General features: G+C 73.1%; 106 protein-coding genes and 1 pseudogene (2 of these 107 running past the window's edge). 55 read left to right on the forward strand and 52 right to left on the reverse strand.

Translation table 11 applies throughout. The annotated features are described in order from the left end of the window. The 4 genes in view from fabG to AAC134_RS01315 are tightly spaced (at most 3 nt apart) and all read right to left on the reverse strand, a layout consistent with a single transcriptional unit that may run on beyond the window. Window positions 1–54 carry the 5' end (the start) of a 3-oxoacyl-ACP reductase FabG gene (gene fabG / locus AAC134_RS01300; RefSeq protein ID WP_339947226.1) on the reverse strand. 693 nt of this gene lie to the left of the window's left edge, so 54 of the gene's 747 nt are visible here — the first part of the coding sequence; the start codon lies at window positions 52–54; its stop codon lies off the left edge, out of view. Continuing rightward, entirely contained in the window at window positions 51–908 is an 858-nt protein-coding gene (locus AAC134_RS01305; RefSeq protein ID WP_339947227.1) for an ABC transporter permease, read from the reverse strand. Before AAC134_RS01305 ends, fabG begins: the two co-directional genes overlap by 4 nt. A 3-nt stretch (window positions 909–911) precedes the next feature. Further along, complete coding sequence (locus tag AAC134_RS01310; protein ID WP_339947228.1) at window positions 912–1,808, reverse strand: ABC transporter permease; 897 nt, start codon at window positions 1,806–1,808, stop codon at window positions 912–914. Beyond that, window positions 1,805–2,923: an ABC transporter ATP-binding protein gene (locus tag AAC134_RS01315; protein ID WP_339947229.1), complete on the reverse strand. Its 1,119-nt coding sequence runs from the start codon at window positions 2,921–2,923 to the stop codon at window positions 1,805–1,807. Before AAC134_RS01315 ends, AAC134_RS01310 begins: the two co-directional genes overlap by 4 nt. 220 nt (window positions 2,924–3,143) lie before the next feature. Between AAC134_RS01315 and AAC134_RS01320 the strand changes: the two genes are divergently transcribed. Continuing rightward, window positions 3,144–4,160: a GntR family transcriptional regulator gene (locus AAC134_RS01320; RefSeq protein ID WP_339947230.1), complete on the forward strand. Its 1,017-nt coding sequence runs from the start codon at window positions 3,144–3,146 to the stop codon at window positions 4,158–4,160. Window positions 4,161–4,275: 115 nt separating this feature from the next. Here AAC134_RS01320 and AAC134_RS01325 read toward each other — a convergent pair whose 3' ends face one another. The 6 genes from AAC134_RS01325 to AAC134_RS01350 all read right to left on the reverse strand — a co-directional run bounded on the left by AAC134_RS01325 (window position 4,276) and on the right by AAC134_RS01350 (window position 9,939). After that, window positions 4,276–5,538 (reverse strand): extracellular solute-binding protein, encoded by a 1,263-nt coding sequence (locus tag AAC134_RS01325; protein ID WP_339947231.1) that lies wholly within the window; start codon window positions 5,536–5,538, stop codon window positions 4,276–4,278. 1 nt (window position 5,539) lies between these two features. Then, on the reverse strand, window positions 5,540–6,511 hold the full coding sequence (locus AAC134_RS01330; RefSeq protein WP_339947232.1) for a biotin-dependent carboxyltransferase family protein: 972 nt from the start codon (window positions 6,509–6,511) through the stop codon (window positions 5,540–5,542). After that, window positions 6,501–7,376, reverse strand: coding sequence for a carboxyltransferase domain-containing protein (locus AAC134_RS01335; protein ID WP_339947233.1), 876 nt, complete (start codon window positions 7,374–7,376; stop codon window positions 6,501–6,503). The genes AAC134_RS01330 and AAC134_RS01335 overlap by 11 nt, the downstream gene beginning before the upstream one ends. 141 nt (window positions 7,377–7,517) lie before the next feature. Then, entirely contained in the window at window positions 7,518–8,894 is a 1,377-nt protein-coding gene (locus AAC134_RS01340; protein ID WP_339947234.1) for an acetyl-CoA carboxylase biotin carboxylase subunit, read from the reverse strand. Between the two features lies 1 nt (window position 8,895). Further along, the gene (locus AAC134_RS01345; RefSeq protein ID WP_339947235.1) at window positions 8,896–9,132 is read right to left on the reverse strand and encodes an acetyl-CoA carboxylase; all 237 of its coding nucleotides are present in this window, start codon (window positions 9,130–9,132) and stop codon (window positions 8,896–8,898) included. A gap of 24 nt (window positions 9,133–9,156) precedes the next feature. Next, window positions 9,157–9,939: a 5-oxoprolinase subunit PxpA gene (locus AAC134_RS01350; protein WP_339947236.1), complete on the reverse strand. Its 783-nt coding sequence runs from the start codon at window positions 9,937–9,939 to the stop codon at window positions 9,157–9,159. A 273-nt stretch (window positions 9,940–10,212) separates the two neighbouring features. Between AAC134_RS01350 and AAC134_RS01355 the strand changes: the two genes are divergently transcribed. Continuing rightward, the gene (locus tag AAC134_RS01355; RefSeq protein WP_339947237.1) at window positions 10,213–11,124 is read left to right on the forward strand and encodes a LysR family transcriptional regulator; all 912 of its coding nucleotides are present in this window, start codon (window positions 10,213–10,215) and stop codon (window positions 11,122–11,124) included. A gap of 36 nt (window positions 11,125–11,160) precedes the next feature. Here AAC134_RS01355 and AAC134_RS01360 read toward each other — a convergent pair whose 3' ends face one another. Continuing rightward, window positions 11,161–11,745, reverse strand: coding sequence for an MOSC domain-containing protein (locus tag AAC134_RS01360; protein WP_339947238.1), 585 nt, complete (start codon window positions 11,743–11,745; stop codon window positions 11,161–11,163). Window positions 11,746–11,761: 16 nt separating this feature from the next. After that, window positions 11,762–12,862 carry an FAD-dependent oxidoreductase gene (locus AAC134_RS01365; protein ID WP_339947239.1) on the reverse strand — a complete coding sequence of 367 codons (1,101 nt, stop codon included), beginning with the start codon at window positions 12,860–12,862 and terminating at the stop codon, window positions 11,762–11,764. 556 nt (window positions 12,863–13,418) lie between these two features. On the opposite strand from AAC134_RS01365, the gene AAC134_RS01370 reads away from it, so the two are divergent. From AAC134_RS01370 to AAC134_RS01380, 3 genes are all read left to right on the forward strand, one after another. Beyond that, a complete protein-coding gene (locus tag AAC134_RS01370; protein ID WP_339947240.1) occupies window positions 13,419–14,042 on the forward strand; it encodes a uracil-DNA glycosylase family protein in 624 nt (207 codons plus the stop codon). Further along, window positions 14,009–15,007: an alpha/beta fold hydrolase gene (locus AAC134_RS01375; protein WP_339947241.1), complete on the forward strand. Its 999-nt coding sequence runs from the start codon at window positions 14,009–14,011 to the stop codon at window positions 15,005–15,007. Before AAC134_RS01370 ends, AAC134_RS01375 begins: the two co-directional genes overlap by 34 nt. 126 nt (window positions 15,008–15,133) lie before the next feature. Further along, window positions 15,134–15,952, forward strand: coding sequence for a hypothetical protein (locus AAC134_RS01380; protein WP_339947242.1), 819 nt, complete (start codon window positions 15,134–15,136; stop codon window positions 15,950–15,952). A gap of 119 nt (window positions 15,953–16,071) precedes the next feature. Here the strand turns inward: AAC134_RS01380 and AAC134_RS01385 are convergent, their stop codons facing one another. After that, a complete protein-coding gene (locus AAC134_RS01385; protein WP_339947243.1) occupies window positions 16,072–17,631 on the reverse strand; it encodes a polysaccharide biosynthesis/export family protein in 1,560 nt (519 codons plus the stop codon). A gap of 293 nt (window positions 17,632–17,924) precedes the next feature. Here AAC134_RS01385 and AAC134_RS01390 point away from each other — a divergent pair, with 293 nt between their 5' ends. Both AAC134_RS01390 and AAC134_RS01395 read left to right on the forward strand, forming a co-directional pair. Further along, entirely contained in the window at window positions 17,925–18,620 is a 696-nt protein-coding gene (locus AAC134_RS01390; protein ID WP_339947244.1) for a sugar transferase, read from the forward strand. A gap of 93 nt (window positions 18,621–18,713) precedes the next feature. After that, window positions 18,714–19,853 carry a glycosyltransferase gene (locus AAC134_RS01395; protein ID WP_339947245.1) on the forward strand — a complete coding sequence of 380 codons (1,140 nt, stop codon included), beginning with the start codon at window positions 18,714–18,716 and terminating at the stop codon, window positions 19,851–19,853. Between the two features lie 295 nt (window positions 19,854–20,148). Here AAC134_RS01395 and AAC134_RS01400 read toward each other — a convergent pair whose 3' ends face one another. Both AAC134_RS01400 and AAC134_RS01405 read right to left on the reverse strand, forming a co-directional pair. Next, window positions 20,149–20,892, reverse strand: coding sequence for a response regulator (locus AAC134_RS01400; protein ID WP_339947246.1), 744 nt, complete (start codon window positions 20,890–20,892; stop codon window positions 20,149–20,151). Window positions 20,893–20,903: 11 nt separating this feature from the next. Continuing rightward, complete coding sequence (locus tag AAC134_RS01405; RefSeq protein ID WP_339947436.1) at window positions 20,904–21,413, reverse strand: MarR family transcriptional regulator; 510 nt, start codon at window positions 21,411–21,413, stop codon at window positions 20,904–20,906. A gap of 265 nt (window positions 21,414–21,678) precedes the next feature. On the opposite strand from AAC134_RS01405, the gene AAC134_RS01410 reads away from it, so the two are divergent. From AAC134_RS01410 to rlmH, 4 genes are all read left to right on the forward strand, one after another. Next, on the forward strand, window positions 21,679–22,557 hold the full coding sequence (locus tag AAC134_RS01410) for a branched-chain amino acid aminotransferase (protein WP_339947247.1): 879 nt from the start codon (window positions 21,679–21,681) through the stop codon (window positions 22,555–22,557). 389 nt (window positions 22,558–22,946) lie between these two features. After that, on the forward strand, window positions 22,947–23,729 hold the full coding sequence (locus AAC134_RS01415; protein ID WP_339947248.1) for a DUF3108 domain-containing protein: 783 nt from the start codon (window positions 22,947–22,949) through the stop codon (window positions 23,727–23,729). A 277-nt stretch (window positions 23,730–24,006) separates the two neighbouring features. Then, window positions 24,007–24,372 (forward strand): ribosome silencing factor, encoded by a 366-nt coding sequence (rsfS, locus tag AAC134_RS01420; protein ID WP_339947249.1) that lies wholly within the window; start codon window positions 24,007–24,009, stop codon window positions 24,370–24,372. A gap of 19 nt (window positions 24,373–24,391) precedes the next feature. Beyond that, entirely contained in the window at window positions 24,392–24,862 is a 471-nt protein-coding gene (rlmH, locus tag AAC134_RS01425) for a 23S rRNA (pseudouridine(1915)-N(3))-methyltransferase RlmH (RefSeq protein ID WP_339947250.1), read from the forward strand. A 257-nt stretch (window positions 24,863–25,119) separates the two neighbouring features. On the opposite strand, the gene AAC134_RS01430 is transcribed toward rlmH, so the two are convergent. Further along, window positions 25,120–25,545 (reverse strand): organic hydroperoxide resistance protein, encoded by a 426-nt coding sequence (locus AAC134_RS01430; RefSeq protein ID WP_339947251.1) that lies wholly within the window; start codon window positions 25,543–25,545, stop codon window positions 25,120–25,122. A 207-nt stretch (window positions 25,546–25,752) separates the two neighbouring features. Here AAC134_RS01430 and AAC134_RS01435 point away from each other — a divergent pair, with 207 nt between their 5' ends. Further along, a complete protein-coding gene (locus AAC134_RS01435) occupies window positions 25,753–26,277 on the forward strand; it encodes a MarR family transcriptional regulator (protein WP_339947252.1) in 525 nt (174 codons plus the stop codon). A gap of 105 nt (window positions 26,278–26,382) precedes the next feature. On the opposite strand, the gene AAC134_RS01440 is transcribed toward AAC134_RS01435, so the two are convergent. From AAC134_RS01440 to AAC134_RS01460, 5 genes are all read right to left on the reverse strand, one after another. Next, window positions 26,383–27,564 (reverse strand): M48 family metallopeptidase, encoded by a 1,182-nt coding sequence (locus AAC134_RS01440; protein WP_339947253.1) that lies wholly within the window; start codon window positions 27,562–27,564, stop codon window positions 26,383–26,385. A 192-nt stretch (window positions 27,565–27,756) separates the two neighbouring features. Further along, the gene (locus AAC134_RS01445; protein ID WP_339947254.1) at window positions 27,757–28,368 is read right to left on the reverse strand and encodes an FMN-binding negative transcriptional regulator; all 612 of its coding nucleotides are present in this window, start codon (window positions 28,366–28,368) and stop codon (window positions 27,757–27,759) included. Then, the gene (locus tag AAC134_RS01450; RefSeq protein WP_339947255.1) at window positions 28,368–29,165 is read right to left on the reverse strand and encodes a GNAT family N-acetyltransferase; all 798 of its coding nucleotides are present in this window, start codon (window positions 29,163–29,165) and stop codon (window positions 28,368–28,370) included. Before AAC134_RS01450 ends, AAC134_RS01445 begins: the two co-directional genes overlap by 1 nt. Window positions 29,166–29,193: 28 nt before the next feature. Continuing rightward, a complete protein-coding gene (gene mtnA / locus AAC134_RS01455; RefSeq protein WP_339947256.1) occupies window positions 29,194–30,288 on the reverse strand; it encodes an S-methyl-5-thioribose-1-phosphate isomerase in 1,095 nt (364 codons plus the stop codon). Further along, window positions 30,285–30,665: a cupin domain-containing protein gene (locus tag AAC134_RS01460; RefSeq protein WP_339947257.1), complete on the reverse strand. Its 381-nt coding sequence runs from the start codon at window positions 30,663–30,665 to the stop codon at window positions 30,285–30,287. Before AAC134_RS01460 ends, mtnA begins: the two co-directional genes overlap by 4 nt. Window positions 30,666–30,952: 287 nt before the next feature. Between AAC134_RS01460 and AAC134_RS01465 the strand changes: the two genes are divergently transcribed. Next, the gene (locus AAC134_RS01465) at window positions 30,953–32,302 is read left to right on the forward strand and encodes a dicarboxylate/amino acid:cation symporter (RefSeq protein WP_339947258.1); all 1,350 of its coding nucleotides are present in this window, start codon (window positions 30,953–30,955) and stop codon (window positions 32,300–32,302) included. 133 nt (window positions 32,303–32,435) lie between these two features. Next, a complete protein-coding gene (locus tag AAC134_RS01470) occupies window positions 32,436–33,299 on the forward strand; it encodes a VPLPA-CTERM sorting domain-containing protein (RefSeq protein WP_339947259.1) in 864 nt (287 codons plus the stop codon). Between the two features lie 105 nt (window positions 33,300–33,404). Here AAC134_RS01470 and rnhA read toward each other — a convergent pair whose 3' ends face one another. Genes rnhA through ispH form a run of 4 tightly spaced genes read right to left on the reverse strand, consistent with a single transcriptional unit; the run spans window position 33,405 to window position 36,140 of the window. Beyond that, window positions 33,405–33,896: a ribonuclease HI gene (rnhA, locus tag AAC134_RS01475; protein WP_339947260.1), complete on the reverse strand. Its 492-nt coding sequence runs from the start codon at window positions 33,894–33,896 to the stop codon at window positions 33,405–33,407. A 2-nt stretch (window positions 33,897–33,898) separates the two neighbouring features. After that, window positions 33,899–34,510 carry a LysE family translocator gene (locus tag AAC134_RS01480; RefSeq protein ID WP_339947261.1) on the reverse strand — a complete coding sequence of 204 codons (612 nt, stop codon included), beginning with the start codon at window positions 34,508–34,510 and terminating at the stop codon, window positions 33,899–33,901. Then, entirely contained in the window at window positions 34,507–35,169 is a 663-nt protein-coding gene (locus AAC134_RS01485) for a class I SAM-dependent methyltransferase (RefSeq protein WP_339947262.1), read from the reverse strand. The genes AAC134_RS01480 and AAC134_RS01485 overlap by 4 nt, the downstream gene beginning before the upstream one ends. Next, entirely contained in the window at window positions 35,166–36,140 is a 975-nt protein-coding gene (ispH, locus tag AAC134_RS01490) for a 4-hydroxy-3-methylbut-2-enyl diphosphate reductase (protein ID WP_339947263.1), read from the reverse strand. The genes AAC134_RS01485 and ispH overlap by 4 nt, the downstream gene beginning before the upstream one ends. A 205-nt stretch (window positions 36,141–36,345) precedes the next feature. Here ispH and AAC134_RS01495 point away from each other — a divergent pair, with 205 nt between their 5' ends. From AAC134_RS01495 to AAC134_RS01520, 6 genes are all read left to right on the forward strand, one after another. Next, window positions 36,346–36,981, forward strand: a complete 636-nt coding sequence (locus AAC134_RS01495) for a glutathione S-transferase family protein (protein WP_339947264.1) — start codon at window positions 36,346–36,348, stop codon at window positions 36,979–36,981. Window positions 36,982–37,375: 394 nt separating this feature from the next. Next, the gene (locus tag AAC134_RS01500; protein WP_339947265.1) at window positions 37,376–38,905 is read left to right on the forward strand and encodes an HlyD family efflux transporter periplasmic adaptor subunit; all 1,530 of its coding nucleotides are present in this window, start codon (window positions 37,376–37,378) and stop codon (window positions 38,903–38,905) included. A 5-nt stretch (window positions 38,906–38,910) separates the two neighbouring features. Further along, a complete protein-coding gene (locus AAC134_RS01505) occupies window positions 38,911–42,126 on the forward strand; it encodes an efflux RND transporter permease subunit (RefSeq protein WP_339947266.1) in 3,216 nt (1,071 codons plus the stop codon). Window positions 42,127–42,268: 142 nt separating this feature from the next. After that, on the forward strand, window positions 42,269–44,854 hold the full coding sequence (locus tag AAC134_RS01510) for an ABC transporter transmembrane domain-containing protein (RefSeq protein ID WP_339947267.1): 2,586 nt from the start codon (window positions 42,269–42,271) through the stop codon (window positions 44,852–44,854). A gap of 33 nt (window positions 44,855–44,887) precedes the next feature. After that, window positions 44,888–45,370 (forward strand): cyclic nucleotide-binding domain-containing protein, encoded by a 483-nt coding sequence (locus tag AAC134_RS01515; protein WP_339947268.1) that lies wholly within the window; start codon window positions 44,888–44,890, stop codon window positions 45,368–45,370. Beyond that, a complete protein-coding gene (locus AAC134_RS01520) occupies window positions 45,371–46,276 on the forward strand; it encodes an MBL fold metallo-hydrolase (RefSeq protein WP_339947269.1) in 906 nt (301 codons plus the stop codon). A gap of 140 nt (window positions 46,277–46,416) precedes the next feature. Here AAC134_RS01520 and AAC134_RS01525 read toward each other — a convergent pair whose 3' ends face one another. The 8 genes from AAC134_RS01525 to AAC134_RS01560 all read right to left on the reverse strand — a co-directional run bounded on the left by AAC134_RS01525 (window position 46,417) and on the right by AAC134_RS01560 (window position 55,007). Next, entirely contained in the window at window positions 46,417–46,989 is a 573-nt protein-coding gene (locus AAC134_RS01525) for an HD domain-containing protein (RefSeq protein ID WP_339947270.1), read from the reverse strand. A 236-nt stretch (window positions 46,990–47,225) separates the two neighbouring features. Next, window positions 47,226–48,647 carry a mannose-1-phosphate guanylyltransferase/mannose-6-phosphate isomerase gene (locus AAC134_RS01530; RefSeq protein WP_339947271.1) on the reverse strand — a complete coding sequence of 474 codons (1,422 nt, stop codon included), beginning with the start codon at window positions 48,645–48,647 and terminating at the stop codon, window positions 47,226–47,228. A 226-nt stretch (window positions 48,648–48,873) separates the two neighbouring features. Further along, on the reverse strand, window positions 48,874–49,686 hold the full coding sequence (locus tag AAC134_RS01535; RefSeq protein ID WP_339947272.1) for a hypothetical protein: 813 nt from the start codon (window positions 49,684–49,686) through the stop codon (window positions 48,874–48,876). An 89-nt stretch (window positions 49,687–49,775) separates the two neighbouring features. Continuing rightward, complete coding sequence (uvrC, locus tag AAC134_RS01540; RefSeq protein WP_339947273.1) at window positions 49,776–51,749, reverse strand: excinuclease ABC subunit UvrC; 1,974 nt, start codon at window positions 51,747–51,749, stop codon at window positions 49,776–49,778. A 354-nt stretch (window positions 51,750–52,103) separates the two neighbouring features. After that, window positions 52,104–52,910 (reverse strand): SDR family oxidoreductase, encoded by an 807-nt coding sequence (locus AAC134_RS01545; RefSeq protein WP_339947274.1) that lies wholly within the window; start codon window positions 52,908–52,910, stop codon window positions 52,104–52,106. A 62-nt stretch (window positions 52,911–52,972) separates the two neighbouring features. Further along, complete coding sequence (locus tag AAC134_RS01550) at window positions 52,973–53,947, reverse strand: calcium/sodium antiporter (protein ID WP_339947275.1); 975 nt, start codon at window positions 53,945–53,947, stop codon at window positions 52,973–52,975. Between the two features lie 148 nt (window positions 53,948–54,095). Further along, complete coding sequence (locus AAC134_RS01555) at window positions 54,096–54,248, reverse strand: hypothetical protein (protein ID WP_339947276.1); 153 nt, start codon at window positions 54,246–54,248, stop codon at window positions 54,096–54,098. Window positions 54,249–54,254: 6 nt separating this feature from the next. Then, a complete protein-coding gene (locus AAC134_RS01560; RefSeq protein WP_339947277.1) occupies window positions 54,255–55,007 on the reverse strand; it encodes a S49 family peptidase in 753 nt (250 codons plus the stop codon). A 317-nt stretch (window positions 55,008–55,324) separates the two neighbouring features. Here AAC134_RS01560 and AAC134_RS01565 point away from each other — a divergent pair, with 317 nt between their 5' ends. The 4 genes from AAC134_RS01565 (at window position 55,325) to AAC134_RS01580 (ending at window position 57,610) form a co-directional block, all read left to right on the forward strand. Beyond that, a complete protein-coding gene (locus tag AAC134_RS01565) occupies window positions 55,325–55,537 on the forward strand; it encodes a YdcH family protein (RefSeq protein WP_339947278.1) in 213 nt (70 codons plus the stop codon). 103 nt (window positions 55,538–55,640) lie between these two features. Then, a complete protein-coding gene (locus AAC134_RS01570) occupies window positions 55,641–55,790 on the forward strand; it encodes a hypothetical protein (protein WP_339947279.1) in 150 nt (49 codons plus the stop codon). Window positions 55,791–56,052: 262 nt separating this feature from the next. After that, window positions 56,053–56,514: a 5-(carboxyamino)imidazole ribonucleotide mutase gene (purE, locus tag AAC134_RS01575; protein ID WP_339947437.1), complete on the forward strand. Its 462-nt coding sequence runs from the start codon at window positions 56,053–56,055 to the stop codon at window positions 56,512–56,514. Further along, window positions 56,504–57,610: a 5-(carboxyamino)imidazole ribonucleotide synthase gene (locus tag AAC134_RS01580; RefSeq protein ID WP_339947280.1), complete on the forward strand. Its 1,107-nt coding sequence runs from the start codon at window positions 56,504–56,506 to the stop codon at window positions 57,608–57,610. The genes purE and AAC134_RS01580 overlap by 11 nt, the downstream gene beginning before the upstream one ends. Here AAC134_RS01580 and AAC134_RS01585 read toward each other — a convergent pair. Continuing rightward, window positions 57,585–57,893 carry a hypothetical protein gene (locus AAC134_RS01585; protein WP_339947281.1) on the reverse strand — a complete coding sequence of 103 codons (309 nt, stop codon included), beginning with the start codon at window positions 57,891–57,893 and terminating at the stop codon, window positions 57,585–57,587. The genes AAC134_RS01580 and AAC134_RS01585 overlap by 26 nt on opposite strands. Window positions 57,894–58,013: 120 nt before the next feature. On the opposite strand from AAC134_RS01585, the gene AAC134_RS01590 reads away from it, so the two are divergent. After that, entirely contained in the window at window positions 58,014–58,931 is a 918-nt protein-coding gene (locus tag AAC134_RS01590) for a LysR family transcriptional regulator (protein WP_339947282.1), read from the forward strand. A 165-nt stretch (window positions 58,932–59,096) separates the two neighbouring features. Here AAC134_RS01590 and AAC134_RS01595 read toward each other — a convergent pair whose 3' ends face one another. Further along, entirely contained in the window at window positions 59,097–59,846 is a 750-nt protein-coding gene (locus tag AAC134_RS01595; RefSeq protein ID WP_339947283.1) for a COQ9 family protein, read from the reverse strand. A gap of 134 nt (window positions 59,847–59,980) precedes the next feature. Here AAC134_RS01595 and rpsU point away from each other — a divergent pair, with 134 nt between their 5' ends. Beyond that, window positions 59,981–60,187 (forward strand): 30S ribosomal protein S21, encoded by a 207-nt coding sequence (gene rpsU / locus AAC134_RS01600; RefSeq protein ID WP_092859369.1) that lies wholly within the window; start codon window positions 59,981–59,983, stop codon window positions 60,185–60,187. A 307-nt stretch (window positions 60,188–60,494) separates the two neighbouring features. After that, window positions 60,495–61,376: a M48 family metalloprotease gene (locus tag AAC134_RS01605; RefSeq protein ID WP_339947284.1), complete on the forward strand. Its 882-nt coding sequence runs from the start codon at window positions 60,495–60,497 to the stop codon at window positions 61,374–61,376. Window positions 61,377–61,515: 139 nt separating this feature from the next. Here the strand turns inward: AAC134_RS01605 and AAC134_RS01610 are convergent, their stop codons facing one another. From AAC134_RS01610 to AAC134_RS01625, 4 genes are all read right to left on the reverse strand, one after another. Further along, window positions 61,516–62,949 (reverse strand): amidase, encoded by a 1,434-nt coding sequence (locus tag AAC134_RS01610; RefSeq protein ID WP_339947285.1) that lies wholly within the window; start codon window positions 62,947–62,949, stop codon window positions 61,516–61,518. A 289-nt stretch (window positions 62,950–63,238) separates the two neighbouring features. Then, window positions 63,239–63,373 carry an aa3-type cytochrome c oxidase subunit IV gene (locus AAC134_RS01615; protein WP_339947286.1) on the reverse strand — a complete coding sequence of 45 codons (135 nt, stop codon included), beginning with the start codon at window positions 63,371–63,373 and terminating at the stop codon, window positions 63,239–63,241. Window positions 63,374–63,493: 120 nt separating this feature from the next. Beyond that, window positions 63,494–64,540: an MBL fold metallo-hydrolase gene (locus AAC134_RS01620; RefSeq protein ID WP_339947287.1), complete on the reverse strand. Its 1,047-nt coding sequence runs from the start codon at window positions 64,538–64,540 to the stop codon at window positions 63,494–63,496. Beyond that, window positions 64,537–66,261: an acyl-CoA dehydrogenase gene (locus AAC134_RS01625; protein ID WP_339947288.1), complete on the reverse strand. Its 1,725-nt coding sequence runs from the start codon at window positions 66,259–66,261 to the stop codon at window positions 64,537–64,539. The genes AAC134_RS01620 and AAC134_RS01625 overlap by 4 nt, the downstream gene beginning before the upstream one ends. Window positions 66,262–66,692: 431 nt before the next feature. Between AAC134_RS01625 and AAC134_RS01630 the strand changes: the two genes are divergently transcribed. The 3 genes and pseudogenes from AAC134_RS01630 to AAC134_RS01640 all read left to right on the forward strand — a co-directional run bounded on the left by AAC134_RS01630 (window position 66,693) and on the right by AAC134_RS01640 (window position 70,192). Continuing rightward, window positions 66,693–67,580, forward strand: a complete 888-nt coding sequence (locus AAC134_RS01630) for a YkgJ family cysteine cluster protein (RefSeq protein ID WP_339947289.1) — start codon at window positions 66,693–66,695, stop codon at window positions 67,578–67,580. A gap of 164 nt (window positions 67,581–67,744) precedes the next feature. After that, window positions 67,745–68,760, forward strand: a pseudogene (locus tag AAC134_RS01635) (L-threonylcarbamoyladenylate synthase). Window positions 68,761–68,767: 7 nt separating this feature from the next. After that, window positions 68,768–70,192 carry an FAD-binding oxidoreductase gene (locus AAC134_RS01640; protein ID WP_339947290.1) on the forward strand — a complete coding sequence of 475 codons (1,425 nt, stop codon included), beginning with the start codon at window positions 68,768–68,770 and terminating at the stop codon, window positions 70,190–70,192. Window positions 70,193–70,199: 7 nt separating this feature from the next. On the opposite strand, the gene AAC134_RS01645 is transcribed toward AAC134_RS01640, so the two are convergent. Next, on the reverse strand, window positions 70,200–70,661 hold the full coding sequence (locus AAC134_RS01645; RefSeq protein ID WP_339947291.1) for a MarR family transcriptional regulator: 462 nt from the start codon (window positions 70,659–70,661) through the stop codon (window positions 70,200–70,202). Between the two features lie 76 nt (window positions 70,662–70,737). Here AAC134_RS01645 and AAC134_RS01650 point away from each other — a divergent pair, with 76 nt between their 5' ends. Continuing rightward, on the forward strand, window positions 70,738–71,463 hold the full coding sequence (locus AAC134_RS01650) for a DUF1428 family protein (RefSeq protein WP_339947292.1): 726 nt from the start codon (window positions 70,738–70,740) through the stop codon (window positions 71,461–71,463). Window positions 71,464–71,918: 455 nt separating this feature from the next. Here AAC134_RS01650 and AAC134_RS01655 read toward each other — a convergent pair whose 3' ends face one another. Together AAC134_RS01655 and AAC134_RS01660 are read right to left on the reverse strand one after the other, a co-directional pair. Beyond that, window positions 71,919–72,479, reverse strand: coding sequence for an adenine phosphoribosyltransferase (locus AAC134_RS01655; RefSeq protein WP_339947293.1), 561 nt, complete (start codon window positions 72,477–72,479; stop codon window positions 71,919–71,921). Further along, on the reverse strand, window positions 72,476–73,120 hold the full coding sequence (locus tag AAC134_RS01660; protein ID WP_339947294.1) for a flavin reductase family protein: 645 nt from the start codon (window positions 73,118–73,120) through the stop codon (window positions 72,476–72,478). Before AAC134_RS01660 ends, AAC134_RS01655 begins: the two co-directional genes overlap by 4 nt. 139 nt (window positions 73,121–73,259) lie before the next feature. Between AAC134_RS01660 and AAC134_RS01665 the strand changes: the two genes are divergently transcribed. After that, complete coding sequence (locus AAC134_RS01665; RefSeq protein ID WP_339947295.1) at window positions 73,260–73,778, forward strand: N-acetyltransferase; 519 nt, start codon at window positions 73,260–73,262, stop codon at window positions 73,776–73,778. A 100-nt stretch (window positions 73,779–73,878) separates the two neighbouring features. Beyond that, window positions 73,879–74,574 (forward strand): molecular chaperone DjiA, encoded by a 696-nt coding sequence (locus AAC134_RS01670; RefSeq protein WP_339947296.1) that lies wholly within the window; start codon window positions 73,879–73,881, stop codon window positions 74,572–74,574. A gap of 128 nt (window positions 74,575–74,702) precedes the next feature. On the opposite strand, the gene ade is transcribed toward AAC134_RS01670, so the two are convergent. From ade to AAC134_RS01685, 3 genes are all read right to left on the reverse strand, one after another. After that, window positions 74,703–76,535, reverse strand: coding sequence for an adenine deaminase (gene ade / locus AAC134_RS01675; protein ID WP_339947297.1), 1,833 nt, complete (start codon window positions 76,533–76,535; stop codon window positions 74,703–74,705). Window positions 76,536–76,614: 79 nt separating this feature from the next. Beyond that, window positions 76,615–76,944: an AzlD domain-containing protein gene (locus AAC134_RS01680; protein WP_339947298.1), complete on the reverse strand. Its 330-nt coding sequence runs from the start codon at window positions 76,942–76,944 to the stop codon at window positions 76,615–76,617. Continuing rightward, complete coding sequence (locus tag AAC134_RS01685) at window positions 76,941–77,765, reverse strand: AzlC family ABC transporter permease (RefSeq protein ID WP_339947299.1); 825 nt, start codon at window positions 77,763–77,765, stop codon at window positions 76,941–76,943. The genes AAC134_RS01680 and AAC134_RS01685 overlap by 4 nt, the downstream gene beginning before the upstream one ends. 198 nt (window positions 77,766–77,963) lie before the next feature. On the opposite strand from AAC134_RS01685, the gene mobA reads away from it, so the two are divergent. Both mobA and AAC134_RS01695 read left to right on the forward strand, forming a co-directional pair. After that, entirely contained in the window at window positions 77,964–78,692 is a 729-nt protein-coding gene (gene mobA / locus AAC134_RS01690) for a molybdenum cofactor guanylyltransferase (RefSeq protein ID WP_339947300.1), read from the forward strand. A 37-nt stretch (window positions 78,693–78,729) separates the two neighbouring features. Next, window positions 78,730–79,908, forward strand: coding sequence for an MFS transporter (locus tag AAC134_RS01695; RefSeq protein WP_339947301.1), 1,179 nt, complete (start codon window positions 78,730–78,732; stop codon window positions 79,906–79,908). A gap of 125 nt (window positions 79,909–80,033) precedes the next feature. Here the strand turns inward: AAC134_RS01695 and AAC134_RS01700 are convergent, their stop codons facing one another. Continuing rightward, a complete protein-coding gene (locus AAC134_RS01700) occupies window positions 80,034–80,729 on the reverse strand; it encodes a 3-oxoacid CoA-transferase subunit B (RefSeq protein WP_339947302.1) in 696 nt (231 codons plus the stop codon). Then, on the reverse strand, window positions 80,726–81,418 hold the full coding sequence (locus AAC134_RS01705) for a 3-oxoacid CoA-transferase subunit A (RefSeq protein WP_339947438.1): 693 nt from the start codon (window positions 81,416–81,418) through the stop codon (window positions 80,726–80,728). The genes AAC134_RS01700 and AAC134_RS01705 overlap by 4 nt, the downstream gene beginning before the upstream one ends. Window positions 81,419–81,635: 217 nt before the next feature. On the opposite strand from AAC134_RS01705, the gene AAC134_RS01710 reads away from it, so the two are divergent. The 3 genes from AAC134_RS01710 (at window position 81,636) to infC (ending at window position 86,402) form a co-directional block, all read left to right on the forward strand. Continuing rightward, entirely contained in the window at window positions 81,636–82,862 is a 1,227-nt protein-coding gene (locus tag AAC134_RS01710; RefSeq protein WP_339947303.1) for an argininosuccinate synthase, read from the forward strand. A 335-nt stretch (window positions 82,863–83,197) separates the two neighbouring features. Beyond that, the gene (locus tag AAC134_RS01715; RefSeq protein WP_339947304.1) at window positions 83,198–85,684 is read left to right on the forward strand and encodes a ligase-associated DNA damage response DEXH box helicase; all 2,487 of its coding nucleotides are present in this window, start codon (window positions 83,198–83,200) and stop codon (window positions 85,682–85,684) included. Window positions 85,685–85,859: 175 nt separating this feature from the next. Beyond that, entirely contained in the window at window positions 85,860–86,402 is a 543-nt protein-coding gene (gene infC / locus AAC134_RS01720; RefSeq protein WP_339947439.1) for a translation initiation factor IF-3, read from the forward strand. Window positions 86,403–86,543: 141 nt separating this feature from the next. Here the strand turns inward: infC and AAC134_RS01725 are convergent, their stop codons facing one another. Further along, complete coding sequence (locus AAC134_RS01725) at window positions 86,544–87,047, reverse strand: Lrp/AsnC family transcriptional regulator (RefSeq protein WP_339947305.1); 504 nt, start codon at window positions 87,045–87,047, stop codon at window positions 86,544–86,546. A 166-nt stretch (window positions 87,048–87,213) separates the two neighbouring features. On the opposite strand from AAC134_RS01725, the gene AAC134_RS01730 reads away from it, so the two are divergent. From AAC134_RS01730 to AAC134_RS01750, 5 genes are all read left to right on the forward strand, one after another. After that, complete coding sequence (locus AAC134_RS01730) at window positions 87,214–88,221, forward strand: NADP-dependent oxidoreductase (protein WP_339947306.1); 1,008 nt, start codon at window positions 87,214–87,216, stop codon at window positions 88,219–88,221. Between the two features lie 371 nt (window positions 88,222–88,592). Beyond that, window positions 88,593–89,846 (forward strand): Hsp70 family protein, encoded by a 1,254-nt coding sequence (locus tag AAC134_RS01735; RefSeq protein ID WP_339947307.1) that lies wholly within the window; start codon window positions 88,593–88,595, stop codon window positions 89,844–89,846. A gap of 239 nt (window positions 89,847–90,085) precedes the next feature. Beyond that, on the forward strand, window positions 90,086–90,397 hold the full coding sequence (locus AAC134_RS01740; protein ID WP_339947308.1) for a hypothetical protein: 312 nt from the start codon (window positions 90,086–90,088) through the stop codon (window positions 90,395–90,397). Between the two features lie 179 nt (window positions 90,398–90,576). After that, entirely contained in the window at window positions 90,577–90,708 is a 132-nt protein-coding gene (locus tag AAC134_RS01745; RefSeq protein ID WP_339947309.1) for a hypothetical protein, read from the forward strand. Between the two features lie 296 nt (window positions 90,709–91,004). After that, window positions 91,005–91,235, forward strand: a complete 231-nt coding sequence (locus tag AAC134_RS01750; RefSeq protein WP_339947440.1) for an ABC transporter permease subunit — start codon at window positions 91,005–91,007, stop codon at window positions 91,233–91,235. A 386-nt stretch (window positions 91,236–91,621) separates the two neighbouring features. Here AAC134_RS01750 and katG read toward each other — a convergent pair whose 3' ends face one another. After that, window positions 91,622–93,796, reverse strand: a complete 2,175-nt coding sequence (gene katG, locus AAC134_RS01755; RefSeq protein WP_339947310.1) for a catalase/peroxidase HPI — start codon at window positions 93,794–93,796, stop codon at window positions 91,622–91,624. 206 nt (window positions 93,797–94,002) lie between these two features. Between katG and AAC134_RS01760 the strand changes: the two genes are divergently transcribed. The 3 genes from AAC134_RS01760 (at window position 94,003) to AAC134_RS01770 (ending at window position 96,691) form a co-directional block, all read left to right on the forward strand. Then, window positions 94,003–94,938 (forward strand): LysR substrate-binding domain-containing protein, encoded by a 936-nt coding sequence (locus tag AAC134_RS01760; protein ID WP_339947311.1) that lies wholly within the window; start codon window positions 94,003–94,005, stop codon window positions 94,936–94,938. Window positions 94,939–95,016: 78 nt separating this feature from the next. Next, window positions 95,017–95,889, forward strand: coding sequence for an acyl-CoA dehydrogenase (locus AAC134_RS01765; RefSeq protein ID WP_339947312.1), 873 nt, complete (start codon window positions 95,017–95,019; stop codon window positions 95,887–95,889). A 4-nt stretch (window positions 95,890–95,893) separates the two neighbouring features. Continuing rightward, window positions 95,894–96,691, forward strand: a complete 798-nt coding sequence (locus AAC134_RS01770) for a CoA ester lyase (RefSeq protein ID WP_339947313.1) — start codon at window positions 95,894–95,896, stop codon at window positions 96,689–96,691. 93 nt (window positions 96,692–96,784) lie between these two features. Here AAC134_RS01770 and AAC134_RS01775 read toward each other — a convergent pair whose 3' ends face one another. Next, window positions 96,785–98,020, reverse strand: coding sequence for an acetyl-CoA C-acetyltransferase (locus AAC134_RS01775; RefSeq protein ID WP_339947314.1), 1,236 nt, complete (start codon window positions 98,018–98,020; stop codon window positions 96,785–96,787). Window positions 98,021–98,296: 276 nt separating this feature from the next. Then, window positions 98,297–99,811 carry a fumarate hydratase gene (locus AAC134_RS01780; RefSeq protein ID WP_339947315.1) on the reverse strand — a complete coding sequence of 505 codons (1,515 nt, stop codon included), beginning with the start codon at window positions 99,809–99,811 and terminating at the stop codon, window positions 98,297–98,299. Window positions 99,812–99,991: 180 nt separating this feature from the next. On the opposite strand from AAC134_RS01780, the gene AAC134_RS01785 reads away from it, so the two are divergent. Genes AAC134_RS01785 through leuD form a run of 8 tightly spaced genes read left to right on the forward strand, consistent with a single transcriptional unit; the run spans window position 99,992 to window position 107,147 of the window. Then, on the forward strand, window positions 99,992–100,975 hold the full coding sequence (locus AAC134_RS01785) for an ABC transporter substrate-binding protein (protein ID WP_339947316.1): 984 nt from the start codon (window positions 99,992–99,994) through the stop codon (window positions 100,973–100,975). Continuing rightward, a complete protein-coding gene (locus AAC134_RS01790; RefSeq protein WP_339947317.1) occupies window positions 100,972–101,847 on the forward strand; it encodes an ABC transporter ATP-binding protein in 876 nt (291 codons plus the stop codon). Before AAC134_RS01785 ends, AAC134_RS01790 begins: the two co-directional genes overlap by 4 nt. After that, window positions 101,844–102,593: an ABC transporter permease gene (locus AAC134_RS01795; protein WP_339947318.1), complete on the forward strand. Its 750-nt coding sequence runs from the start codon at window positions 101,844–101,846 to the stop codon at window positions 102,591–102,593. The genes AAC134_RS01790 and AAC134_RS01795 overlap by 4 nt, the downstream gene beginning before the upstream one ends. Continuing rightward, window positions 102,590–103,399: an ABC transporter permease subunit gene (locus AAC134_RS01800; protein ID WP_339947319.1), complete on the forward strand. Its 810-nt coding sequence runs from the start codon at window positions 102,590–102,592 to the stop codon at window positions 103,397–103,399. The genes AAC134_RS01795 and AAC134_RS01800 overlap by 4 nt, the downstream gene beginning before the upstream one ends. Then, a complete protein-coding gene (locus tag AAC134_RS01805; RefSeq protein ID WP_339947320.1) occupies window positions 103,396–104,184 on the forward strand; it encodes a GntR family transcriptional regulator in 789 nt (262 codons plus the stop codon). The genes AAC134_RS01800 and AAC134_RS01805 overlap by 4 nt, the downstream gene beginning before the upstream one ends. Then, window positions 104,181–105,074, forward strand: a complete 894-nt coding sequence (locus AAC134_RS01810) for an isocitrate lyase/PEP mutase family protein (protein WP_339947321.1) — start codon at window positions 104,181–104,183, stop codon at window positions 105,072–105,074. Before AAC134_RS01805 ends, AAC134_RS01810 begins: the two co-directional genes overlap by 4 nt. A 46-nt stretch (window positions 105,075–105,120) precedes the next feature. Beyond that, entirely contained in the window at window positions 105,121–106,521 is a 1,401-nt protein-coding gene (gene leuC / locus AAC134_RS01815) for a 3-isopropylmalate dehydratase large subunit (protein WP_339947322.1), read from the forward strand. Between the two features lie 11 nt (window positions 106,522–106,532). Then, entirely contained in the window at window positions 106,533–107,147 is a 615-nt protein-coding gene (gene leuD / locus AAC134_RS01820) for a 3-isopropylmalate dehydratase small subunit (RefSeq protein ID WP_339947323.1), read from the forward strand. Window positions 107,148–107,197: 50 nt separating this feature from the next. Here leuD and AAC134_RS01825 read toward each other — a convergent pair whose 3' ends face one another. Continuing rightward, a complete protein-coding gene (locus tag AAC134_RS01825) occupies window positions 107,198–108,202 on the reverse strand; it encodes a LacI family DNA-binding transcriptional regulator (RefSeq protein ID WP_339947324.1) in 1,005 nt (334 codons plus the stop codon). 147 nt (window positions 108,203–108,349) lie between these two features. Here AAC134_RS01825 and AAC134_RS01830 point away from each other — a divergent pair, with 147 nt between their 5' ends. Continuing rightward, window positions 108,350–109,011, forward strand: partial view of a sugar phosphate isomerase/epimerase gene (locus AAC134_RS01830; protein ID WP_339947325.1) — the 5' portion only. It continues 397 nt past the right edge of the window; only the first 662 of its 1,059 coding nucleotides appear in the window; the start codon lies at window positions 108,350–108,352; the stop codon falls past the right edge of the window.

The following is a 109,011-nucleotide window of genomic DNA, read 5'->3' on the forward strand; positions in this document are numbered from 1 at the left end:
GATGCCGGCGCCGGCGCCGGTGACGAGGGCTGTGTGGGCGGAAAGCCGGCTCACGCCTCGTCCTCCTGGATGCCGGAGGCCCGGATCCGCGCTCGGCGCACCGAGGCCGCCATCAGCAGCCCGTAGATCGCCAGGATCGCGAAGGAGAACAGGGTCGACAGCACCCCGAAGGCGAAGATGTTGGGGTGGATCTCGACCGCGAAGGTTCCGTAGATCGCCAGCGGCAGGGTCACGTCGGAGCCGGCGGTGAACAGCGAGCGGGGGAATTCGTCGTAGCTGAGCGTGAAGCCGAACAGCATCGCCGAGAGCACGCCGGGGAACACCATCGGGAAGGTCACCTTGCGGAAGGTGACCGCGGGCGAGACGCCCAGCGCCCAGGCGGCCTCCTCGACGCGGGGGTCGAAGCGGTTGAAGATCGCCAGCATCACCAGGAAGGCGAACGGGTAGGTGTAGACCACGTGCAGCACGAAGGCCGTGCCCCACCAGCTTCGGTCGATCCCGAGGTTCTGGGCGACCAGCGCCTGGCCCAGCCCCAGCAGCAGGCCCGGGACCATCATCCCCAGGATCACCAGGTAGAAGACGAAGCCCGAGCCGGGGAAGTTGCGCCGGAACGCCTGCGCCGTCAGCGTCCCCAGCACGGTCGAGACCACGGTCGTCGCAAAGGCCAGCGACAGCGAGCGCAGCAGCGCCTCGCGGATCGGCAGGGGGGCGATGCGGGTCGCCTCGGTCAGGCCGAACAGGTGGCGATACCAGTAGGTCGACCATTCGATGATCGGGAACTGGGGCCCGCCCTCGGGGCCCGCCTGGAAGCTGAGGATGCCCATCACCACGAAGGGCCCGTAGAGGAAGACGATGAACAGGCCCGTGTAGACCGCCAGCGCCCGCTTGAGGATCGGCAGATCGCCCATGACTCAGAGCTCCCGGCGCAGGTTCACGAGGCGCAGCAGGGCCGCCACGATCACCCCGATGCAGACGGTCAGCACCACCCCGATCACGGCCGCGAAGGCCCATTTCAGGGATCCGACCTGGCTGACGATGATGTTGCCCAAGAGGTTCACCTTGCGCCCCGAGAGGGCGGAGGCGGTCGCGAACTCCCCCAGCACCATGACCGAGACGAAGATCGACCCGACCACCACCCCGGGCAGCGACAGGGGGAAGACGATGCGGCTGAAGATGGTCCAGGCGCCGGCCCCGAGGTCGCGCGCCGCCTCGATCAGGCTGTCGTCGATGCGCGCCAGCATGAAGGCCACCGGCCCGACCATGAAGACCACGTAGATCTGCACCATGCCGATGATCACCGAGGTCTCGGTGAACAGCAGCGTCTCGATCGGCTGGGAGATCAGGCCGAGCCGCTCGAGGACGATGTTGACCGCCCCCTCGCGCCCCAGCATCGGCCGCCAGGCCAGCACCCGGATCAGGAACGAGGTCCAGAACGGGATCACGCAGGCGACCAGCAGGATCGTCTGCACGCCCTTGTTGCGCACGAAGCGGCCGATGAACAGCGCGGTGGGGTAGCCGATCAGGAAGGTCAGCCCCAGCACCGTCAGCCACAGCCGCAGCGTGCGCACCAGGGCGCCGACATAGGTGTCGGAGGCGAAGAAGGTCGTCCAGCTCTTCGTGGTCAGCGTAGAGTTGATCGCGAAGGTCGTCTGGGTCCAGAAGCTGACGTAGATCATCATGCCCAGCGGCACGAGAAGGAACAACGCCATCCACAGGACGCCCGGCGCCGCCAGCGCCCAGCTTCGATTGCGCGCCAGGAACCCCTCCCGCGGGAGGGCGGAGTCCGTGCTTGCGGGCGAGGGGGTCATGCGAGGGCTCCCGCTGGGTCGGGGACGGGGATGCGCAGGCCGGCCTCGTCGAACAGGCCCACGTCCGCGACCCGCCAGCGCACGGCCAGCGTCTCGTCGAGCGCGTAGCTTTCGGGGGCCTCGCGGCTGAGATGACGTTCGACCTCGAACACCTTCCCGTCGCCGCGGCGCAGCAGGTAGAGCACGCGCGAGCCGAGGAATTCGGAGGCGACGAACCGTGCCGGCATCGCCGCCTCGCCCGGGCGCGGGGGCGCGTCGTCGCGGCTGATCCAGGCCGCGTCGTAGGGCACGCCGTAGGTGGCCGCGCGCTCGGCCGGCGCGGGGGCGGGCAGGCGCAGGGGGCCGGCGGGGGTCTCGACCTCGAACCCGTCCGCGCCGCCGCGGCCGGGCAGCAGGTTCCAGGCGTTGAGGAAGCGCGCCACGCGCATGTCGGCGGGGCGGGCGAAGATCTCGGCCGGGGGGGCCACCGCCAGGGCGCGGCCGCGGTCGAGCACGATCATCCGGTCGCCCATGGCCAGCGCCTCGGCCTCGTTGCCGGTCACGTGCAGGAAGGTGACGCCCAGCGCCCGGCGGATGCGGCGCAGCTCGACGGTCATCCGCTCGCGCAGGTTGGCGTCGAGCGCGCCCAGCGGCTCGTCGAGCAGGCACAGGCGCGGCTCGGCGACCAGGGTTCTGGCGAGGCTGACGCGCTGCTTCTGGCCGCCCGAAAGCTGGCCCGGGGCGCGGGACTCGAGACCCGAGAGGCCGACGAGGTCGAGCATCGCCGCGACCCGGCGCGTCACCTCGGCCGCGTCGGTCACCGGCGCGACCTCGCGGAAGCGCAGGCCGAAGGCGACGTTCTCGAACACCGACATGTGGGGGAACAGGGCGTAGGTCTGCTGGACGATCCCGAGGCCCCGGCGATGGGTGGGCAGGCCGGTCACGTCGCGCCCGTCGAGCAGCACCCGGCCGGCGTCGGGCGCCTCGAGCCCCGCGATCACCCGCAGCAGCGTCGACTTGCCCGAGCCGGAGGGGCCCAGAAGCGTCAGGTACTCGTCCTCGCGCACCGTGAGGGAGACGTCGTCGAGCGCGACCTCGGTCCCGTATCGTCTGGTGAGGCCCTGGAGCTCCAGCATGCCGGCCTGCCCTCCTGAAGATGCATGCGATGCGACTCGCGAGATCAGAATTGCACTTTGAACGCAAAAGTCAAAAACTACGGAGGTCTCTGGTGCAGAATCTGTGGAAGAGACTGAAAGATAGGCAGGAAAGCTCAGATGTTTGGCAGAGGGAAATCGTCTTTCGCATACGAAGGTCGGTTTTGACGCCGCGGCTCCGTCCCCAAGCCGGAGGCCGGCCATGACCCATGACCCCTCGGCGCCCCCCGTCGAGAGCGACGGCGCCGCGCGTCCCGCGCCGCTCTACGCCGCGGTCGAGCGGACGCTGGAGACGGCGATCGAGAGCGGCCGCCTCCCCCCCGGCACGGTGCTGACCGAGGGGCCGCTGGCGCGGCTGTTCGGCTCCTCCCGCACGCCGGTGCGCACGGCGATGGCCGAGCTGGCGGCGCGCGGGCGGCTGGAGCGGTTCTCGGGGCGGGGCTTTGTGGTGCCGGGGGCGGATGCGCCGCGGCGCGCGGCCCTGACGCCTGCGATGCTGGGCCTCGACCAGGGCGCGCCCGAGCCCCAGCCCGGCGCCGCCGAACGCATCGCGCGGGAGTTCGAGGGCTCGGTCGCCCGCGCCCTCCCCTTCGGCCTGTTCCGGGTGCATGAGCAGGCCGCCGCGGACCACTACGACGTTTCGCGCAACGTGATCCGGGAGCTGCTCTCGCGCCTGCAGGAGCGGGGGCTGGTGCAGAAGAACCCGCGCAGCCACTGGATGATCGGCCCGCTGACCGCGCGCGACGTGGCCCACTACTTCGCGATCCGCGAGAAGCTGGAGCCGCTGGCCCTGACCGAGAGCGCGCCGCGCCTGCCGGGCGGGGCGCTGGCCGACATGCTCGAGCGGGTGATCGCGGCCCAGGACGAGCCCGACGACCTGCCCCCGCCGGTGATCGAGGAGCTGGAGAACGACCTTCACGTCCGCCTGCTGGCCGCGAGCCCCAACCCCCACCTGCTGCGGATGATCCGGCAGAGCCAGATCGCGCTGGCGGTGAACCGGGTGTTCGCCGAGTTCGTCGGCTCGCGCCCCTTCGGTCTGGCGATGGGCGAGCACCGGATCGTGCTGGAGTTCATGGCCCGCGGCTCCTGGTCCGCGGGCGCCGACGCGATGGCCGAGCACATGCGCCTGTCGGCCGAGCGCACGCGCCGCCGTCTGATGGCGGTCTCGGTGTTCCCGCAGCCCGACCTGCCCGGCTATCTGATCCGCGAGAACGATTGAGGAAGACGCGCGCCCCCGCGAGCCGGGCGTAGGGCGCATTTCAATGCGCCGCTCCGCACGCCGCCCCCAGCGCCGCGCCAGGGCCGCTCCCCGCGCCGACCTGCCAGGCGGGCGATCAGACGCCCAGCGCGGTTTCCCAGCGGCGGACGAGGTAGTTGTGCTCGGTCATCACCGTGTTCCAGACGGCGATGCGGGACATGCGCTGGGCGTAGGCGCCGCCCTCGCGCCGCTCGCCGGGGGCGAAGATGACCCGGCCGTAGGCGTCGCGGATCTCGGTGCGGGCGGGTTCGCCGTCATACCAGAAGGCCCACTCGGCCGCGGTCAGGCGGCCGCGCACCGCCTCGGCGTTGGTCATGTAGGCGCCGTTGCGCGCCAGGATCGCCCCCGGCGCCCCGTCGAGCCACCAGTTGATGTAGTCATAGGCCGCGTCCGCCGCCCAGCCCTGCGCGCGGGCCGACAGGGCGAGCCCGCCGAACCAGCCGCGATAGCCTTCGCGCGGGGTGGCCATGGCCACCGGCACCCCCTCGGCGCGCAGGGCGATCAGGCCCGACCACCACAGCGAGCCGATCATCGGCGCGCCCTCGCGCCGGGCGAGGCGCAGGGCGTCCACCGCCTCGGCCTCGTCGGTCCAGGCGGCGCGGAAGTGGCCGGCCTCGTGCAGGCGGCGGAGCCGGGCGACGAGGTCGTCGATCTCCTCGAGCGACAGGTCGCCGGGCTCCGGGGGGTCCATCTCGCCGCGGGCGCGCAGGGCCAGCATCATGTCGAAACAGCCGATGGCCGCGTCCGACTGCAGCAGCACGCGGCCGCCCCAGGCCGGGTCCAGCAGCGCGCCCCAGCTGTCGACCGAGGCGGGATCCGCCCCCACGACCGCAAAGGCGTCGGCGTTGTGCACCGTGGGCGCCATCGAGATCCGCTCGGACGGGGCCGCGCCCAGCGCGCCGTCGGGCTGCACCCACAGCCGGCGCGAGGGGTCGCCGCCGGGCGCGGCGCGGCCGGAGGCGCCGATGCGCCCGGTCAGCGGCAGCTCGCCCACCGCGTCCCAGGCCGCGATCCGGCGCACGTCGAGCGGCTGGATCGAGCCGGCCGGCCAGATCAGGTCCAGGTCGTGGAACCACTGGTCGTAGACGTCGAAGCTGGAGGGGAACAGCGCCCCGCGGCGCTGGGCCGAGGCGCCGTCGAGGGTGATCAGCTCGAGCGGCAGGCCGAGGTCGGCCTCGGCCAGCCGCCGGATCGGCTCGATCTGGGTGACCGAGGTGCCCAGCACGCGCAGCGGCGCCCGCACGCGTCGGACGGCCGGGGCGCGCGGGCCGGCGGACGGCTCGGCGCCCGTGCGCGGGGCGCGGCCGCGGGGATCGAGGATGCCCGCGCCCGCGGCCATCTCAGGCCAGCGCCTCGCGGATCTTGCGCACGATCGCCTTGCGCTCGGCCCGCGCGGCGAGCGCGCTGTCCATCGTGGCCTCGAGGAAGCGCACCGGCATGTGGGGCTGCAACTGGCCGATCAGGTCCATGTCCGCCGAGATCACCGTGCCGACCATGAAATAGCCGCCCCCCGAGACCGCGTCGCGGTGGAGCACGATCGGCTCGGTCCCGCCGGGCACCTGCACCGAGCCGTAGGGATAGCAGCCGTCCACGATGTTGGAGGGGTCGGAGCCCGCGCCGAAGGGCCGCTCGCGCGGCTCGAAGTCCACCGGGCGGCCGCCCTTGAAGCGGTAGCCCATGCGGTCGGCCTCGGGCGCGACCTTCCACTCGTCCTCGAAGAAGGCTTTCTGCGCCTCGGGGGTGATCCAGTGCCAGAACAGGCCGGGCAGGACCCGCAGTTCGGCCGGGGCGCCGGGGCGCCGGCGCAGGGCCTGCGGGACCGTCGCGCCGGGTTTGCCCGCGCCGGGCTCGCCCAGCGGGATCACGTCGCCGGCCGCGATCGCGCGTCCGTCCACGCCCCCCAGCGCGCCGATGGCGTAGGTCGAGCGGGAGCCGAGCTTGGGTTCGGTCGCGATGCCGCCCGAGATGGCGATGACCAGCCGCGCGCCCGCGCGGAGGTAGCCGAAGCCGAGCACCTGGCCGGCCTTGACCGGGAAGGCGGTCCAGCCCGGCTGTTCCTCGCCGTCGAGCAGGATCGGCAGGTCGGCGCCGGTGACGGCGACCAGGGCGTCGGACTGGAATTCCAGCTCGGGGCCCAGGAACACGGCCTCGAGGGCGGCGGCGTCCTCGGGGTTGCCGACCAGCAGGTTGGCCGCGCGCAGCGACAGGCGGTCCATCGCCCCGCCCTGGGGGATGCCGAGGTGGAAGTAGCCGGGGCGGCCGAGGTCCTGCACCGTGGTCAGCAGGCCGGGCTTGAGAACCTTAAACGGCATCGAGCGCCTCCATCAGCTTGGCGTTGGTCCCGGCGTGGTCGGCGGTCCATTCGGCGAGGTCGAACTCGACCTCGGCGATGCGCGGGCGCCAGGCGCCGGTCTTGACCTCGGCCTCGATCCGGTCGTGCTCCTCCCGCCCGATGGGGGTGAACTTCACGATGTCGCCGGGCCGGAAGAAGACCATGAACTCGGTGAGATAGCTGATCGTCTCGGTCGGATCGAAGATCGGCATCGGGGTGATGCCGAACATCTGGTATCCGCCGGCCCCGCGCACGGAATAGATGCACGAGAAGCAGCCGCCGTAGCCCACCGTCTGCTTGGGGGTGTCGGTGCGCGGACGCAGATACTTGGGGACCTGGAGCTGCTTCTCGCGCTCGACAAGCTGGTACATGAACGGCAGGCCCGAGACGAAGCCGACCATCGAGACGAACCACGGGTTGGAGTGGAACGCCTCGATGAACGCCTCCGGCCCGTCGTAGCCGTTGATCCGGGCGGCGTAGTCGAGGTCGGAGCCCGAGGGGTCCTGGTGACGCTCACGGAAGCGCATCAGGGTCTCGTGGGTCCAGGGGTCCTGGAAGTAGACGGGGACCTCGACGATCCGGGTGGCGACGCGCTTGGGGGCGTCTTCGGCCAGCGATTCCAGCGCCTTGATCTGTTCGAGCATGGCGTCGGGGGCGATCACGTCGGGGTCGTACTTGACCTGGAACGAGGCGTTGGCGGGGCAGATCTCGGTGACGCCGGCGAGGTTCTTCTCGCGCAGGGCGCCGGTGATCGAGATGGCCTTGAAGAAGGCGTCGAGGCTCATCTCCTCGTCCACCTCGACGAAAATGTGCTCGTCGCCTCCGAAGGAATAGCGTGTCTTCATCGGGATCTCGCCTCCTGCCGCGCGGGGCCGCGGCGATTTCGGGTGCGCCGCGCGGGGCCGCGGCGGGTTCGGGTGCGCCGCGCGGGGCCGCGGCGGGTTCGGGTGCGCCGCGCGGGGGGGCGCGGCGGAGGGGGAGACGCCTCAGGCGGCGTCGAGGGCGCGGCGGGCCAGCCAGTCTTCCAGCCAGTTGGTGTGGAACGCGCCGGCCCGGACCTCCGCGTCGGCGGCGAGGGCGGCGTGCAGGGGCAGGGTGGTCTTCAGGCCGCCGATCTCGATCGCCTCGATGGCCGCGGCCAGCGCGTCGAGCGCCGCGGGCCGGTCGGCGCCCTTCACGATCAGCTTGCCGATCAGCGAGTCGTAGAACGGCGGGATCGCGTAGCCGTCGTAAAGCATCGTGTCGAAGCGCACGTCCGCGGGGACCGAGAGCCCCGCGACCACGCCCGGGAAGGGCATGAAATCGTTGAACGGATCCTCGGCGTTGACCCGCACCTCGATGGCGTGGCCGTCGATGGCGACCGCCTCCTGCGCGACCGAGAGGGGGGCGCCGAAGGCCACCCGGATCATCTCGGCCACAAGATCGAAGCCGGTGATCATCTCGGTCACCGGATGCTCGACCTGGATGCGGGTGTTCATCTCGAGGAAGGCGAAGGCGTCGCGGGCGGGATCGTAGAGGTATTCCAGCGTCCCCGCGCCGCGGTAGCCCACCGACTCGGCCAGCCGCACCGAGGCCGCGCAGATGTGGGCGCGCGCGTCGGGCGAGAGGCAGGCGGCCGGCGCCTCCTCCCACACCTTCTGGCGGCGGCGCTGGAGCGAGCACTCCCGCTCGTAGAAATGCACGGCGTGGGTTCCGTCGCCCATCACCTGCACCTCGACGTGGCGGCCGTCGCGGATGAACTGTTCGAGGTAGAGGCCGCCGTCGCCGAAGGCGGCCTGCGCCTCCTGGGCGGCCTGGGGGAACAGGCGGGCGAGGTCGGCCTCGGTCTCGGCGACCCGGATGCCGCGTCCGCCGCCGCCGGCGGCGGCCTTGATCATCACCGGGTAGCCGATGCCGGCCGCAATTTCTCGCGCGGCCTCGACGTCGGGGACGCGGCCCTCGGAGCCCTGGGCCACCGGCACGCCGGCGGCGATGGCGGCCTCGCGCGCGGCGACCTTGTCGCCCATCCGCGCGATGGTGTCGGGCGAGGGGCCGACGAAGATCATGCCGGCGTCCTCGACCTTGCGGGCGAAGGCGGCGTTCTCGGACAGGAAGCCGTAGCCGGGGTGGACCGCGTGGGCGCCGGCGGACCTGGCCGCGGCCACCACCCGGTCGGCGTCGAGATAGGATTTGGTGGCCTGGGCGGGGCCGATCTCGACCGCGCGGTCAGCCTCGCGCACCGCCAGCATCTCGGCGTCGGCCTCCGAGTGGGCCTGGATCCACTCCATCCCCAGGGCCTTGGCGGCGCGGCCGACGCGGACCGCGATCTCGCCGCGGTTGGCGACGAACAGGGACTTGCCGGCGGGAGAGGGGGCGGGCGCCACCTCAGTCCATCTCCGCGAGCAGGGCGCCGGCGGTGACGGCGTCCTCGTTCTCGAGCTTGAAGCGGATGTTCTCGCCCGCCGCCTCGGCCTTCACCTCGTGGAACGACTTCATCACCTCGATCAGGCCGATCACGTCGCCCGCGGCGATCGCGGCGCCGTCCTCGACGAAGGGCGGCTGGTCGGGGGCGGGCTTGCGATAGAAGGTGCCGGGGAGGGGGGAGCGGATCTCGGTGGCCATGGGGGGCGTCCTTTGTCTTGGCGGTCAGGCGGCGACGTCGAGGGTCGAGGGCGGGGCGATGGCGACCCCCGCCTCGACCAGGGCGGCGCGAACCGCCTGCCCGATCTCGAGCGCGCCGGGGGTGTCGGAGTGGAAACAGATGCTCTCGAATTCGACGCTCAGCTCGGTTCCGGTGACGGTGACGACCTTCCCCTCGCGGCAGGCGCGCAGGCATTTCTGCGCCATCTCCCGGGGGTCGAGCTTGCGCATCTTGCGGGCGAAGACGATCAGCCCGTCGTCGCCGTAGTCGCGGTCGGCGTAGAACTCGCGGATCACCGGGCGGCCGGCGTCCTGGGCCACGCGGCGGGTCTCGGAGGCCTGCATGCAGTAGAGGAAGACGTCGGGCGCCGACTTGCCCAGCGCGTCGCAGATCTGGCGGGAGAATTCGGCGTCCCGCGCGGCAGTCATGTAGAGGGCGCCGTGGGGTTTGACGTGCTGCAGGCGCACGCCGTGGCGGCGGCCGAACTCGCGCAGGGCGCCGACCTGGTAGAGGATGTCGTTGACCAGCTCCTCGGGGGAGGCGTCGATGGCGCGGCGGCCGAAGCCCTGCAGGTCGTTGTAGGCGGGGTGGGCGCCGAGGCCGACGCCGTGCTCGGCGCACATCCGGGCCATGCGGTCCATGATGCTGGGGTCGCCGCCGTGGAAGCCGCAGGCGACGTTGGCCGAGGAGATGATCGCCATCAGCGCCTCGTCGGGCGCCTCGCCATAGCTCCAGTGGCCGAAGCCCTCGCCCATGTCGCAGTTCAGATCGACGGCGGTGCGGTACATCGGCGGGTCCTTTCGGCTCGGGTCGCGCCGGATCGGAAGGGGCGGGCCGCGACGCGGCGCCTGTCCGGACGACTCGAAGCCTGCGCGCCGGGGGCGGGATCGGCCAGATCAATTTCATCCAGTTGCAATATCGGAAAAATCGATAATACTGCGGAGGGGCGTCCGGGTTGAGCTGTCCGCGCGGGATCCCGGGGCGGGGTTCCTCGGCCCCCGGCGAAGGTATCGGGTTTTTCGATATCGATCCCGCGAAGTTCCTGATGACAAGGACCGGACATGTCCTTCAACCTCCGCCATCTCAAGTACTTCGTCGCCACCGCCGAGCTGGGCCAGGTCAGCCGCGCGGCGATCGAGCTGTCGGTCTCGCAGTCCGCGGTCACCGCCGCGATCAAGGAGCTGGAGGCGGTGCTGGGCACGCCGCTGTTCGAGCGCTCGGCCCGCGGCATGTCGCTGACCCGCGCCGGCCAGCGGTTCCTGTCCTCGGCCTACGAGATCCTCAGCAAGGTCGAGGAGGCGATGCAGATCCGCGAGGGGCCCGAGGTCTCGGGCCGGCTGACCATCGCGGCCACCTATACGGTGATCGGCTACTTCCTGCCCGTGCACCTCGAGCGTCTGGCCCGTGCGCAGCCGGGGCTCGAGATCACCATCCACGAGATGCCGCGGGAGCTGATCGAGGAGGGGCTGGTCGCCGGGCGGGTGGACGTGGCCGTGGCGCTGACCTCCAACATCTCGAACCCCGAGCTGGCCTCGCAGACGCTGCTCGGGTCGCGGCGGCGGCTGTGGACACCCTCGCGGCATCCGCTGCTGGAGCGGGAGTCGGTGGGGCTGGCGGACGTGGCCGAGCATCCGTTCGTGATGCTGACGGTGGACGAGGCCGCCCACACCGCGATGCGCTACTGGGCGCCGACGGGGCACCAGCCGCGGGTGGTGCTGCGCACGTCGTCGGTCGAGGCGGTGCGCTCGATGGTGGCCAACGGGCTGGGGGTGACGATCCTCTCGGACATGGTCTACCGGCCGTGGTCGCTGGAGGGGCGGCGGCTGGAGCAGGTGAACCTGGTCGACGCCGCGCCGCCGATGGACGTGGGCCTGGTCTGGCGGCGGGGGGTGGAGTTCACCCCCACCATGGCCGCCTTCCGCGAATATTTCGCCGCGCGCTTCCTGTCCCAGCCCTCGATCCCGCTGCGCTAGGGCGCTGGGCGGGGGCTCGGCCGCGCGCGCCCCGCCTCAGATCCAGCGGCGGCTCACCGGGGGCGGCACGTGCAGGCGCATGCGCTCGCCCAGGGTCAGGGCGCCGGGGCGCTCGACCCAGGCGGTGACGCCGCGGCGGCCTCTGGCGGCGGTCTTGAAAGCCTTGCCGTGGCCCGGCGCGCGATCCTCGATCACCCGGGCGGGCAGCTGGCAGGGGGCGTTCTCCATGTCCACGGTCAGCGCGACGCCGCCCTCGGCGACGAGGCGCGAGGAGGGGGGCGCGTCGGTGAACCCCTCGATCCCGCGGAGCACGAGGTTGGCGCCCACCCACTCGGGCGGCAGGCGGTCGAGGCCGATGCCCGCGGCGATCGCGTCGAGGTCCTCGGCCGAGAGGATCGAGAGCTGGCGGGTGTTGCGGATCTCGGTCCCCTTGCGGGGGTATTGCGAGGTGACGCGCGAGCAGGAGGGGCGGGTCAGGCCTCCGTGGCATTCGCCGGCAAATCCGGTCCAGTCGACCTCCACCCGCTCGAGCGGGGTCGAGAGCAGCCCCGCCTCGCGGTCGGGAACGATGCCGAGGTAGACGATCTCGGCGGTGAAATCCGTGGGGGTCAGGATCGGCATCGGGGGGGCTCCGGTGTCAGGCGGGGGCGCGGGCGGCGAGGTGGGCGGAGGGGAGGAAGGCGTCGGGCCAGTCGGGCGGCGGGGCCTCGGCGAGGAAGGCGGCCGCGGCCTCGCCGCAGGCCGGGGCGAGGGCCAGGCCGATGCGCTGGCCGCCGCCAACCACGATCACGTGGGGGCGGTCGGGCAGGGGGCCGACCACCGGATCGCGGGAGGCGGCGCGCGGGCGCAGCCCGGCCCAGCGCGAGAGCACCGGGGCCTCGCGCAGCACAGGGCACAGCGCCCGAGCGCGATCGATCACGGACTCGAGCTGGGCGTCGAGGCCAAGGTCCGCGCGCCCCTTCTCGGCCGTGGCGCCGACCCCGACGGTTCCGTCGGCGTGGGGCACGATCCACAGGCCGCGGCCCATGATCAGCGGCGCGCCCGGCGGCGCGCGCAGGGCGAGGCGCGCGGCCTGCCCGTGCTCGGGCCCGCCGGGGAGGCCGGCTGCGGCGAAGGCCGCGGCGCCGGTGGCGAGCGCCAGCCGACCCGCCCGCAGCGGCCCGGTCGACAGGGCGAAGCCTTCGGGCCCGGGCGCGAGGTTCAGCAGCGCCGCGCCGTCGAGCATCCGCGCGCCCCGCGCCTCGCAGGCCGCGCGCAGGGCGGCGAGCAGGCGGGGCGCGTCGAGGCGGGCCGTGCGCGGGTCGAACTGGGCCGCGGGCGCCTCGAGCCAGCCGGCGGGCCAGTCCCCGGGGGCGAGGATCGCGCAGGCCTCGCCCTGGGCGGCGCGCAGGGCGGGGAGGCGGGCCTCGGCCCGCTCCCGCGCCGCCGCGTCGGGCAGGATCGAGAGGCGGCCGGGGCGGGCGTGGCCGAGCCTGCGTCCGGTCTCGGCCTCGAGCGCGGCCAGCGTCTCGGGGAGGGCGGCGAGGGCGCGGGCCTGCAGCGTCTTCAGCGCCGTGGGACGTCCCGGCTGGTGGGGCGCCAGCGCGCCGGTGGGGGTGAGCGAGGCGCCCGCCGCGCCGATGCGCCCCGGATCCGCGATGGCGACGCGCAGCCCCCGGCGCAGGCAGGCGAGCGCGGTCCACAGCCCGAAGGCGCCGCCCCCCGCCACCAGCACGTCGATGTCCGATCCTCGCGTCATGGCCGCGACGTGACCACGCCGCGCCCGAGGGGGCAAGGCCGCCTCCGGTCGCCCCGCCGCAACCCGCCTCCGCGGCCCCCACCGGCACGCCGCCCGCCCCCCCCGCACTGGCGCGCCGGCGCGGGCGTCGGAGGCGGGTTGCCGCGGGTTGAGGCGGGGCGCCGCAGGTGCGGGGGGCGCGCCGCGGCGGGGGGCCGCCAGGGGGGCGCTCGCGAGGGGGGGGCGATGCGGCGATGCGGCCGACCCGCCCCGGACCCGCATCGCGCCGCCAGTCCGGGCGCTTCGGCGCCGGGAGCGAGGGGGCGGGACGCCGGGCTGGTGGACGGGGCGAGAGGCCGCGCTGCGGGACGGAAACGCGCGCGCGTCGCGGGCGAGGGGGCTTGCGCGGCCGGGGGCTCCGTCGCCATTCTCCGCCCATGGGATTCGAGATCACGGCGGCGCCCCGGCCAGCGGGGACTGCGTCCGGAACGGGCGACAGGCGGCGGTGCGGCCCCCGGCGGGCGCGGGCGCGCGCGGCCTCGGGCGAGGCGCGCGCCGTGCTGGCGGGGTCGCGGACATGAGCGCGCTTGCCCGGCCGACCGTCTCCGAGGAGACCGATATCGCGGCGCTGGAGACCGAGATCGCCGGCTGCCGCGCCTGCGCCGAGCGCTTCGCCGCCACCCGCACCGCCCATGCGCCGCGGCCGGTCACCCGGATCTCGTCGCGCGCGCGGCTGCTGATCGCGGGGCAGGCGCCGGGGGCGCGGGTGCACGCCTCGGGCCTGCCGTTCGACGACCGCTCGGGCGACCGGCTGCGCGACTGGCTGGGGATCGACCGGGCGACCTTCTACGACCGCGCCCGCGTCGCCATCCTGCCGATGGCCTTCTGCTTCCCCGGCTACGACGCGCGCGGCGCCGACCTGCCGCCGCCGCCGCTGTGCGCCCAGCTCTGGCGCGCCCGGGCGCTGGCCGCGATGCCGCAGGTCGAGCTGACCCTGCTGGTCGGCGCCCATGCCCAGGCCTGGACCCTGGGCGGCCGTCGCCCCCTGACCGAGCGCGTGCGCGACTGGCGCGCCCATCTGCCGGGCCCGGTCCCGCTGCCCCATCCGAGCTGGCGCAACACCGGCTGGCTGCGCGCCAATCCCTGGTTCGAGGAGGAGCTGGTCCCATGGCTGCGCGCCCGCGTCTCCACCCTGCTGTGAGGGCCCTCGGCCTTGCGGGCGCCTGCGCGCTGGCGCTGCTCGCCTCGGCCTGCGCGCCGGGGACGGGGGCGCCGGCCTTCCTCGACGGGCTGCTGACCGGGGCCGAGGACGGGCAGGCCGTGGTCACGCCGCGCGGGCCGCTCGCCCTGTCGCGCTGGCGGGCCGAGCGGCCGCGCGCGGTGCTGCTGGCGCTGCACGGCTATGGCGACTACGGCCCCTCGACCTATGCCGAGGCGGCGCAGGCCTGGGCGGCGCGGGGGATCGAGGTCTACGCCTATGACCAGCGGGGCTTCGGGCGCAACGCCTCGAACCGGCGCTGGCCGGGGGAGGCGGCGCTGATCGAGGACCTTCAGGCCGCCGCCACCGACGTCAAGTCCCGCCACCCCGACCTGCCGCTGTTCGTGGCCGGCCACTCGATGGGCGGGGGCGTGGCGCTGGCCGCGGCCGGCGAGGGGCGCCTGCCGGGCGTCGCGGGCCTGGTGCTGCTGGCCCCCGCGGTCTGGGGGGGCGAGACGATGAACCCGCTGTTTCGCGCCTCGGCCTGGACCGCGGCGCAGCTGATGCCCGACCAGCGCTTCTCGGCGAGCGCCAGCCCGGTGACGATCTACCCCTCGGACAATATCGAGATGCTGCGCGCCCTCTCGGCCGATCCGCTGCACTACGCCAACCCCTCGGCGCGGGAGTTCCTGGGCCTGATCCGGCTGATGGACCGGGCCTGGGCGGCGGCGCCCCACGACCGGCTCGACACGCTGGTGGTGCATGGGGCCAACGACCAGGTGGTGCCCGAGCGCTCGGTCCGCGCCGCGTTCGAGCGGCTGCCCGGGCCCAAGGAGTTCGCCTACGTCTCGACCGGCTGGCACATGCTGCTGCGCGACCTTGAGGCGGCGGAGGTGCACCGCACGGTCGGCGACTGGATCCTCGAGCGCGGGCTGCCTGCGCCCCAGGCGGCGGCGCTGGCCGACTGAGCGGGGCGGGGCCCCGTCGTCGCCGCCTTGCGCGCCGTCCCCTCGCGCGGATGGCCGGCCCCATTGACTGGCGCGCGCCGAGCACCCACACGACCCCCCAGCCGACGCCGCCAGGAGAGCCCCGCGATGACCGACGTCCCCGAGACCCCGCTCGACCGCGCCCTGCGTCTAGCCGAGGGGGACGTGGCCGACGGGCGGGTGATCGACGCGCTGCTCAACGCCCGCCTGTGCCTGCTGCTGAAGGAGGAGCCCGGCCCGGACGGCGCGCTCTCGCCCCTGATGCTGGAGCTCGAGGCCGGGCCCACCGCGCTCGCCTTCGACGACGAGGCGCGGCTGGCGGCCTTCGGCGGCGGCGAGCACTATGCCGAGGTCCCCGGCCGGGCCCTGATCGGGATGCTGACCGGGCGCGGCCTGAACCTGGCGGTGAACCCCGGCGTGGCCCCCTCGGAGATGTTCCATGGCGTTGAGGCGCTGGACTGGATGGCCCAGGTCTCGGCCGCCGAGGCGCGCGACGCCGAGGGGCGGATCAGCGCCCTTTCCGCCCCGCGCGGGGCCGGGCAGGCGCTGATCTCGGCGCTGGACGCGAAGCTGGCGGCGCTGGGCGCCTGGCTTGCCGAGGCCTGGCTGGTCCGCGCGCAGACGCCCGAGGGCGCCCGCCTGGCGCTGGCGCTGGTCGAGCGCGAGAGCGAGGCCCCCGCCGCCGGCCGGGCGCTGGCCGCCGCCGCCGAGGCCCGCCGCCGCGCCGTGGTTCTGGCGATCTCCGAGAGCGCCCGCCTTGCCGCGCCCGAGAGCGAGGTCGAGATCTTCTTCGCCCCGGCCGCGGCCCCGGTAATCGCCGCGGCCCGCCGCGCCGGCCTCGGCTTCGAGATCCCCGCGCCCGAGGCCCCCGCTGTCCCCGGCGCGGGTCCGGGCATGGACCCCGCCCGCCCCCCGAAGCTGCGCTGAACCGCCGCCCGGGGCCGGCCCGGGCGCGGCGCGGAGATGCAGAAGGCCGCGCCTCGGGGGAGGCGCGGCCTTCTCGTTTTTGCGGCGTCGAGGGGCCCGGTCGGCCCCCCGGCGTCCGATCAGCTGCCGGCGTTGGCCAGCGAGACCGCCTGGCCGATCAGGTTGGGAACCAGCTGGTTGATCGTGCGGCCCCAGGAGGTGATCGGCTGCTCGGCCACGAACACGATGTCGTTGGGCCGCATCTCGAACACCGTCGCCGTCGACAGGCTGGCCGCGTTCGAGGCGTCCAGGCGATAGGCCGTGACCGCCCCCGGCGCCGCCGGCGTCAGGTTCTGGCGGATCACGTAGATTTCCTCGTAGTCCGCGTACTGGATGTTCATGCCGCCGCCGCCCAGCAGGATGTCGGCCAGGTTGGAGCGCGACTCGAACGGCAGCGCGGTGCGCGCGATCTCCCTCAGCTCGCCCGAGGTGTAGACGTAGTCGCGCCGGACGGCGCCCAGCTCGATCCGCTCCTTGAATGCCTCGCGCTGGGCCGTGGCCTCGCTGCGGGCCTCGCTGTTGCGCTGAATGTCGTACTGGGCCACGTTCAGGCGCATCGAGTTGAGCTGCTGGCGAAGCTGGACCTTGCTCATCTCGAAGTTGGCGAGCGTCAGCGCGTACTGCGCGTCGTCGATCTCGGCCCGGCGCTTCTGGAACTCGAACTGCTGCTGCTCGAGCTCGAACTGCCGCAGGCGGATCTGCTCCTCGAAGTAGGCGCGGGCCTGGGTCAGGTCGTAGTCGGCGTCCACGAACACCGCGTCGCCGTCCTTGAGCAGCACGTCGTTGAGCGCGTCGCTTCCATAGAGGTCGCGCAGCGGCGCCTGGTAGACCTGACCGTCGCGGAACAGGCGGACCACGGCGTAGTCGAGATCCTCGGAGCTGACGCCCCCGGCCACCTGCAGCGCCTCGGTCAGCTTCAGCGGCTTCAGGCCGATGGGCTCGACCTGCGGCGCGCGCACCGCGCCGCCGACCGAGACCCGCTGCGAGTTGAACTCGGCGATCTCGAGCGAGAACGAGGGGTCGAGGCGCTGGGCGACGAGGGCCTGGAAGATCTCGGCCTCCGCCTCCTCGATGGTCATGCCCGAGACGCGCACGCGGCCGACGTCGGGAATGGCGATGGCGCCGTCGTCCTGCACGACGTAGCCCTGCCGCGAGGACTGGGCGTTGAGCAGCGAGGGCACGTCCTCGAGCGTGGCGGCCGAGGTGTTGGTCGACAGCAGCAGCACGTCCGACACGCCGATGCGATAGGGCGTCTGCTCGATCGGCTCGGGCAGGTTCACCGGCACGTCGGCGGCCGGCGGCTGCAGCGCGGTGGCGGTCGGCGGCAGGTCGTAGCCCGCGCCGGCGCCGGCCGAAACCGCGTCGATGTCGGGCAGGTTCGGCATCGAGATGTCGCCGACCGCGATCCGGCCCGGCATCGCGTTGGGCTGGGGACGGAACGAATCCGGAAGACGCTGCGGCACGTAGGCGGTCAGATTCGCCTCCAGCGCCGTTTCGAACGTCATCGGAATCACCTGGACGTCCGACGTGGAATCAGAGGCGAAGCCACGGCCGTCGCCCTCCTCGTAGACGTTGGGCGCGGTATAGACGAGGCCGCAGCCCCCAAGCGCCAGAACCGCGAGAACGGCGTGAACCCTCATAGACGAGCCCTCTTTTTTTGCTGCGCCGCAACACATGGCGCCCCTCGGCCGCGTTCAGGTGTTAGCACCGCATCCGCATGGCGTTAAGGCGAAATCCTAAGTCTAGGCGTCGACATCTTGGCCCTGCGGCAATAGGGCCGCACGGTTCAGACGTCGTTAACAGTGAATTTTCCATTGAGTTCACGCACCGAAAGCCCATACTGGACGGTGTGTGAGGGATGGCCCGGCATCCAGGTTTCCGGGCGCTATGCCGGCGGGTTTCGATCTCGGAACCCGGATTGAGTGGGGATGTGATGAAGCATGTGAATGCCGACGATCACTTCTATGCTGCGGACGCGTTGTCGCCCCGCAGGTCGTATGCGTCGGTACGTGGCGTGTACGAGGCGGGCGGAAAGCGCCTGCTGGATCTGATCATCGCCATCGCCCTGGCCCCGATTGTGGGCCCGGTGGTGCTGGCGCTCGCGGCGCTGGTCTGGGCGCGGGACGGGGGGTCCCCGTTCTTTGGCCATGTCCGCGTCGGGCGGGACGGCGCGCCGTTCCGCTGCTGGAAGATCCGCACCATGGTGCGTGACGCGCAGGAGCGGCTGGCCCGCCACCTGGACGAGAACCCCGAGGCCGCGGCGGAATGGGCCGCGACCCGCAAGCTGACCCGCGACCCCCGCATCACCGCGGTGGGCAATTTCCTGCGCAAGACCTCGCTCGACGAGCTTCCGCAGCTGTGGAACGTGATCAGGGGCGAGATGTCCTTTGTCGGTCCGCGCCCGGTGCCCGAGGACGAGCTCAACGACCTCTACGGTCCGGCCCGCTCGGTCTACTGCGCCATGAAGCCGGGGATCACCGGCCTGTGGCAGGTGTCGGGGCGCAACGACGTCAGCTACGCCCAGCGCGTCTCGCTGGACATCGAGTACCTGCGCCGGATGGCGCCGGGCTTCGACCTGTGGGTGATGCTGCGCACCGCCCTGGTGATCGTTCGGCCCACCGGCCGCTGATCGCCTCACCGGCGCAGCCGCGTCCCTGCGGCGAGCCTTGACCGCCGGAGCCCTCGGCTCCGGCGTTTCCATTTCGAGCGAGGGAAACCGCGCATGCGCGTCGCCATCGTGCACTACTGGCTTGTCGGAATGCGGGGCGGGGAGCGGGTGCTCGAGCAGCTCTGCCTGATGTTCCCCGACGCCGACATCTACACTCATGTCTGCGACCGCGAGAAGCTGAGCCCCTTGCTGCGGCGCCACAGGATCCGCGAGACCTTCATCGCGCGGCTGCCGGGCGCGAAGAAGCACTATCAGAAATACTTGCCCCTGATGCCCTATGCGCTGGAGCAACTGGATCTGTCTTCTTACGACCTGGTGCTGAGTTCCGAAAGCGGACCCGCCAAAGGGGTGATCTGCAACCCCGACACGCCGCACCTGTGCTACACGCATTCGCCGATGCGGTATATCTGGGACCAGTACCACGCCTATCGCGAGGGGCTGAACTGGCCGATGCGGATGCTGTGGACCGTGGTCAGCCACAAGCTGCGGATCTGGGACGTGGCGGCCGCGAACCGGGTGGATCGCTATGTGGCGAACTCCTCCTTCGTGGCGCGGCGGGTGATGCGCTGCTGGGGGCGCGAGGCCGACGTGGTGCACCCGCCCGTCGACCTCGAGGCCTATCGGCCGGCGCCGGCGCCGGGTCCCGACGCGCCCTACCTGTTCCTGTCCGAGCTGGTTCCCTACAAGCGCGCCGATCTCGCCATCGAGGCCTGCAAGCTTCTGGGCCGGCGGCTGAAGATCGTGGGCTCGGGTTCGGAGATGGAGCGGCTGAAGAAGCTGGCGGGCCCGGGAGTCGAGTTCCTCGGCCGGGTGCCGGACGGCGAGATGCGGGCCCTCTACCACTCCTGCCGCGCCCTGCTGTTTCCGGGCGTCGAGGATTTCGGGATCGTGCCGCTGGAGGCGATGGCCTGCGGGCGTCCGGTGCTGGCCTATGGCCGCGGGGGGGCGCTGGACACGGTGAAGGAGGGGGTCTCGGGCCTGCTATTCGACGCCCAGACCGCCGAGAGCCTCGCCGAGGCGATGCGCCGCTTCGAGACCGAGATGGAGCCGTCGCTCGACCCCGAGCGGGTCGCCGCCCATGCCCAGAGCTTCGGCCCGGGCCAGTTCCGCGCCGGCATGTGGTCGGCCATCCGCCGCATGGCCCCCGAGCTGGGCCTGCCCGAGGAGCCGCCGGCGATAGCCCAGGCGGCCTGAGGGCCGCCCGGGCGGCGCCGCGTCGGCTGTCGCGCCGGGGGCTGTCGTTCGGCGCGCGGCGCGTTGCCGAGGTTGCGCGCCCTTGGCGCCGTCTCGCGTGGCGAGGGCGCGAGGCGGTCCGGCGCGGCGCGTGCTGACGACGCTCGCGGCCCGTCCGTCGCGCGACCGCTCCGGAAAGCGCGCCGGGCGCATTTCGAAGCGCTGTATCGCGACCCGCCTCGCCTCGCCTCGCCCCGCTTCGCCTCCGCGCCAGTCCGCCTCGCCAGTCCGTCGCGCCAGCCTGCCGCGCCGGACCTCAGTCCGGCGCGAGCATGTAGCCGGAGCCGCGGACCGTCTGCAGATAGCGGGGGGCCTTGGGGTCGGCCTCGATCTTGCGGCGGAGGCGGGTGACCTGGACGTCGACGGCGCGCTCCTGCGCGTCGTCCATCTCGGCGAGCAGGGTCTGGCGGTCCACCGGCTCGTGCGGGGTGCGCGCGAAGATCTTCATCAGCGCGCTCTCGGTCGTGGTCAGGCGCACCTGCTCGTCGCCCCGCCACAGCTCGCCGCGGGCCACGTCGTAGCGCACCGGGCCCAGCTGCAGGGTGCGCGGGGCCTCGGGGCGGGGACCGGCGGGCTGGGTGCGGCGCAGGATCGCGCCGATGCGCAGCAGCAGTTCGCGCGGCTCGAAGGGTTTGGCGAGGTAGTCGTCGGCCCCCGCCTCCAGCCCCGCGATCCGGTCCTCGGCCCCGCCGCGGGCGGTCAGCAGCAGGATCGGCGCGCCCAGCCTCGGGCGGACCGCGCGGGCGAAGCTGATCCCGTCCTCGCCCGGCATCATCACGTCGACCACCAGCAGGTCGAACTCCAGCCCCTCGAGCAGGCGCCTGGCATGGGCCGCGTCCCGGGCCGCGGTCACGTAGAACCCCGAGCGCGCCAGGTAGCGCTTGAGCAACGTGCGGATCCGCTCGTCGTCGTCCACCACCAGAATATGCGCGTCGGGAGGGTCGAGGGGCGCGGGCGCGGCCTCGTCGGCCTCCGCCAGGCCCGCCGTCTCGTCGCTCATACGCGTTCCGCTCAGGCGCCGGGCTGGTCGTTGACCAGCGCCAGAACCGATTCGCGGCTGTCTTCGTCGATCATGTCCGCGAGCACCGTCTTGAATCCCTGCACCGCCTCGGCGCCCGCCTCCATGAAGACGCGGCGCATGCGGGCATTCTGCGCGTCCGCCAGGCTGCGGACAAGCGCCTCGCCCTCCGGGGTCACCGTCAGCAACCGCTGGCGGCGGTCGGCCGGGCCGATCCGCGAGTCGATCAGCCCGTCCTCGACCAGCTGGCGCAGCACCCGGTTGAGGGATTGCTTGGTGACCTTCAGCGTGTCCAGCAGCTCGGACACCGACATGCCGGGCCGGCGCCAGACGAAATGCAGGCAGCGGTGGTGGGCGCGACCGTAACCCCTTGTTTCCAGGATGCGATCGGCGTCCGCGATCATGTCGCGATAGGCGAAGAACATCAGCTCGACCCCCTGGCCGAGCTGCGCGTCGGTCAGGAACAGCAGCTGGTCGCCCCGGTTCAGACCGGAGCCGCGCATGCGGGCGGCGGGGGACCGGCCGCTCTCGGGGCGAGGCGGGGCGGCGCGGGAACGGGTGGGGGCGTCGGAAGGGCTCATGGCGGGATTTTACGTCAGCCTTGTTGACTGTCCAAGCTCGCGTTGCTATATCGCCGCGGCGCTGAGGAAAGCAACAATATTTCTTGCCGCGCTGCAACAGCGACATATCCGGAACGCCCGGAGGTCGCCGACGAAACGGGTCCGGGGCTCCGCTAGGGCGCCCGGGCGATGATACGGGAACGTGGCCATGGCCGGTGGAGCCTACGACGATCGCGACGGCGTCATCTGGATGGACGGGGCGCTGGTGCCCTGGCGCGAGGCCAAGGTGCACGTACTGACCCACGCGCTCCACTACGCCTCGTCGGTGTTCGAGGGCGAGCGCGCCTACGGCGGCCAGATCTTCAAGAGCCGCGAGCATTCCCAGCGCCTGCTGGATTCGGCCCGCGCCATGGACATCCCCTCGCGCTGGACGCTCGACGACATCGAGCAGGCCAAGGCCACCGCCATGGCCGCCAACGGGTTGAAGGACTGCTACGTCCGCCCGGTGATGTGGCGCGGCTCGGGCGAGGACATGGGGGTGGCCGCCCTCCTGAACCCCGTCCATCTCGCGGTCGCGGTGTGGGAGTGGGGCGCCTACTACGGCGACGCCAAGACCAAGGGCGCGAAGCTCGACATTTCGAAGTGGAAGCGGCCGAGCCCCGAGACCATCCCCTGCCACGCCAAGGCGGCCGGTCTCTACATGATCTGCACCATGTCCAAGCATGCGGCGCAGGCCAAGGGCTGCTCGGACGCGCTGATGTACGACTACCGCGGCTATGTGGCCGAGGCGACGGGCGCCAACATCTTCTTCACCAAGGACGGCAAGGTGCACACGCCGACGCCCGACTGCTTCCTGAACGGTCTGACCCGCCAGACGGTGATCGACCTGCTCAAGCAGAAGGACGTCGAGGTGATCGAGCGCCACATCATGCCCGACGAACTCGAGAGCTTCGAGCAGTGCTGGCTGACCGGCACCGCGGCCGAGGTCACCCCGGTGGGGCAGATCGGCGACTACAGCTTCGACGTGGGCCCGATGGCGGTGGGCATCGCCGACGAATACGAGCGTCTGGTCCGCGGCAACCGCTGATCGATCCGTTCGCGTGCAAAGCCGGGGCCGGGGGCGCAAGCCTCCGGCCCGGTTCGTTGCGAGGGTGCGCGCCCGATCCGTCGCGCGCGCCGCCCCGCCGCGACCCGCGTTCCGGCCGCGACCCGACGTCGGGACGACACGCTCGACCTCGCCGCCTGGCGCCGCGCCCCCCGCGCCTTGCGCCCTCGCCTCCGGAGACGGCCGCCCCGGGCGCCCCCCTCGAAGCGCGCCGCGAGCGGGACGCCGGGCCCGGGCGCCCGGTTGCCGCGGCGCTTCCTCCCCGCCGCCGACATCGCCGCACACGGCCCTCTCACGCGAAATTCGCTTGCACGCGGCGGCGTCGCCCTTAACGGTTCGATGACGTTTCCGAGATGAACGGAGTTCCCGCGATGCGTCGAGCCACGGCCCTCGCCCTCGCGCTCCTGCTGCCCGCCGCGCCCGTCGCGGCGCAGGGGCCCGCCGCCGCCTCGACCCAGGCGGGGGGCGAGACGTCGCGCGACCTGCTCTACCACCTCGACTGGGGCCCTGTTGCGCTGGGCGAGTTCCGCGTGCGCCACGAACCCGGCGAGGCCGGCGCGCTGACCATCGAGGCCCGCTCCCGCGGTCTCGCCTCGATGCTCTTCGACTTCACCCTGACCGAGGCGACCCGACGCGAGCCCGACGGCGGCCGCCGCTTCACCATGAACGGCGAGTTCGGCGACAAGGACTACGACCGTGAGGTCACCTGGGATCCCGGCCAGGCCCCCGAGGTCGAGCATCGCGCCGGCGCCCCCGACGAGGAGCTGACCCCCGTTCCCCAGGCGACGCTGCCGCGCTCGGTCGACCCTGCCGCCGCGGTGCTCGCCGTGCTTGACCGGGTCAAGGCCGGCGAGGGCTGCGCGGGGGAATGGGCGATCTACGACGGCGTGCGGATGATGTCGCTGACCGTGCGCGACGAGGGCATGGACCGGGTCGAGGCCGACCGCGATTGGACCTACGCCGGCCCCGCGCGCCGCTGTCGCCTGGGGATCGAGCGCGTCGGCGGCTTCCCCGTCGACGACGAGCGCGAGACCGAGGAGGCCGACTTCAACCGCCTCCTGTGGATCGCGGAGATGAACGGTCACCCGACCCCGGTGCGCCTGCAGGTCTCCTGGCCGCTGGGCTACGCGACCGGTCGGATCGACCTGCGCTGAGCGCCGGGGCGCCAGACCTGCGCCGGACGCAGGGCGGGAACCCGCCCGCAACGGCCCCGATCACGCCGAATCGCCTTGCGCCGGCGGTCAAGCCGCTCTATCCGCCGCCTTTCCGGGCGCCTGGCGCCCACTGGTTGAGCGAAGCCCCCCTTTGGACTACATTGAGACTCCGCCCGGCGCCGGGGCGTTGAGAGGATTTCCGGCGCGCGACGTGGAGGAAATCGAACTGACCGGACTCGATAGCGCGGGGACCACCCCGCCGCAGAACACGGAGCGAATGGGTGGCGAAGACCTGCTTCGGCTCGTTCTGAACTCGCTCGAGGACGACAAGGCCGAGGACATCGTGCAGGTTGACCTGCGCGGCAAGTCGGACATCGCCGACTTCATGGTGATCGCCTCCGGCCGTTCGTCCCGCCAGGTGGCCGCCATTGCGGAAAAACTCATCGAACGCCTCAAGTCGGACGCCCGGGTCACCGCCCGCGCCGAGGGCAAGGATGCGGGCGACTGGGTGCTGATCGACGCGGGCGACGTGATCGTCCACGTCTTCCGGCCCGAGGTGCGCGAGTTCTACCAGCTCGAGAAAATGTGGCTGTCGGCCGAGGACGCGGCGAAACGCGCCGCCGCCACGCCCAGCTACGCCTGACCCGCCAGACGGGTCCGGCGTGAAAGTGCACCTGGTCGCCGTGGGGCGCGCCCGCGGCGGGCCCGAGGCGGCGCTTGTCCAGGACTGGCTGACGCGCTTCGACCGCGCGGCGCGGCCGCTGGGCTTTGGTCCCGCGCGCCTGCTGGAGGTCGAGGACCGCAAGGGCCGCGGGTCGCAGGCGGAGGGCGAACTGATCCTCGCCGCCCTCCCCGACGGCGCCGTGCTGGTTGCGCTCGACGAGCGGGGCCGCGAGCTGACCTCCCCCGACTTCGCCGACCGTCTGGCCGACTGGCGCGATCAGGGCCGCCGGGATCTGGTGCTGGCCATCGGCGGCGCCGACGGTCACTCGGACGCGGTGCGCGCGCGCGCCGACCTCCTGCTCAGCTTCGGCAAGATGGTCTGGCCCCACATGCTCGCCCGCGCCATGGCCGCCGAACAGATCTACCGCGCCGCCACCATCCTCGCCGGCAGCCCCTACCACCGCGCCTGACCGCCGAGAGCGAGGCCGGCCCTTCGTCACGGCCGCGTGGCGCGGGGCGCAACCGGCCCACTGGGGCCTCTTGTCCAACCCGCCGGAGACGTCCGGCCACCCGCGCGCGGCTGGCCGGGAGGGCATGATCCCCAAACGCGAGACGCCGCCAGATCCCGGGATCTGGCGGCGTCTCGGCCCGGCCGGGACCTCCCGGTCAGGGCGTGCGGGCGACGTGCCCGAAGGGACCGCCCGCGAGGAGGGCGAGGCGATCGCCCTCAGACGACCGTCAGGCCCACGTCGACGTTGCCGCGGGTGGCGTTGGAGTAGGGGCAAACCTGGTGGGCGGCCTCGACCAGCTTCTCGGCCTCGGCCTTGTCGACGCCGGGCATGGCGATCTCGAGCGCCGCGGTGATCCCGAACCCGCCCTCGGAGCGCGGGCCGATCCCCACCGTCGCCGTCACCGTGGCGTCGTTGGGCACCTTCACGAAGCCCTCGCCGCGCGAGACCGCCTTCATCGCGCCCAGGAAACAGGCCGCGTAGCCGGCGGCGAACAGCTGCTCGGGGTTGTTGCCGTCGCCCGAGCCGCCCATCTCCTTCGGCGGCGCCAGCTTCACCTTCAGCGCGCCGTCCAGCGTCTCGGCCGCGCCATCGCGCCCGCCGGTGGCGCGGGCCTTCGTGGTGTATTTGACGTCGACGGACATGGGGGTCTCCTTTGCGTCGTTGCGAATATGTCGTGCGCGATCATATCGCGTGAGGGTTAGCTGGGGCGTCCCCCTCCAAATGTCAATCGCGAGCGACTATATCGGGCGCGATATGTTCGATAGGCTCGACCCGAGGCCGCCGTCGGGCGGCCGCCGACCCCACCCGAAGCCGCCTTCCTGCGGCCGCCGGACACCCAAGGAGGCGCCATGACCCGCGCCGATCGCCACCCCGCGCAGACGGCTGAGACGCGTGAAACTCCTGAAGCGGAGACGCCTGCCGCGGGGGCGCCGCCATCGGACCTGATGCTGTGCTTTGCGCTCTATTCGGCCAGCCACGCGATGCACCGCGTCTACCGCCCGTGGCTCGAGCGGATGGGGCTGACCTATCCGCAGTTCCTGGCGATGACGGCGCTGTGGGCCCGCGACGGGCGCCTGGTGGGCGAGCTGTGCGCCGAGCTGCGCCTGGCCACCTCGACCCTGACCCCGGTGCTCAAGCGGCTGGAGGCGATGGGTCTGGTGGAGCGGGCGCGCGACCGCGGCGACGCCCGCGCCGTGCGCGTCACGCTGACCGAGGACGGCCGCGTCCTGCGCGGAAAGACCGAGGGTCTGTCGGAGGCGCTGATCGAGGCCACGGGCCTGCCGGTCGAACGCCTGCTGGCCCTGAACGCCGAGGTCGCCGCCCTGCGCGACCGCCTGAGCGCCTGGGCCGAAACGCGCGACGCCGCCGCCTGATCGCGCCGCCAGAGCCGGCCCCGCAAGGCCAGACGCGGCCCCCGCGGGGCGACGCCGTCCCCGCAAGGCGCGACGGCTTCCGCGCCCCGCGCCGGTCGGCGGGGCTCAGCCTGCGCAGATTTCCTTGAGGGCGATCCAGTCGGAATCCTCGAGCGCGGGGCGCCAGGCGCCGCCCTCGAGCCGGTCGGCGGCCTCGGCCGCCTCGATGCGGGCGTCGAGGTCGGGGTGGGAGCCGAAGTGGCGCGCCAGCCCCTCGGTCTGACGTCCCTGCATCGCCTTCAGGTCGCCGAAGAATTCGGCCAGCGCCCCGGCGGGCAGGCCCGCCTCGCCCAGCATCTGGTGGGCGAAGGCGTCGGCCTGCGTCTCCATCTCGCGCGAGTAGGAGGCCGTCAGCGCCATCTGCGTCAGCCCGGCCAGCGAACCGCCGGCCATGTCGCCCAGGAACAGCGTCAGCAGCCCCTGCGTCCCGGCCTGGCGCAGCAGCGCGCGCAGGCCGTCGCGATGGGCGACGTGGCCGAGTTCGTGGGCCAGCACCGCGGCCACCTCGTCGGGGCCCGAGGCGCTTTCCAGCAGGCCCGAGAGGATCGCCACCCGCCCGCCGGGGGCGGCGAAGGCGTTCACCTGGGGGCTGCGGATCACCTCGAGCGTCACCGGCACGTGCAGGCGCACGCCGGCGAGCAGCCGGTCGGACAGGCGCTTGAGGGCGGCGTCGCCCTCGGGGGTGGCGCAGACCGGATCCTCGCCCACGCCCATCAGGGAGATCTGCCGGGCCATGACCGCGTCGCCCAGCTTGCGCTCCTGCGCGGGGGGGACGAGGTCGGCCAGGCGCTGGGTGGCGTAGGGCAGGCCCCAGATCACCAGCGCCGCGCCCACCGCCGCGGCGACGGCGAACCAGGCGAGCAGGCGCAGGATCTGAGGCAGACGCGAGGGGCGCCGGTCGAGGTCGGCGCAGACCTCCTCGATGGCGCGGATCATCTCGGGGTCGGTGACCAGCAGGCTCTCGTCGCCCTCGGCGTCGCCCCAGGCGTCGTCGGGCTCGGGCGTCAGCGACAGCGCGGCGCGGTCGCCGCCGGGCGCGCGCACCCGGCGCAGGCTGGCCAGCGCCCAGTGGGCGACGGGCATGTCGTCGAAGCTCATCAGGATCAGCGAGGCCTCGCCGAAGCGGACCACCACCTCCTGCGGATGCTGAGAGACGCCGTCGCGATAGACGCCCGTGGATTCCAGGAGCGCATATCGCGAGAGCGCGGTCCTGCCCGCCGATCCGCCGCGTCCGAAGCCGCCCGCCATGCTTGCGCGTCGCGCTCCTCTTGCGCGCGGCCGTTCCGGCCTGCGCGTCCTGCTGTCCCTGGACCCCTCCTTAGACGGTTTGGAGACGGGAAACGAGGGCGCCGGCCGGGAATCCTCGCCGCAGGGGGCTGCCGCAGGGGGCGTGGCCCGTTCCGCGGCGCCGGGGTCCGGTCCGCGGGACGCGGGGGCGGCCTAGTCGGGCGGGGCGCGCATCAGCGCGGCGAGGGCGGCCAGTTCGGCGCCGAGCGAGCCCTCGATCGCCGCCGCCGCGCCCAGTCGCATCGCCTCGGGCTTGTTCTGGCCGAGCTTCCAGGTGCCGTCGGTCTCCTCGATCGCGAGGCGCACGGGCAGGATCATCCGCTCGAGCTTCGCCAACGCCTCGGCCGGGACCTTCGAGAGGGTCCAGGGCGGCTTGGGCAGCGCGCCCTCGAAGCGGGCCGAGAGCGCCTCGAGGTGGGGGCGCAGCGTTCCGCTCTCGCGCAGCGAGAGGCGGCCGCGCAGGTGCACGGCGACGTAGTTCCAGGTGGGGACCTGCTCGGGCGCGCCGTACCAGTCGGGCGAGACGTAGCCGTCGGGGCCCTGCACCGCCAGCACGGCCCCGAGCGGCCCCGAGGCCAGCGCGCGGGCGATGGGGTTGGAGCGGACGAGGTGCAGGTCGACCGCCTCCCCCTCCACCACGAAGGGCACGTGGGAGAGCATCGGGAACGGCTCGCCCGAGACCGCGAGCGTGCCGAATCCCCGCGTGTGCGCCAGCTCCAGATGCTGGGCGCGGGTGGAGTTTCGATAGGCGGGGTTGGGGTGCATCAGCCGCGGCTCCAGCGCAGGAGGGCGAGGCCGGGCAGGGCCTCGCCCTCGTCGAAGGCTTTCACCAGCAGGCTGCCGGGGACTTCCGGCGCGGCCGCGGCGAGGCGGGCCATCGCGTCCTCGCGCGCGATCAGCCCTTCATGGGCGAGGTGGCCGAGCTTCAGCGCGGCGACGTGGGCGATGGCCTCGCGGACGCCCTCGGGGGCGGCGCGCAGGCGGACGATTTCGTAGGTCGCGAGGCTGAGCACGCGGGCCTCGGGATACTCGTCGAGCAGCGCGATGCGGCCGTCCGAGGCAAGGCCCAGACGCTCAAGCACCCGCACCGAGGCGGGGTTCAGCCGGTCCCAGACGGTGGCGTAGAGCTGCAGCGGGCCCGGCAGCGCCCGGAAGGCTTCGAGCGCGGCGCCGGCGGCCTCGCGCATCACGCCGAGGCCATGGGCGCGGCGGTCGAGCGCGTAGAACACTTCGCCCGCCCAGCCGCCCTGCGAGGGCGCGGCGCCGTAGAAGCCGACCACGCCGAGGAAGCCCGCCAGCGGCGGGGCGGCGCCGGGGCGGCCCTCGATCGCGTAGGCGCCGGGGGCGCCCTCGGCCCAGATCGCGGCGCCGCGGGCGCCGTCCTCGCCCAGGCCCTCGCACCAGTCCTCGGCCCAGTGCTGCTGCAGGGCGGGGGTCGAGCAGTCGTGGACCAGCATCGTGGCGACCTCGCCGTCGGCGAAGACCGCCGCGCGCAGGGCCGGCGCGTCGGCGCGGCGGAGCGGGCGCAGCGACAGGCGCTCGGTGATCAGGGGGGCGTGCATGGGGGGCGTGCGGGGGGGGCGGGGGCGGTCAGGCCGCCGCCCGCTCCGGGAACAGGCCGGCGATGCCCTCGCGCGTGGCGGAGCAGACGCCGCGCTCGGTCACCAGGGCGGTGACGAGGCGGGCGGGGGTGACGTCGAAGGCGGGGTTGGCGGCCGGCGAGCTCTCGGGCGTCAGGCGCACGCGGGCGTAGTCGCCGGCATCGGTGAGGCCGGGGAGGTAGGAGACCTCGTCGCCCGAGCGTTCCTCGATGGGGATCTCGAACCCGTCCTCGACGGCGAAGTCGATGGTCGGCGAGGGCAGGGCCACGTAGAACGGCACGCCGTTGTCGTGGGCGGCCAGCGCCTTGAGATAGGTGCCGATCTTGTTGCAGACGTCGCCGCGCGCGGTGGTGCGGTCGGTGCCCACGATGACCATGTCGACCAGCCCGCGCTGCATCAGATGGCCGCCGGCGTTGTCCACGATCACCTTGTGGGGGACGCCGTGGCGGCCCAGCTCCCAGGCCGTGAGAAAGGCGCCCTGGTTGCGGGGGCGGGTCTCGTCCACCCAGACCTCGACCGGGATGCCCTTGTCATGGGCCTTGTAGATCGGGGCGGTGGCGGTGCCCCAGTCCACCGTCGCGAGCCAGCCGGCGTTGCAGTGGGTGAGGATGCGCACCGGCTCCCCCGGCGCCTTCCGGGCGGCGATCTCCTCGATGATCTTCAGCCCGTGGTCGCCGATGGCGGCGTTGATCGCCACGTCCTCGTCGCAGAGCGCGGCGGCCTCGGCCCAGGCGGCGTCCGCCCGCTTCGCGGGGGGCAGGGGGGCGAGGGCCGCCTTCATCCGCTCCAGCGCCCAGTGCAGGTTCACCGCGGTGGGCCGGGTGGCGAGCAGGGCGGCGGCGGCCGAGGCCAGCCCCTCGTCCGAGGCGTCGGCCCGCAGCGCCAGCGCGAGGCCATAGGCCGCGGTGGCGCCGATCAGCGGCGCGCCGCGGACCTGCATGGCGCGGATCGCGTGGGCGGCCTCGGTCAGCTCGGTCAGGCGCAGGATCTCGAAGCGGTGGGGGAACAGGGTCTGGTCCAGGATCTCGACCGCGCCGTCGGCGGCGGGCCAGATGGTGCGATAGGGGACGCCGTCGATCTTCATGGGGTCTCCTCCAGCGGGCGGTAGCCCGAGGGCGTGAAACGGGGGGTGCACAGGCACAGGAACACGAGCTCCTCCGCCCCGGTGTTGGCGATGCGCTGGGCGCAGCCGGCCGGGATCAGGGCGGCGTCGCCGGGGCCGAGGTCGCGGCCCTCGCCGTCCAGCTCCAGCCGCCCGGTCCCGCGCAGGATCACGTAGCGCTCGTCGACGTCGAGCGCATGCAGCTCGGTCACCGCGCCGGGGGCGACGGTGGCCTCGGCGAGGCTGGCGGCCGGGTCGTCGGGGTGGTTGAGCAGCTCGCGGATCGCGCAGCGCTCCCGCGTGGCGAAGGGGGCGCCGGCGGCGCCGGGCAGCACGAGGGGGGAGCGGAGGCGGGTCATGGGGCCGATGATACGGGGCCCGGCCCCGCGAGAAAAGCCGCGGCGGGGCCCATGGCGTCCCCGGCAGGCCGCGCATCGCGGGAAGCTCCGGGAGGCGCCGGCGGCCGCGCGACGCGGGCGCGCGGATAATTGATCATCATGAAACTGACCGGGCGGGGCCGACTGGCGGACACTCTTCCCGCCTGTTGGAAGCTTTCGGGATGAAACAGCCGTCGTCGCCCAATCCGTTTGCGCCTCGCTTCATCCGTGCAATCCTGACGCGGACAATTGAACCGGAGGATCGGCGGATGGCGAGCGCAGTCAGGAAGATGTCCCTCACCATGCAGGTGATGCTGGGGATGGGGCTCGGCATTGTCGTCGGGCTGATCTTCAACGCCACCGGCTCGGAGTTCATCGCCGAGCATGTGACGGGCGGTCTCTTCGCCATGATCGGCAAGATGTTCGTCAATGCGCTGAAGATGCTGGTGGTGCCGCTGGTGGTGTTCTCGCTGATCTGCGGGGTGACCGGGATCGGCGACATCCGCGCGCTGGGGCGGGTCGGGGGCAAGAGCTTCGCGCTCTACCTGATGACCACGGCCATCGCCATCGCGGTGGCGATCTGCCTGGCGCTGCTGGTGGGGCCGGGGATCGGCTTCGACATGGCGGGCGTCGACACCTCGGGCATCTCGGCCAAGGAGGCGCCCTCGGTCTGGGACGTGTTCGCGGGCATCGTGCCGACCAACCCCGTCGCCGCCTTCGCGCAGGGCGAGATGCTGCAGATCATCTTCTACGTGATCATCGTGGGCATCGCGGCGCTGATGCTGGGCGAGAAGTCCTCGGGCTTCGTGGCGGCGTGCGAGTACATGAACGAGCTGATGATGAAGGTCGTGCAGATCGTCATGGCCTTCGCGCCCATCGGCGTGTTCTGCCTGATCGCCAAGACCTTCGCCGAGCAGGGGATCGACCTGTTCCTGCCGGTGCTGGCCTATGTGCTGACGCTGACGGCGGCGCTGTTCATCCACCTGTTCGGCACGCTGATGCTGATCCTGCGGCTCCTCTCGGGGCTCAACCCGCTGGTGTTCATGCGCAAGCTGCGGCCGGCGCAGGTGTTCGCCTTCTCGACCGCCTCCTCGAACGCCACCATCCCGGTGACCTACCGCTGCGTGACCGAGCGAATCGGGGCGGACCAGTCGGTCGCCTCGTTCACCGTGCCCTTCGGCGCCACCATCAACATGGACGGCACCGCGATCATGCAGGGCGTGGCGACGGTGTTCCTAGCCAACGTCTACGGCATCGATCTGGGGATCGGGGGCTATCTGACGGTGATCGCGATGGCGGTGCTGGCCTCGATCGGGACCGCGGGCGTGCCGGGCGTGGGGCTGGTGATGCTGACCATGGTGCTGGGCCAGGTGGGTCTGCCGATCGAGGGCATCGCCATCATCCTGGGCGTCGACCGGCTGATGGACATGATCCGCACGGCGGTGAACATCACCGGCGACGCGGTGGTCTCGACCGTGGTGGCCAAGGGCGAAGGCAAGCTCGACATGGCCGTGTTCAACGATCCCGACGCGGGGGTCATCGCCGACGGGCCGCTGACCATCGACCCCGAGGCCGAGACCAGGCTGGCGGGCCTCGCCCACCCTCGCGCCGGGGAGTGAGGCGGCGAGAGGGAAGGTCGCGCCGGGCGAAGTTATGACTTGAACCGTATCTGAACGCTCACTACAATTTTAACATTGTGTGTGGCGTCCGGCGGTTCGGAGGCTGCTTCGCTTACGCGTCCAAGAGGAATGCATGATGCTCTGTTCCGTCAAGACCGCCGCCGTTTCGGCGGCGATCGCTCTCGCCATGGCCGGTCCGGCCTCGGCCTACTCGCTCACGAACGGCGAACTGTCGGTAAACCAGCTGACGAACGGCGCGATCGACGCGTTCACCTTCGGTGAGGACTTCTACAACCCCGGCACCTCGCTCAGCGACTGGGGCCTGATGGACGAGACCGGCTTCGCCAGCGCCACCACCGAAGGCGGCGTCGGGACCGGGCTGGCCTTCGGGACGCAGACCGGCGTCGACTCCACCTCGGCGACGGCCGTGGGCACGTTCAACGGCGCGTGGTCGTTCACCCGCACCTTCGTGCTCGACCCTGTCGAGCCCCTGCTGACCGTGATCCTCGAAGTCACCCGCACCGCTGCGGGCTCGGGCTCGATCACGATGTTCGAGACGGCCGATCCCGATCAGGGCGGCTCGTCCTCCACCACCAACGACGTGCTCACGCAGGGCGGCCTGACCGTGGCCCAGGCGATCGGCGACAACGGTCGGACCGCCGCGTTCGCAACCGGGGGGAGCCTGGTCGGGTTCGGCGGCTACAGCTTCGGGCTTGGCATCACCTCCGAGAGCGAGCTGGTCGGTTTCCTGTCCTCGCCCTTCGATCCGGACGGCGATTACGACGACGTCGGCTTCGCCGCGGCGCTGACGGCGACGCTGGCCCAGGGCGAGTCGGCGACCCTGACGACCTGGTGGTCGGCCGGGGAAAACGCGGCGGACGCGCTCGCGGCCCTGCCCGACATCGAGGCGTCGCCGGTTCCGGTTCCCGCCGCCGCGCCGCTGCTGGCCGGCGCGCTGGGGGCCCTTGCGCTGCTGCGCCGCCGCCGCCGCGGCTGAGGCCGCCGGCCCGCCGTTGCGTTGCAGGAGAAACGCCGCCGGAGCTTCCGGCGGCGTTTTGCGTTCCGGGGCGAGGTCGTGCGGCCGGCCTGGCGGCGCGGCCGCTCAGCGGGCGCCGGCGGGTTTGCGCGAGGGCTTGGCCCGGGCCGGCTTGAACGGGGCCATGCCGGCGCGGGCCAGCGCGTCGGCGCGCTCGTTCTCCTCGTGGCCGGCGTGGCCCTTGACCCATTTCCAGGTCACCTGATGGGCGGCCTGCGCCGCGTCGAGGCGCCGCCACAGGTCCTCGTTCTTCACCGGCGCCTTGGAGGCGGTCTTCCAGCCGTTGCGCTTCCAGCCGTGGATCCAGCCGGTCACCCCGCCCTTCACGTAGTTCGAGTCGGTCACCACCGTGATCTGCGTCGGCCGGCCCAGCGCCTCGAGCGCGGAGATCGCGGCCATCAGTTCCATGCGGTTGTTGGTGGTGTCGGCCTCGCCGCCCGAGAGCTCGCGCTCGCGAACCACTGCGCCGTCCTGCACGGCGACCAGAAGGGCGCCCCAGCCGCCGGGGCCGGGGTTCCCCGAGCAGGCGCCGTCGGTGTAGGCGAAGAACTCGGCCATGCTCAGCGCTCCGTCAGGGCGAGGCGCAGGCCGAGGCCCGCGAAACAGGCCGCAAAGGCGCGGCGCATCCAGCGCATCGCGGCCTCGGAGGCGAGGATCCAGTCGCGCGCGCGGGCCGCGAACAGGCCGTAGATCGCAAAGACCAGCGCCGTCAGGCCGGTGAACACCAGGCCTAGCACGCCCATCTGCGCGGTGGCTCCGGGGCCCGGCTGCACGAACTGGGGCAGGAAGGCCGCGAAGAAGATCGCGAGCTTGGGGTTCAGCAGGTTGATCAGCACCCCGCGGATGGCGATGCGGCGCAGGCCCCGCTCGGCCACCTCTGTCGGGGCGCAGAGGCCGCCGCCCTCCCGCCAGGTCGCCCAGGCCATCCACAGAAGGAACGCGACGCCCGCGATCTTCACGCCCTGGAACAGCACCGCCGAGGCGTGCAGCACCGCCGCCAGCCCCGCCAGCGCCGCGGCGAGATGCACCAGAACCGCCACGGTGCAGCCCGCCACCGCGGCCAGCGCCGCCATCCGCCCGCGCCCGAGCCCGCAGGACAGCGTGTAGATCGCCCCCGTGCCGGGGATCGCCACCACCACCAGCGCGGTCAGCAGGAATTCGAGCGTGATCATGCGGTCTCTCCGGCGCGGCGGGCGAAGGCGGTCAGGATCCCGGTCTCCGCGCCGTCGCGGCCGACGCTGCGGCTGGTCGAGATCTCGATCCCCGCGAAGCCGCAGGCGGACAGCAGGGCGCGCAGCCGGGTCTCGCGGATGTAGGAATAGCGGCGGCCGAGGCGGTCGCGGGACTCGCCCTCGCCCTCCTTCAGGCCGAGGAACAGCAGTCCGTGGGGCCGAAGCGCGCGGGCGACGCGCCCCAGCACCTCCGGCCAGGCGGCGAGCGGCGCGTGCAGGAGGGAGAAGCTGACCCAGGCGCCGTCGAAGGCGGCGGTCTCGTCCAGCGTCTCGAAGCGGCCGACCTCGGCCGGCACGCCGCGGGCGCGGGCCTGGGCGGCCAGCCCCGCCGAGGCGTCGATGGCGCGCACCGTGCAGCCCGCCTGCATCATCGCGGCCGCCGCATGGCCCGCGCCGCAGCCGAGGTCGAGCACCCGCGCGCCCTCGGGCAGGGCTGCGAGGAACCGGGCGAGCGTGCCGTCCTCGCCGCCGGCGAAGGGGCGGGACCAGGCGTCGTAGTCGGCCGCGTTGCCGTCGTACCAGGCCAGCGTGTCGGCGTCCCCGGTGACGGTCGGCGCGGTTGCGGCGCCGGGGGCGGGCGCCGCCTCGGCCCCGCTCACGCGGCGTCGCCCGTGGGCTGGCGCAGGATGCGGGGGGGCTTGAACTCGACCCGCTCGACGGCGGTCTCGACCAGTTCGACGGTGACGGTGTGGCGGGCGCGGAAGGCGTCGATCACCTCCTCGACCAGCACCTCGGGCGCGCTGGCGCCGGCGGTGACGCCGACCGAGGTGATCCCCGCGATCGCGCGCCAGTCGATGTCGGCGGCCCGCTGGACGAGCTGGGAATAGGCGCAGCCGGACTTCTTGCCCACCTCCACCAGCCGCTTGGAGTTCGAGGAGTTCGGCGCCCCGATCACCAGCAGCGCCTCGATCTGCGGGGCCATCGCCTTCACCGCCTCCTGGCGGTTGGTGGTGGCGTAGCAGATGTCTTCCTTGTGGGGGCCCTGGATGGCGGGGAACTTCGCCTTCAGCGCCGCCGCGATCTCGGCCGTGTCGTCGAGGCTGAGCGTCGTCTGGGTGACGTAGGCCAGCCGCTCGGGGTCGCGCGGGGCGAGGGTCGCGACGTCGGCCACCGTCTCGACCAGCAGCACCTCGCCCTCGGGAAGCTGGCCCATGGTGCCCACCGTCTCGGGGTGGCCGGCGTGGCCGATCATCACGATCTGCAGGCCCTTGGCGGCGTGGCGCTCGGCCTCGATGTGCACTTTCGAGACCAGCGGGCAGGTCGCGTCCACGAACAGCATCTGGCGGGCCGAGGCGGCCTCGGGCACCGATTTGGGCACGCCGTGGGCCGAGAACACCACGGGGCGGTCGTCGGGACACTCGTCCAGCTCCTCGACGAAGACGGCGCCCTTCTCGCGCAGCCCGTCGACGACATAGCGGTTGTGCACGATCTCATGGCGCACGTAGACGGGCGCGCCCCATTTTTCGAGCGCCATCTCGACGATCTTGATCGCCCGGTCGACGCCCGCGCAGAAGCCGCGCGGGGCGGCGAGGCGAATGGTCAGCGGGGGCAATTCGGGGGTCGGGGACATCTCGGCCTCCATCCGGCCGCGCACGTCGCGGCCCTTGGCCAAGACCTACGCGCGCGCGCCGGCGTCTTCAATGTCTTCAACCGCGCCGCTTCGTCTCCCCGACGTCTCCCCGACGCGGGGGGGAAAGCGGCGCGCGCAGTTGCGCCCGTGGGGCGCGGGCGCCACGCTTCGCGCGAACCGCCCCCAAGGGCGACGGGAGGAACACATGATCGTCATTCACCACCTGGGCGTCTCCCAGTCGGACCGCGTCGTCTGGCTGATGGAGGAGCTGGGCCTGCCCTACGAGCTTCGCTGGCACGACCGCGGGCCGGACTTCCTGGCGCCCGACAGCTACCGGGCCCTGCACCCCGCCGCCACCGCCCCGGTGATCGAGGACGGCGAGCGGGTGCTGACCGAATCCGCGGTGATCCTCGAGCATATCTGCCACCGCCACGCCGGGGGCCGCCTGACGGTGGGACCGGCGGCGGAGACCTACACCGACTACCTCTACTGGATGCATTTCAACGCCTCGATGCTGGGGGTGTATTTCACCCGCGGGGCGCTGGCCTCGGGCGCCTCGGGCACGCGGGCCGAGCGGCTGGGGACCGTCATCGCCCGGCGCGAGGCCGGCGCGATGGCCTATCTCGAGCAGACGCTGGCCGACCGGGACTGGCTGGCGGGGCCCGAGTTCACCTGCGCCGACATCATGTGCGCCTTCGGCCTGTCGCCGGGCTCGCGCTATGTGTCGATCCCGATCGAGGACACCCCGAACGCCGCCGCCTGGCTGGAGCGGATCCGCGCGCGCCCCGCCTACCAGCGCGCCCAGGCGATCGCCGGCCCCAAGGCGCCCCGCCCCGCCTGAAGGCGGTTGACTGCGCCGCCCCCCTGAGGGCGGTTGACTGCGCGGGAATACCTGAGCGCGCCGCCTGCGCCGCCCTGCCGGAGCGCGCCCGCCGGGCCGGGCCGCCCCTCGCGGTCCGGCTGATCCTGCGCGGGAAACGGCCACCCGGGCGCGCGCCCCGGGCTTGACCCGGGGCCTCCCGCCCCGCCGTCGCCGGCGCCGACGGCGGGGTCTCGCCCCGCCCTCCCGCAACGGCGCCGCGGCCCGGCAGGCGGAAAGCGCGCCTCGGGGCGACGGAACCGCCTCCCCGGCCCGTGACAGGTTGCGCCGGCCCTCGGGCTCGCTCCGCGGGGCCTGGCGCGCTAGACCTTTTCATTGCCGGGCGCGAACCGCGGCCGGACGGACGGGAGAGCCCATGCGCTTCGTGATGCGCAGCCTGACGGGACTGGTCCTCTTCGCCCTCGCGGCGGGGCTGATCGCCAACGGCGTCTGGCGGCTGAGCCTCGCCCGGCAGGAGGCCGCGGAGGCCCCCGCCCCCCGCGGCCCCTCGGCTGAGCGGGTGTTCGCGGTCGAGGTCGCCATCCCCCGCCGCCAGGACGTGGCCCCCACCCTGACCGCCTATGGCGAGATCGTCTCCGCCCGGCGCCTGGAGCTGCGCCCCGCGCTCGCCGGCCGCCTGAGCGAGCTGTCGCCCGCCTTCGTCGACGGCGGCGCGGTGCGGGCCGGCGAGCTGCTGTTCCGCCTCGACCCCGCCGACGCCGAATCCGCCCTGCGCCGGGCCGAGATCGCGCTGGCCGAGACCGAGACCGACCGCCTGGCTTCGATCCGCACCGCCGAGCTGGCCGAGATGGACCTCGAGGCCTCCGAGGAGCGGGTGCGCCTGCAGCAACAGGCGCTCGACCGCCAGCGGGGGCTGGCCGAGCGGCTGGTCGGCTCCACCGCCGCCGTCGAGACGGCCGAGCTGAACCTCGCGGTCGCCCGCCAGACCCGGATCGACGCGCAGCAGGCGCTGTCCGCGGCGCGCACGGCCTCGGAGATGAACGCCACCGCCCTGCGCCGCGCGCGGCTCGAGCTCGACGACGCCCGCCGCGCGCTGGCCGACACCGAGGTCCGCGCCCCGTTCGACGGTCTGCTCAGCGCGCCCGCCGCCGTGCTGGGCCGCCAGGTCGCGGCCAACGAGAAGCTGGGCGACCTGATCGACCCGACCCGGCTCGAGGCCGCGGTCCGCGTCTCGAACGCCGAATACGCGCGCCTGCTGGACGACGCCGGCGGCCTGCGCGAGCTGAGCGCCGAGGTTCGCCTCGAGCTGGGCGAGCTCGACGCCGCGGCGCCCGCTCGCCTGGTGCGCGCCGCCGCCGCCACCGGCGAGGCGCGCACCGGCCGCACCCTGTTCCTGCGCCTCGACGCCGCCGCCGGCGACCTGTTCCGCGAGGGCGATTTCGTCGCCGCCCAGATCCGCGAGCCGGTGCTGGAGGGCGTCGCCGTGATCCCCGCGGCCGCTTCCGACGAGGACGGCCGGGTGCTGGTGGTGGACGCCGACGACCGTCTGCGCGAGCGCCAGGTCCGCATCCTGCGCCGCACCGGCGAAACCCTGACCGTCGCCGAGGCCCCCTTCGGCGAACGCATGGTGACGATCCGCAAGCCCCAGCTCGGGGCCGGCGCCCGCGCCCGCATCGTCGCGACCGGCGAGGAGGCCCTGCGCGCCGCCGAGGCCGCCGGCCAGCCTGTGCCCGGCGGCGTCTCGAACCTCGCGGCGCCCTCGGGCGAGGAGATGCTGCTGCTCTCGCCCGAGCGGGCCGAGGCGCTGCGCGACCGCGTCCGGGCCTCCGACCTCGCCCCGGCCGAGCGCGACCGCCTGCTGGACCGTCTGCAGACCCAGCGCGCGCCCCGCGGGCTGGTCGAACGGCTGGAGGGCGAGCAGGCCCCCGCCACATCGGGCGGCTGAGGCGGATGCGCCGCGCCCCGGGCCTGTTCGGCTACTTCGTCCGCCACGGCACGGCGGCGAACCTGTTGCTGCTGGCGATGATCGTGGCGGGGCTGGGCGCGGTGCAGAACCTGCGCACGCAGTTCATGCCCGACATCGTGATCAACAACGTCTACGTGAACGTCAAATGGCCCGGCGCCGGGCCCGAGCAGGTCGACCGCAACATCGTCCAGGTCCTGCAGCCGGCGCTGAGCGAGGTCGAGGGCCTGGACGAGATCTCGGCCAAGGCGCGCGAGGGCCGCGCCGGCATCACCCTGAGCTTCGAGCCGGGTTACGACCTGTTCGCGGCCGCCGAGGCGGTCTCGGCCGCCGTCACCTCGGCCGGCCCGCTGCCGGAGGGGACCGAGACCCCCACCGTCGAGCGTCATGCCTGGACCTTCCCGATCACCGACGTGGTCTTTCACGGGCTTGTCGACGCGGACCTTCTGGTCCGCCTCGCCGACGAATACGCCGAGCGCCTGCGCGCGCAGGGCCTGACGCGGGTCAACGTCCGCGGGGTCTCCCACGACCACATCCGCATCGAGGCCTCCGAGCCGCTGCTGATGCGCCACGACGTGACGCTGGCCGAAATCTCCTCGGCCGTCTCGGCCGCCGCCGCCGCCAGCCCCGGCGGCGCCACCCCCGGCGGGGCCCGCATCTCGACCGGGCAGGAGACCCGCAGCCGCGAGGCGCTGGGCGACGTGGTGGTGCGCACCGGCGCCGACGGCCAGAAGCTGCGGGTGCGCGACGTCGCCGCCATCGTCGACGACGGCCCCCGCCGCGGCGAGCGCTACTACGTGCAGGGCGAGCCCGCCGCGATGATCCGCGTCAGCCGCGGCGAAAGCGGCGACACCCTGCGCCAGTTCGCCATCGTCGAGCGGGTGGCCGAGGAGATGCGCCCGACCCTTCCCGCCGGCGTCGAGATCGCCTTCGTCAACACACTGGCCAACAGCATCGAGGATCGGCTGGCGCTGCTGCTCGACAACGCGCTGTTCGGCCTGGCGCTGGTGGTGGGGGTGCTGTTCCTGTTCCTCAACGCCCGCACCGCCTTCTGGGTCGCGGCCGGCATCCCGACCGCCTTGCTCGCGGCCGCCGCCGTGATGTGGGCGATCGGCGTCTCGATCAACATGGTCTCGCTGTTCGGGCTGATCCTGACGCTGGGCATGGTGGTGGACGACGCCATCGTGGTGGGCGAGCACGCCGACCACCTGGCGCGCCGCCGGGGCCTGTCGCCCGTCGCCGCGGCGGAAACCGCGGCCCGCCGCATGGCCGCGCCAGTGTTCTCGGCCGCCGTCACCACGCTGCTGGCGTTTTCTGGGATGCTGGCGCTGGGCGGGCGCTTCGGGCGGATGGTCGAGGACATCCCCGTGGTGGTGTGCGTCGTGCTCGCCGCCAGCCTGGCCGAGTGCTTCCTGGTCCTGCCCCACCACATGCGCCACGCCATCGCCGGCGGTCGCCGCCGGCGCTGGTACGACCGCCCCTCGGAATGGGTGAACCGGGGCTTCGAGCGGTTCGTCGACGGGGCGGTCCGCCCGCTGGTGCGCTGGATGATGATCCTGCGCTACCCGCTGCTTGGCCTCTCGGTCATGCTGCTGCTGCTCTCGGTCGAGCGGCTGGTCAGCGGAGAGCTGCAGTGGCGCTTCTGGAACGCGCCCGAGCAGGGCCAGATCACCGCCAACATCGCCATGCTGGCCGGCGCCGAGCGCGAGGACACGCTGGCCCAGGTCGCCCTCGTCGATCAGGCCCTGCAGGAGACCGCGGCCGAGTACGAGGCCAGGCACGGGCTCAACCCGATCCGTTTCGCCTTCTCGCGCATCGGCGCCGGCGCGGCCCGCGGCCTCTCGGTCCAGGACGAGAAGGAGCCCTGGCAGCTTGGCTCGGTCGAGGCCGAGCTGATCGACGCGGACCTGCGGCCGTATTCCTCCTCCGACTTCAACGCGGCGGTGCAGGCGCGGCTGCAGCGTCACCCGATGGCCGAGGTGGTGGCCTTCCGCTTCATGCGCTCGGGGCCCGGGGGGGACGCGGTTTCTATCGAGCTGACCGGGGCCGACCCCCAGGTCCTCAAGCAGGCGTCGGGCGACATCCAGGCGGCGCTGTCGACCTATCCGGAGGTCTCGGCGCTCGAGGACTCGCTGGCCTACGACAAGACCGAGCTGGTGCTGACCCTGACCCCGCTGGGCGAGGCGCTGGGCTTCACCACCGACGCGCTGGGGGCCGAGCTGCGCCGCCGCCTGACCGGCGTCACCGCGGCCGAGTTCGCGGTCGAGGGGCGCGAGGCCTCGATCACCGTGGCCCTGGCCCGCGACGAGGTGGCGGCCGATTTCCTCGCCCGCAGCCGGGTGCGGACCGAGGCCGGCGACTGGGTCCCGATCTCGGAGGTGGTCGAGGTGTCGGCCTCTCCGGGGTTCTCGCTGATCCGGCGGGTGGACGGGGTGGTCTCGGTCACCGTCTCGGGCGACATCGACCAGTCCGACGCCGCCCGCGCCCAGGCCATCGAGGACGACCTGCGCGAGCGCATCCTGCCGCTGGTCGCCGCCCGCCACGACGTGCGCTGGTCGCTCTCGGGCCTCGCCGAGCAGGAGACGCGGTTCCTGGCCGAGGCCGAATACGGCTTCCTTGTCGCGATGATCGCCATCTACCTGGTTCTGGCCTGGGTCTTCGCCTCCTGGATGCGGCCGCTGGCGGTGATCGCGGTTGTGCCCTTCGGCCTGATCGGGGTGGTCTGGGGGCACCTTTGGATGGGGCTGCCGCTGACCCTGTTCTCGGTGGTGGGGATGATCGGGATGAGCGGGATCATCATCAACGACTCGATCGTGCTGGTCACCACCATCGACGAATACAGCCGCAAGCGCGCCCTGCGCCCGGCGGTGATCGACGCCGTCTGCGACCGCCTGCGCCCGGTGATGCTGACCACGCTGACCACCGTCGTGGGCCTCGCGCCCCTGCTGACCGAGACCTCGCAGGAGGCGCAGTTCCTCAAGCCGACCGTCGTCTCGTTGTGCTTCGGCCTGGGGGCGGGGTTCTTCCTGGTGCTGCTGGTGACGCCGGCGCTGGTGAGCCTGCAGCGCGACGTGCGCGCGACGCTGGTCTCGGCCCGCCGCATGGCGCGGCTGGGTCTGGATGCGGCGACCGGGCGGCGGCGGCGCGTGGGGCTGGGCGGACGCCGGGGGGCGCCGGCCGGGCGGGGCGGGCGGGTCGCCTGAGGGCGCCTGCGGCCCGAGCCCGCGCCGCGCCCGATGCGCCGCGCGTCAAACCCCCTTCAAAAAGCGTCACGTATCGGGGACACTGCCGCGTCGCGCCGCGCAGAACGACGGCTTGCGGCGAACCGAGGGACACGCGCCGAGCATGGCCGAGAAGATGACGCGCTTCGTCTGGCGGCACTCCGCCCGCGACCAGCTCGTGCTGCTGTTCTTCACGGTGCTGACCTTTCCGATCATCTGGATCACCCTCGAGCTTCCCAAGACCATCATCAACGAGGCGATCTCGGGCGACGAGTTTCCCCAGACCTTCCTGGGAGTCCCGCTCGAACAGACGCCCTACCTGGTGGCGTTGTGCCTGGCCTACCTGCTGGCGATCTCGATCAACAACGGGGTCAAGTACGCCCAGAACGTGCAGCGCGGAATCCTGGGCGAGCGGATGCTGCGCCGGATGCGCTTCGACCTCTATCGCCGGGTGATGGGCCGGCCGCTGTCGCGGCTCAAGAGCACCTCGCCGGGCGAACTGGTGCAGATGATCTCGGCCGAGCTGGCGCCCATCGGGGATTTCGTCGGCGCGATCATCTCGACCCCGGTCTCCCAGGGCGGCAGCTTCCTGGTCTACCTCGCCTTCATCATCGTCCAGAACCCGCTGATCGGGGCGGCGGCGCTGGTGCTCTACCCGGTGCAGGCCTGGCTGGTGCCCAAGCTGCAGGCCAGGGTCATCGCGATGATCCGGGTGCGGCTCGCCAACATCCGCGCCATGGCCCGCGAGATCGACGAGAGCATCGACGGCGCCACCGAGATCCGCGCGCTCCGCGCCCGGCGCTGGCACATGGCGATCGTTTCCCGCCAGCTCTACGACAACTACGTGATCCGGCGGCGGATCTTCCTGCTGAAGAACCTGATCAAGTTCGTGAACAACGTCGCGAACCACCTGACGCCGTTCTTCATCTTCCTGATCGGCGGCTGGTTCGTGATCCACGGCCAGCTCGACGTCGGCGCGCTGACCGCGGTGCTGATCGCCTACAAGGACCTCGCCGCGCCGTGGAAGGAGCTGCTGCGCTTCTACCAGGACTATTCGGACATGACCGCGCGCTACAACTCGGTGATGGAGAACTTCTCCGAGGACGGCGAGCCTGCGCCCCTGCTCGACCAGGCCCCCGTCGGCCCGCACGCGCTGGCGCTGAGCCAGGCGCCGGTCGAGGGGTTCTCCTCCCCGGTCGACGCGCATGCGCCCCACGGCGCCGCGACCTCGGTGCTGGGCGAGGACGCGGTGGCGCGCGCCTCGCTGCTGCAGGCGCTCTCGGGGCTGGTGGACGGGCACAGCAAGGACCACTGGACCGCGGGCACCGCGATCCTCTACCGCACCGCCGCCTACGTGCCCTCCGACCCGCGGGTCTTCGCCGGCTCGATGCGCGACAACCTGGTCCACGGCCTGCTGTTCCGTCCCGTCGGCGCGGGGGACGATCCTGAGCATGAGCTGCGCCGCCGCGAGGCCGAGATCACCGGCGCCCCGGTCGACGACATCTCCGACCAGTGGATCGACCCGGTCGAGGCCGGCTATGCGGACGCCGCCGCGGTCGAGGACCGCATCCAGCACCTGGTGCATGTGCTGGGCCTCGAGGACGATCTCTACGCCATCGGGCTGCTCTCGCGCATCGACCCCGCCGAGGCGCCGGAGCTTGCCGCCCGCCTCGTCGACCTGCGCCGCGCCATCGCCGCCTCGGAGGAGCTGGGCGAGATGCGCGAGGACTTCATCGATCACTGGCAGGTCGAGCGCTACAACACCAACGCCACGGTGGGCGAGAACCTGTTCTTCGCCCTCCCCCTCGATCCCGCGCTGCGCTGGTCGGACATGGCCGAGGACCGCGCCGTCCTGCGCGCGCTGGACGAGGCCGGGGTGCGCTCGATGCTGGTCGAGATCGGTCTCGACCTGTGCGAGACGCTGCTGTCGCTGTTCGAGGGGGTGGCCGGGGACTCGGACCTGTTCAAGCGCTACGGGCTGTTCCCCCGCTCGGAGACCGCGACGATCGAGGGGATCCTGCGCATCGGCCGCCAGCGCGGGGCCGAGAAGCTGAACCGCGCCTCCCAGGCGCGGATGATCGCGATCGCCTTCTCCTACAGCTCGGCCCGCTATCGCCTGGGCGTGATGCGCGGGGCCGAGCGGGTCGAGGCGCTGCTTGCCGCGCGGCCCCGGCTGATGGAGTTCGCCGCCCGCGACCCGCGCTTCGCCCCCTTCGACGCCGAGGATTTCCACCCCGCCTTCACCATGGCCGAGAACATCTTCTTCGGCCCCGTGAAGCTCGAGCGGCGCGACAGCTGGGCGCCGTTCCGCGACCGCGTCGACGCGCTGGTCGACGAGCTGGGCCTGCGCGAGCTGGTGCTGCGCGCCGGCCTCGCCCAGCCGCTGGGCGAGGCGGGGACCACGCTCAACGCCCTGCAGCGGCGCAAGATGGGGCTGGCGCGGGCGCTGATGAAGAATCCGGGCGCGCTGGTGCTCGACGGCATCGCCGCCGGCGAGGCCGAGGCCGACCGCGCCCTGCGCGCCCTGCTGCGCGCGGAGCTGGGCGAGGGGGCGCTGGTCTACGGAACCGATCGCGAGGCGGCCGCCCTGGCCGCCGACCATGTGATCCGCATCGACCGCCAGGGGCGGGTGAGCGAGGAAGAGGGCGCGGGCGACGACCAGCGCGACGCACCGCCTGCAGTTGACGGGGCTGACGATGGCGGCAGATAGTGTCGGGAAATGGCGGCTAGGGGAGGGCGCCGGGTGAAGTTCGAAGCCGAGGTGAACGCCCTGCAGCGCACCCCCATGTTCCAGGGGGTCGATCCCTCGCGCCTGAGGCTGCTGGCCTTCATGGGCGAGGACCGCACCTTCAAGGACGGCGAGATGGTGGTCCGCCAGGGCGACAGTTCCGACAGCGCCTACCTGATCCTGTCGGGTCGGGCGGACGTGATCGTCGAATTCGGCGGCAGTTCCTCGACCGTCGCCCAGCTGGGAGAGTCGGAGGTGTTCGGCGAGATGGCGATGCTGTGCGAGACGCCGCGCACCGCCACGGTGCAGGCCCGCGGCGAGCTGCGCACCCTGCTGTTCGAGCGCGAGGGCATGCTGCGCCTGCTGCGCGAGTTTCCCGAGATGGCGATCGAGATGTCCCGCTCGCTGGCCCAGCGGCTGGAGCGCACGACCGTCGAACTGGCGCGCCTTCGCGCCCAGGCGGCCGCGCCCGCCGCGCCCGCCGGCAACGGCGGCTGAGTGGCGAGCGCCGCGACAGCGCCCGAGGACGGGCCCGCCGCGGGGGGCGTGCGTCTGACGATCTGGGGGGCGGGCGGCTCGGCGCCGACCGGCCGCGCCGGCCGCGCGCGATTCGGCGGCGACACCGTCTGTTTCGAGATCCGTCGCGAGGCGCCCGGCGCGCCCCCGCTGATCGTCGACCTGGGCAGCGCCGCGCGCGACCTCGGCCGCCGCCTGAAGACCGAGGCGCTCGAGAGCGGCCGGCCGACCGAGGCCGAGATCCTGCTCTCGCATCTCCATCTCGACCACATCATGGGCGCGCCGTTCTTCGCGCCGTTCTACGATCCGGCCTCGCGCATCCGCATCCGCTGCGGGGTCTCGGCGGACCCCGCGTTCGCGCGCGACACGCTGATGGCCTTCGCCGGCCCGCCGATCTTCCCGATCCAGCCGATCCACCTCAGCGAGCCCGCCTGGGACGTGTTCCGCCCCGGCGAGAGTTTCGAGGCCGCGGGGTTTCAGGTGACTCCGGTGGCGCTGTCCCACCCCGGCGGCTGCTGCGGATTCCGCATCGAGACGGGCGAGGGCGCGATCTGCGTGATCGGCGACCATGAGCACGGCGACCCCGCGATCGACGCCGGCGTCGCCGCCGCGGTCGAGGGGGCGGCGGTGATGCTCTATGACGCCGCCTACGACGACGCCGACTATGAGCGTCACCGCGGCTGGGGCCACTCCACCTGGTCGGTGGGCGGCGCCCTGGCCGAGGCGGCGGGCGTGGGCCTGACCCTGTTCCACCACCATCCGCCCGAGCTTGACGACGACGCCCTCGACGCGCGCGAGGCCGCCGCCCGCGCCGTCCATCCGCGCGCGCGCCTCGCCCGCCAGGGCATGTCGCTGCGCCTGACCGCCGGGCGCGCCGAGGTCCTCTGACGCGCCTGATCGTTGGCGCGACGGCGCTGCGGGACGTTCGGCGTCCGCGGCCGGCCCTTGGGTTGGCGGGCGCCTGCGCCCGTGCCCGTGCCCGTGCCCGAGGCCGCCGCGGCGCCGTCCGCGTCCGGCGCGCCCGCGTCCTACATCCGCGCCCGCGTCGCCCGGTCGGCCGCCTCGCGGATCGCGCGCAGCAGCGGGTGGGCGTCGGTGCGCTCGGTCCCGTAGGCGAGGTTGAAGGCGTAGTCGAAATCCGCGGGGTTCGCCCCGGCGGCGTGCTGGAGGATCGTCTCGAGCTTGTCGAAGCCCTTGGCGAGGCGGGCCTCGGGGGTGGCGGCGGCGGCGTATTCCTCCCACAGGTCCAGCATCTGCGCGCGCAGGTCCTCGGGCAGGGGGGCGCAGAGGGTCTGCATGTCCGCGCGCTCGCGGGCCTCGCGGCCGTCGTCGGCGCGCTGGGCGGTGGCCGGCACGTCGCCCGAGATCGCCTCGCCCAGGTCGTGGACCAGCGCCAGCTTGAGCAGCCGCTCGAGGTCCACGCCCGGCAAGTCGCGGGCGAAGAGCGCGATCATCAGGGCCAGGCGCCAGGAGTGTTCGGCCGTGCTTTCGGGCCGTCCGCCGGAGGTGAAGCCGGAGCGCAGGGTGTGTTTCAGCCGCTCGGCGCCCTGCAGGAAGGCGAGGATGCCGGCGAGGCGGTCGGGGTCGATCGGGTGGGTCATGGCGCCGACGATGGCGCCGGGCGGGGCGCTGGGGAAGGGGGCGCATGGCTCATTGGGCGCCGCGCCGCGCCCCGTCGCCCCCATCCGGCCGGGGGCTCCCGCCCACCCACCCCGCCCCCGCCCGGACGGGGGCGACGGGGCGCTGTCGAGGGCGAAGCGAAACCGCCCCCGCGGGGGGGCGGGGGCGGATGACGGCATGCGTGTCCGGGCAGGGCCTGTCCGGGGCGCGCCGGGGGTCAGGCGCGGGCGTAGACGTCCTCGTAGCGGATGATGTCGTCCTCGCCGAGATAGGCGCCCGACTGGACCTCGATCAGGAACATCGGGACCTTGCCGGGGTTCTCCATGCGGTGAACGGCCCCGAGCGGGATGTAGACCGACTGGTTCTCGCTCAGCAGCTTCACCTCGTCGTCCACGGTCACCTTGGCGGTGCCTTCGACCACCACCCAGTGCTCGGAGCGGTGGACGTGCGACTGCAGCGACAGCTGCGCGCCGGGGTAGACCATGATCCGCTTCACCTGGAAGCGGCGGCCGAGCGACAGGGTCTCGTACCAGCCCCAGGGGCGGTGGAAGCGGGGGAAGTCCTCGGCCTGGCCCTTGTTCTGGGTCTTGAGGGCGGCGACCGCCTCCTTCACCCGCTGGGCCTGGCGGATGTCGGCCACCACCACCGCGTCCTGCATCGCCACCGCGACCACGTTCTCGAGCCCGATGCCGACCAGCTGCACGCCGTCGGAATCCGTCCGCAGGTAGGTGTTGGCGCAGTCGATCGCCGTCGCTCCGCCGGTGGTGGCGACGCCCTGGGCGTCCGGCCCGCTCTCGCGCCACACGGTCTCCCACGAGCCGAGGTCGTTCCAGCCGCCGTCGAAGGGCACCACCGAGAGGTTGGGCGCCTTCTCCATCACCGCGTAGTCGATCGAGATCTCGTCGGCGTCCTCGTACTGGGCCTCGCCCAGGCGGAAGAAGCACAGGTCCTCGCGGCCCGCCTCGACCGCGGCGCGCACCGGGGCCATCAGCTGGGGGGCGTGCTCGGCGAAGGCGGCCAGGATGGTGCGGACCGAGAACAGGAAGATCCCCGCGTTCCACAGGAAGCGGCCGGTGGCGAGCATCTCGGCGGCCTTGTCGGCGGTCGGCTTCTCGACAAAGCAGGTCAGGGGCAGGGCGGCGGTTCCCGCGGGCGCCTGGGGCAGCTCGAGGTAGCCGTAGCCGGTCTCGGGCCGGTCGGGGGTGATGCCGAAGGTGACGATCTGGCCGGCCTCGGCGGCCTGGGCGCCCACCTCGACCGCGGCGCGGAAGGCCTCGCCGTCGCGGATCACGTGGTCCGAGGGGGCCACCAGCATCAGCGCGTCAGGCTCGCCCTCGAGCGCGATGGCCGCCGCAAGCACGGCGGGGGCGGTGTTGCGCAGCGCCGGCTCGATCAGGATCTTGGAGGCGTCGCCCCCTATCTCGCCCAGCTGCTGGGTGGCGATGAAGCGGAATTCGGCGTTGGTGAGCAGCACCGGCGGCGCGTAGCCGGGGCCCGACAGGCGGCTCACGGTCTGCTGGAACAGCGAGGTCTCGCCCATCAGGGCCGAGAACTGCTTCGGATAGCTCTTGCGCGAGAGCGGCCACAGGCGCGTGCCCGAGCCGCCGCACAGGATGACCGGGTAGATCTTGCGGGTCATGTCGACGTAAGCCTCCGAAGGCAGGTTTTTCCACACACACGAGGGTCCCCGCGCGCCCGTCCCACCGGGTGCGCAGGGACCTTGATAGCGGGTCCCGCCTGATGGTCAAAGTTTCGGGAGCGATGCGCGGCGGTTGGGCGCGGGCGGGGCCCGCGAAAGCCGCAGGTCCCGGCGCGCGGGATCGGCGCAACCGGGCCGGTCGGGGCAGGACGTTGCGCCGCCGGCGTCAGGCGATCAGGAAGTCCGCGCCGTCGATATCGGAGGCGGCCGTGTCCTCGAGCGTGAAGCGGGTCTTCTCGGTGCGCAGGATCGTGTCGTCGCCGCGCTGCTTGATGTCGAGCAGACGCCAGCCGCGGGACGAGACCGAGATCAGGTCCACCCCGTCCTCGAAATCCGTGACGTCGCTGCGCCCGGAGGCGCGGCCCATCACGAAGACGTCGGCGCCGCGGCCGCCGGTCATCTGGTCGTGCCCGCCGGCGTTCAGCAGCCGGTCCGCGCCCCGCCCGCCGAAGATCAGGTCGTCGCCCTGGCCCCCACCCAGGTGGTCGGCGCCGCCCTTGCCGCGGACGACGTCGTCCCCGTCTTCGCCCGACAGTCGGTCGCGGCGGCCCGAGCCGACGACCCGGTCGTCGCCGCTCAACAGGTAATGAGCCGGGTCGTCGAGCAGTTCGATCACCGCGTCGCCCGGCGTCTCGATCGAGAGACCTGTGATCGCCAGTCGGCCGACCTGCGCAGCCACGACCGTGCCCTGCGGCGTCCAGTCCGCGCCGATCTCGGCCTCGGCGATGTCGAAGGTTCCGGTCAGCTCCAGCGGCTCGGTGCGCAGGCGGTAACGGCCGGGCTCGCCCGCGGCGTAGGCCTCGAAGGCGCGCAGGATCAGCGTGTCGTAGAGCAGCCGCGTGTCGCTCGCCTCGACGAGGCTGCGCTGTTGGGCCAGCGCCTCGAGCAGATCAGGGTCCGGGTCGTCCGCACGGCGCAGACGCACGGTCTCGCGAACCGGATAGTCTTCGGGAAACCCCTTGATGCGTGCGATGGCCATGGCTTGTTTCCCCCCGGAGACTTCAATCCTGGTGACCATCCGTGCCGGCTCCCGCCGGGTCAATGACTTCGGCCACCGGCGCCGCTACGTCATCCTTCCGGGTGGAAATGCGCCCAGACGGTCTCGGCCAGCGCCTCGGAGACGCCCTCGACCGCCTTCAGGTCCTCGATCCCGGCACGCCCCACTGCCTTGGCGCTTCCGAAATGCGCCAGCAGGGCGCGTTTGCGGGCCGGGCCGACGCCGGCGATCTCGTCCAGCGGGTTGGCGGAGACGGCCTTGGAGCGTTTGGCGCGGTGGGTGCCGATGGCGAAGCGGTGGGCCTCGTCGCGCAGGCGCTGGATGAAGTAGAGGGTTGGCGAGCGGTGGGGGAGGGCGAAAGGCGGGCGGCCGGGGGCGTGGAAGATCTCCTTGCCCGCGTCGCGGTCCTCGCCCTTGGCGACGCCGAAGAGGGCGATGTCCTCGAGGCCGAGCTCGGTCATCACCCCGTGGGTGGCGGAGACCTGGCCCTGGCCGCCGTCGATCAGGAGGAGGTCCGGCCACAGGCCCTTGTCGCGGTCGGGGTCCTCCTTGAGCAGGCGGGCGAAGCGGCGGTCCAGGACCTCGCGCATCATCGCGAAGTCGTCGCCGGCGGCGCCCTCGCGCTTGATGTTGAATTTTCGATACTGGGACTTCTCGAAGCCCTCGGGGCCGGCCACGATCATCGCGCCGACCGCGTGCGCGCCCTGGATGTGGGAGTTGTCGTAGACCTCCACGCGCCGGGGGGGCGCATCCAGGCCGAAGCTCTCGGCCAGGCTCTCGAGCAGCTGGGTCTGGGCGGAGCTCTCGGCCAGCTTGCGGGCGAGGGATTCCTTCGCGTTCTTCAGGGCGTGCTCGACCAGCATCCGCTTCTCGCCCCGCTGGGGGACAGAGACGCGCACCGCGCGGCCGCGGCGGGTGGTCAGCGCCTCCATCAAAAGCTCGGGGTCCTCGACCGGGGCGGAGAGGAGCACGCGCTTGGCGGGCTCCTTGGTCGAGTAGAACTGGACGAGGAAGCTTTCCAGGATCTCGGCGGGCTCGGCGCCCGAGCCGGTGCGGGGGTAGTAGGCGCGGTTGCCCCAGTTCTGGTGCGCGCGGAAGAAGAACACCTGCACGCAGGCCTGGCCGCCCTCCATGTGGAGGGCGACGACGTCGGCCTCGTCGACGGTCTCGGGGTTGATGCCCTGCACGGCCTGCACCTGGGTCAGGGCGCGGATGCGGTCGCGGAGCGCCGCGGCGCGCTCGAACTCCATCTCGGCGCTGGCCTCTTGCATCTCGACGGCGAGCTTCTTCTGCACGTCGGTGCTCTCGCCCTTGAGGAAGCGCGAGGCGTCGGAGACGGTCTGGGCGTAGGCCTCTTCCGAGATCCGGCCCACGCAGGGGCCCGAGCAGCGCTTGATCTGGAACAGGAGGCAGGGGCGGGTCCGGCTCTCGAACACGCTGTCGGTGCAGGTGCGCAGCTGGAAGGCCTTCTGAAGCTGGTTGAGCGTGCGGTTCACCGCGCCGGCGGAGGCGAAGGGGCCGAAGTACCTGCCCGGCTCGCGTCGGGCGCCGCGGTGCTTGCGGATCTGGGGATAGGGGTGGGCGTCGCCGATCAGCACGTTGGGGAACGACTTGTCGTCGCGCAGCAGCACGTTGAAGCGGGGCTTGAGCTGCTTGATCAGGTTCTGCTCGAGCAGCAGGGCGTCGGTCTCGGAGTTCGTGGTCAGGAACATCATCGAGGCCGTGGCCTGGATCATCCGCGCGATGCGGGCGGTGTGGCCGGTGGGGCGGGCGTAGCTCGCCACCCGCTTCTTCAGGCTGCGCGCCTTGCCGACATAGAGGACGTTCTGCGCGGCATCGAGCATCCGGTAGACCCCGGGCGCGTCGGGCAGGTGACGGAGCTCTGCGCGGATCACCTCCGAGCCGGTTTTCGCGGCGCCCGATTTCTGGGCGCCCCCGGTCTGGGAGGCGCGGACCGACCCCTCCGCCGGGTCGATCCCGTCGGGTTCCGTGGCGTCCCGTCCGTGTTCGGGAGACGGGGCGGCGTCAGGGGGCGGCTTGTTCATGAGTCGCGCATGGGGCTAGTCCAGCGATCTGCGGGGCGCAAGCGGGAATGCATGCACCGATCCTGTGGATAAGTGTGTGGGCATCCTTGAATGACTCTTGCTTCCCGTTGGCAGACAAGGGTTTTTCTCTCCTGACCCAAATTTTGGGCACATTTTCAAAGCCCTGAAAACAAACGACAAAAAAATGCGGATCGGCAAATTCCTGATTTCGTTTACGAATTCGTGACACATGTGGCGGCGCGAGGCGCGGGGTGGACAACTGTTGCGTGACGCAGGGGATGGGAGGCCTTGGCGGACGAGGTGGCGCCGCGGAAGCGCAACTTCGGGTTGCGTTAGGCGCCTCATCGCGGCGCCTCACTCCCGCCCGATGACGTCGGGCGTGCGCCAGCCCAGATGCTGGCCGGCGTCCACGGCGATCATCTGGCCGGTGACGGAGTCGGCCGAGATCAAATAGCGCAGCGCGCCGCAGACATCGGCCGGCGAGGCGCCGCGCCCGAGGATGACGCCGCGGCGCTGGGCGTCGAAGTGCTCCTGCGTCTGGCGGTCGCCGCGGAGCGTCGGGCCGGGGCCGATGGCGTTGACCCGGATCGCGGGGGCCAGGGCCTGGGCGGCGGTGCGGGTCAGCGCCCACAGGCCCTGCTTGGCGAGCGAGTAGGTCATGAAGGCGGGCGTCGGCTTCCACACCCGCTGGTCGGCCATGTTGACCACCAGGGCGCGGGCCACGGGCCAGCCCTCGGGGTCGGTCCCGGCCTCGGGCGCCTGGGCGGCGAAGGCCTGGGTCAGGAACAGCGGCGCGCGCAGGTTGGAGCCGAGGTGACGCTCCCAGCCCTGCGCGGTGACTGTGCCGAGCGCGTCGGGCTCGAAGATCGAGGCGTTGTTGATCAGCAGGGTCAGGGGCCGGCCCAGCGCCTCGGCGGCGCGGGGCACGAGGGCGTCGACCTGGGCGGGGTCCAGCAGGTCGGCCTGCAGGACCGCGGCGCGGGCGCCTGCGGCCTCGATGTCGGCGGCGGCGGCCTCGGCCCCCTCGCGCGAGGCCATGCAGTGCAGGGCCACGTCCCAGCCCGCCTCGCCCAGCGCGCGGGCCATCGCCGCGCCCAGCCGGCGCCCGGCGCCGGTGATCAGCGCCGCGCCGGGCGCAAGTCCGCTTGTTTCGTGCTGCATCTGCGTCCCCCTTCGTGCGGCGCGGCCGGCGCATGTCCTGCGGCCGGCGATCCGGCAGGGGATCAGCCGGCGACGGCCAGCGCCACCCATACATAGAGGACATAGAGCGCGGTCATCCCCGCGCCCATCCACCGGGTGATCGGAGACCAGCCCGCGACGAAGGGCGCCAGCAGGGCCGCCGCGCCGATCATCACCCACAGGTCGATGCGCAGGATCGCGTCGGGAACCTCCAGCGGGCCGAAGAAGCTCGCCACGCCCATGATCGCGAGGATGTTGAAGATGTTCGAGCCGATGACGTTGCCCAGCGCCACGTCCGCCTGCCGGCGCAGCGCCGCCATCACCGTGGTCGCAAGTTCGGGCAGCGAGGTGCCCAGCGCCACCAGCGTCAGGCCGATCGCGGCCTCCGAGACGCCGGCCTGCAGGGCGACGCCCCGCGCGCCCTCGATCAGCAGGTGCGCGCCCAGCGGCAGGCCCGCGAGGCCCAGCGCCAGGAACAGGCCCAGCTTCCAGACGGCCATGTGGGGGTCGGCCTCGGCGATCTCCTCGGGCAGGTCGTCGTCGACCTCCTGACCCGCCTCCGCGGCGGCGCGCCGATGGGCGCGGGCCGAGCGCCAGGCGTCGCCCAGCACGCAGGCCAGCAGCGCCAGCAGCAGGATCCCCTGCGGCCAGTGCAGCGGCCCCGTCCACAGCAGAAGCGCGAACAGCAGCGTGGCGCCGCCCATCATCATGTAGTTGCGCCGGGTGTCGCAGTCGCGCGCGTCGATCGGCTTCAGCAGCGCCGGAACGCCCAGCACCAGCAGCACGTTGGCGATGTTGGAGCCCACCACGTTGCCGAACGCGATGCCCGGCGCGTCGTCCAGCGCCGCCTGGATCGAGATCAGAAGCTCGGGCGCCGAGGTGCCGAAGGCCACGATGGTCAGCGACACCAGCAGGGCCGGGATCCCCAGCCTGAGCGCCAGCGCCACCGCGCCCCGCACCAGCGCGTCGCCCGCCCCCAGGAGGATGGCGAGCCCGACGACCGCGATGACGAGGTCCATGAACTTCCTTTCGCGCTGGCTGCGGCTTGCGGCTTGCGGCCCCTCCATATGGGGGCGGCCCGGGCGAATTGAACGGGGCGGGGGTTGCGTCGCGGCCGCCGGTCGCGGCGCCTCGGCGACAGGGCCCGCCGGGGGAGCGGTCGGCCGCTCAGTCTTTCCTGTCGCGGTCTCGGTCGGGCGGCCGCGGCTTGCGTCCGAACATCCGCCGTCGCGCGACGCCGTCGCCGGCGCGCGGCCGTCCGAAGACCATCACGATCAGGGCCATCACCACGAGGAAAAGGATCGCGAGCTTGGCGAGCATCCCGGCCTACATCCCCAGCCGGGACCACATCGCCTGGGTCTCCATCTGGGCGGCGGCCGCGGCGGCGGCGTCGGCCGCCATGCCGTTGGGCCCGCTGACCAGCCCCAGGCGCTGGCCCAGCGCGCGGCGGGGCCCGTATTCCTTGAACCTGACCTTGGCGCCCAGCTTGTCGCGCATCACCGCGGGCAGGTGGCCGATGCCGTCGGCCAGACCCAGTTCGGTGGCGCGCGCGCCGGTCCAGAACTCTCCGGTGAACAGGTCGATCTCGGCCAGGCGGGCGCCGCGGCGGGCGCGCACATGGGTCTGGAACAGGCTGTGGATCTGGTCCTGCATGTGGCGCAGGGTCACCACGTCCTCGGGCCGCTCGGGCTGGAACGGGTCGAGGATCGCCTTGCGTTCGCCGGCGGTATGCACGCGACGCTCGATCCCGAAGCGGGCGATCGCCTCGTGGAAGCCGAAGCCCGCCGAGACCACGCCGATCGAGCCGATGATCGAGGCGCCGTCCACCCAGATCTCGTCGGCCGCGCAGGCCAGCCAGTAGCCGCCCGAGGCGGCGGCATCCTCGCAGAAGGCGTAGACCGGGATCCGGGTCTCGTCGGCCAGGCGGCGGATGCGGCTGGCGATCAGCCCCGACTGCACGGCCGATCCGCCGGGCGAGTTCACCGCCAGCGCCACCGCCGCGGGGCGGGCGCCGAAGGCCGACTCCAGCGCCGGGCCGATGAACTCGTCGCTCAGCGAGGACGCCATGCGCCCCGGCATTCCGATCGGTCCGTAGAGCCGAACGAGGGAGACGCGGGGCGGGCGGCGCAGGATGCGCTTAAGGCGAGGGCGAAGGCTCATCCCGCTTTACTTAGATTGACGGGTGCACCGCGGCAACCGCTCGGCTCGCATTGGGGCGACGCCAAGTGGTCCCGCGTTGAAACTGTTGCGCCGGGGCGCGGGCGGGGCGACGGCGCGGCGCGGGGTCGCCGGCCCGCGCTTTGCCCCGCGCTTTGCTTGTCTGGCACGGCTGTTTGACTAGAATGCGGGGCCCGCGGCGCGGCCCTCCCGTGCGCGCCGCCGGCAGCGGAGCGCCGATGACCCACCTGATGAGCCGCGACGAACTTCTGACCCTGGAGCTCGAGCGTCTGCGCGCCGAGCATCGGGACCTCGACGCCGCCATCGAGGCCTTGCAGAGCAACCCTCTGGCCGACCCGCTGTCCCTGCGCCGTCTCAAGAAGCGCAAGCTGGCGCTGAAGGACCAGATCGCCCGGATCGAGGACGAGCTGTTCCCCGATATCAGCGCCTGACCGCCACGGCCGAGTCCCTGTCACGCAGCCGTCACGCCGTTTGTGCGAATCCCTGTTCTGCCAGCGGGGACAGGCCCCGAACGGCGAGACAGGAGACAGGGTCATGGCCTTCGAGACCGCCGACGTCGATCGCTTCGACTTCCGCTCCCCCGAGCGTGCCGACGACGCCTCCGAGGCGGCCGAGTGGCTGCCCGGCCCTGGCGACGACCCGATGGCGTGGGCGACGGCGGGCGGCGCCGCCATCGACTTCTGACCCCGTCCTCGTCCGCGCTGCGTCCCGCGTGCGCCGCCGCGCCGACGTGACAGACGCCGCCCCGTCGGCTATTCGGCCAGAAGGCGGCCCCTGCCGCCTCCGCCCCCGGATGAGGTGACGCATGGCGCAGGATCCCGATCAGACGCTCTCCGACCAGGCCGCCGAGGCCGGCGACGAGGTCGATTCCGACGAGACGCTGGAAACCCTCGAGGAAGAGGCCACGCTGGCCGCCGAGGAGGTTCCCCCCCTCGTCGGCGTGGTGATGGGCTCGCAGAGCGACTGGCCGACGATGTCCGCCGCCCGCGACGTGCTGACCGCGATGGGCGTCCCGCACGAGATCCGCATCGTCTCGGCCCACCGCACCCCCGACCGCCTGTTCGATTATGCCGAGGGCGCGGCCGAGCGGGGGCTGCGCGTGATCATCGCCGGCGCCGGCGGCGCGGCGCATCTGCCGGGGATGCTGGCGGCCAAGACCCGGCTGCCGGTGCTGGGGGTTCCGGTCCGCTCCAAGGCGCTCTCGGGCCTCGACAGCCTGCTCTCGATCGTCCAGATGCCCCGCGGCGTGCCGGTCGGCACGCTCGCCATCGGCGAGGCGGGCGCGGCCAACGCCGCCCTGCTGGCGGTGGCGATGCTGGCGACCACGGACCCCGAGCTCGCCGAGCGGCTGGAGATCCTGCGCGAGGCGCAGACCGAGGCCGTGGCCGAGGAACCCCATGACGACTGAACCGAGGGCCGGGTCGAAGGACGGGCTCGCGCCCATCGGCCCCGGCGGCGCGCTGGGCATCCTGGGCGGCGGCCAGCTCGCGCGGATGCTGTCGATGGCCGCCGCGCGCCTGGGGATCCGCTGCGTGATCCTCGCGCCCGAGGCCGAGCCCTGCGCCGGCGACGTCGCCCACCAGGTGATCCGCGCCGATTATGCGGACCCCCAGGCTCACGCCGCGCTCGCCGCCGCCTGCGCCGCGGTGACCTACGAATTCGAGAACGTCCCCGTCGACGCCGCCCGCGCGCTGGAGGCCCTGGTTCCGGTGCGCCCCGGCCCCCGTGCGCTCGAGATCGCGCAGGACCGCCTGCCGGAGAAGGACTTCCTCAACGGCATCGGCCTCTCGACCGCGCCCTACCGCGCCGTCGAGACCGAGGCCGAGCTGGCCGCGGCCTTCGCCGAACTGGGCGGTCCCGCGATCCTCAAGACCCGCCGGCTGGGCTATGACGGCAAGGGCCAGGCCCGGCTGGATGGCTCCGGCGACGTGCCCGCCGCCTGGGAGGCCGTCGCCGGAGCCCCCTGCGTGCTGGAGGGGTTCGTGCCCTTCCGCCGCGAGGTCTCGGTGATCGCCGCGCGGGGCCTCTCGGGCGAGGTCGTGGCCTTCGATCCGGCCGAGAACGCGCATTCCGAGGGGATCCTGCGCACCTCGACCGTGCCCTCGGGCCTGAGCGCGATGCGCCGCGCCGACGCCGTGCTGGCGGCCGGCCGGATCCTTCAGGCGCTCGATTATGTCGGCGTGATCGGGGTGGAGTTCTTCGAGACCGCCCAGGGCCTCGTGGTCAACGAGATCGCGCCGCGGGTGCACAACACCGGGCACTGGACGCTGGACGCCTGCATCGTCGACCAGTTCGAGCAGCACATCCGCGCCGTCTGCGGCTGGCCGCTGGGCGACGGGTCGCGCCACTCGGACGCGGTGATGACCAACCTGATCGGCGACGCGGCCTCCGACTGGAGGGGCCTCGCCGCCGACCAGGGCGCGCGGCTGCATCTCTACGGCAAGGGCGAGGCGCGCCCGGGCCGCAAGATGGGTCACCTCACGCGGCTTTCGTCCCGAACCTGAAGCCGAGGCTCAGGCGCGGCGCCCGGCGGCCGAACAGCGGGGCCGGGCGGCGCGCCGCGTCCGCGCGCAGGGCCTCGGCCGCCCGGGCGCGGGCCTTCAGCTCGGCCCGGGCGCGGGCCTTGGCCTGCCGGCGCACATCCTCGGCCTGAAGCTCGCGCGCGGCGGCGGCGAGCGCGTCGGCCTGGCGGCGGGCAAGCTCCGCCCGCTCGGCGGCGGGGGGCGTCCGGTCGTACACGTCCATGAGGGTCGCGGTGCGGATCGTCTGGGCCATCACCTGAAACATCTGATGCTCCATCGCTGGGGGGCGTCGAGCCTCGGCGCCGGTTTCGATAGGTGACAGATGCGACTTCGGGCGCGAGAATGCGACTCAGGAAAAATCGCAACCTGTAAGCTGGGGTTTCAGATGAGCCGATCCGCCCCGCTCCCCTCCCTGACCGCTCTGCGCGCCTTCGAGGCGGCGGCCCGCACGCTGTCCTTCTCGGAGGCGGGGCGCGAGATGAACGTCTCCCACGCCGCGGTGGCGCAGAGCGTGCGCAAGCTGGAAAGCGAGCTCGGCCGCCCGCTGATGCGCCGCGCCGGCCGCGGCCTGGCGCTGACCCCGGACGGGGCGCTGCTGGCGCGCGGGGTCTCGGCGGGGTTCGACGCGATCCGCGCCGCGCTGGAGGCCTTCGCCGAGGAGGACGCCGCCCGCCCGGTGCGCGTCACCCTGACCCCGAATTTCGCCGTGGGCTTCCTGATCCCGCGCCTGGGCGGCTTCCGGAGGGCGCACCCGGAGGTGGAGCTCGACATCGACCCTTCGGCCCGGGTGGTGGACCTGTCGGACGGGCGCATCGACCTCGCGATCCGCTACGGCGACGGCGGCTGGCCGGGGGTCGAGAGCCGCCTGCTGGTGCCCAGCCCGCGGATCATCTCGGCCGCGCCCTCGCTGGTCGCGGGGCGCGAGGTGGCGCGGCTGGAGGATCTCGCGGGCTTCCCCTGGCTGCAGGAGCAGGGGACCGAGGAGCTGGTCCGCTGGCTCGCGGAGCGCGGGCTCGAGGGGGCGCACGGCATGGGCGGCGCCTACCTGCCGGGCTACATGATCCATCCCGCGCTGCTGGAGGGGCAGGGGATCGCGATCTCGGGCAAGGTGTTCGTGCAGGCCGACCTAGACGCCGGCCGCCTGGTGAGCCTGTTCGAGGACGAGGACCCCGACGGCCGCCTCGGCTATCACATCGTCCGCCGTCCGGGGCCCGAGCGCCCGGCCGTGCAGGCCTTCACCCGCTGGCTGCGGCGCGAAGCCGCCCGCCCCGGCGGCGCCATGGCGATGTCGGGGCGGACCTGAGGCGGAAGGCTCGGCGCTGCGCGGGCCCGGGCCGCGTCAGGGCCGTCGCGAGGCGAGCCCGGGCCACGCAGATCCGGGTTGGGAGATCCAGGTTGCCGGCGGTCCGCGCGAGGCCCCGGGTCAGGCCCGGGGCGCGCGCGTGTGTGTGGGGCGGGCCTCGGCGTCTCAGCCGCCGGCGCGGGGGCGCGGGGTCTTTCTCAGCCCGCGCGACAGCGCCTCGACCCCCGAGCTCGCCACCCGCCCCAGCGGATTGGCGCGCATCCGGGCCTTGGCCTTCTCGATCTTCATCACGTCGGCGATGCGGCGGTCGAGATAGGCCCAGGTGTCCGTGGCGCCCTCGGAGTCGTCGCCCAGCCAGTAGAGCACGGTCGAGGAGATCACCGCAGCCAGCGTGGCGCGCTTGGAGTACCAGTTCAGGTCGTCGCTCTCGTCGCCCAGCGCGGTCCAGATCGCGTCGGCGGTGCCCCAGATCAGGCGCGCCCCGCGGGCGGCGTTGGTGGGCAGCGCGAACAGCGAGGCGGCGCGGCGCACCGCCTCCTTCTCGGTCGGGCCGGAGACCGATTCCAGGCGCAGCCGGACGGCGAGCGTGATGCGGTCGGTCATGCCCATCGCGCTCAGCGGTTCGCGCGCCAGGGCGGCGGTCATCCGGCGGTCGCCGAGCTCGTGGAAGGCCGCGGCGGCGTCGACGCCGCTGGGGAAGGCCATGCGGGCCACGTCCTCGGGGACCTCGGCGTCGACGGCGGCCATGTCGATGGCGGTGCGGGACCAGCCGTCGAATTCGACATGTTCAGGCAGCGATTCCAGCAGCTTGGCGCGGACCGCGTCAAGGCCGGAAGCGGGCTCGGTCGCGGCGGAGGTCGCGGCCCTGGGGGTCGCGTCCTCGGCGGCGGGGGCGTCGTGTTCGGGCAGGGACATGGTCGCTCCTCTCTGTCGACGTCCCAAGAGATACGCCTTCGGGTCGCCGCGGCAAGGGCGGTGGACAGGTCCGGGTCGCGTTGATATACAGCGCGCTCCTGCGACCAGACAGCTATGAAAGGTGGTGAGTACCCGTGCAGGTTATGGTCCGCGACAACAATGTCGACCAGGCGCTCCGCGCGCTGAAGAAGAAGATGCAGCGCGAAGGCGTGTTTCGTGAGATGAAGCTTCGTCAGCATTATGAGAAGCCGTCCGTGAAACGTGCCCGCGAGCAGGCCGAAGCGATCCGTCGCGCCCGCAAGCTCGCGCGCAAGAAAGCGCAGCGAGAAGGACTGCTGTAAGGCTCACGCCTGACGGGAGAGCGTCGCGCGATCCGCGCGCGCCCCATCTGAAAACTGGAACCCCCGGGCCCGGCCCGGGGGTTTTTCATTGCGAGGCGCCTGCGGGGTCTTGCCGTCCTGGCGGGCAGCCCTCGGGCGGCCTCGCGCAGTCGTGACCGGCGCGGCGCCCGGGGGGCGACGGCGCCGGCGCGTCCGGGCGTGGAGGGGAGGAGCGGAGCGCGAGGCTCCACGCCCTCGCCTCCCGGCCGTCCATCTTTCGCCCTTCCCTCACGCGAAGGTGCGCCTCGACACGGACAGGAGGACCCTCATGAAAGCCCCGCGCCTGATTCTGAGCGCATTCGTGGCCTTCGGCCTCGCATCCTGCGGAACGCCGCAGGGCGGAGGCGCGCCCGGCCCGCGCCCGGCCTCGGCCCAGCAGGCCGAGCGCCAGCAGTCCCAGCAGATCCTCGCCGAGCTCAAGCAGAAGAACATGCTGATCAACGGCGACCGGGTGAACGCCTATGTCGACGAGATCACCGCGCGGATCGACGGCGCCCGCTCGGGCAAGGCGAGCCAGCTGCGCACCTACATCATCAAGGACGCCTCGGCGAACGCCTTCACCTCGGGCGCGGGCTACGTGTTCATCCACGCCGGCCTGCTGGCCACGATGGAGAACGAGGCGCAGCTCGCCATGGTGCTGGCCCACGAGATCGCCCACGAGGACCTGGGCCACGTCTCGGCGGGGATGGCCAAGCGCCAGGAGGTCGCCATCGGCCAGACGCTTGCGGGGATCGGCGGCGCGCTGCTGGGCGTGCCGGGGGAGCTGACCAACCTGGTGGCCGGTCTCGGCGGTCAGGCCTACTACGCCGACTTCTCCCGCGATCAGGAAGCCGCGGCCGACGAGCTGGGGATGAAATACCTGGTCAAGGCCGGCTATGACGGCGTCGCGGGGGCCAAGAGCTTCCAGGTGATGCGCCGCATGTACGGCGACAACACCAGCTTCCTGTCGACCCACCCCGGCGCGTCCGACCGCCAGCGTACGCTCGAGGCCGAGGCCCGGCAGCTGAACGGCGCGAAGGGCCGCGTGGCGCAGGACGAGTACCTCAAGAAGACCAACCACGTGCGCAAGCTGGCGATCAAGGCCTACCAGCAGGACAACCGCGCCGCGGAGCTTCAGCAGGCCCGCAGCAACCTGCGGGCCACGCCCTGACGCGCGGACCGCGGCGCTGAGACTGACGCGCGGACCGCGGCGCTGAGACTGACGCGCAGACCGCGGACCTGAGACTGACGCGCGGACCGCGCGCTTGAGAGATCCGACGCCGGCCGCCCTCGCGGCCGGCGTTTCGCGTTCAGGCGACGCGTTGCGCCACGGGGTCGATGGGGGCGAACGGGCCCTGCGCCCGCTCGAGCGCCGCGCCGGCGGCGAGCAGCAGGGGCTCGCCGAAGCGGGCCGACATGAGCTGCACGCCGGTGGGCAGCCCGTCCTCGACCCCCATGGGGACCGACAGGCCCGGCAGGCCGATGATCGGCGGGGCGGCGGCGGGAACCTGCTGGCGGAAGAAGGTCTCGTAGTCCGTCTCGGGGTCGATGTCCGCGCCCACCGGGTGCGGCCGCGCCCAGGAGGTGGCGGTCAGCAGCAAGGGCGCCCGATCGAAGAACGCCTGCCACTCCCGCAGCAGGGTCGAGCGGCGGCCGAGCAGCTTCAGGAACCCGGCGATGTCGCCGGGCATCCGGTCGCGCAGCACGCCGTGGCAGCGCTCGGTCTGGATCCTGATGGCGGCGTCGCCGTGCTCCTCGACCAGCGGGCCCAGCGTGGCGTAGAGCTCGGCGCCCAGCATCAGGCGCCAGTACTCCCCCAGCTCCAGCAGCGAGGGCGGGGGGATGTCGACGATCTCGTAGCCGGCCTCGGCGAGGATCGTTGCGGCGCGGCGGATGGCGTGGGTGACGGACGGATCGGTGGGGCAGCCCTCGCCCGCCTCCAGCACCGCCACCCGGCAGGGGCGGCGGGCGTCGGAGCCGCGCAGGGGCGGCGCGATGCCCTGCCAGACGTCGCGCGGGTCGGGCAGGCACATCGCCCGCAGCGCCAGGGCCGCATCCTCGACCGAGCGGGTCAGCGGCCCCTGCACCGAGGCCATCTGCGACACGATCGGCCGCTCGGCCGCCTGGCCGGGCGAGAAGGCGCCGGTCAGCCCCGAGGTCGGCCGCAGCCCCACCAGCCCGCAGCAATAGGCCGGGTAGCGGATCGAGCCGCCCAGATCGTTGCCATGCCCCACCGCGCCGATCCCCGCCGCCGTGGCCGCCGCAGCGCCGCCCGAGGAGCCGCCGGGCGTCAGCGCCGGGTCCCAGGGGTTGCGCGTGGCGCCGTGCAGGTCGTTGTCGGTGAACCAGCGCATCGAGAAGCAGGGCGTGTTGGTCCGCCCCACGATCACCGCGCCCGAGGCCTTCAGCGCCCGCACCACCGAGCCGTCCGCCGGCGCGATCGCGTCGCGGAACGCCACGACCCCGTTGGTCGTCGCCCGGCCGCCGTAGTCGACGTTGATCTTCACGGTGACCGGGACGCCGTGGAGGGGGCCCGTCTCCTCGCCCCGGCGCAGGGCCCTGTCGGCGGCTTCGGCTGCGGCCAGCGCCTCCTCGTGCAGGGGGTCGACCACGGCGTTGATCGCGGGGTTGACGGCGTCGAGGCGGGCGAGCGCGCTCCGCGTCGCCTCCACGCTGCCGATCCGCCCGGCGGCGATCCCGCGCGCGAGGTCGCCCGCGGTCCAGGTCCAGAGGTCTGAGGTCATGGCGAGGCTCCTGTGCGGCGGGGTCCCGACATGGGTTCCACCGGGCGGAGCGGTTTTCAACCGGGAACGCGACGTCCGCCCGACAAGTGCGGCGCCGGCGCAGGGCCCGCGTGCGGCCGAGGGGCCTCTGCGGCCGGTCGCGACAAGGACCGGCGCGCGTCGCTGCCCTGCCGCCCGAGTCGACAGCCGGGGGGCCGAACGCAGAAGGACCGATGCGGGGCGCGTCCGGTCGCGCCTCGCATCGGTCCCTGTCGGATCGTCCGCCGGGCGCGAAGACCCGGCGAGGGCGTCAGCTGTTCACCAGCGCCATGAAGATCAGGACGATCACCGCCGTCACGGCGACGATGTTGATGGTCTTGAGGAACAGGCCGAAGGTCTTCTCCTGCTCGGTGATGTCCATCTTGCCGGGCTCGTGGTCGGCCATGTCGGTCGCTCCCCTTGGTCCGCGCCATATGGGCGCGCATCGGTGGTGTCTCCGCCTCCTACCCGCGCGGGCGCGCGGGGATCAAGGCGGAAATGGTCGCAAGCGCGTGGGTCGGGACGCTCAGCGCGCCAGCCGCCACAGCCAGGCGCCGTCGGCGCGGTCCTCGCGCACCGCCTCGCCCGAGCGGCGCATGTGGTTGAGGTGGCCCAGCGCCTCGTTCAGCGCCAGGCGATAGACGGCGGGCGGGATCTCGCGCCCGAACAGCGGCACGAAGCACTCGGCGGCGGTGCGCGGCTCGACCAGGTGGGCGCGCAGGCGCTTGATGGCCCCGTGGTGGTTCGAGATCAGCTGCCGGAAGCGGGTCGGCAGGCCGGTGTAGACCGCCTTGTGCCCGGGCAGGGCCAGGTGATCCTCGCGCGCATGGGCGAGCAGCTTCTCGCAGCTCTCGAGCCACTCGCCGACGGGATCGGCCTCGGGTTCCGTGGGGTAGACGCCGAGGTTGGAGCTGATGCCGGGAATCGCCTGGTCGCCGACCACCACCAGGTTGTCGTCCATCGACCAGAAGGTGGCGTGCTCGGGCGCGTGGCCGTCGCCCATGCGCACGATCCAGCGGCGGCCGCCCATTGCGATCTCCTCGCCCTCGACCAGGCGGCGGTAGCCCAGCGGCAGCCGCCAGGTGGCGGCCGAGGCGTTGAACGGTCCGCTCTCGACAAAGCCGTCGACCAGCTCCTGCGGGACGCCGCCGCGGGTCCAGTGGGCCAGCATCTCGGGCGGGTGCGTCTCCTGATGGTCGAGCTGCAGCATCCGCGCGTTCAGCCAGGCGGTGCGGGTGGTCCAGAACTCGGCCCCGTGCTCCTTGATGAACTTGCCCGCCAGCCCGACGTGGTCGGAGTGGTGGTGCGTGCCGATCACCCGGGCCACGCGCTTGCCCTTCAGCGGGCCCTCTTCCAGCTTTGCCCAGGCCTCGAGGCACAGCTTGTGGCGCAGGCCGGTGTCGACCACGGTCCAGGCGTCGCCCTCGTCGAAGAGGTAGACGTTGACGTGGTTCAGGCGGCTGGGCAGGCCGATGCGGGTCCACAGGACGCCCTCGGCGATCTCGACCGTCTCGCCGCGCTCGGGCTCGGGGAACGGGTGACGCACGCCGGTGCGGGGCTCCTCCCCGCTCACGAGGCGAGCTCCTCCGGCGACAGGGCGTAGAGCGGGGCGGCGCCGTCCATGGCCGCCTCGCACAGGGCGTCGAGGGCCGGGAACTCCCGCCCGAAGAAATAGCGCGCCAGCGCCGCGCGGCGCGAGGCGTCCGCCCCGGTCGCGGCCGCGGCGCCCTTCAGCAGATAGGCGCCGCCCAGCGCCAGCGCCCAGGCGCGCAGGTAGTCGGCCGAGCCGGCGTTGCGGTCGTTCGGCTCGGCGGCGAGCATCCACTGGGTCGCGGCCTCGAGCGCGTCGGCCCCGGTGGCGAGCTGCCCGCCCATCTCGGCGAGGTCCCCCGCGGCGGCATGGGCCACCGCCCGGATCTCGCGCAGCAGGCCGTCGGCCGCGGCGCCGCCGTCCGACAGCTTGCGGCCGACAAGGTCGGCGGCCTGCACGCCGTTGGTGCCCTCGTAGATCGCGGTGACGCGGACGTCGCGGTAGAACTGGGCGGCGCCGGTCTCCTCGATGAAGCCCATGCCGCCGTGGACCTGCACGCCGAGCTCGGCCACCTCCATGCCCGCGTCGGTGCCGAACGCCTTGGCGATCGGGGTCAGGAAGGCGCCGCGGGCGAACCAGGCCTTGGCGTCGGCCTTGGGCGCCGCCTTGGCCATGTCGAGCGAGACCGCGGTGTCGAGGCAGATGGCGCGGACCACCTCGGTCAGGGTCTTCATGCGCATCAGCATCCGGCGCACGTCGGCATGCCCGATGATCGTCTTCGAGCCGTCGGCGGTGCGGCCCTGGACGCGGTCGTTGGCGAACTCCAGCGCCTTCTGGTAGGCCGCCTCGCAGATGCCCAGGCCCTCGACGCCCACGCCCAGGCGGGCGTTGTTCATCATCGTGAACATGCAGGCGATGCCGCCGCCTTCGGGGCCCACGATCCAGGCCTTGGCGCCCTCGAAGCCCATCACCGCGGTCGGAGATCCATGCAGGCCCATCTTGTGCTCGAGGCTCATCGGGCGCAGCGCGTTGGCCTCGCCGGGGTTTCCGTCGGCGTCGGGGATGTATTTGGGGGCCAGGAACAGCGACAGGCCGCGGGTGCCGGCCGGGGCGTCGGGCAGACGCGCGAGGACCAGGTGGCAGATGTTCTCCGCCACGTCGTGATCGCCCCAGGAGATGTAGATCTTCTGACCCGTCAGCGCGTAGGTGCCGTCGTCGTTCCGCTCGGCCCTGGTGGTGGCGGCGCCGACGTCCGAGCCCGCCTGCGGCTCGGTCAGGTTCATGGTGCCGGTCCACTCGCCCGAGGTCAGCCTGGGCAGGTAGAGCGCCCGCATCTCGGGCGAGGCGTGCGTCTCCAGCGCCTCGATCTGGCCCTGCGAGAGCAGCGGGCAGAGCGAGAGGGAGAGGTTGGCCGAGGCGAACATCTCGCCCATGGCGGTGGCCAGCGTCAGGGGCAGGCCCATGCCGCCGTGCTCGGGGTCGGCGGCGATGCCGACCCAGCCGCCCCCGGCGATCTGGCGATAGGCGTCGGCGAAGCCGGGGGAGGTGCGCACCACCCCGTTCTCGAGCCGGGCGGGATGCAGGTCGCCCTCGCGGTTCAGCGGCGCCAGCACGCCGGAGGCGAGCTTGCCGGCCTCGTCCAGGATCGCCGCGCGGGTCTCGGCGGTGGCTTCGGCGAAGCGCTCGGTGGCGGCGAGCATGTCGGCTTCGACCACGTGGTCGAGGCAGAAAGCCAGGTCGCGGATCGGGGCCTGGTAGGGCATCGGCGGCTCTCCCTTCGGACCGGACGTCGCGCGGCGGAGGGCGAGCCTCCGCGGCGCCGTCGCGGGCTGCATTCATTTTGCGCCAGGGGGCTGGCCGCCGCGGGGGCGTCGGACGCCGACACGGACGCGCCGCGCCCCGAGCGCAGTCGCGCGGAAGCTACGCGGCGGGCGCGGGGCTGTCCAGCCGGCAGGGAAGCGCGGCCCCGCGCATCGTCGCCCGGCAGGGGCGGGGAGGGGGCGCGGCTGGGCGGGAGGTAGGGGGGCGGGGGGTCGGGGAGCGGGGGGTCGGGGAGCGGATCGCGTCTGGCCTCGCCCGGCCCGACCGGATTACCCTCGCCCTCCCGGGCCGCCTCCCGCGGCCGCGAGCCAGCCCCCGGAGCGCGCCGTCCCATGACCCTGGTTTCCCCCTCCGCCTTCCGCTGCGAGGCCGCGTGCTGAAGGGCCGGCCTGCGCGCTCCGGCCGCCCGGCGAAGGCGGCGCTGCCGGCGTGGGCGAGCCCCTCGCCCCGGCTCTCGCCCGCCGACCGGGAGCGCTACGCCGGGCTGATCGCCGCGCTGCAGGCCCTTGTCGCCCGCCCGCGCGAGAAGGTGGTGACCGCGCTGCTGCAGGAGGCCTCGGCCCGCGTGCTGCTGGATCTGGTCGGCGAAGCGGTGCGCCAGGGCGCGCCGTGGAAGCGGTTTTCGACCGCGGTGATGGAGGGGGCGCCGGCCTCGGCGCTGGGCGAGGCGGACCTCTCGGCGCTGATCGCCCGGCTGGCGGGGACGGCGCCCGCGCTGCCCCGGCCGATCGCGGCGCTGGAATCCCGGGTGCAGGCGCGTCGCGACGCCTGGGCCTGCGGCGCGGGCTGCTGGATGTGCTGCGCGATCAACGCCCGCGTCACCGCCCTGCCGGCCGAGGTCCGCGCCGCCTGGGAGCTGCTGCGCGACCAGCCCGAGGAGACCCCGCCCCATCCCCGCGCCTGCCCGGCGCTGGGCGCCGACGGGCTGTGCCGGGTCTACGAGGCGCGGCCTGCGGTGTGCGGGCGGCTGGGCTCGACCGACGTCGCGGCCTGCGAGGCGGCGCTCGAGCGCTACGACGCCACCGGCGAGGTGGGGCGGTTCATGCAGTCCGCGGCCTCCGCGCTCGACCCCTGGGCGTTCGCGAGCCTGCTGGCCGAGCTTGCCGACGAGCCGCGCCGCCAGGTCGACCTGGTGACCTGCCTGCGCCGCCTGCGGGGGGGCGCGACGATGGCCGCCGCCCTGACCGCGGGCCGCGCCGCCCATCTCGCGGCCAATCCGGGCGAGCGCAATCGCCTCGACCCCGCTCCGCGCGGCCGCTGAGGCGCGGGCGCGGGCCCGGGGCCTCCTGCGCCCGGCGAGGGGACGGGCCGCGCGAGGGCGGACCGCGACCGCGACCCGCCTTGCCCCCGGCCCCCCGCCTGCGGCAATGATCGCGCGCCCCCCGCGCCCTCCCGGCGCGTCCCGGGGTCAAGCGGACGGAGCCGATGAGCGCGCAGCGCCCCCACGATCCCTGGCCCGAGCGGGCGACCGAGCGTCTGTCCGACGACCCGGCGGGCCTGGCGCGGGCGGCGGAGATCCTGCGCGCGGGCGGGCTGGTCGCCTTCCCGACCGAGACGGTCTATGGCCTTGGCGGGCGCGCCGACCGGGCCGAGAGCGCGGCGGGGATCTACGCGGCAAAGGGCCGCCCCAGTTTCAACCCGCTGATCGCGCATGTCCCCGACCTCGCCGCCGCCGAGCGGCTGGCGGTGTTCCCCGCCGCGGCCCGGGCGCTGGCCGAGGCGTTCTGGCCCGGGCCCCTGACCCTGGTGCTGCCGCGCCGGCCCGACGCGGCCCTCGCCCCCGCCGTGACGGCCGGCCTGCCGACGGTAGCGATCCGGGTTCCCGCCCATCGGCTGGCGCGCGCCCTGCTTGCCGCGACCGGGGCGCCGGTGGCAGCCCCCTCGGCCAACCGCTCGGGCAAGGTCAGCCCGACCACGGCCGCGCATGTGGCCGAGGGGCTGGCGGGGCGCATCGACGCGATCCTCGACGGCGGGCCCTGTCCGGTAGGGGTCGAGAGCACGATTCTGGGATTCGGGGGGCCGGGCGTCGAGGGCGAGACGCCGGTGCTGCTGCGTCCCGGGGGCCTCGCGCTCGAGGCGATCGCCGAGACCTGCGGGCGCCGGGGATGCTGGCCTCGCACTACGCCCCCGGCGCGGCGCTGCGGCTGAACGCGCAGGGGCCGCGGTCCGGCGAGGGCTGGCTGGGCTTCGGGCCGGGGCCCGCCGCCGGGGCGCCGGCGCTGAACCTCTCGCCCTCGGGCGATGTGGGGGAGGCGGCGGCGAACCTGTTTGCCTTCCTGCGCGCGCTGGACGCGCGGATGGGCGGCGCGGGGACCATCGCCGTGGCGCGCGTGCCCGAGGCGGGGCTGGGCCTCGCGGTCAACGACCGGCTGCGCCGGGCCGCGGCGCCGCGGACGGACCCGCTCGCCGATCCTTCTTCCCCTGCAGACCCCGAGGCCTGAGCCTGCCATGACCGATCTGCGCGCCCCCCCGCCTGCGTTCCTCTCCGGCCTGCGCGATCTGCTGGGCCCGGCCGGCCTGCGCGAGGGCGGGGACGCCGCCCCCTATCTGCGCGACCTGCGCGACATCGCGCCGGGCCGCGCCGCCGCCGTGCTGCGCCCGGGCACGGTCGAGGAGGCCGCCGAGATCGTGCGCCGCTGCGCCGAGGCCCGCGTCGCCCTGATCCCTCACGCCGGCGGCACCGGCCTTGTCGGCGGCCAGCTGCGTCCCGACGGCGTCGAGGGCGTCGTCGTCTCGGTCGAGCGGCTGAACCGGGTCCGCGAGGTGAGCCCCGACGACGACGCGATGATCGTCGAGGCGGGGGTGATCCTCGCCGACGCCCAGGCCGCGGCCGAGGCGGCGGGGCGGCTGTTTCCGCTGTCCATCGCCTCGGAGGGCTCGGCCCGCATCGGCGGCATCCTGGGGACCAACGCCGGGGGGCTGAACGTGCTGCGCTACGGGATGGCGCGGGACCTGTGCCTGGGGGTCGAGGCGGTGCTGCCCGACGGCTCGATCCTGCGCTCGCTGAAGCGGCTGCGGAAGGACAACACCGGCTATGATCTGCGCGGGCTGCTGATCGGCTCGGAGGGGACGCTGGGGCTGGTCACGGCGGCCTGCCTGCGCCTGTTTCCGCGCCCGGCCGAGGTGCAGGCGGCCTTCGTCGCCGTGCCCTCGCCCGACGCGGCGCTGGCCCTGCTGCACCATGTCCGCGCGGCGGTGGGCGAGCAGCTTTCGGCCTTCGAACTGCTGTCGGGGGTCGGCATCGGCTTTGCGCTCGAGCATGTGGCGGGGACCCGTTGCCCGGTCTCCCCGACGCCGGAATGGTCGGTGCTGATGGAAGTCGGGGGCGGCGAGGGTTCGGGCGTCGCCGCGACGCTGGAGGCGGCGCTGGCGCGCGCGTTCGAGACGGGGCTCGCCACCGACGGCGCGCTGTCGCAGTCCGACCAGCAGCGGGCCGACTTCTGGCGCCTGCGCGAGTCGATCCCCGAGGGCAACCGCAAGGTCGGCTCGGTCGCCTCGCACGACATCTCCCTGCCGCTCAGCGCGGTGGCGCGGTTCATGGAGGAGGCGCCGGCGAAGCTGCGCGAGATCGCCCCCGACCTGCGCTTCAACCCGTTCGGGCATCTGGGCGACGGCAACCTGCACTACAACCTGTTCCCCGCCGTGGGGCGCAACCGGGACGAGTACGCCCGGCAGAAGGGCGCGCTGACCCGGGTGGTGCATGACCTGGCGGACGCGCATGGCGGCTCGATCAGCGCCGAGCACGGCATCGGACGGTTCAAGAGCGCGGACCTCGCGCGCTATGGCGACCCCGCGAAGCTGGCGGCGATGCGCGCGATCAAGGCCGCGCTCGATCCGCACGGGATCATGAACCCCGGCGCCGTGCTCGGCTGAGGGCGCCTCAGGCGAGCGACCAGATCGCGTCGCGCAGGGCGTCCGGGGCGGTTCCGCGCTCGGCCAGCTCTGCGTCTATCGTGGCGTGGGTCTGCGTCCAGATCGGCAGGGCGGCGCCCAGCAGGGCGCGTCCGGCCCCGGTCAGCGCGGCGCGGCGGCCGCGGCGGTCCGCGGGATCGGGCGCGATCTCGACCAGTTCGCGGCGGACCAGCGGCTTGAGCGCCGCGGTCAGCGTCGAGGGATCCATCGCCAGCATCGCCGCCACCCGCCCCATCGCCGGCGGCGTCGGCTGGTTCAGCGCCATCATCAGCGAGAACTGCCCGTTGGTCAGGCCCAGCGGGCGAAACGCCTCGTCAAAGCGGCGCGCCAGCGCCCGCGCCGCCCGCTGCGCGGCGAGGCACAGGCAACGGTCGCGCACCTCGAGGGTCTGCGCGATGGAGGGGCGGACGAGAGGGTCTTCGGTGGACATGGAAAGGTTATGTTGATATCAAACCTTATTGTCAAGCCGAGCGCCCGAGGGGCCCGGCCTCTCTGGAGCCGCTGCGATGACCTACGTTTCCGCCGCCATGCTGGCCGTCCCGACCGCGGGCAAGGCCGCCTATGCCGAGTTCTCGACCGTCATGGCGCCGATGATCCGCGGGCTCGGCGCCCTGCGGGCGGTCGACGCCTGGGGCGACGACGTGCCCGCCGGCCAGCGCACCGACATGTTCCGCGCGGTGGAGGCGACGCCCGACGAGACGCCGGTGTTCTCCTGGATCGAGTTCCCCGACGCCGAGACTGCCGAGGCGTGCTTCGCCGCGATGATGGCCGAGCCGGAGGGGGGCCAGGTCCCGCAGGAGATGCCTTTCGACGGCGCCCGGATGATCTTTGCGGGGTTCGAGCCGCTGTGCGACCGCGGCGCCGCCCGCCCCGGCGACGCGGAGGTCTATGTCGACGCCGCCCTGTTCCCGGTCGCGGCCGACGCGCGCGAGGCCTATGCCGCCCGCGCCGTCCGCATGGCCGAGGCGTTCCTCGAGGTCGGCGCGCTGCGCTGTTTCGACGGCTGGGGCGTTTACGTGCCCGAGGGCAAGCGCACCGACATGCGCCGCGCCGTGGCCCTGGGCCCCGACGAGGCGCTGGCGATGGGCTTCATCGAGTGGCCCTCGAAGGCGGTGCGCGACGCGGGCTGGGTCAAGCTGATGGAGGGGCCGAGCCTGTCGGGGCTCGACGACGGTCTCGCCGACATGGCCCGGATGATCCAGGGCGGCTTCTCGATGCTGGTCGACGCCTGAGGCGGCCGGGCCCGCGCGCCCGCTCGGGTCCGGAGGCCCCGGGTCAGGTCTGGCGCGCGCCGCCAGTCGGCCGCGGCCGGCCGCGCGGAGACGGCAGGACGGGCCGAGGCGGCTCGTGATCGAACAGGCCGGCGCTCCCCCAGCCTCGGGGGCGCCGGCAATACGTTACACGCCGGCCCGGCCGGCACTACGTTACACGCCGGCCCCGCCGGCAAATCGATGGACGCCGGCCCCGCCGGCAACAAACGCCACTCACCCCATACGCTCCCACGCCGCCACGAAACGCGCGGGACCGCGCCCATCGGCACGCGCCCCGGCGCGGGCGCGCCGGCTCGCGCGCGGCGCCCCCGGCCTCCGGGACAGGTCCGTTGTGGACCCCGCGAGGTTCACAAAGCGTTGCCGCAGCCGGGAAACAGGGTTTGCGGAAGCTTTCCGGAGGGGCCGCGCCGGGGCGCTCAGTCCCCCGCGTAGGCGCACAGCGCGTGGACCGTGACGCCCATCCGCTCGAGCCGCGCGCGGCCGCCGAGGTCGGGCAGGTCGACCACGAAGGCGGCGCCCACGACCTCGCCTCCCAGCCGCTCGACCAGCTTCACGGCGGCCTCGGCGGTGCCGCCGGTGGCCAGCAGGTCGTCGACGATCAGCACCTGCTCGCCGGCCTCGATGGCGTCGTCATGCGCCTCGAGCACCGCCTCGCCGTATTCCAGCGCATAGGCCTGCGCGATCCGGGGCCCGGGCAGCTTGCCCTGCTTGCGCATCGCCAGGAACCCGGCCGAGAGCTGGTGGGCGCAGGCGCCCCCGATGATGAAGCCCCGCGCCTCGAGCCCGGCCACGTGCTGGATTCGCGCGCCCGCGAAGGGGCCGACCAGCCGGTCGACCGCCGCGCGCAAGCCCCGGGGGTGGCCGAACAGCGGCATCACGTCCCGGAACTGGATGCCCGGCTTGGGGAAATCGGGGATCGTGCGGATGTAGTCGCGCACGTCGTCCCCCCAGCCGAAGGGTTTCTGCGCCGCGTTCACGGCTTGAGGTTCCCCGCGTCGCCGCCGCCCGGCCGGGTCATCGCGAACAGCTCGCGCACCACGGCGTAGTCCTTGTAGCCGCAGCGGGCCACCGGCTGCACCTTGGTCAGGTCGAAGATCCCCTCGGTCAGCACGTCGTCGCGGATATGCACGGCGACCACCTGGCCGATCACCATCACGTTCTCCATCGAGCGGTCGCCGTGGGGCAGCGCCAGCTCCTGCACCAGCCGGCATTCCAGCGTGGCGGGGGCCTCGGCGATGCGGGGGGCCGCGATCTCGAGGCACGGCGCGGCGGTCAGGCCCGCCATCGCCATCTCGTCCTCGCCCGGCGCGAAGGCGCCCGAGGACAGGTTCATCGCGTCGCGCAGCTCCCATCCCACCACGTTGGCGGCGAACTCTCCGGTCTCGCGCACGTTGGTCAGGCTGTCCTTGGTCTCGTCCCGGCGGCCGACCTTGCGGTCGTTGATCGAGAACATCACCATCGGCGGATCGTCGGCCACCCCGTTGAAGAACGAGTAGGGCGCCAGGTTCACCCGGCCCGCCTTGTCGACGGTCGAGATCCAGCCGATCGGCCGCGGCGCCACGATCGCCTTGAACGGGTTGTGGGGCAGGGGGTGCCCATCCTGGATGCGATAGTGCACGCGGATCTCCTTCGTCGCGGCGTCCCCCGGTCCGGGGAGGGTCGGGGCCCGTTCTAGACGAGAACGCGCCGGACATGCTACGGGGCCCTTCGCGTTCGCCCCTCAGGGCCCTCTCCCCCCAGTCGATGGATCCGCCGCCATGTTCCGAGTGATGCGCGAGCGTCCGCAGGACGAGGCCGAGGTCGAGTGGCTCTACGACACCTGCTTCGCGCCCGGGCGGACGGCGCTCAGCTCCTACCGCCTGCGCGAGGGGGTGGAGCCGATCCCTGAACTGCGCCTGCTCGCCCGCGACGAATACGACGCGGTGGCCGGCGCGATCCGCTACTGGCCCGTGCAGATCGGGTCCGCGCGCCTGCCCTGCCTGCTGCTGGGCCCGGTCGCGGTTCACCCCACCCGTCAGGGCGAGGGGCTGGCCGCCTCGCTGATCGGGCTGACGCTGGAGACGGCGGGAGAGCTCGGCTGGACCCGCGTGGCGCTGGTGGGGGACGAGCCCTACTACCGCCGCTTCGGCTTCAGCCGGGAGCTGGGGCGCGGCCTGGTCTTCCCGCCCCCCACCAACCCCGCCCGCGTGCTGGGCCGCGAGCTGCTCCTCCCCGGCGCCTGGGAGGGCGTGGCCGGCGATGTGCAGCGCTGGGAGGGTCCGCTGGCGCCGGGCTGAGCCGCTTCCGGCCGCCCGCGCCCCCCCGGGGGCGGGACCTGCCGCCGCAACCGGTCGCGGACGGGTCGCCGAACCCGGCCCTCGCCGCTAGGATGTCGCCATGTCGATCTGGACCAGGATAGCCGAGGCGCTGCGGGCGCTGCGCGAGGGCGAGACCCTCGCCGACGTCTTCGCGCGGCTGAAGACGCCGCCCGAGCAGACCGCCGGCTTCGCCATCGCGGTGATCGCGCTGGGCGCGAAGATGGCCAAGGCCGACGGCAAGGTCACCCGCGACGAGGTCTCGGCCTTCCGGGAGGTGTTCCACATCCCCCCCAGCGCCGAGCGCCAGGCCGCGCGGATCTTCAACATGGCGCGCACCGACGTGGCCGGGTTCGAGGGCTATGCGGCCTCGGTCGCCCGCATGTTCGGCGAGCGCAAGGCCCCGCTCGAGGACCTGCTGGAGGGCCTGTTCCACGTCGCCGCGGCCGATGGCGAGTTCCACCCCGACGAGGAGGCCTTCCTGCGCGAGGTCTGGCGCCTGTTCGGTCTGCCCGAACGGGTGTTCCGCACGCTCTACGCCCGCTACGCGCCCGGCGCGACGCCCGACCCCTACGAGGTGCTCGGCGTGGGTCCCGACGAGTCCGACGACAAGATCCGCCGCGCCTGGCGCCGGCTGGTGCGCGACACCCATCCCGACCGGATGATCGCCCGCGGCGTGCCGGAGGAGGCCGTGCGCCTCGCCACCCAGCGCCTGGCCGCGATCAACGACGCCTACGACGAGATCATGCAGCTGCGCCAGGGCGCCGCCTCGACCTAACCCCGGATCCGTCGCCCAGGGCGTCGCCCCGGCCCGCCCCGGCCCGCCCCGGCCCGCCTCGGCCTGGCCTCGCCCCGGCCCGGCCTCGTAGGGCGCATTTCAATGCGCCGCGCTCCGCGGGCCGCGCCTTACGGCAACAGCACCTCGGTCAGCTCGAAGGTCTCGACGTCGACCAGCCCCTTGTCGGAGATCCGCAGGCTCGGGATCACCGCCAGCGCCAGCAGCGAGTGCTGCATGAAGGCGTTGTTGAGCGTGCAGCCGCAGTCGCGCAGGGCCTGGGCCAGGGCCTCGGCCTGCGCGGCGACCTGCTCGGCCGGGGCGTCCGACATCAGGCCGGCGACGGGGAGGGGGACGCAGGCGAGCTCCTCGCCGTCGCGCCAGACGCAGGCGCCGCCGCCGATCTCGGCCAGCCGGTTCACGGCCCGCGCCATGTCCTCGGCCGAGCGTCCCACCACGATCACCTGGTGGCAGTCGTGCGCAACCGTCGAGGCCACCGCGCAGGGCCCCTCGTAGCCGAAGCCGCTGACCAGGGCGTTGGCGATCTCGCCGGTGGCGTGGTGACGCTCGACCACCGCGATGCGGCAGAGGTCGCCGGGGGCGGACTCGGGGGACAGGGCGCCGTCGACCACCGGGACCTCTGCCTCCAGCGCGCGGGTGGGGGCCTGGTTCTCGACCACCCCGATGACCCGGGCGCGGGCGTAGTTGGCGCCGGCGGGGGCCTCGATCCGGAAATCCTCCGGCGCGGCGCCGCGGGCGAGGTGGACGGTGTCCCTGGCCGCCGCGGGCCACTCGAAGCCGGGGCGGGGGACCAGCATCTCGCCGCCCTCGGCCACCACCTCGCCGCGGCAGATCACGGTCCGGGCGCGGAACTCCACCAGGCTGTCGGTCAGCACCACGTCGGCGCGCCGGCCGGGGGCGATCGAGCCGAGCTCCCGCCCCAGCCCGAAATGCGAGGCGGCGTTGATCGTGCACATCTGCAGCGCGGTCATCGGGCGCAGCCCCTGGGCGATGGCGTGGCGCAGGACGCGGTCCATGTGGCCCTCGCGCACCAGCGTGGGGGCGTAGCAGTCGTCGGTGCACAGGATCAGGCAGCGGGTGTCGAGCCCCGCCTCGGTCACGGCGCGCACCTGGGCCGCCACGTCGTACCAGGCCGAGCCCAGCCGCAGCATCGCCGCCATCCCCTGGCGGACGCGGGCGAGCGCGTCCTCGGGGCGGGTGCCCTCGTGGTCGTCGGCGGGGCCGCCGGCGGCATAGGCGTGGAAGGCGCGGCCCAGCTCGGGCGAGGCGTAGTGGCCGCCCACGGTCTTGCCCGCCGCCATCGCCTCGGCGATCTCGCCCATCATCTTGGGGTCGCCCGCCGCGACGCCGGGGAAGTTCATCACCTCGCCGAGGCCCGCGATGCCGGGCCAGGTCATCATCTGCGCGATGTCCTCGGGCCCCAGCTCGGCGCCCGGCGTCTCCAGCCCCGGCGCCGAGGGCACGCAGGACGGGGCCTGCATGTAGACGTTGATCGGCTGGACCATCGCCTCGTCGTGCATCAGGCGCACGCCCTCGAGGCCCATGACGTTGGCGATCTCGTGGGGGTCGGCGAACAGGGTGGTCGAGCCGTGCGGGGCGACGGCGCGAACGAACTCTGTGGGGGTCAGCATGCCGGACTCGACATGCATGTGGGCGTCGACGAGGCCCGGCGACATGATCGCGCCGCGGGCCTCGATCACGCAGGTCTCCTCGCCGATGCAGGGGGCGGCGTCGGGGCCGCAGTAGGCGAAGCGGCCGCCCAGGATGGCAAGGTCGATGCCGGGGATCAGCTCGCCCGAATGCACGTTGGCCCAGGTCCCGCCGCGGATCACCAGGTCGGCGGGGGCGCGGCCGGCGGCGACCTCGACCAGGGCGGGGGCGAGCTCGGACCAGGAGCGGATGCCATGGGCCAGGCGCGGGTCGGCGGAGGGGAGGGTCGGCATCCGGGAGCTCCGTCGTGGAAAAGGTCGCCGGAGGGTGGCGCCGGGGAGCGGCCGGGGCAAGGGGCGCGCGGGGCGGGCGTCAGGCCAGGGCCTGAAGAAGGAGGAGCAGGCCGATGCCCGAGACGATGGGCAGCAGCAGGCGGCCGGTGGCCATGCCCACGGCGAGCACCGTCAGGGCGGCGAGGATGCGGAACGGGTCGGTCTCGCCGTCCAGCGCGCGGGGCCAGACCACCATCGGGGCGACCATCGCCGGCAGCACCGTGACGGGCACGTAGCGCAGCAGGCGCATCGCCCAGTCGGGGAACTCGCGCCCGCCGGCGAGGCCGATGAAGGACCAGCGGATCAGGTAGGTGCACACGCCCAGCGCCGCGATCGAGGCCCAGAGCGTGGCGTCGGAAGCGGTGATCATCGGGGGGCCTCCGTCTCGTCGGCGCGGCGGGCGAGGCGCAGCTCGACCGCCGCGCCGACGCCCATGCCGATGGCCGCGGCGACGATCAGCCCGAGGTTCCACGGCGCCCAGGCCAGCGCCAGCGAGGCGGCGACGGCCGCCAGCGCGGCGCAGATGTTGGCCGTGCCGCGGATCATCGGGGCGACGATGGCCAGGAACATCGCGGGGGGCATGAAGTCGATCGGCAGCCCCTCGGGGATCCAGCCGCCGGCCACCAGGCCGAGGGCCGAGCAGATCACCCAGGCGGTGGACATCGGCAGGGCGACGCCGAAGTAGAAGGCGAGCTTGCGGGGCAAGGGCTCCTGCGGGATCACCGCCCAGCGGCGCATCGACAGGCCATAGACCTGATCGACCACGAAGAACCCCGCGATGGCGCGGATCCAGGCCGGGGCCTTGCCGATATGGGGGGCGAGCGAGGCGGAATACATCGCCATGCGCAGGTTCACCGCCAGCGCCGCAACCACCGCCACGATGGCCGGCGCCTGGTCGGTGAGCAGCTCGAGGAACGCGAACTGCGCCGCGCCGGCGATCACCGAGACCGTCAGCACCATCGCCTTGAGCGGGTCGAGTCCCGCCGCCGTGGCCACCGCGCCGAACAGCATGCCGAACGGGATCACGCTGACGATGAAGGGGAGGCTCGCCGTCGTGCCCTCGAGCGCCACGCGCCACAGGGGGCCGGAGAAGGCGGGGTCGTCCTCGGGCGCGGGCGCGGGCGCGGGCGTGCGGGTGGGAGCCGCCGCGCCGGGGGCGGACGGGTTGCGGCTGGGGGCGAGGTCGCTCATCCTGCGCATGGTCTCCCGGCCCGCGGCGGGACCGTCCGTGTTCGGGGTGGCTTGGTCAGCATTCCTTACCTTGAGGGCAGGCCCCGTGCAATTCACCGATCGTGAGGCGTGGCGTCACCGTCCGGCATCGCAGGACGGCCGCGCGGGCGCGTGGGCGCGCCGGGCCGCGGGGCCGCGGCCAGCCTCGGGCGCCGGGCGGTGAGGCCGGTTCCGGTCGTTATCCTGGGCGGCGGCGAGGCCCGGCGCATGGGCGGGGGGGACAAGGGGCTGGCCCTGCTGGGCGGGCGGCCGCTGCTCGATCACGTGATCGCGCGGCTGGCGCCCCAGGCCGGGGCGATGGCGCTGAGCGCCAATGGCGAGCCGGCGCGATTCGCCCGTTGGGGCCTGCCGGTGCTGGCCGATGCGGCGACGTCGGGGCGCCCGCAGGCGCGGGCGGGCGAGGCGCGGGCGGGCGAGGCGCGGGCGGGCGAGGCGCGGGCGGGGCCGCTGGCGGGGATCCTGGCGGCGCTCGACTGGGCGGCGGCGCGGGGCGAGGCGCAGGTCGCGACCGCGCCCTGGGACACGCCGTTCCTGCCGGGCGACCTGCTGGCGCGGCTGGCCGAGGCGGCGGAGGCCTCGGGCGCCCCTGTCGCGCTCGCCTGCGGGCCGGATCCCGAGCGGGCCGAGGGCGCGCTGCACCCCGCCGTGGGTCTGTGGTCGACCGCGCTGCGCGAGGATCTGCGCGCGGCGCTGGCGCAGGGGACGCGGCGGGTGCGGGGGTGGGCCGCGGGGCGGGGGTTCGCGCGCGTCCGGTTCGAGGCCGGGGCGCAGGCCGGGGTCCCCGATCCGTTCTTCAACATCAACACGCCGGCTGATATGGCGCTGGCCGAGCGGCTGTGGCGGGCGCATCTCGCGGTCCGCTCCGCGGCAGGAAAGGACGAGGCTTGATCGACCGACTTCTCGTCTTGCCGGCGGCGGGCCTCCGATGAGGTCCCCGCTTCTGTCGGGCGCGTTCCTGCGGACCTCGGGCTACTACGTCGCCTTTTTCGGGGCGATGGGGGTGTATCTGCCGTTCTGGCCGCTGTGGCTGAAGGACTGGGGGCTGACCGAGGCCGAGATCGGGGCCTACACCTCTGCGGGCATCGTGATGCGGCTGCTGGCGGGGCTGGCGCTGCCGGTGCTCGCCGACCGGATGGAGGCGCGGCGGCTGACGCTGGCGCTGGTGGGGGCCGTGGGCGCCGTGCTGTTCGTGCTGCACCTGGCCGCGGGGGCGCCCTGGGTGCTGCTGGCGTTGACCATGCTGACCGCGGGCGTGTTCTCGGCGATGATGCCGATCGGGGACGCGCTGGGGGCGGCGGCGGCGCGCAGCTTCGGGTTCGAGTATGCGCATGCGCGGGCCGTGGGCTCGGCCAGTTTCCTGGTGATGAACGTGGCGATGGGCGGCGCGCTGGCGCTGATGGGGGCGGATGCGGCGCTTTGGGCGATCGTGGCGTGCCTCGTGGCGGCGGCCTGGCTGGGGGGCACGCATCCCGGCGGCGGGCGGGTGCAGGGCGGCGCGCCGCCGAGCCTGACCGAGATGCGGCGGCTGGTCTCGACGCCGCTGTTCGTGGTTTTCGCCCTCGCCTCGGGGTTCGCGCAGGCGAGCCACGGGGTGCAGTATGTCTACGCCTCGGTGCACTGGCGCGAGCTGGGGGTGGCCGAGGAGACCATCGGACTGCTCTGGGCCTTCGGGGTGCTGGTCGAGGTGGGGCTGATGGTCTTCTTCGGCCCCGCGCTGATCCGCCGCCTGGGGGCGCCGGGCGCCATCGCGCTGGCGGGCGGGGTGGGAGCGGTGCGCTGGGTGGCGATGACCTTCGATCCCACCGGCCCGCTGCTGTGGGCGCTGCAGGGGACGCACGCGATCAGCTTCGCGGCGGCGCATCTGGGCTCGATCGCCTTCATCCAGGCCGCGGCGCCCGAGCGGCTGGCCGGGGCGGCGCAGGCGGTGATGCAGGTGCTGGGCTCGGGCGTGCTGATGGCCGGCGCCTCGGCGCTGGCGGCGGTGGTCTATCCGGAGTTCGGGGGAGGGGCCTGGTGGATCGCGGCGGCGATGTCCGCGATCGCGCTGGTCCTGTCGCTGGAGCTGCGGCGGCGCTGGGACGGGACGATGCAGAGAGCGGCCTAGGGCGCGCCGGCAGGGCAGGACAGGGCCGGTCTCTGGCGTGGGGTCGGGGGGCGGGTCTGCCGTCCGCTTCGCGGCCGGGACGCCCGCCCGCCGACCCCGCCGCCGGGCCTGGCTCTGGCGGGGGCTCAGGCGGGGGGGGCGATGCGCTCGATCTCGCCGTCGATGTCGAGGAAGGCGCCGGTCTTCTCGGCCACCTCCGCGGCCGTCACGCCGGGGGCGACGGCCTTGAGCACGAAGCGGCCGTCCTCGACATGGACCACGCCGAGGTTGGTGTAGATGCGCGAGACCACCTTGATGCCGGTCAGGGGGTAGGTGCAGCTTTCGACCAGCTTGGGCTCGCCGGTCTTGGTGGTGTGCTCGGTCAGGCACCAGACCTCGCGGGCGCCCGAGACGAGGTCCATCGCGCCGCCGACCGCGGGGATGCCCTCGTTGCCGGCGCGCCAGTTGGCGAGGTCGCCGTTGGGGGCGATCTGGAAGGCGCCCAGCAGGGCGAGATCGATATGCCCGCCGCGGATCATCGCGAAACTGTCGGCGTGGTGGAAGATCGAGGCGCCGGGGTTGAGCGTCACCGGCTTCTTGCCGGCGTTGATCAGATCCCAGTCGATATCCTCTGGCGCCGGGCCCTCGCCGAAGCCGAGGATGCCGTTCTCGGAGTGGTAGGTGACCTGGCGGCCGTCGGGGACGTATTGCGCGGCGAGCTCGGGCATGCCGATGCCGAGGTTCACGAAGGCGCCGTCGGGGATGTCCTGGGCGGCGCGCCAGGCCATCTGCGGGCGGGTGAGGCCGGTGGTCCGCGCGGCCTGGGTCCGGGCGTCGGTCATGGGTAACGGGCTCCCTGCTCGAAAAGCACCTGCTCCTGCACGGCGCCGGGGACGTGGACCAGGCGGTTCACGAAGATGCCGGGGGTGACGACCTGCTCGGGGTCCATCTGGCCGGGCTCGAGGATCTCGTCGGCCTGCACGACGGCGCAGCGGGCGGCCATGCACATGATCGGGCCGAAGTTGCGCATCGCGAGGTGGAACTGCAGGTTGCCGCAGCGGTCGGCGCGCGACGCCTTGACCAGCGCCACGTCGCCGGTGATCGCCCGCTCCTGCACGTAGTCGCGGCCCTCGAACGTGGCGACGGGCTTGCCCTCGGCGAGCGGCGTGCCCACGGAGGTGCGGGTGTAGAAGGCCGGGATGCCCGAGCCGCCGGCGCGGATGCGCTCGGCCAGCGTGCCCTGGGGGACGGTCTCGAGCTCGATCCTGCCCGAGAGATACGCCTCGTTGAAATGGTGCGAGGCGGCCGAGCGGGGGAACGAGCAGATCACCTTGCGCACCCGGCCCTCGCGGATCAGGGCGGCGAGGCCGACCTCGCCGTTGCCGGCGTTGTTGTTGACCACCGTCAACTCGCGCGCCCCCTGGTCGATCAGGGCGTGGATCAGCTCCACCGGGTTGCCGGAGCCGCCAAAGCCGCCGATCAGCACGCTCGCGCCGTCCTGGACGTCGGCCAGCGCCTCCTCGGCGGTCATCACGGGGCGGGTCACGCCCACTGCTAGGGTCACGTCGCGCTCCTCCGCGTTTCCTCGTCGGGCGAAGTCATGACCGCTTTCGCCGTCAAATTCCAGAGCGGCGGGGGGCGGAGGGGCGCTGCGCCCTCCCTTGCGCCCGGGGCGCCTCCGCGCTAATCGCGGGCGCGCCCGCCGCCCGCCGCCCGCCGCCCACCGCCCCGCCTATCCGGAGAAGATCATGTCCGCGCCGAAGAAAGTCGTCCTCGCCTACTCGGGCGGCCTCGACACCTCGATCATCCTCAAGTGGCTGCAGGTGGAGTACGGCTGCGAGGTCGTCACCTTCACCGCCGACCTGGGCCAGGGCGAGGAGCTGGACCCGGCGCGCAAGAAGGCCGAGCTGCTGGGGATCAAGCCCGAGAACATCTTCATCGAGGACGTGCGCGAGGAGTTCGTGCGCGATTTCGTGTTCCCGATGTTCCGCGCCAACGCGGTCTACGAGGGGCTGTACCTGCTGGGCACCTCGATCGCGCGGCCGCTGATCTCGAAGCGGCTGGTGGAGATCGCGGCCGAGACCGGGGCCGACGCGGTGGCCCATGGCGCCACAGGCAAGGGCAACGACCAGGTGCGGTTCGAGCTGTCGGCCTATGCGCTGAACCCCGACATCAAGGTGATTGCGCCCTGGCGGCTGTGGGACCTGACCTCGCGCACCTCGCTGATCGCCTGGGCCGAGAAGCACCAGGTGCCGGTGCCGACGGACAAGCGCAACGAGGCGCCGTTCTCGGTGGACGCGAACCTTCTGCACACCTCGTCGGAGGGCAAGGTGCTGGAGGATCCGGCGGTGGACGCGCCCGATTACGTCTACCAGCGCACGGTGAACCCCGAGGACGCGCCCGACACGCCCGAGTTCATCGAGGTGGGCTTCAAGACGGGCGACGCGGTGTCGATCAACGGCGAGGCGATGAGCCCGGCGACGATCCTGACCGCGCTGAACGAGTATGGCCGCAAGCACGGCATCGGCCGGCTGGACCTGGTCGAGGGGCGCTACGTCGGCATGAAGTCGCGGGGCATCTACGAGACGCCGGGCGGCACGATCCTGCTGATGGCGCATCGGGGGATCGAGCAGATCACCCTCGACCGCGGGGCGGCGCATCTCAAGGACGAGCTGATGCCGCGGTATGCGGAGCTGATCTACAACGGCTACTGGTTCTCGCCCGAGCGGGAGATGCTGCAGGCGGCCATCGACCACAGCCAGACCCATGTCGAGGGCACGGTGCGGCTGAAGCTCTACAAGGGTTCGGTCAGCGTGGTGGGGCGGTGGTCGGAGCGGTCGCTGTATTCGGAGGCCCACGTGACCTTCGAGGACGACGCGGGCGCCTACGACCAGAAGGATGCGGCGGGGTTCATCAAGCTCAACGCCCTGCGTCTGAAGCTGCTGGCCACGCGCGAGCGCAAGCTGAAGGGCTGAAGCCGGCCCTGCGGGCCGGCGGCGCCGCGACAGGCCGTGCGCCTGTGGGTGCGGTCGGGCTCGCGGCGCGGGGCGGGCGGCGGCGCGTCTGGCGGCGGGGCCTGTGGCGGGCCTCGGGCTCAGCGGGCGGGCTCGGGGCTTGGGGCCGGTGTCGAGCGCCGGCCCTGCGGGCCGGCGGCGCCGCGACGGACGGCGCGCGCGGGGGGACGGTCGGGCTCGCGGCGCGGGGCGGGCGACGGCGCTTGCGGGCCCTGGGGCGGGCGGTGCGCGGGCCCTGGGAGGCGGGCGCCGCCTTCGCCCTTCGTCTCGCGGCTCCCGCGCCCTAGCTTCCGGGCATGGACGCCGCCGCCGACTCGCCCTCCGATCTGCTGCCGCTCCGCTTCGCCGACTGGTTCGCGCGGCGGGGCTGGGCGGCGCATCCCCATCAGCTTGCCCTGCTGGAGCGCGCCCGGATGGGCGGCGCCGACCTGCTGGTCGCGCCCACCGGCGGAGGCAAGACGCTGGCCGGTTTCCTGCCCTCGCTGGTGGCGCTGGAGGGGGCGCCTCGGCCGGGGCTGCACACGCTCTACGTCTCGCCGCTGAAGGCGCTGGCGGCCGATATCCGGCGCAACCTGGAGCGGCCGATCGAGGAGATGGGCCTCTCGATCCGGGTCGAGGACCGCACCGGCGACACCAAACAGTCCGCCCGGCGGCGGCAGCGCGCGGACCCGCCGCAGATCCTGCTGACCACGCCCGAGAGCCTGGCGCTGCTGCTCAGCTACGAGGACGCGCCGCGGATCTTTGCGGGCCTCTCGCGGGTGATCGTGGACGAGGCGCATGCGCTGGCCGAGTCCAAGCGCGGCGACCTGCTGATGCTGGGGCTGGCGCGGCTGCGCAGCCTGGCGCCGGGGCTGAGTGTGGCGGGGCTTTCGGCCACGGTGGAGGATCCTGCGAAGCTGGGGCGCTGGCTGTCGCCCGCCGGCTGCCGGGTGCTGACGGCGGACCCCGGGCCGGAGCCCGACATCGCCATGCTGGAGGCCGCCGCCCCGCCTCCCTGGACCGGGCAGGGCGGGCGCTATGCGGCCCCCGAGGTGATGGACCTGATCCGCCGCCACCGCACCACGCTGATCTTCCACAACACCCGCGCCCAGGCGGAGCTGTTCTTCCAGGCGCTGTGGGCCGAGAACGACGAGACCCTGCCCATCGCGATCCACCACGGCTCGCTCGACCGCGAGGCGCGCACGCGGGTCGAGGCGGCGATGGTGGCGGGCGCCCTGCGCGCCGTGGTCTGCACCGGGACGCTGGACCTCGGCATCGACTGGGGCGACGTGGACCTGGTGGTGCAGGTTGGCGCGCCCCGCAACGTCAAGCGGCTGGTGCAGCGGATCGGGCGGGCCAACCACCGCTACAACGCTCCCTCGCGCGCGCTGATCGTGCCGGCCAACCGCTTCGAGGTGCTGGAATGCCAGGCTGCGCTCGAGGCGGTGCGCGCCCACGATCTCGACGGGGAGGCGGCGCGGGGCCCTTCGCTCGACGTGCTGTGCCAGCACATCCTGGCGACCGCCTGCGCGGGGGCGTTCGAGGCCGATGCGCTGTTCGACGAGGTCCGCCTCGCCGGGCCTTTCGCGGACCTGACCCGCGCGGATTTCGACGCCTGCCTGCGGTTCTGCACCGACGGCGGCTATGCGCTGGCCGCCTACGACCGCTGGAAACGGCTGAGGGAGGAGCCCGAGGGGACGTTTCGCCTGCGCGATCCGCGCCTGACCCGCTCGATCCGCATGAACCTCGGGACCATCGTGGGGACCGAGACGCTGGGCGTCCGGCTGAAGGGCAAGCGCGGCGGCGGGCCGAAGCTGGGCGAGGTCGAGGAGGATTTCGCCGCCACCCTCTCGCCCGGCGACACCTTCCTGATCGGGGGCGAGGTGGTCCGCTTCGACGCGATGCGCGAGCTGACGCTGGAGGTCTCGCGCGCGCCCGGCCGCAAGCCCAAGATCGCGGTGTTCGGGGGGAGCAAGTTCTCGACCTCGACGCTGCTCTCGCATCGGGTGATGGACCTGCTGCAGGCGCCCGAGCGCTGGGGCGCGCTGCCGCCCGCGGTGGCGAGCTGGCTGCGCCTGCAGGCCGAACGCTCGGAGATCCCGCCGCGCGACGGGCTGCTGGTGGAGAGCTTTGCCCGCGGTCTCTCGGGCGTCGGCCGCGCGGGGTTTCCCGGCGCGGGCGGGGGGGAGCTGCGCCACCACCTGTGCGTCTACGGCTTTGCCGGGCGCAACGCGCACCAGACGCTGGGCCTGCTGCTGACCCGGCGGATGGAGACGGCGGGACTGGCGCCGCTGGGCTTCGTCGCCTCGGACTACGCGTTGCTGATCTGGGGGCTGGAGGAGGTCACGGACCCCGCCCCCCTGTTCGAGCCTCAGGGCCTGCGCGAGGGGCTGGACCTGTGGCTGGGCGACAACGCCGTGATGAAGCGCACCTTCCGCAGCGCCGCCATCGTCGCCGGCCTGATCGAGCGCAACCTGCCCGGCGGGCGCAAGTCGGGGCGGCAGGCGACATTCTCCTCGGACATCCTCTACGACACGCTGCGCCGCTACGACCCCGACCACCTGATGCTGCGCATCACCCGCGACGAGGCGATGCGGGGGCTGGTCGACTTCGACCGGATCGAGGAGATGCTGACCCGCGCCGCCGGCCGCATCCGCCATGTGCGGGCGCAGGGGGTTACGCCGCTGGCCGCGCCGCTGCTGCTCGAGGTCGGCAAGATCCCCATCCGCGGCGAGGGCGCCGAGCGGCTGATCGAGGGCGAGGCCGCCGCGCTGATGGCCGATGCGGGGCTCGATCGCGTCTGAGCGGGCGGCGTGGGGCCCGATGTGGTCGATTTTCTGCGGAGAGAAGGCGGCGACGGGTGTTTCCGTGGGGTCGGCGTCTTGCGGAATCGCGCGTTTTCGCCCACATTCATCCAAAGCGAGCCTCCGTCACGGACGGCGCGCTTTTCGCGCTTAGGTTACAAAGGACACGAAGACCATAGCCCGTAGACCGCATCAGGCGCCGCCCACCCGCGACACCGGCCCCCGAGTTAACGACAAGATCCGTTGTCCCGAGATCCGCCTCATCGACCACGAGGGCGAGAATCGCGGCGTGCTGGATCCCCGCGATGCCATGCGCATGGCCGAAGAAGTCGGCCTGGACCTGGTCGAGATCTCGCCGAACGCCGCGCCGCCCGTGTGCAAGATCATGGACTTCGGCAAGTTCAAGTACGAACAGCAGAAGAAACAGAATGAGGCGCGGAAGAAGCAGCGCATCATCGAGATCAAGGAGGTCAAGTTCCGTCCTAACATCGATACGCACGACTACGATGTGAAGATGCGCAACGTGACCCGCTTCCTCGAGGATGGCGACAAGGTGAAGGTCACCCTGCGCTTCCGCGGCCGCGAGATGGCCCACCAGGACCTCGGCCGCGACGTGCTCGAGCGGATCGCCGCCGACACGGTCGAGCTGGGCAAGGTCGAGTCCATGCCCAAGATGGAAGGCCGCCAGATGATCATGGTGATCGGGCCGAAGCTCTGATCCCGGGATCCTGACGGACCTTCTGACGCTCTGAAGGGGCGCGCGCCGCAGGGTGCGCGCCCCTCGTCGTCTGGGGGCCTCGTGTTCGGGGCGCCGCAGGGCGCATTTCAATGCGCCATGCCCGGCCGCCCCCTGCGCGACTCAGTCCAGCGGCAGCGCCGTGGTCGAGCGCACCACCTTCAGCGAGAACGAGGACTGCATCTGCGCCACGCCGGGCAGCTGGGCCAGCGCCTCGCGGTGGATGCGGGCGAAATCCTCGGGGTCGCGCGCCGAGATCTTCAAGAGGTAATCGGCCGCGCCGGCCATCAGGTGACACTCCATCACGTCGGGAATCCGGGCGACGGCGGTCTCGAACGCGTCCAGCAGCTCGGTGGTCTGGCCCGAGAGCTTGATCTCGACGAAGACGGTCGATCGGCGGCCGGCGGCCTTGGGCTCGAGCAGGGCCGCGTAGCCGCGGATCACGCCCTCGGCCTCCAGCCGGGCCACGCGCCGGTGGCAGGCCGAGGGCGACAGGTGCACCCGCTCGGCCAGCTCGGAATTGGGCAGGCGGCCGTCCTCCTGCAGCACCGACAGGATCGCCAGGTCGATCGAATCGAGCGCCGCAGGGGCGTGGGGCGCGAGAGGCTTCGAGGGTCGGGTCCGCATGCGCGCGATCATTGCGCAGGCGGCGGGCGGACGCCATCCCCTGCGCGCCCTCCCTCGTGCGCGGGGCGCCGCCGCGGCGCGCTTGACTTGCGGGTCACCCTCGGGCGCCCTGCGCGGCGGAGAACATGCGCGGGGGCCCCACCCCGCGCCAGGGAGGAGAGCCGCCATGACCCGCACCCGCCAGGTCGTCATCCAGGAACTGCCGAAGGGGGCGCTCGACGCCTCGACCTTCGCGATGCGCGAGACGGATCTGCCGGCCCCCGCCGAGGGCGAGGCGCTGGTGAAGACCATCCTGATGTCGATCGACGCCGCCAACCGCGCCTGGATGCAGGGCGCCACGTATCGCGAGGCGGTGAAGGCCGGCGACGTGATGCACACCTACGCCATCGCCGAGGTGGTCGAGAGCGCCGATCCCGCGCTGGCGGCCGGCGACGTGGTGGCGGTCGAGTGCGGCTGGAGCGAATACGCGGTGGTCAAGGCGGGCAAGGCCGTGAAGCTGCCGGCGTTGCGGCCGTTGTCGAACCTGATGTCGGTCTTCGGGATCGCCGGCAAGACCGCCTATCACGGACTGGTCCACGTGGGCCGGCCGGCGGCGGGGGAGACGGTGCTGGTCTCGGCGGCCGCGGGCTCGGTGGGGATGTATGTCGGCCAGATCGCCAAGGCGCTGGGCTGCCGGGCGGTGGGCATCGCCGGCGGGGCGGAAAAATGCGCCTGGGTGGTCGAGGAACTGGGCTTCGACGCCTGCGTCGACTACCGCGATCCGGGGTTCTTCAAGGCGCTGAAGGCGGCCTGCCCGGACGGGGTGGACGTCTATTTCGACAACGTCGGCGGCACGGTGCTGGAGACGGCGCTGTTCCTGATGAACCTCAAGGGCCGGGTGGTGTGCTGCGGGGCCGTCTCGCAATACAACGAGACCGCGCCGACGGGGCCGCGCAACCTGCCGGGCCTGGTGGTGGTCAAGCGGCTGCGGATGGAGGGGTTCATCGTCATGGACTTCGCCGACCGGGACGCCGAGGCGAACGAGAAGCTGGCCGGCTGGGTGCAGTCGGGCGAGCTGAAGGTGGCCGAGGATGTGGTCGAGGGGCTCGAGAACGCCCCCGCCGCCCTGATCGGCCTGCTGAAGGGCGAGAACCGCGGCAAGCGCATGGTCCGCGTGGCGCCCGACCCGGCCTGAGGCGGCGAGGCTCGAGCTGGGGGCGGCCCGGGGGGGCGCCGCGTCGGCTGGCGCGCCCGGCCTGTCGGTTCCGCCCGCGGCGCGTTGCGGGCGGGGGCGCCCGGTCCCGCCGGCGCCGGCGCCGGAGGTTGGGAGGCCTCCGGCCGCGGCGCCCGGCCCTCCGCCTGCCGGCGTCGCGCGACGCCCGTCGCGGGAGACGGCGCCCAGAAGGCGCCTCGCCCGAACCGCGCCGCGGGCGGGACCGTGGCACGGGCGCGAGGCCCGACGCGGCGCTCTTCTCCGCGCCGGCAGGCGCCGAATCGTTGCCGTCGGGCGAGGGATCGGATAGCCGCGCGGTCCCGCCGCGATCGCCCGACCGACAGGAGCTCCCGATGTCCGCCAGCCCCCTCGCCCTCGACTTCGGAACCTCCAACTCGGCCGCCGCGATCCTGGAGGGCGACACGCCCCGCCGCCTGCCCGTCGAGGGCGCCTCGGACACGCTGCCCACGGCGGTGTTCTTTCCCCTCGAGGGCCCCATGCGCATCGGCGCCGCCGCGGCCGAGGCGCTGATCGAGGGCGACGAGGGCCGCTACATGCGCGCCCTGAAAAGCGTGCTGGGAACCGCCGTGTTCCACGAACAGCGCCTGCTCGGCGGGCGCCGGCGCACGCTGGCCGATGTGGTCGCGGCCTTCCTCGCCGAGGTGAAGGCGCGGGCCGAGGCCGCCTCCGGCCGGCGCTTCGACACAGCCCTCTCGGGCCGCCCGGTGCGCTTTCACGCCGACCCCGCGCGCGACGCGCGGGCCGAGGCGGATCTGCGCGCCTGCTACCTCGCCGCCGGTTTCGAGGACGTCGCCTTCATGTTCGAGCCGGAGGCCGCCGCGCTCGCCGCCCACGGGCTGGGGCGGGCCGGCGAGGTCGGGCTGGTGGTCGACATCGGCGGCGGCACCTCGGATTTCTCGGCCTTCCGGGTCGAGGCGGGCCAGGTGGCGATCCTCGCCTCCCACGGCGTGCGGCTGGGGGGCACCGACTTCGACCACGCCGTCTCGATGACCCACGCGATGCCGCTGCTGGGCCTGCACGGAGAGCTGCGTGAGCCGATGAGCGGCGCGCTGCGCCCGGTCCCCAACGCCACCTATGTCGAGCTGTCCACCTGGGCCACGATCCCCTTCCTCTACACCCGCGAGACCGAGCGCCTGGTCGAGGGCATGGCCAAGGAGGCCGTCGACGCCGCCGCGATGACCCGCCTCGCGCGGGTGATCCGCGACCAGCGCGGCCATGAGCTCGCCTTCGCGGTCGAGGCCGGCAAGATCGCGGCCAACGGCGGCGCGGCCGGCGCCGCGATCGACATGGCCTGCGTCGAGCGGGCTCTGCGCGCGCCGATCTCTCCGGCCTCGCTCGACGCCGCGCTGCGCGGTTTCCGCGGCGACCTGCGCGCGGCGATGGACGAGACGCTGCGCCGCGCAGGCGTGGCGGCCGAGGGGATCGGCTCGGTGATCCTGGTCGGCGGCTCCTCGCTGATGGGGCTGGTCGCCGAGGAGGCGGCCGCGGCCTGCCCGAAGGCGCGGATCGAGCGGTCGGACGCCTTCGGCTCGATCGTCGACGGGCTGGCGCTGGCCGCCGCCTCGCCGGCCGCGCGGGCGGCCTGACCCGAGCCCCGGGCGCGGAGGGTCAGGATCCCGCTGGCCGGCGCCCCCCCTCCCCGGCCCGTCATCCCCCCCGCGAGACGCCCGGAGGGATCGAGATGCCCGCGGAGCCCATCGGCCGCCGCATCCTGGCCGCCTGTGACGACACAGCCTGAGGCGAGCGGCGGCTGGCGGCCCTTTTGCTCTTGGACCTCGGCGCCCTCCGCCACGAGGCCGCCGGGTCGCTGGCCGAGCGGGCGGGCGTGTCCAAGGCCACCGCCGCGCGGCTGTCCCGGCGGCTGGACGATGTCGGCATCGCCCACGCCGCGGTGGTGCTGCGCAGCCGGGCGCACGGGCCGACGACTGTCGACTCGATGACCGCCACGGTCGGCCTGCCGAACCGCCTCTGCGCCACGCTGGCCGGGCGGATCGGTGGTCCGGCTGCCGACGGCCTCCGCGCCATCGAGGAGATTCACGCCGAGTGGGCGGTTCATCGGAGGCTGTGGGCTGAGCCGACCAGGTTCCCCAGGCGAGTCGTTGGCCGCGCGCTGCACGGCAAGGCGAGTCGCTTGTGAAGATGAAACCGCCAGAAACGAGAATATTCTGGCTGCCTGCGCAAATCCCCTTGGGCTTTCGCCACCAGATGTTCGGCGCGGGGGCGAGAGCGAGGCCATGATGTCATCGAAGGCCGGTCAGCGGGGGAGCCCTGTCCGCCGCCCTGACCGAAGGGGGCGCGGCGCAGGCCGCCGAGCTGGTGTGGGCGCGCCTCGGGGACGCGGAGTCGCTGGACCCGGATCGGGCGACTTCGACCCTCTCGATGTCGGTCTGGGACCAGATCCACGACACGCTGCTGGCCTTCGGCATGGAGGGCGCCCCCGGGCCCTGACATGGCCGAAAGCCGGGGGGTCTCGGACGACGGGCTGACCTGCACGTTCCAGCTGGCCGAGGGGGGGTCACCTGCCATGACGTGTTCTGGCACTTTACGGGCTCGCGCCCGCCAGGCGGCCGCCTGCGCCACCGATCCGCAGATGTCCATCGAGATCATCTGCGGCGCGCTGATCACCCGCGAATGGTGTCCTGTCGCGCGCGGCGTCTTCGGCAACGACCGGGAGTTCTGCGAGCGGCACGGCTGTCCCTGCGACCCCGACAGCCTCCGCCAGCTGTGGCGCAATCCCGGCGCCCATCGTCGCCGCGATGGGCCTGCGGGTCGCCTGGCGGATGGGCGGGGCCGTCGGGGTCGAGAACGTCTCCGCCTGGAACGGGGGCGGGCGCCTCGCCATCGAGGCGGTGTTCGCCTGCGACGATCCCCTGATCCAGGGCTTCATCCTGTTCTTCGCGACCGTCGTGGCGCTGGCCGCGCTGATCGCGGACGTCGCCTGCGCCTTCCTCGATCCCCGGATCCGGTGCTCCTGATCGCGCTTGGGGGATTTTCTCGACGCGGTGCGGGAGTTCGCGCCGGGCTGCAACGTCGTCCCGCTGGTCGGTCGCCACGTGCTGCGGGCCCTCGACGCTGCCGAACATGACGATCGCCTGCGTCCGGCCGAGGGGATCGCGGGCGTCCGGGTCAACGGGGTGCTGGCCTGGGCCGGGGGCGCGGCGGGGCTCGAGCCGGTTTGGCGTCGCCGAGGGGAGGGCGAGGCCTCGCACGCGACGCCCGGGGCGCGGCGCCGGGAGGCCCCGGGGCAAGCCCGGGGCGCGCCTGGGGCCGAAACCGGAACGACCGCGCCCAGGGGCGCGGTCGAGTGGCGCGGTCGAGGGGCGGCCCGCCGCGCGGGCGGGCCGAAGCGGCGAGGGCCGGATCAGGCCAGGTCGAAGCGATCCGCGTTCATCACCTTGGTCCAGGCGGCCACGAAGTCCTTCACGAACTTGGGACCGGCGTCGTCCTGGGCGTAGACCTCGGCATAGGCGCGCAGGATCGAGTTCGAGCCGAACACCAGATCGGCGCGGGTGGCCGTGAACTTCGTCTGCCCGTCGCGACGGTCGACGATGGCGTAGAGCCCCTCGCCCGTCGGCTTCCAGCTGTAGACCATGTCCGTGAGCGTCACGAAGAAGTCGTTGGTCAGCGCGCCGGGACGGCTGGTGAACACCCCGTGCGCGGCGCCGCCGTGGTTCGCGCCCATCGCCCGCATGCCGCCGACCAGCACCACCATCTCGGGCGCCGTGAGGCCCATCAGCTGGGCGCGGTCGAGCATCATCTCCTCGGGCGAGACGACGTAGTCCTGCTTGAGCCAGTTGCGGAACCCGTCGGCCAGCGGCTCGAGCGGCTCGAAGGACTCGGCGTCGGTCATCTCGTCGGTCGCGTCGCCGCGGCCGGGGGAGAAGGGAACCGTGACCTCGACGCCCGCGGCCCTGGCCGCCTGCTCGACGCCCACATTGCCCGCCAGCACGATGATGTCGGCCAGCGAGGCGCCGACCTGGGCCGCGACGCCCTCGAGCAGGCCCAGAACCTTGGCCAGGCGCGCGGGCTCGTTGCCCGCCCAGTCCTTCTGCGGGGCGAGGCGGATGCGCGCGCCGTTGGCGCCGCCCCGCATGTCCGAGCCGCGGTAGGTGCGCGCGCTGTCCCAGGCGGTGGCGACCAGCTCGGCCGTGGTCAGGCCGGTTGCGGCGATCTTCGCCTTGGCCCCCTCGACGTCCCAGCCGGTGGGGCCTGCGGGGATCGGGTCCTGCCAGATCAGGTCTTCGGCGGGCACGTCGGGGCCGATGTAGCGGACCTTGGGGCCCATGTCGCGGTGGGTCAGCTTGAACCAGGCGCGGGCGAAGGTCTCGGAGAAGTACACGGGATCGGCGCGGAACTTCTGGCAGATCGCGTTGTAGACCGGGTCGACCTTCATCGCCATGTCGGCGTCGGTCATCATCGGCATGCAGCGGATCGAGGGGTCCTCGACGTCCACCGGCATGTCCTCTTCGGCGATCGAGACCGGCTTCCACTGGTTGGCGCCGGCGGGGGACTTGGTCAGCTCCCACTCGTGATCGAACAGCATGTCGAACCAGCCCATGTCCCACTGGGTGGGATGGGTGGTCCAGGCGCCCTCGATGCCCGAGACGACCTGGTCGCGGCCGATGCCGCGGCCCTTGGTGTTCATCCAGCCGATGCCCTGATACTCGGGGCCGGCGGCCTCGGGCTCGGGGCTCAGGTCGGCGGCGTTGCCGTTGCCGTGGGACTTGCCGATGGTGTGGCCGCCGGCGGTCAGGGCCGCGGTCTCCTCATCGTTCATCGCCATGCGGGCGAAGGTCTCGCGCACCTGGGCGGCGGTGGCCATCGGGTCGGACCGGCCGTTCACGCCCTCGGGGTTCACGTAGATCAGGCCCATCTGCACGGCGGCGAGCGGGTTCTCCATCGTCTCGGGCTGGGAGACGTCCTTGTAGCGCGCGTCGGAGGGGGCCAGCCACTCCTTCTCGGCGCCCCAGTAGGTGTCCTTCTCGGGGGACCAGATGTCCTCGCGCCCGAAGGCGAAGCCGAAGGTCTTCAGGCCGGCGACCTCATAGGCGATGGTGCCCGACAGGATCATCAGGTCGGCCCAGGAGATCTTGTTGCCGTACTTCTTCTTGATCGGCCACAGCAGGCGGCGGCCCTTGTCGGTGTTGACGTTGTCGGGCCAGGAGTTCAGCGGCGCGAAGCGCTGGTTGCCGGTGCCGCCGCCGCCGCGCCCGTCGGCCAGGCGGTAGGAGCCGGCCGCGTGCCACGCCACGCGGGCGAACATGCCGACGTAGGAGCCCCAGTCGGCCGGCCACCAGTCCTGGCTCTCGGTCATCAGGGCGCGCAGGTCGGCCTTCAGCGCCTCAACGTCGAGGGTCTTGACCTCTTCGCGGTAGTCGAAGTCGGGGCCCATCGGGTTCGACTTCGCGTCATGCTGGTGGAGGATGTCCAGGTTCAGCGCATTGGGCCACCAGTCGGTCACCGTCTGGCCCATGACGGTCAGCCCGCCGTGCATCACCGGGCACTTGCCCGCCGGATTGATGTCGTTGCCGTCCATGGGGAGGTCTCTCCTAAGTTTCCGCGCCCGCGTCTCGGCGCAGCGTCCCTGGGCGCGCGGGCCGCGCGGCCCGGGCGGCGCCGCCTCCGCAGAGGAGGGGCGCCCGGCCGGCCGCCGCGAATCCGCGCAAGATCCGCAGCGCCCTTCTAGCACTTTTTAGAATTAGTAAAATTGCGAAATTTCAATCGCGGTGATAGGTTTCGGTTATGGCAAGCGTGACCATCCGGCAGCTGCGATACTTCGAGGCGCTGGCCCGCCTGCGCCATTTCGGCCGGGCGGCGGAGGCCTGCGCCATCTCGCAGCCCGCGCTCTCGGTGCAGATGAAGGAGCTGGAGGCGCTGCTGGGCGCCCCCCTGGTCGAGCGCGGCCCGCGCGAGATCCGGCTGACCCGTCTGGGCGAGGCGCTGGCCCCCCGCGCCCGCGAGGTGCTGCGCGCGGTGGAGGAGATCGAGGATCTCGCGCGCGCCTCGCAGCGCCCCTTCGTCGGGCGGCTGGGGCTGGGGGTGATCCCCACCGTCGCCCCCTACCTGCTGCCGGCGCTGATGAAGGACCTGGCCGAGACCTGGCCGGAGCTGGAGATCCGACCGCGGGAAACCGTGACCCGGACCCTGGTGCGCGATCTGCTGGATGGGCGGCTGGATGCGGCGATCGTGGCGCTGCCGATCTCGGAGCCCGCGCTCGCCGAGACGCCGCTGTTCCAGGAGGAATTCGTGCTGGTGCGCCCGCAGGCCGACGCCGGTCGCCCGGCGCCCAGCGCCGAGTCCCTGCGCGAGATGCGCCTGCTGCTGCTCGAGGAGGGGCACTGCTTTCGCGACCAGGCGCTGAGCTTCTGCGGCCTGGGCGCGGCGCCGCCCCGCGACCTGATGGAGGGCAGCACGCTCGCCACCCTCGTGCAGATGGTGGCGGTGGGCATCGGCGTGACCCTGATCCCCGAGATGGCGGTGCGGGTCGAGACGGCCTCGGCCCCGGTCTCTGTGGCGCGGCTGTCGCCGCCGCGGCCGAAGCGCACCATCGGCATGGTCTGGCGGCGCAGCTCGCCGCTGGCCGATCAGCTCGAGCGGATCGCCCAGCAGGTGCGCGGCTGCCCCCGGCCGCAGGCGACGACGCCGCGCGCGGCGGGACTGTCCCGCGAGGCCGGTTAAGGATAGGCAGGGCCTCGGCCCCGCCTGCCGGCAGGTCGGGGCCGAAGCATCGGCGGCAACAGAGAAACGAGGCACGGGATGGCAACGGCAGGAACCGCGCAGGACCCCGCGGCGGCGATCGGGCGGACGGAGACGCGCGCAGAGGCGATCGCCCCGGCCAGCGTCGCCGCCATGGCCGCCACGCTCGACATCGCCACGCCCCCGGCCGAGGGCGAGGCGCTGCCTCCGGGCTGGCAGTGGCTGTTCTTCAACGGGGCCGCGCGCCGCTCGGACATCGGCCATGACGGGCACCCCAGGCTGGGCGGCTTCCTGCCCGACACCGGCCTGCCGCGGCGGATGTGGGCGGGCAGCCGCATCGCCTACCTCGCCCCCCTGCCGGTGGGCGCGATGGCCGAGCGCGAGAGCGAGATCCTCGACGTCTCGGAGAAATCCGGCCGCTCGGGCCGGCTGTGCTTCGTCACCGTGCGCCACCGCTATTCGGCGGGCGGGACGCTGTGCATCGAGGAGGAGCAGGACATCGTCTACCGCGCCCCGCCCGAGCCCGGCGCCCCGGCCCCCAAGCCCGCCCCCGCGCCCGAGGGGGCCGAGCACTCCGAGGCGGTGACCCCCGACCCGGTGCTGCTGTTCCGCTATTCGGCGATCACCTTCAACGGGCACCGGATCCACTACGACCGCCCCTATGCGACGCAGGAGGAAGGCTATCGCGACCTGGTGTTTCACGGGCCTCTGACCGCCACGCTCTTGCAGGCGCTGGCCCAGGGCCTGCGTCCCGACCAGCGGCTGGCGGGGTTCGAGTTCCGCGGCATGTCGCCGATCTTCGTCGACCGGCCCTTCCAGCTCGAGGCCGCGAAGGGCGAGACGCCCGAGACCATGGCGCTGTGGGCCCGCGGACCGGAGGGGGAGCTGTGCATGAAGGCCTCCGCCCGGTTCGAAGCCCGGATCGGAGGCTGAGGCGATGACCGATCCCCGCAGCTACCTGTTCGTCCCCGGCCTGCGCCCGGACCGTTTCGCCAAGGCCGCCGCGGCGGGCGCCGACGCGATCATCCTCGATCTCGAGGACGCCGTCGGCCCCGACCAGAAGGACGAGGCGCGGGCCCATGTCTCGAGCTGGCTGGCCGACGGCGGCGCCGGGCTGGTGCGGATCAACGGCGAGGGCACGCCGTGGTTCGAGGATGACCTCGCGATGCTGTCGTACGCCTCCGAGGCGCGGGTGATGGTCCCCAAGGCCGAGCCCTCGGCGCTGGCCGCCGTGGCGGCGCGGCTGCCCGGGCGCCCGCTTCTGGCGCTGGTCGAGACGGCCGCGGGCCTCGCGTCCCTGCGCGAGGCGGCGCGGATGCCCGGCGTGGCGCGGCTGGCCTTCGGGAACCTCGATTTCTCGGCCGACATGGGGATGGACCCGCCCGATCCGGCGCTGGACCCCGCGCGGTTCGAGATCGTGCTCGCCTCGCGCCTCGCGGGCCTGCCGCCGCCGGTGGACGGGGTGCGGGTCGAGCTCGAGGACTCCGACGGGCTGAGCGCCGACGTGCTGCGGGTGCGCGCCCTGGGCTTCGGGGGCAAGCTGTGCATCCACCCCGCGCAGGTGGGGCCGGTGAACACGGGCTTCTCGCCCTCGGAGGCCGAGCTCGCCTGGGCCGCCCGGATCGAGACCGCCATGGCCGAGGCCGCCGGCGCCGCGGTGCGCGTCGACGGCAAGATGGTCGACAAGCCGCTGCTGGAGAAGGCGCGTCGGATTCTGGCCAACGCGCCCGGCTGAGGTCGGGTCAACAGGCGGGCGAAACGAAGAACGCGGCGCCCGAGGGGCGCCGCGTTCGCGGTTCCGGCGGGGCCCGGAGGGGCCCCGGCGGCGTCAGATCCGCTCGATGATCAGGGCGGGGGCCATGCCGCCGGCGGCGCACATGGTGACCAGGCCCCGCTTCTTGTCCTGACGCTCCAGCTCGTCGATCAGGGTGCCGATCAGGATCGCGCCGGTGCAGCCGATGGGATGGCCCAGCGCGATCGAGCCGCCGCAGACGTTGACCTTGTCGCGGTCGAGCTTCAGGTCGCGGATGAACTTCTCGGCGACCACGGCGAAGGCCTCGTTGACCTCCCACAGGTCGATGTCGTCGGGCGTCAGGCCGGCCCGCTCCAGCGCCTTGCGGGCGGCGGGGACGGGGGCGTTGAGCATTAGCTCGGGGCTGTCGCCGGCGTTCACCGCGTGGGTGATCTTGGCGCGGGGCTTCCAGCCGTTCTGCTCGCAGGCCTCCTTGGAGGCGACCAGGATCGCCGCGGCGCCGTCCACGACGCCCGACGAGTTGCCGGCGTGGTGGATGTGGTTGATCTTCAGGTCGGGATAGGCCCGGTGGATCAGCTCGCCATGGGTGACGCCGCTGTCGTCGAGCGGGAAGTCCATCATCGCCTCGAACGAGGGCTTCAGCTGGGCCAGCGTCTCGAGCGTGGTCTGCGGTCGCGGGAACTCCTCATGGTCCAGCGCCAGCGTGCCGTCGGCCTTGTAGACCTTGATCAGGGACTTGTCGAAGCGCCCCTCCTCGATGGCCTTGGCGGCGCGCTTCTGGGATTCGACGGCCAGCTCCTCGGTGTCGCGGCGGGAGATGCCCTCGAGCGTGGCGATGGCGTCGGCGCAGACGCCCTGGGCGACCTGCGGGTGGACGTCGCGCAGGCGCATGTTGCCGCCGTCGAGCCCGACCTTGCGGCGACCCTCGGGCGAGAAGGAGAAGGACATCATCTCGCAGCCGCCGGCGATGACCACGTCCTGCCAGCCGGCCATCACGGTCGAGGCGCCGAGCGCCGCGACAGTCAGGCCCGAGCCGCAGAAGCGATCCAGCGTCACGCCCGAGGCGCGCACGTCGTAGCCGGCGTCGAGCGCCGACATCCGGCCGAGGTCGCCGCCCTGGCTGCCGGTCTGGTTCGAGGTGCCCCAGACGATGTCGTCGACCTTGGAGGTGTCGATGTTGTTGCGCTCGCGCAGCGCCGACAGGACCGCGGCGCCCAGGTGCTGGGGATGCATGTCGGCCAGCGCGCCCTTGCCGACCTTGCCGATGCCGCGCGGGGTGCGGCAGTGGTCCACGATATAGGCCTCGGCCATGACGTATCCTCTCCTCATCGGTTCCGGGCCGGGTCGATTCCGATCCGGCGGCCGTGTTCGGCCCCGAGTGATAATCCTGTTAACCGCGCGATGAAAGATTTAACCGAGCCTGCCGGCCGGTCAGGCGCGAGGCATGACGTCCCTGCCGGCGGTCGGTTGGCCCGCGCGCACGCCGCGGGTGGCCGCAGGACGGGGCGTGGGCCGGGCGGTGCGCAGGAGGCCCCGGGTCAAGCCCGGGGCGCCGGCCGTGATCGGGCGCGCGCGGGGGTGCGGAGGTCAGCTTTCGGCCGGCGCGGGGGCGGGGCGACGCCAGCGGGCCGGGCCCTCGCGGTGGACCGAGGCGCCGGCGGAGTCGACGGCGACCGTCACCGGCATGTCCTCGACCACGAACTCGCGGATCGCCTCCATTCCGAGGTCCTCCCAGGCGAGGATGCGGGCCTCGCGCACCGCGCGGGCCACCAGCACCGCGGCGCCGCCGACGGCGACGAGGTAACTCGCGCCATGGCGGGCGATGGAGTCGACAGTGGCCGCCCCGCGCTCGGCCTTGCCGATCATCGCCAGCACGCCCTGGTCGAGCATGATGTCGGTGAAGCCGTCCATGCGGGTGGCGGTGGTGGGGCCGGCGGGGCCGACGACCTCGTCGCCCACCGGGTCCACCGGGCCCACATAGTAGATCGCCCGGCCCCGGAGGGAGACGGGCAGCGCCTCGCCCTTCGCCAGCGTCTCGGCGATGCGCTTGTGGGCGGCGTCGCGGCCCGTCAGCAGGCGGCCCGACAGCAGCAGGGTCTCGCCGATCGTCCAGCCCGCCACCTCCTCCCGGGTCAGCGTGTCGAGGTTCACCCGGCGCGGCGCGTCGGCGCCGGCGGCGACGGTCGTGATCTCGGGGAAGGACGAAAGCGGCGGCGGCGCCAGGGTCACCGCGCCCTCCCCGGTCAGCACCAGGTGGGCGTGGCGGTTGGCGGCGCATTGCGGGATCAGCGCCACGGGCTTGGAGGCGGCGTGGGTGGGATAGGTCGCCACCTTCACGTCCACCACCGTCGCGAGGCCGCCGAGCCCCTGCGCCCCGATCCCCAGTCCGTTGATCCGGTGGTAGAGGTCGAGGCGCATCTCCTCGATCCGGCTCGAGGGCCCCTCGCGCAGCAGTCGGCCCATGTCGATGGGATCGAGGGCGGCCCGCTTGCCCAGCAGCATTGCCTTCTCGGCGCTGCCGCCCACGCCGATGGAGATCACGCCCGGCGGGCACCAGCCGGCGCCGAGGCCCGCCACCGTCTCGACCACCCAGTCCTCGACCGAGGCGGCGGGGTTCAGGACGGTGAAGCGGGCCTTGTTCTCCGACCCTCCGCCCTTGGCGGCGACGATCAGCTCCAGCGTCTCGCCTGTGGTCAGCTCGACATGGGTGACGGCGGGGGTGTTGTCGCGGGTGTTGGTGCGCTCGAACAGCGGATCGCGCACCATCGAGGCGCGCAGCGGGTTGCCGGCGTCGAGATAGGCGAGCCGCGTCGCCTCGTTGATCAGGGCGTCCAGCGGCCGGTCGCCGGCGATCCGCGCGCCCTGGCCCAGTTTCGCGAACACCGTGACCATGCCGGTGTCCTGGCAGATCGGGCGGCGGCCGAGGGCGGCCAGCCGCGCGCTCTCCAGGATCTGGCCGATGGCGTTCTTCGCGGGGGGGCTTTCCTCGGCATGCCAGGCCTCGACCAGCCGCTCGAGGTAGTCGGGGGCGTGGTAGATCGAGATGTACTGCAGCGCCGCGCGCACGCTTTCCACGATGTCGTCGGGGCGGATCACACTCATCGGTTCGGTCCTGGCTGGGCGGCTGGGGGTCCTGTCTGCACCCGAAGGCCCGGCTGCGGCAACCGCCTGGAGGTCTGGCTCGACGGTTTGGTTTGACGGCGGGGAAGTCGATTGTTCTAATGTCATAACCTTATAACGATTCGGCGGCGACAGGCCCCCGGACGCTCCAGGGAGGAGACCATGAAGGTGACGAGAACGCTGGCCGGCGCCGCGGCGCTGGCCTGGGCGGGGCTGTTCGCCGCCGTCCCCGCGCAGGCCGAAGAGATCGTGGTCACGCACTACGGCTCGTTGATGTACGGCGCGCCCTATGCCGTCGCGATGGAGAAGGGGTACTTCGAGGAAGCCGGCGTCGACGTGACCGGCGTGCTGACCTCGAAGGGCGGCGGCACCTCGGTGCGCAACATGATGGCCGGCGAGACGCCGTTCGCCGAGGTGGCCCTGCCGGCCGCGATCTCGGCGATCAAGGAAGGCTTCCCGATCCGCATCGTGATGATGGGGACCTCGGGGTCCTCGGCCCACCTGGTCACCCGTCCCGGCGAGAAACTGGAGAATGTCGAGGATCTGAAGGGCAAACGCCTGGTGTTCTCGCGGCCCAAGTCGGTGTCCGAGGCGATCTTCCTCGGCATTCTCGACAACGCCGGGCTGACGCCGGACGACGTCGAGATGGTCGCGATCGGCGGCTTCTCGGCCGGGCTGACGGCGCTGGAGCATAACGAGATCGACGTCGCCATCATCCCCGAGCCGATCTTCACCCGCAAGCAGGCCGACGGGACCTCCTACCAGAAGCTGAGCTGGATGAACGACCTGATCCCCTACTCGGCCTCGACCGTGGGGATCGCCACCGACGAGATGCTGGCCGAGCGGCCCGAGGACGTGCGCGCCATCATCGCCGTGCGCGCCCGCGCGGTGCAGTTCATCTACGACAACCCCGACGAGGCCGCGGAGCTGATCGCCAAGGCCTACGGGATGGACACGCAGACCATCGCCACCGCCATGGCCAACATCCGCGAGATGACGCCCGAGTGGTGGAAGCCCGGCGCCTTCGACTATGCCGCGATGGACGGCATGGCCAAGATGATGGCCGCCGTCGGCCTGGTGGAGCTGCCGCTCGACTGGACGCAGTATGTCGACGACAGCCTGCTTGACGGAAAGGCGATCCAGTGAGCGCGACGATGCTCGCCGAGGTCGCCCCGCCCCCGCCCCAGGCGGGGGCGGCGGAGGCCGTCCATGCGCGGCTGCGGGGCGTGACGCGGGTCTATCCCGGCCGCTCCGGCGGGCCGGACGTGCACGCGCTGGGGCCCATCGACCTGGACCTGAAGCAGGGGGAGTTCTTCTCGGTCGTGGGCCCCTCGGGCTGCGGGAAGTCGACCCTGCTGGACGTGTTGGCGGGGCTGGCGCCGCCCACCGAGGGCACGGTTGAGTTCGAGGGGAACCGCATCGCCGGCGACGTGCCCGACGGGGTCGGGGTGGTGTTCCAGGAGGACGCGAGCTTCCCCTGGCTCTCGGTCGAGGACAACGTCGCCTTCGGTCTGCGCCGCGCGGGCGTCGAGGCCGGAGAGACCCGGCGAAGGGTCGATTTCGCCATCGGCTTCATGGGGTTGCGCGATTTCCGCAACGCCTATCCCAGCCAGCTTTCGGGCGGCATGCGCCAGCGGGTGTGCATCGCCCGCACCCTGGTGATGCAGCCGCGGCTGATCCTGCTCGACGAGCCGTTCGGCGCGCTCGACCAGCAGACCCGCCTGCTGATGGGCGACGAGCTCTTGCGTCTGTGGCGCGAGACCGGCGCCACGGTGATGCTGATCACTCACGCGCTGGACGAGGCGAACCTGCTTTCGGACCGCATCGGGGTGATGTCGGCCCGCCCCGGCCGCTTCATCGAGATCGTGGAGACCGGCTGGGACCGCGAGCGCGACTCGAGCCTCGCGGAGAGGGCCGAGTTCGGCGCCGTCACCTCGCGCCTGTGGACGCTGCTGCGCGGGGAATCCCTGCGCGCGATGGGGCAGGGGGCCGAGGCGCCCGTGGGGGGCGCGCGATGACCCCCGCCGCGATCCTGCGCACCACGGTGATCGTGGGGGCCGTCGCCGCGCTCGAGATCGCTTGCCGGACCGGCGCGATCCCGCCGACGATGGTCGTCGCGCCCTCGGCGATGCTGGCCGGCGCGATCGAGGCGCTGGGCGACCCCGAGTTCTGGCGCCACTTCGGCGTGACGGTCGAGGCGGTGGCCATCGCCATGGCGCTGGCGATCGTGGGCGGCTTCTGCGTGGGCTTCGCGCTGACCCGGATCCCGCCGCTCAGGCGCGCGGTGTCGCCGTTCCTCGCCTCCTACTACTCGATCCCGCACATCGCCTTCTATCCGCTGCTGATCGTGGTCTTCGGACTGGGGCGCACGCCGCTGATCGTGCTGGCGACGCTGTTTGCCATGGTCGCGATGATCCTGGCGACGATGGCGGGGCTCGACCGGGTGCCCTCGGTGCTGGCGCGCACGGCGCGGGTGCACCGGCTGTCGCTGGCCTCCGAGATCTGGCGGGTGCGCCTGCCGGCGGCGGCGCCGCACATCCTCTCGGGGCTGAAGCTGGCGGTGGCCTATTCCTTCATCGGCGTCATCGCCGGCGAGTTCATCATGTCGACCGAGGGCATCGGGCACGAGATCGCCTACGCCTACGACAACTTCAACAACCGGCGCATGTACGCGCTGATCCTGATCGTCCTGGCGCTGGTGACGACGTTCAACATGACCGTCTTCGCCTGGGAGCGCCGGATGCTGAAACGGAGGGGCCTGTGACCGCCGCCGCAGAACCCGTCGCCGCGTCTGCGCGGCCTGTGCTGGCAGCCCTGGGGGCCCTGCGGGGGCCCGCGGTGGTGACCCTGGCGATCCTGGTGCTCTGGCAGCTCGCCCACGAGCTGGCCGGCGACGTGGCGATCACCGCGCCCGCGCCGACGCTGGCCCACATGGTCGAGATGGTCGGGCAGGCTCGCTTCCTGCCCCATCTCGCCGAGACCGCCATGGCCTTCGGGCAGGCGCTGCTGATCGCCTGGATGGGGGGCGTGCTGATCGGCCTGGGGCTGGGCGGCTCGCGCCTCGCCGGAGAGGCGGCCGAGCCGGTGCTGGTGACGCTCTACTCGATCCCCAAGGTGACGCTCTATCCGGTGATCCTGCTGCTGTTCGGGCTGGGGATGCAGGCCAAGGTCGCCTTCGGGGCGTTCCACGGCATCATTCCGGTGGCGCTGTTCACCCTGAACGCGGTGCGCAACATCCCCGCGGTCCAGATCCGCACCGCCCGCGCCCTGCGCCTGAGCCCGGCCCAGCGCGCCCGCCACGTGCTGCTGCCCGCGGCCCTGCCGGAGGTCTTTGCGGGGCTGCGGCTGGGCTTCTCGCTGACGCTTCTGGGCTCGATGCTGGGGGAGCTGTTCGCCTCGCAGCGGGGCCTGGGGTTCCTCTTGATGAAGGCCATCGACCTGCATGACGTCGAGACGATCCTGGCGGTCGCGGTCCTGATCTCGATCTTCGCGGTCGCCGCCAACATGGGGCTGCTGGCCATCGACCGGCGCCTGCGCCGGGGCGTGGCGCCCGCGGGGCACGGCGCATGAGCGGAGAGACGATCCTCGACCGCGGGCAGGGCGCGCCGCTGCACCATCAGCTGTATCTGGTGCTGGCCGACGCGATCTCCTCGGGCCGCTATGCCGAGGGGGACGCCCTGCCGACCGAGGAGAAGCTGACCGAGCTCTACGGCGTCTCGCGCATCACGGTGCGGCGGGCCATGGCCTCGCTGCATGAGCAGGGGCTGGTCGAGCGGGGGGCCGGGCGGCGCACGCGGGTGCGGGGGCTGGGCTATCCGCTGAACGCATCGGGCGGGTCCATCGTCGACAACATCATCGCCATGGGCGCCGAGACCGTCGCGAAGGTGCTGGAGTTCGACTACGTCGAGGCCCGCGGCTTTGCGGCCAAGCGCCTGTGGCGGGGGGCCGAGGCCCCGGTCCAGCGCGCCGTGCGCGTGCGCTTTCAGGACGGGGCGCCCTTCGGGGTGCTGACCTCGTTCGTGCCCGAGGCGCTGGGCCGGACCTGGACCGAGACCGAACTGGGCGAGCAGCCCCTCCACGCCCTGCTGGCCCGCGCGGGGGCCGAGGTCACCGCCACCCGGCAGCTGGTCTCGGCCGCGCTGGCCGATCCGCTGTCGGCCTCGCGGCTGGGGGTGCCGGTGGGCGCCGCCCTGATCGACCTGCGCTGCCTGATGATCGCGCGCGACGGGCGGGCGGTCGAATACCTCGAGATGCTGGCCCCGCCCGACCGGATGCGCCTGCGCTACGACCTCGGCCTCGACATGCTGGACGCGCCGGAAACCCCGGCCAGAGATTTCAAGGAGCCCAAGTCATGACCCCAGCCGCGACCCATGCCGCGACCCTCCGCGCCCTGCTGGCAAAGGGCGAGATGCTCGTCGCCCCCGGCGCCATCGACGGGATCACCGCCCGCATGGTCGCCGCCGCGGGCTTTCCGGCGGTCTACATGACCGGGGCCGGCACCTCGATGGCGCTGGGCTACCCGGACTACGGGCTGATCACGATGACCGAGATGGTGGCCAACGCCCGGCGCATCGTCGACGCCTCGGACCTGCCGCTGATCTCGGACGCCGACACCGGCTATGGCAACGAACTGAACGTCTGGCGCACGGTGCAGGAGTTCGAGAGGGCGGGCGTCGCCGCGATCCACATCGAGGACCAGGCGTTTCCGAAGAAGTGCGGCCACCTTGACGACAAGGAGCTGGCGAGCCGCGAGGATTTCGCCGCCAAGATCCGCGCCGCCGCCGCCGCGCGCACGTCGCCCGACTTCGTCATCGTGGCGCGCACCGACGCCCGCGGCCCGGCGGGGTTTGAGGAGGCCATCGCGCGGGGCAACCTCGCCCGCGCCGCCGGCGCCGACCTGATCTTCGTCGAGGCGCCCCAGACCATGGACGAGGTGCGCGAGATCCCCCGCCGGATCGAGGGCCCCTGCCTTCTGAACATGGTCCGCGGCGGCAAGAGCCCCGATGTCCCCATCGCCGACGCGCGGGCGCTGGGCTACGCCGTCTCGATCGTCCCGGGCCTGCTGCTGCGCGGCATCTTCGAGGCCTGCGACACCCTGCTGCGGGATCTCGCGGAGGAGCGGTTCCCGCCCAACCGCTCCTCCCCCGGCGCGCTGTTCGCGAAGTTCGACGCGGCCGAGTGGGACCGCCGCCGCACCGCCTTCCGCGACCCCGCCGACGCCGGCGCGCGCGCCGCGGCCGAGTGAGCGCCGCTCGATCACGGCGCGCGACGCGCCAGGGAGGATCCCCCGAATGACCGCCCGCCCCGCGCCTCCGCGCACCCTCTTCGACCGCATCTGGGACAGCCACGCGGTGGTCGAGCGCGATGACGGCTACACGCTGCTGTATATCGACCGGCACCTGATGCACGACGGCTCCGGCGGCTGTTTCGCCAAGCTGCATGAGCGGGGGCTGCCGCTGCGGCGGCCCGACCGCTCGTTCGGGACGCCCGACCATTTCGTCGCCTCGGGGCCGGAGGCGCTGGCGCCCCTGCGCCGCAAGGCGCTGGAGACGATGACCGCCAACGCCGCCCGCCACGGCTTCACGATGTTCGATCTCGGCGACGCGCGGCAGGGGATCGCCCATGTGGTCGGGCCCGAGCAGGGGGTGACCCAGCCCGGCCTGACCCTGGTCTGCGGGGACAGCCACACCTCGACCCACGGGGCGCTGGGGGCGCTGGCCTTCGGCGTCGGCCAGTCCGAGGTCGCCCACGTGATGGCCACGCAATGCCTGTGGCAGCGCCGCCCGAAGACCATGCGCGTCACCTTCGACGGGCTCGCGCCTGCGGGGGTGAGCGCCAAGGACCTGGCGCTGGCGATGATCGCGGCCATCGGCGCCGGCGGCGGCGCGGGCCACGTCATCGAATACGCCGGCGAGGCGGTGCGGGCGCTGAGCGTCGAGGGCCGCCTGACCCTGTGCAACATGTCCATCGAGGCCGGCGCCCGCGCCGGCATGGTCGCCCCCGACGAGACCGCCTTCGCCTATCTCGCAGGCCGCCCCTACGCGCCGCAGGGCGCCGACTGGGACCGGGCGCTGGCCCACTGGCGCGCGCTGCCCTCCGATCCCGACGCCGTCTTCGACCGGGAGGCGCGGCTCGACGCCTCGACCCTCGCGCCGATGGTCACCTGGGGCGTCAGCCCCGAGGAGGCGAGCCCGGTCGACGGCCGCGTGCCCGACCCCGCCGCCGCCCCCGACGCCGCCTCGCGCGAGGGGCTGGCCCGCACCCTGGACTACATGGGCCTGACCCCGGGCGCTGCGATCGAGGGGATCGAGGTGGACCGCGTCTTCATCGGCTCGTGCACAAACAGCCGCATCGAGGATCTGCGCGAGGCCGCCCGCGTGCTGCGCGGCCGCAAGACCGCGCGCCCGGCCTGGGTGGTTCCCGGCTCGGGCCTGGTCAAGGCGCAGGCCGAGGCCGAGGGACTGGACGCCGTGTTCCGCCAGGCGGGGGTCGAGTGGCGCGAGCCCGGCTGCTCGATGTGCGTGGGCATGAACGGCGACGTCGGCCGGCCGGGAGAGCGGATCGCCTCGACCACCAACCGCAACTTTCAGGGACGGCAGGGGCAGCGCGTGCGCACCCACCTCGTCAGCCCCGCCATGGCCGCGGCCGCGGCGGTCGAGGGCCGCTTCGCCGACGTCCGCCGGATGCTGTGAGGAGACACGCCATGGAGCCCTTCGTCGCCCTGCGCGCCCCCGCCCTGCCGCTGCCGCTCGCCAATGTGGACACCGACCAGATCATCCCGGCGCGCTTCCTCGCCCGCCCGCGGGAGGAGCAGGTGGCCGCCTGCTTCCACGATCTGCGGCTGGATGCCGACGGCGCGCCGCGCGCCGGCTTTCCGATGAACCGGCCGGCGTTCTCCGGCGCCCGGATCCTGGTCGCCCGGCGCAACTTCGGCTGCGGCTCGTCGCGGGAGTCGGCGGTCACGACGCTGATCGACAACGGCTTTCGCGCCTTCGTCGCCCCCAGCTTCGGCGACATCTTCTTCAACAACTGCTTCCAGAACGGCGCCCTGCCGGTGCGCCTGCCCGAGGCCCGGATCGAGGCGCTTCTGGCCGCTCTGGAGGCCGAGCCGGGCGCCGAGATCGCCATCGACCTGGAGGCGGGCGCCCTGACCGGTCCCGACGGCGCCGTGGATCGCTTCGAGGTTGACGGCTTCCGCCGCGACTGCCTGCTGCGCGGGGTCGACGTGGTGGACCTGACGCTGGGCCACGCCGCCGAGATCGCCGCCTTCGAGGCCCGTCAGGCGCGGGAGCTGGGCTGGCTCGACCGCCTGCCCTGAGCGCGGCTCGGGCCGACGGTCTGACCTGAGCCCCCCTCGGCTCGGGGGGCTCAGCTCGGGGGGGCGGTGCTGTCGCGCACCACCAGCTCGACCTCGACCATGCCTTCGATCCCCTCGCCGGTTCCGCCGCCGATCAGGTCCAGCAGCAGGCCGGCCGCGCGCTCTCCGATCAGGGTCCGGGGCTGGCGGATGGTGGTGAGCGCCGGGGAGAGGTGGGCGCAGACCTCGATGTTGTCGAAGCCCACCACCGAGACGTCGCGCGGCGCCTGCGCCCCGATCCGCCGCAGGGCGCCGAGGAAGCCCACCGCCATCTCGTCCGAGGCGAAGAACAGGGCGGTGGGGCGGTCGGGGGCGGCGGCCCAGCGCTCGGCCGCCAGCGCGCCGCTGTCCATCGAGAAGTCGCCCTCGAAGATCCAGCTGTCGCGCGCCTCCAGCCCGCGGCGGGCCATGGCCGCGCGCCAGCCGTCCTTGCGGGTGCGGGCCAGCACGTTGGTGCGCGGTCCCGTGACATGGCCGATCCGGCGGTGGCCGAGGTCGGCAAGATGGTCCACCGCCAGCGCCGCGCCATGGGCGTTGTCGACCCGGATCGAGGGCAGGTCTGCGGGCAGCCACTCGCACGCCGCGACCACCGGCGGGCGGCCGGGCACGTCCAGCGCCGCGGGCGAGAGCCCCCCGTCGAACAGGACCAGCCCGTCGGCCATGCCGGAGGCGAGATAGCGCCTCAGCCGTTCGTCCGGATCCGGGCCCATCTGGGTGTCGGCGATCAGCAGCCCGTAGTTGCGCGCGCTGAGCACCGCCGACATCCCCGCCAGAATCTGGCTGAAGAACGGGTTGGCGAGGTTCGGGGCCAGCGCGATCACGCTGCCCGTTCGCTGCCGGCGCAGGTTCCGCGCCAGGTGGTTCACCTGGTAGCCGGTCTTCTGCACCGCCCGCAGCACCGCCTGTCGGGTCGGTTTCGCCACCACAGAGGGCTTGGAGAGCGTGCGGCTGACGGTGGCCGTCGAGACGCCCGCCTCGCGCGCGACGTCTTGGATCGTGACCGGTCTTCCGTTCATCCGCGCCGGGGGCCCCCTTGTTGCAGCGCGGCCAATCTGGCCTGCGCAAAAGGGGTTGTAAACGATTTCATCCTCTGCAAGCTTCCGGTGCAAACGATTGCAGCGCCGAATCCGCTACGGCACGGCGCGCGGCGCAGGGAGGCGCATGTGAAGACCATCCAGGGCCCCGGCCTGTTCCTGGCGCAGTTCGCCGGCGACCAGGCGCCGTTCGACGACTGGCGGTCGATCACCCGCTGGGCGGCCGAGTGCGGCTATGCCGGCGTCCAGGTCCCCTCGGGTGAGGGGCGGTTCCTGGATCTGGCCCGCGCCGCGTCCTCGAAAGATTATTGCGACGAGATCGCCGGCCAGGCCGCCGAGGCGGGCGTCGCGATCACCGAGCTTTCGGCCCATATCCAGGGCCAGCTGGTCGCCGTTCACCCCGCCTACGATCTCGCCTTCGAGGGCTTCGCGCCGGCCGAGGTCCGCGGGAACCCCAAGGCCCGGCAGGACTGGGCGGTGGAGCAGGTGAAGCTGACGCTTCAAGCCTCGCGCAACTTCGGCCTCGACCGGATCGCGGCCTTCTCGGGCGCGCTGGCCTGGCCCTATCTCTACCCCTGGCCGCAGCGCCCCGCGGGGCTGGTCGAGGCCGCCTTCGACGAGCTCGCCGCCCGCTGGCGCCCGATCCTGGACGCCGCCGAGGAGCTGGGCCAGGACATCTGCTACGAGATCCACCCCGGCGAGGACCTGCACGACGGCGCCAGTTTCGAGATGTTCCTCGAGCGGGTCGCGAACCATTCCCGCGCGAAAATGCTCTACGATCCCAGCCACTA

This window comes from uncultured Albimonas sp., assembly GCF_963977235.1.
Lineage (GTDB): Bacteria > Pseudomonadota > Alphaproteobacteria > Rhodobacterales > Rhodobacteraceae > Albimonas.

What these genes read in the sequence shown, in the direction of transcription:
- AAC134_RS01305 (WP_339947227.1), bottom strand. Translation starts at nt 908, where the DNA reads ATGGGCGATCTGCCGATCCTCAAGCGGGCGCTGGCGGTCTACACGGGC.
- AAC134_RS01310 (WP_339947228.1), bottom strand. Translation starts at nt 1,808, where the DNA reads ATGACCCCCTCGCCCGCAAGCACGGACTCCGCCCTCCCGCGGGAGGGG.
- AAC134_RS01315 (WP_339947229.1), bottom strand. Translation starts at nt 2,923, where the DNA reads ATGCTGGAGCTCCAGGGCCTCACCAGACGATACGGGACCGAGGTCGCG.
- AAC134_RS01320 (WP_339947230.1), top strand. Translation starts at nt 3,144, where the DNA reads ATGACCCATGACCCCTCGGCGCCCCCCGTCGAGAGCGACGGCGCCGCG.
- AAC134_RS01325 (WP_339947231.1), bottom strand. Translation starts at nt 5,538, where the DNA reads ATGGCCGCGGGCGCGGGCATCCTCGATCCCCGCGGCCGCGCCCCGCGC.
- AAC134_RS01330 (WP_339947232.1), bottom strand. Translation starts at nt 6,511, where the DNA reads ATGCCGTTTAAGGTTCTCAAGCCCGGCCTGCTGACCACGGTGCAGGAC.
- AAC134_RS01335 (WP_339947233.1), bottom strand. Translation starts at nt 7,376, where the DNA reads ATGAAGACACGCTATTCCTTCGGAGGCGACGAGCACATTTTCGTCGAG.
- AAC134_RS01345 (WP_339947235.1), bottom strand. Translation starts at nt 9,132, where the DNA reads ATGGCCACCGAGATCCGCTCCCCCCTCCCCGGCACCTTCTATCGCAAG.
- AAC134_RS01350 (WP_339947236.1), bottom strand. Translation starts at nt 9,939, where the DNA reads ATGTACCGCACCGCCGTCGATCTGAACTGCGACATGGGCGAGGGCTTC.
- AAC134_RS01355 (WP_339947237.1), top strand. Translation starts at nt 10,213, where the DNA reads ATGTCCTTCAACCTCCGCCATCTCAAGTACTTCGTCGCCACCGCCGAG.
- AAC134_RS01360 (WP_339947238.1), bottom strand. Translation starts at nt 11,745, where the DNA reads ATGCCGATCCTGACCCCCACGGATTTCACCGCCGAGATCGTCTACCTC.
- AAC134_RS01365 (WP_339947239.1), bottom strand. Translation starts at nt 12,862, where the DNA reads ATGACGCGAGGATCGGACATCGACGTGCTGGTGGCGGGGGGCGGCGCC.
- AAC134_RS01370 (WP_339947240.1), top strand. Translation starts at nt 13,419, where the DNA reads ATGAGCGCGCTTGCCCGGCCGACCGTCTCCGAGGAGACCGATATCGCG.
- AAC134_RS01375 (WP_339947241.1), top strand. Translation starts at nt 14,009, where the DNA reads ATGGCTGCGCGCCCGCGTCTCCACCCTGCTGTGAGGGCCCTCGGCCTT.
- AAC134_RS01380 (WP_339947242.1), top strand. Translation starts at nt 15,134, where the DNA reads ATGACCGACGTCCCCGAGACCCCGCTCGACCGCGCCCTGCGTCTAGCC.
- AAC134_RS01385 (WP_339947243.1), bottom strand. Translation starts at nt 17,631, where the DNA reads ATGAGGGTTCACGCCGTTCTCGCGGTTCTGGCGCTTGGGGGCTGCGGC.
- AAC134_RS01390 (WP_339947244.1), top strand. Translation starts at nt 17,925, where the DNA reads ATGAAGCATGTGAATGCCGACGATCACTTCTATGCTGCGGACGCGTTG.
- AAC134_RS01395 (WP_339947245.1), top strand. Translation starts at nt 18,714, where the DNA reads ATGCGCGTCGCCATCGTGCACTACTGGCTTGTCGGAATGCGGGGCGGG.
- AAC134_RS01400 (WP_339947246.1), bottom strand. Translation starts at nt 20,892, where the DNA reads ATGAGCGACGAGACGGCGGGCCTGGCGGAGGCCGACGAGGCCGCGCCC.
- AAC134_RS01405 (WP_339947436.1), bottom strand. Translation starts at nt 21,413, where the DNA reads ATGCGCGGCTCCGGTCTGAACCGGGGCGACCAGCTGCTGTTCCTGACC.
- AAC134_RS01410 (WP_339947247.1), top strand. Translation starts at nt 21,679, where the DNA reads ATGGCCGGTGGAGCCTACGACGATCGCGACGGCGTCATCTGGATGGAC.
- AAC134_RS01415 (WP_339947248.1), top strand. Translation starts at nt 22,947, where the DNA reads ATGCGTCGAGCCACGGCCCTCGCCCTCGCGCTCCTGCTGCCCGCCGCG.
- rsfS (WP_339947249.1), top strand. Translation starts at nt 24,007, where the DNA reads ATGGGTGGCGAAGACCTGCTTCGGCTCGTTCTGAACTCGCTCGAGGAC.
- AAC134_RS01430 (WP_339947251.1), bottom strand. Translation starts at nt 25,545, where the DNA reads ATGTCCGTCGACGTCAAATACACCACGAAGGCCCGCGCCACCGGCGGG.
- AAC134_RS01435 (WP_339947252.1), top strand. Translation starts at nt 25,753, where the DNA reads ATGACCCGCGCCGATCGCCACCCCGCGCAGACGGCTGAGACGCGTGAA.
- AAC134_RS01440 (WP_339947253.1), bottom strand. Translation starts at nt 27,564, where the DNA reads ATGGCGGGCGGCTTCGGACGCGGCGGATCGGCGGGCAGGACCGCGCTC.
- AAC134_RS01445 (WP_339947254.1), bottom strand. Translation starts at nt 28,368, where the DNA reads ATGCACCCCAACCCCGCCTATCGAAACTCCACCCGCGCCCAGCATCTG.
- AAC134_RS01450 (WP_339947255.1), bottom strand. Translation starts at nt 29,165, where the DNA reads ATGCACGCCCCCCTGATCACCGAGCGCCTGTCGCTGCGCCCGCTCCGC.
- mtnA (WP_339947256.1), bottom strand. Translation starts at nt 30,288, where the DNA reads ATGAAGATCGACGGCGTCCCCTATCGCACCATCTGGCCCGCCGCCGAC.
- AAC134_RS01460 (WP_339947257.1), bottom strand. Translation starts at nt 30,665, where the DNA reads ATGACCCGCCTCCGCTCCCCCCTCGTGCTGCCCGGCGCCGCCGGCGCC.
- AAC134_RS01465 (WP_339947258.1), top strand. Translation starts at nt 30,953, where the DNA reads ATGGCGAGCGCAGTCAGGAAGATGTCCCTCACCATGCAGGTGATGCTG.
- AAC134_RS01470 (WP_339947259.1), top strand. Translation starts at nt 32,436, where the DNA reads ATGATGCTCTGTTCCGTCAAGACCGCCGCCGTTTCGGCGGCGATCGCT.
- rnhA (WP_339947260.1), bottom strand. Translation starts at nt 33,896, where the DNA reads ATGGCCGAGTTCTTCGCCTACACCGACGGCGCCTGCTCGGGGAACCCC.
- AAC134_RS01480 (WP_339947261.1), bottom strand. Translation starts at nt 34,510, where the DNA reads ATGATCACGCTCGAATTCCTGCTGACCGCGCTGGTGGTGGTGGCGATC.
- ispH (WP_339947263.1), bottom strand. Translation starts at nt 36,140, where the DNA reads ATGTCCCCGACCCCCGAATTGCCCCCGCTGACCATTCGCCTCGCCGCC.
- AAC134_RS01495 (WP_339947264.1), top strand. Translation starts at nt 36,346, where the DNA reads ATGATCGTCATTCACCACCTGGGCGTCTCCCAGTCGGACCGCGTCGTC.
- AAC134_RS01500 (WP_339947265.1), top strand. Translation starts at nt 37,376, where the DNA reads ATGCGCTTCGTGATGCGCAGCCTGACGGGACTGGTCCTCTTCGCCCTC.
- AAC134_RS01505 (WP_339947266.1), top strand. Translation starts at nt 38,911, where the DNA reads ATGCGCCGCGCCCCGGGCCTGTTCGGCTACTTCGTCCGCCACGGCACG.
- AAC134_RS01510 (WP_339947267.1), top strand. Translation starts at nt 42,269, where the DNA reads ATGGCCGAGAAGATGACGCGCTTCGTCTGGCGGCACTCCGCCCGCGAC.
- AAC134_RS01525 (WP_339947270.1), bottom strand. Translation starts at nt 46,989, where the DNA reads ATGACCCACCCGATCGACCCCGACCGCCTCGCCGGCATCCTCGCCTTC.
- AAC134_RS01530 (WP_339947271.1), bottom strand. Translation starts at nt 48,647, where the DNA reads ATGACCCGCAAGATCTACCCGGTCATCCTGTGCGGCGGCTCGGGCACG.
- AAC134_RS01535 (WP_339947272.1), bottom strand. Translation starts at nt 49,686, where the DNA reads ATGGCCATCGCACGCATCAAGGGGTTTCCCGAAGACTATCCGGTTCGC.
- uvrC (WP_339947273.1), bottom strand. Translation starts at nt 51,749, where the DNA reads ATGAACAAGCCGCCCCCTGACGCCGCCCCGTCTCCCGAACACGGACGG.
- AAC134_RS01545 (WP_339947274.1), bottom strand. Translation starts at nt 52,910, where the DNA reads ATGCAGCACGAAACAAGCGGACTTGCGCCCGGCGCGGCGCTGATCACC.
- AAC134_RS01550 (WP_339947275.1), bottom strand. Translation starts at nt 53,947, where the DNA reads ATGGACCTCGTCATCGCGGTCGTCGGGCTCGCCATCCTCCTGGGGGCG.
- AAC134_RS01555 (WP_339947276.1), bottom strand. Translation starts at nt 54,248, where the DNA reads ATGCTCGCCAAGCTCGCGATCCTTTTCCTCGTGGTGATGGCCCTGATC.
- AAC134_RS01560 (WP_339947277.1), bottom strand. Translation starts at nt 55,007, where the DNA reads ATGCCGGGGCGCATGGCGTCCTCGCTGAGCGACGAGTTCATCGGCCCG.
- AAC134_RS01565 (WP_339947278.1), top strand. Translation starts at nt 55,325, where the DNA reads ATGACCCACCTGATGAGCCGCGACGAACTTCTGACCCTGGAGCTCGAG.
- AAC134_RS01570 (WP_339947279.1), top strand. Translation starts at nt 55,641, where the DNA reads ATGGCCTTCGAGACCGCCGACGTCGATCGCTTCGACTTCCGCTCCCCC.
- purE (WP_339947437.1), top strand. Translation starts at nt 56,053, where the DNA reads ATGGGCTCGCAGAGCGACTGGCCGACGATGTCCGCCGCCCGCGACGTG.
- AAC134_RS01580 (WP_339947280.1), top strand. Translation starts at nt 56,504, where the DNA reads ATGACGACTGAACCGAGGGCCGGGTCGAAGGACGGGCTCGCGCCCATC.
- AAC134_RS01585 (WP_339947281.1), bottom strand. Translation starts at nt 57,893, where the DNA reads ATGTTTCAGGTGATGGCCCAGACGATCCGCACCGCGACCCTCATGGAC.
- AAC134_RS01590 (WP_339947282.1), top strand. Translation starts at nt 58,014, where the DNA reads ATGAGCCGATCCGCCCCGCTCCCCTCCCTGACCGCTCTGCGCGCCTTC.
- AAC134_RS01595 (WP_339947283.1), bottom strand. Translation starts at nt 59,846, where the DNA reads ATGTCCCTGCCCGAACACGACGCCCCCGCCGCCGAGGACGCGACCCCC.
- AAC134_RS01605 (WP_339947284.1), top strand. Translation starts at nt 60,495, where the DNA reads ATGAAAGCCCCGCGCCTGATTCTGAGCGCATTCGTGGCCTTCGGCCTC.
- AAC134_RS01610 (WP_339947285.1), bottom strand. Translation starts at nt 62,949, where the DNA reads ATGACCTCAGACCTCTGGACCTGGACCGCGGGCGACCTCGCGCGCGGG.
- AAC134_RS01615 (WP_339947286.1), bottom strand. Translation starts at nt 63,373, where the DNA reads ATGGCCGACCACGAGCCCGGCAAGATGGACATCACCGAGCAGGAGAAG.
- AAC134_RS01625 (WP_339947288.1), bottom strand. Translation starts at nt 66,261, where the DNA reads ATGCCCTACCAGGCCCCGATCCGCGACCTGGCTTTCTGCCTCGACCAC.
- AAC134_RS01640 (WP_339947290.1), top strand. Translation starts at nt 68,768, where the DNA reads ATGACCGATCTGCGCGCCCCCCCGCCTGCGTTCCTCTCCGGCCTGCGC.
- AAC134_RS01645 (WP_339947291.1), bottom strand. Translation starts at nt 70,661, where the DNA reads ATGTCCACCGAAGACCCTCTCGTCCGCCCCTCCATCGCGCAGACCCTC.
- AAC134_RS01650 (WP_339947292.1), top strand. Translation starts at nt 70,738, where the DNA reads ATGACCTACGTTTCCGCCGCCATGCTGGCCGTCCCGACCGCGGGCAAG.
- AAC134_RS01665 (WP_339947295.1), top strand. Translation starts at nt 73,260, where the DNA reads ATGTTCCGAGTGATGCGCGAGCGTCCGCAGGACGAGGCCGAGGTCGAG.
- AAC134_RS01670 (WP_339947296.1), top strand. Translation starts at nt 73,879, where the DNA reads ATGTCGATCTGGACCAGGATAGCCGAGGCGCTGCGGGCGCTGCGCGAG.
- ade (WP_339947297.1), bottom strand. Translation starts at nt 76,535, where the DNA reads ATGCCGACCCTCCCCTCCGCCGACCCGCGCCTGGCCCATGGCATCCGC.
- AAC134_RS01680 (WP_339947298.1), bottom strand. Translation starts at nt 76,944, where the DNA reads ATGATCACCGCTTCCGACGCCACGCTCTGGGCCTCGATCGCGGCGCTG.
- AAC134_RS01685 (WP_339947299.1), bottom strand. Translation starts at nt 77,765, where the DNA reads ATGAGCGACCTCGCCCCCAGCCGCAACCCGTCCGCCCCCGGCGCGGCG.
- AAC134_RS01695 (WP_339947301.1), top strand. Translation starts at nt 78,730, where the DNA reads ATGAGGTCCCCGCTTCTGTCGGGCGCGTTCCTGCGGACCTCGGGCTAC.
- AAC134_RS01700 (WP_339947302.1), bottom strand. Translation starts at nt 80,729, where the DNA reads ATGACCGACGCCCGGACCCAGGCCGCGCGGACCACCGGCCTCACCCGC.
- AAC134_RS01705 (WP_339947438.1), bottom strand. Translation starts at nt 81,418, where the DNA reads ATGACCGCCGAGGAGGCGCTGGCCGACGTCCAGGACGGCGCGAGCGTG.
- AAC134_RS01710 (WP_339947303.1), top strand. Translation starts at nt 81,636, where the DNA reads ATGTCCGCGCCGAAGAAAGTCGTCCTCGCCTACTCGGGCGGCCTCGAC.
- AAC134_RS01715 (WP_339947304.1), top strand. Translation starts at nt 83,198, where the DNA reads ATGGACGCCGCCGCCGACTCGCCCTCCGATCTGCTGCCGCTCCGCTTC.
- AAC134_RS01725 (WP_339947305.1), bottom strand. Translation starts at nt 87,047, where the DNA reads ATGCGGACCCGACCCTCGAAGCCTCTCGCGCCCCACGCCCCTGCGGCG.
- AAC134_RS01730 (WP_339947306.1), top strand. Translation starts at nt 87,214, where the DNA reads ATGACCCGCACCCGCCAGGTCGTCATCCAGGAACTGCCGAAGGGGGCG.
- AAC134_RS01735 (WP_339947307.1), top strand. Translation starts at nt 88,593, where the DNA reads ATGTCCGCCAGCCCCCTCGCCCTCGACTTCGGAACCTCCAACTCGGCC.
- katG (WP_339947310.1), bottom strand. Translation starts at nt 93,796, where the DNA reads ATGGACGGCAACGACATCAATCCGGCGGGCAAGTGCCCGGTGATGCAC.
- AAC134_RS01760 (WP_339947311.1), top strand. Translation starts at nt 94,003, where the DNA reads ATGGCAAGCGTGACCATCCGGCAGCTGCGATACTTCGAGGCGCTGGCC.
- AAC134_RS01765 (WP_339947312.1), top strand. Translation starts at nt 95,017, where the DNA reads ATGGCAACGGCAGGAACCGCGCAGGACCCCGCGGCGGCGATCGGGCGG.
- AAC134_RS01770 (WP_339947313.1), top strand. Translation starts at nt 95,894, where the DNA reads ATGACCGATCCCCGCAGCTACCTGTTCGTCCCCGGCCTGCGCCCGGAC.
- AAC134_RS01775 (WP_339947314.1), bottom strand. Translation starts at nt 98,020, where the DNA reads ATGGCCGAGGCCTATATCGTGGACCACTGCCGCACCCCGCGCGGCATC.
- AAC134_RS01780 (WP_339947315.1), bottom strand. Translation starts at nt 99,811, where the DNA reads ATGAGTGTGATCCGCCCCGACGACATCGTGGAAAGCGTGCGCGCGGCG.
- AAC134_RS01785 (WP_339947316.1), top strand. Translation starts at nt 99,992, where the DNA reads ATGAAGGTGACGAGAACGCTGGCCGGCGCCGCGGCGCTGGCCTGGGCG.
- AAC134_RS01795 (WP_339947318.1), top strand. Translation starts at nt 101,844, where the DNA reads ATGACCCCCGCCGCGATCCTGCGCACCACGGTGATCGTGGGGGCCGTC.
- AAC134_RS01805 (WP_339947320.1), top strand. Translation starts at nt 103,396, where the DNA reads ATGAGCGGAGAGACGATCCTCGACCGCGGGCAGGGCGCGCCGCTGCAC.
- AAC134_RS01810 (WP_339947321.1), top strand. Translation starts at nt 104,181, where the DNA reads ATGACCCCAGCCGCGACCCATGCCGCGACCCTCCGCGCCCTGCTGGCA.
- leuC (WP_339947322.1), top strand. Translation starts at nt 105,121, where the DNA reads ATGACCGCCCGCCCCGCGCCTCCGCGCACCCTCTTCGACCGCATCTGG.
- leuD (WP_339947323.1), top strand. Translation starts at nt 106,533, where the DNA reads ATGGAGCCCTTCGTCGCCCTGCGCGCCCCCGCCCTGCCGCTGCCGCTC.
- AAC134_RS01825 (WP_339947324.1), bottom strand. Translation starts at nt 108,202, where the DNA reads ATGAACGGAAGACCGGTCACGATCCAAGACGTCGCGCGCGAGGCGGGC.